We start from the raw sequence: 98,982 nt of genomic DNA, 5'->3' as shown, positions 1-98,982 counted from the left end.
TTAAATACCAAATTTGATAGTATTAAGAAAGGTATAGATGAGATTTTATATATTCTTAATACTGCTAAAGGTATAGGTGCATTTATTAAAGTATTTGGTGGCTTAGTCACTGCTGGAGGTGCTATAATATACTTTTTTCAAAATGTTAAAGGATGGTTGAAACAATGATATCGTCTTTTATAACTGGTGGAATATTCAGATTTTTACTTCGTTTTATCCCTTCTACTTTTGAGAAAATAGTAGATGTTGTATTTGAACATCTTATGCAAAGACGTTCAATAGAATATGATAAGATGAAATTAGAAATGGCTAAATTGAACAATTCAACTCAGTTAGATCTAGAAGAGATTAAATACGGGATTGAAGAGTTAAAGGCTGATCAACCTATTAAATTAGCTCGTGTAAAAGCTCAACAAGCCAAAAGTGGTATTAAGTGGATAGATGGAGTTAATGCTTTAATACGACCATTTACAACTGTTTTTTGGATTATTGTTTATCCGTTATTAGTTTGGTGGCATGTGAAAGAGGGCATATTTGATAAAAGCCCCCTTTCAATATTGAGCTCTTTTGAACAAGAGATTATCGCTTGTATACTAGGTTTCTGGTATACAGATAAAATAGTTCAGAAGAGACGGTGTTAGCTTCTTCTGCCCAGCATGTCTATTACATATAATACTCCTATTATAGATACTGTAATAATAACCGTAGTAATAACAGTACGAACGCCGCTCGGCGTTATCCACGATACCCAACAAAGCCTAGGAAGCAATCCAAGAGCAGCACCTGTCAATATGTTACATTTGGGTTTGTTGCTCACCCCCCAAATCCAAACAATATGACGCCAAGAGTAAGAGGTACTATATCATCTTTCTTCGCATCATAATCCTCCTCTGGCATACCTACACACAAACTACTTAAAAAGGATAATATTATTCCATATATTATTGCTATCCTGTCATGCATGCTTTTTCGCTATCCCCCCCCTAACACAAAACTAAAAAGGATTAATATTTTTGCGGGGGGCTTCTCCAATAGTCTTTGACACACGTTCCGTTGCGTTTACAGTAACCTTTTACATGAATACTCTTACTCTTATAAGAACGAGTTTTGTAGTAGTTGGGTTTACGTGCAAGAGCAGGATTTATCGCTAATCCAAGAAAAACAAATAATAATCCTAAAGTAGAAATGCGTTTCATATTTACCTTCCATTGTACAAAAAAAATGCAACATTAAGTTGTCGGTATCATGTATGATTCACTTATCTGAGTAAAGGAACCGAGGGAATTTAATTTTTAATTGATTAAAAATAGTGGGTCGGTCGCACCTATTAAAAGGTGAGGCCTAATTATATAAAAAATCGTGTAAAATCAAGTAGTTATGAATTTGATTACACCCCCTCTCTGTCCGCCAGTTTGTACTAGATTAATATGTTTATTTTGGTAAAATCAAATGTAATTTGTTTTTTAAAATAAGATCAAATACATTTGTTATAATTTTTATATTCCTATTCCAGTTCACATAACATTTTATTTATCAACACCAGAAGTAATACCAATTATAAATATAATCCTATTATTTTATTTGGGAATAATTTATTGGGAAATATCTTCTATAAGGAAAGTAGTTAAAGAATACGAAGGATAAATAAAATCTTATTAATCATAGATTTGGAATATATTATAAAAAAAACGTTTTATTTTTTTTCATTTCGAATAGTTTTAGATAACGTTTAATTTCATTGATATTCCCTGTTGTTTTATCTGGATCATCTGATAATTTGACGACATGTTTGTTATTTGCCCTAATTACTTTGCATACAATTTGTAATTTTCCTGTTTGTGAATGTTTATGAGGTATGCAGCCATCAAAATCATTTGTTAGATTTGTTCCCCATCCAAAAATCATTTGCACTCGGTTTTCGAAGTGTTTATAAATATTAATGATTGAATTAACATCAAGACTATCAGAGAAAACCAATAGTTTGTTTTTTGGATTACAACGCATCTTTTCCCACCAATTAATAATTTTTTCTCCTCCTTCAATGGGAGATGCACTATCATGACGAAAACCTTTCCACTTTGCTATCCAAGAAGGAGCATTGGCCAAAAAAAAATCAGTTCCGAAAGAATCTGATAATGCTATAAGTAGATTATCATCATATAAAGTATTCCATTTTTTCATCATTTGATAAGGGGCATTCTGGATATCTATATCTGTTGATGCTATCGCTGCAGATACCATAGGCAGTTCATGCGCACTAGTTCCGATTGCATTAATTTTATAATTCATTGCAAGCATAGCATTAGAAGTTCCAAGGAATGAATCTTTGAGGCCTTCTTGTAAAGCTTCTATGCACCATTTTTGCCATATTAGAGAATGTCGACGACGAGTTCCAAAATCAGCTATCTTTAATCCAAAGCAATCTTTTAATTTTACAATCTTAGAACAGAGTTTTTTTTTCGCTTGGGAGTACATCAAATCTATAGAAGAAGGACTTATTGAGTTAATATTTGCACGAGAATAAAGTGTGCTTATTATAATTAAAGAGGGAATTTCCCATAAGGTTACATCTTTCCATAATCCATGGAATTTAAGAATATATTGTCCTTGTTTATGCGAAAGATCATATTCTGGAAGTTGAAAATTAGAAAGCCATTCTAGAAATTTTGATTCAAAAATATGTTTTTTCCCATAAAAAACATTATCAGTAAGCCATTTTCTCTCTTTTTTTGTTATACGTAAAGATCGGGCATGATCTAGTTGAGTACGCAACTCATATTCATCTATTTTATCTGATAAGTAAAACTTTTTTTGGCGATTAATTAACGAAAAAGTCACCTTAATATTTGGGTAGAACTTCCAAATTAATTGTAACATTAGCAATTTATAAAAATCTGTATCTAGTAAGCTATTAATTATAGGATCAGATATAGCAAAATACTCAGGTTTTTTTTTAAAGAAGATATCTTCTTTCATGGGAGATCACTCTTATTATTAAATAGTTTGTAATATGGTATATTGTTATCGTATCGTGAATCAATTATACTAGATTGCTTAAAGTGTATCACTAAATAATGATAACATTATTATTTTATGATATTACGGATTAAGATAAACTGTTTTTTTTAAATCAATTTGTTGTTTTCATAAAGCATGTTGCTTCATTGGTTTGTATTTTCAACCAAGATCTATAATTATTTGACTATTATTGTGTTGTTAAAATATGATTTCATTATCATCTATAATAAATTGATGAATTGTTTGGATGTCATTAGGGAAATTTTGGTGTTGTAATGGATATTACTGTTGAGCGTGCTGATATACTTGAAACTTTGGGTCATGCTTGTAGGATTATTGAGCGTAAGAATACTATACCCGTATCTTGTCATGTTTCTCTAAAGGGAGATGATAATTTTTTGAAAATGAAAGCAAGTGGCCCTGAAATTGAAATTACAGCAGCAATGCCTGCTAGCATTCATGTCTCTGGTTTTACTACCGTATCTGCTCATCTTTTATATGATATAGTGCGCAAGCTACCAGATGGTTCGCAAATTTCTTTTTCTAATAGTAATAAAAATGAAATGCAGTTGTTAGTCAGATCTGGAAATTCAGAATTTTATTTACAATCTTTTTCAGAATCAGAATTTCCAAGTCAAAAAGAAGAAGATTATGTGTATTCCTTTGAGCTTGAATCTGCTGTTTTAAAAAACCTTATAGAGCGTACGCACTTTGCTATGGCTACTGAAGAAATAAGGTACTACTTAAATGGTATTTTTTTTCATATTAATGAGGAAGATTTAACGTTATGTGCTGTGGCAACAGACGGGCATCGTTTGGCGGTATCTAAGGTTGCTGTTGCAGATCAGATTGCTAAGATGCCAAGTATTATTGTGCCTCGTAAAGCTGTATGTGAGATTCAAAGAATTATTTCTTCTAAAAACTTGACTGTAAAAATCGGCATTTCTGAATCAAGAATTAATTTGGAAATAGGTTCTATTTCAATGGATATAAGGCTTATAGACGGAGAATTCCCTGATTATCAGAATGTAATTCCTTATAATAATAGTAAAGAATTGCGGGTTAATTGTATTAACCTTAGAAATGCTGTCGATCGAGTTTCAACAATATCTTCTATTCGGAGTCAATCAGTAAAATTATCTTTATCTTCTGATAAACTATGTATGACAGTTGATAATCCTGATATGGGAAAAGCAATAGAAAATATGGATGTAAATTATAATAATTGTCCTATGGATATTTGTTTTAATTATAAATATTTATTGGAAATTATTGACAATATTTCAGATGAAGAAGTAGTGTTTCAGCTGGATGGCTCTAATTCTTCTGCTTTTATTAAAGGGATAAATGAGATGAATGCATTTTATGTTTTGATGCCAATGAGGATATAATGATTATATTAAAATCTAAATTTGATGTTAAAAACTATAATTGAAGAGGGATAAAATAATCAATTTTTTTAATAGGTTTTTAAGTGAATGGATGTTGAATTGAATATGGATTGTTCTGAAATTAAGAATCGTCTTATAGTGGGTCTTGATCTGCCAACAGTAAAAGAAGCAGAAAGGATTGTATCAGTTTTAAGTGACACCGTTTCCTTTTATAAAATAGGTTACCATCTGTCGTTTGTAGGAGGATTAGAATTAGCTCGTGATTTGATATCAGATGGAAAAAATGTATTCTTGGACATGAAACTATTTGATATAGAAAGTTCTGTAGTCGCAGCTATTGAGCATATAGCAAACATGGGAATTGTAATGTTAACGGTACACGCATATCCTCAAACTATGCGTGCAGCTGTAGATGTTGCTCGTGATAGAGGTATTTGCTTGCTTGCAGTTACTGTATTGACATCAATGGATGATTTTGATCTTAGAGAATCTGGTTATAAAAATAATATTTCTACAATGGTTAAAATGCGTGCAATCCAGGCAAGTAAGATAGGAATGGGAGGGATAGTATGTTCTCCTCAAGAAGCACGTATGGTAAGAGAAGTAGTAGGCAATAATATGGTAATTGTTACTCCTGGAATTAGGATGCTAAGTAGTGAAATACATGGCCAGAAAAGATTTGCGACTCCAGAAAAAGCCTTTGAATATGGAGCTAACCATATAGTTGTTTCTCGTCCTATTGTAAATGCTTTAGATCCATTACTTGCGGCTAAAGAATTTCATCGTGCTATTTCAATGGTATCGTGATACAGCGAGTAATATTTTTATTTGCAAAAATAGTATTATAATTTATAATTGGACGTGTGTTTGGTTTTTTACAATATGGTGGGTTTATTTCTTTTCTTACGTTTATGATAAGATCTTCTAGTAATGTGAGAAATTTAACATTGTTGCTTGTTTTCGATGCAAGGATTTTATTTTTTAGGAGGACGAAATGTCTGATATTCGTAATTATCAAAGAGTTGTGAACTCTAGGAGTGGATTTGATTCCACAATTGATGAAGGTTTGCGTGCATATATGATTAAGGTTTATAACCTTATGGCATTTGGGCTTATCATAACTGGTGTTACGTCATTTTTAGTCAGTAGTCTTGCGACTACTTCAGATGTATATTCTGCATCTCTTGTTGTGAGAAATGGTGTTGTTTTGACAGAATTTGGAAAGCTTATATATACATCTCCTTTATCTTGGATAATAATGTTTTCTCCTTTTGCTGTAGTCATCTTTATGAGTGTTCGTCTTCATTCTTTAAGTACGTCTAAAGCTAGAATGTTATTCTTCTTGTATTCTGTGCTAATTGGATTATCTCTTTCTGCTATATTTTTGGTTTATACTAATAAAAGTATTTTACAAACTTTCTTTATTACTGCAGCTTCTTTTGGTTCTTTATCTTTGTATGGTTATACAACAAACAGGGATTTAAATCCTATTGGATCTTTTTTCCTTATGGGATTAGCGGGAATAATATTAGTCTCTTTAGTGAATATATTTGTACGTTCTTCTGCAGTTGAATTGGCTTTAAGTACTATGGGTATATTGATTTTTGCTGGTCTTACGGCATACGATACTCAAAAAATTAAGGAATCATATTCAGGCAATTATGGTTCCTCTTATATGGATCGTCAATCTATAATGGGTGCTTTAATGCTCTATATGGATTTTATTAATATTTTTATGTATCTTCTTAGATTTGTGGGGAATAGAAGAGATTAAATTAAATAAATAAGTCCCTTTTGCGTTTAAAAGCGGCCTCTAAATCGTAGGTCGCTTTTTTATTATCTTTAACAATAAATAAATTTCTTATAAGGTTAAATAAAATTTAATGATGTTATGATTGAACAAATATACATAATAAGTTTGATTGTTTGTTTTGTGTATTCATTATATAAAAATTATTTTTTTTCATATTTTACGTTCTTGCTATGTATTTTGTTATAAAGGTGTGAATAGATGTCTCAATCCTTAAACAGTTTTAATTGTCGTTCTACGCTGTCAGTTGGAGGAATTGACTATGTTTATTATAGCTTGCCAAAAGCTGAAGCTAATGGATTACAAGGGATATCTCGCCTTCCGTGTTCAATGAAGATTTTGCTTGAAAATTTATTAAGATTTGAAGATGGGAACACTATTACTAAAGAAAATATTTATTCATTTGTAAAATGGTTAGACAATAAGGGAACAATTGAGAATGAGATTTCTTATCGTTTTGCTCGTGTATTAATGCAGGATTTTACAGGTGTGCCTGCTGTAGTTGATTTAGCTGCTATGCGTGATGCTATTAGTATTTTAGATGGAGATCCCCAAAATATTAATCCTCTTGTTCCTGTTGATCTTGTTATAGATCACTCTCTTATAGTGGATCATGCTGGGAATAAGAATGCAATAAAACTTAATAAAGATTTGGAATATCATCGCAACGAAGAGCGTTATCGTTTCTTAAAATGGGGGCAAAAATCTTTTAAGAATTTTCGAGTTGTTCCTCCTGGAACAGGTATTTGTCATCAGATAAACCTTGAATATCTTGGTCAATCAGTTTGGGTTGAAAAAGAAAATGGAGAGAATATAGCTTATCCTGATACTTGTGTTGGTACTGATAGTCATACTACGATGATTAATGCTTTAGGTGTTTTAGGTTGGGGTATAGGAGGTATTGAAGCTGAAGCTACAATGCTAGGATGTCCTATCTCGATGTTACTCCCAGAAGTCGTTGGTTTTGAGGTAACTGGTAATCTTAAAGAAGGGGTGACCGCAACTGATCTTGTATTGACTATTGTCCAAATATTACGCAAAGAAGGAGTTGTATCAAAGTTTGTTGAGTTCTTTGGTTCTGGATTTGAAAATATGGTGCTTGCAGATCGTGCCACTATAGCAAATATGGCACCAGAATATGGTGCTACATGTGGTTTTTTCCCTGTTGATAGAAGAACTATTGATTATTTAAGATTATCTGGACGTTCTGAAAGTCGTGTTGCTCTTGTAGAGGCTTATACTAAAATCCAAGGCATTTGGCGTGAAGAAATAGATTATGAAACAATTATATTTACAAAGAAGATAAAATTAGATCTTGGAGATGTTTCTCCTTCTGTTGCAGGTCCTAGGCGTCCAGAATCTCGTATTGCTCTTGGAGACGTTCCTTCTAACTTTTTAAGTTCGATGGATCAATATTATAAAAGATATGATACATTAGAAGAAAAATATCCTGTTAGTGGATGTAATTTTTATTTAAAACATGGAGATATAGCAATCGCTTCTATAACTTCTTGTACGAATACTTTTAATCCATCTGTTATGATAGGAGCGGGTTTGTTGGCTAGAAATGCAGTTCTTGCAGGTTTGAGATCTAAGCCATGGGTTAAAACCTCTTGTGCTCCAGGATCGCAAGTTTCTTATGAATATCTTTTACAGTCGGGACTTACAAAATATTTAGATGAATTAGGATTTAATCTTATCGGTTTTGGATGTACAACTTGCATTGGAAATTCTGGATTATTAAGGAAAGAAATTTCCGAAGTGATTAATAAGAAAAAATTAGTAGTAGCTGGAGTATTGTCTGGAAACCGTAATTTTGAAGGTCGTATTTCTCCAGATATAGAGGCTAATTATCTTTTATCACCTCCTTTGGTAATTGCTTATGCTCTTGCAGGAAATATTAGGAAAAATCTCACAAAGGATCCTATAGGAAAAAATCAACAAGGGAAGCCAGTATATTTAAAAGATATTTGGCCAACAGATAAAGAAATTCAAAGTTTTGTTGATAAGTATGTGACGTGTGATTTATTTAAGAAAAAATATTCTGATGTATTTAAGGGTGATAGTAATTGGTGGAATATTAAAGTACCAGAAAGGGAAACTTATACTTGGGATGAAAAATCAACTTACGTTCGTAATCCTCCTTATTTTGAAAATATTAGAGATAATATAAAAGAAATCCCAGATATTTGTAAAGCACGCATTTTATGTTTGCTGGGAGATAAAATCACTACTGATCATATTTCTCCTGCTGGATCGATTCCTTTAAATTCTTCTGCTGCAAACTATTTGCGTCAACAAGGTGTTAAAGAAAATGATTTTAACCAGTTTGGTACTCGGCGAGGCAACCATGAAGTTATGATGCGAGGTACTTTTGCTAACATACGAATTCGCAACTATATGCTCGGACAAGAAGGGAAACAAGGCGGTTATACAATCCATTATCCTTCTAAAGAAGAGTTGTTTATTTACGATGCTGCTATGAGATATAAGGCAGAGCAAGTTCCTTTAGTTGTGTTTGCTGGTGTTGAATATGGGAATGGTTCTTCAAGGGACTGGGCTGCTAAAGGTACAAAATTATTAGGTGTACAGGCTGTTATTGCAGAATCTTTTGAACGTATACATAGATCAAATTTGATAGGAATGGGAGTCATTCCGTTTGCCTTTGAAAAAGGTTATTCTTGGAAAAATTTGAATATTAAAGGCGATGAAATCATCAATATTAGAGGATTAAAAACAATTTCTCCTCGACAAGAGTTCGCTTTAGAAATTTATTATTCTGATGGTATCTATAAGAGTATTCCAATTTTTTGCTGTATTGATACTCTTGATGAGATTAGTTATCTTAAAAATGGTGGTATTTTACAGACGGTTTTAAGACAGATTTCTTAATTAAGACAATTTCTTGTAAATATATTCCTAATACTTCTGTATCTGTTCAAGACAGTTATATAATGATTACACTTATATTGTGATGATAATATAGACATATATCGATATAAATATATGTATTTTCAATGAAATTTATATACGTTAATATCTTTTACAAGGATTAAATAGTTATTTCTCGGGATATATTTTTTAGTAGACACTTGTTGTAAAAATAATTTAAATCATAATAAAAAGTAAATTAAATACATTGTTTAGACACTTTTCTTATCAAAAAAGATATTGAATTATTATAATAGAAAAATACTAAGAATCCAATTCTAGAAGTTCATGAACAGATGTAGCTAGTTGTTTTAGCGAAAATGGTTTTGATAAAAACCCAAATTTAGCATCTTTAGGTAAATTTTTAGAGAATGCATCTTCTGCATATCCTGAAATAAAGATAAATTTTAAATCAGGATATTTTTTCCTCAACTCGCGAAGTAGTGTTGGTCCATCCATTTCAGGCATTACTACATCAGAAACAACAATATCTACTTTACCTTGTAATTTTTCCATAATCTTCATAGCATCTGTTCCAGAACATGCTTCGTGAACTGTATAGCCACGTGTTTCAAGCATTCTTTTACTTCCACGTCGGACAGAATCTTCATCTTCTACAAGCAACACTACAGCTGAGTTTCCTGTAAGATCGGCAGGTTTTTCACGCGGTTTAATAGATATATTTTGTGAACGATCTGATTCTTTGATATCCTCTGTATTAATATGACGCGGTAAAAATATACGAAATATACTTCCTTTTCCTACCTCAGATTCTGGCAATATATATCCACCAGATTGTCGTATTATTCCATAAACCACTGAAAGTCCTAATCCTGTTCCTTTTCCGACTTCTTTGGTAGTAAAAAATGGCTCAAATATTTTTTCCACAATATCAGGTGACATTCCTATTCCTGTATCTTCTACTTCTATTAGAACCATATCTTTGATAGGAAGATCTGAATAATTAAATTTATGTATTTCTGTCGCTGGTACATTGCGAGTACGTATGGTCAATGATCCGCCTTCTTTTAGCATTATGGCATGATGAGCATTTACACATAGATTGACTATTACTTGTTCAAATTGAGATAAATCTGTTTTAACATCCCATAAATCACGTTCATAATCCACAGTTAGTTTTACTTGTGGAGGCTCGGAAATCAATTTTTGAATCATCATGCGTAAATTGCCTATTACCTCGGAGAGGTTTAGTACTGTAAGGCACATAGTTTGTTTTCTAGAAAATGCAAGAAGTTTCCTTACTAAGATTGCTGCACGATTGGCATTATGCTTTATCTCCATAAGATCAGCAAAACTAGCATCTGAGGAGCGTGATTGTAATAATAAATGGTCAGAAGACAGAAGAATTGCGGTGAGCACATTGTTAAAGTCATGTGCTATTCCCCCAGCAAGTGTGCCAACAGCATTTAATTTTTGAGTTTGCGCCATGCGAGCTTCTAGGGCTTTTTGTTCTGTTATTTCAACAGTATACAAAATAGCTTGTTCCTCAGGAGCCTCTTTGCTAGGATCAAGTGTGGCGTTTATATAAAAACGAAAGTGGCGATTTTCATCTTTGGGATGAGGAGAATCAATAGGAGGAATATCACTTTTTTGATCGTTTGCATCATCAAGAGCTGATATAATCTTGAGTTTTTCGTTTTTATGAACGATCGAGAATATGTCGTTAGATGTGCCGTCACCTTTTATAGCATTAGGAAAAATCTTCAGAAAATACGCGTTAGTACGCAAAATTCTTCCTTTTCTGTCAATAGAAGCAATAGCCATAGGTATATTATTGAAAAAGCGGTTAAAACGCATATTTGCTATCGTTTCAGATGAATCTTTGGGATCACAGTTTTTACGAGATACAACAACAGTACGGCTCTCTCCAGGATTATCGTCATAGGAAGCTAAAATATGGTGCACAAGCTTTACGGGGATTCCATGTCCATTATCTATCCTTCGTAGATCTAGATCTATTGTAACAGTTTTTTGATGGTTAAGTTCTGTTCTAACTGCTTGAATAAGAGCTATGCCTTCTCCTGCTATAATATCTCCTATAGATATTGATCTTGGAGTAAATGTAGTAAGATCAATACCAATCCATTCTGCAAGGGTAGCATTAATATACAAAAGTTTTCCTTGATGATCAGCGGACATAAATCCGACAGGAGAATGATCAAGATAATCTATAGCATTTTGTAATTCTCGAAAAAACTTTTCTTGATCCTTCCGTTCAGAAGTAATATCAGTGATACGCCATGCATATAAAAGCTTTTCTTTATTTGATGAAAATGATAAGATTCGTGCTTTAAGACGATACCAATGAGGTTTAGACTCTTGAGAATTGTTGTTTAAAGGTTGCATCAAACGAAATTCTTCACTTCCCTCTTTTTTCAAGTGCAATCTATTGATAAGACGATAAAGTGCTTCGCTAGCTTCTTGATTGTGGGATAGAATACTTTCTAATGATTTAATTCTTTTATTCCAAACAACATTAGTAAGATTATGATATGCATCATTTGCATATATTACATATCCACGTTCATTCGTAATAAGTATTCCTTCGGGTTCGCTATCCATAAAGACAGTTTCAATAGGAATATTAGGTTTTATTGTCATATCGATAGTGCTAACTACTAGGAGTAATAATAATATTATTCCAACTAAAACAAGAAGAACAAGTAATCCAAAAACTATATTATTATCTAGAGAATTCCTAAAAACAATAAATATTGTAGATAGAATAAATAAAACAAACCCTAAAAATACTATAGGTATGTTTATGATTGAATAGCTTATATAATTTGTAAAAGGAAATTCAGTATCGAATTGTCGAACTTTGCTACTCATATAATCAGCCTGATAATTTTTTCATTATATTATAAAAGATCATATTTACTATCTTTGGAATCAAGATTTACAAAGACCCTTTTGATATTCATAAATTATACTTATAAGTAATACAAATTATTCATTGTAATTATTTAAGATTTAATCATAGATAATGATCTAATCATGTCTCTATCTTGTATCACATACGTATAAATCTTTTATACTTTGTTCAAAAAATATTCAATCAAAAGATATATAGTTTATCACGAAAAACTTCAGATTGTCCTAGGGATTCGTTTATTAATATTTTTTTGAATCTGACAATGAACTATTTAGTGCTATTTTAAATAGAAAGAATATTAACAATTATACATAAAATATAAAAAATAATTTATTTTATAATGCAAGTGTTTTTTTATGAAAATTATTGTATTAAGTTATTTGATGGTCTGAGTATTATTGTCTTGAGATGTAAAAAGGTAATAAAATATTTTTACTAACTGAAGATTAATAAGCCATATTTAACAATTAAATATGGCTTATATGTTCTATTTTAAATAAAATTGACGTTCTAGTTTTGTTTCATACTCTGTAGATAATATCCCTGATATTTTAAGTCCATATTCTTTAAAGGGCTTATGTAATGTTTCAGATATATTTTCCAATTTAGCGGTATGCGTAGCAACGAAACTAATTTCTCCATTTTTTAAAACTTTAGCTGAAAAACTACTAATTCCATCCTTTGATGCATAGTTCAAGAATTTAGGCATTGCCATAGATAATTCGACCATGGATTCAGCGAAAATAGATTGATTGGCATAAGCGCTGATAAGTTTAAGTTGTTTAAGTTGTTTTCCAGGAAATAGATCAAAAATTTTCTGTATTGCTTGTTTTGAAGCATCTCTTGGAATTTTTTGCCCGTTGAAAGTATATGAAGCACGGTTGATATCAAGTAAGAACTGTTTATCTATAGATTTGCCACCTAACATTTGGAAATTTTTGAATAAAGATTGATCAGATAATTGAACAGTTTTAAATTCACCAGCCAATTTATCAAAAGAAACCCATTTGTCTTGTAAGGTAATTTTTTTATCAATCTCTTTTGCATATCTTATCATTTTCTTTACAAATGACTTTTCTTTCAATACGCTTGCAACTTTTTTTCCCTCTTTATAAACAGATTCTAACGCAGGATCTGATTTTTCTAACATTTTATCAACAGTTTTTTGTATAACTTTTTCATTAACTTTTGTAACTTGACCGTTAACGGTTTGGAAAAATTTCTTTTCTTTTTCAATAATGTTTTTTTCTAATAAGTTTCCTTCACTAGCGGCTATATTTGGAGAATATGTTGATGTTATATCTTCAATAGTACTTTTAGAAATACTGCTGGTTTCTTCGACAAATTTTTCATCTTTTATTAACATAGTAGCTGATGCTTCTAAAGTATTAGCTTCACTTTTTATGATATTAGAGCTTGATGATAAGATATGGGCAACTTTAGATCCTTCTTTTGTTATAATAGCTGCCTCTTTAGCGGCAACAATGCTAGCTTCTCCTATTTTAGCAGCGGCGTTTCCTCCACGAACTAAGCCCATTGCTACCTTTGAGCCATATCCTACAAATGGTAACAACATTGCTACATCGGTCACAAGGCTTAATGCACCCCATCCATAATTTCCTTTTTTAAATTCTCGGTAGGTTCCATAAATTGGAATCATGCTTATTGCCGTTTCTTTTGTACATTCTAATGCTTTGTCAAAAAAAGATTTTGATTGAGTAGGGGCGTTATTTACGGGGTTTATTTCTTTAACCGCTGCTCTCTTTTGTATATCCTTTTTAATGTTCCCCTCGTTTTTAACAAATGATAGTTTATTATTGTTATTAATTTCTGAAATAATCATATTGATAATTCCTTTAAATATAAAATAATATTTTGAAATAAATTACATTTAAATATTACTGAAAAGTATAACTTATTTTATAATTATTACTTATTGGCTGTATATAAAGGAGTGAAATTATAAAAAATATATTTTTTTAAAAAGTTCATTCCTTTATTCTATTTAATAGTATAATGATTTACATCATCAATTTACGTTGTATGAGAAAGCAAGTACAGCAGGCTTGTCTTTGTAAATAAATCCATCTGCTCTAATCATATAATTATTATACTCACCCTTAACGCTTGAGTTTTTAACCACAATATCTCCTATATCTTTCATAGAAAAAGCTATTTTGTTATCATTTATAACATTGAAGGAATAGTGATACTTTGGATTAGCTAATTGGTAAGATTCTGCGTGTTTAAGATTGAAAAAATTTTTTGTAAACGGCTTTTTAAATATATTTTCATGTGCAAATGAAGAAATAAGTTGTACTGTCTTAAAATTTTCAGGAAACATTTTATTGAGTGCTTTTAACATATTTTCTGAATTACCAGTAGCAATTTTTTGCCCGTTTACCGTGAAGGTAGTTGCTTTACTTGCATCTTTAAAGTTTTTATAAACTTTACCTTCACCTAGAAGTCTAAAGTCATAGTAGTGACTTGTTCCTACTTTTTTAAGTTCATTGTTTTTATTTAATGATACAAGTTCAAATGTTTTTTTTGATTTGGAAATAAGTCCTGTTAATGATTTTTGCGAATGTTCTATATTTTCCATACCGTTCGCTAGTATGTTATTAAAAATTTTCCCCCCTGCTTCTTCTGTATTTCTAGCACTGTTAGCTGCTATATTTGGAGAAGATACTAATTTTGCATTTTCAGTATTTCTGAGAGAAACCTGGAAGGTTTCTTCTAAAGTTTTTTTATCTGGTAATACATGAAATGATGTTTCTATAACAGTAGATTGATTTTTAATAGCAGAAGCACTGCCTTCTATTGTATGGACAATGTTAGATCCTTCTTTTGTTATAATAGCTGCCTCTTTAGCGGCAACAATGCTAGCTTCTCCTATTTTAGCAGCGGCGTTTCCTCCACGAACTAAGCCCATTGCTATCTTTGAGCCATATCCTACGAATGGTAATAACATTGCTACATCGGTTACAAGGCTTAATGCGCCCCATCCATAATTTCCTTTTTTAAATTCTCGGATGGTTCCATACACTGGAATCATGCTTATTGCCGTTTCTTTTGTACCTTCTAATGCTTTTTCAAAAAAAGATTTTGATTGAGTAGGGGCGTTATTTACGGTATTGATATCTGTAACCGCTTCTCTCTTTTGTATATCATTTTTAATATTCCCCTCTTTTTTAATAAATGATAGTTTATTATTGTTATTAATTTCTGAAATAATCATAGTAATAATTCCTTTAAATATAAAATAATATTTTGAAATAAATTATAACTATATTGTATTCATATTTTATAATAAGTATATCTTATTTTATATTTATGGTTTAACAATTATATATAAAGTGTTTACTTTTTATAAAGATAAATTAATACTTGTTTTAAATATAAGGTAAAATAATAATTTATAATTATAATAAATATTATCATAAAAAATTATATGAATATCTAAATTATACTATTTGTTTTTTAAAATATATGTTTTATTTACATTATTGTTTCACTAGAATGCGAAACAAAGTACAGAAATATTTTACGTTTTAATATATCGGAATATATTTATTTTCAGCTAAATCATGCAGTATTAATTGCTGTTATAAACATAAAATAAAAATGTTTTTTCCATTAGTAAAAACATGTAATAATTATCAAATGTTTTTCCTTTTAGGATATCCTAATTCATGTAATGCAATCGCATCACGGGAAGATACGTCTGGATATGCTGGGTCGGATCCTACATCTTTAGTAATACGCCATGATCGAGCACATTTCTTCCCTTCTGCTTTTGAGCATTTTACACTAATATTAGGAATATCAGGAAGGCGAAATGCATCCGTAGGGCCTTCGTTATTAATGATTGTTACATCTGAAGTTATACAGATTTCGGCAATATTTTGTCCTTCAATATTTGATATAAGTGATGAATCTGTGATGTATATAGTGGGAGCGGTTTCCAAAGACGAACCAACATGTTTTAATTTTCGTTCTACTTCTAAAGCGCTTGTGACTACTTTGCGTAATTGAAGTATTTTTTCCCATTGTTTATAAAGTTGAATATCGTGCCATTCAGTCGGGATTATGGGAAACTGTTCAAGATGTACTGATATAGCATTTGAATCTAAGGAAAGCCATGCTTCTTCAGCTGTAAACGGCAGTATAGGCGCGATCCAAATTATCAATAATCTACATATTTTTTTTATTACTGCAATGCTTGAAAGACGTCTCAGGCTAGAAGGGCAATCGCAATAAAGAGAGTCTTTTCTGATATCAAAATAAAAAGCAGAAAGTTCTAAATTAGCAAAATTTGTAATATGACGAACGACTGCCTTAAAATTAAATGCATCATAGGATTCTCGTATTGATTTATCAATTTCGGTTATACGATGAAGCATAAACCGTTCAAGTGAGGGCATGTCATTAATAGACGGCTCATTTCTTGTATCGTGCTCAAGAATTCCTAACATCCAACGAATTGTATTGCGTAGTTTTCGATATGCGTCGATATTGGTTTGAAGTATGTTTTTCCCGAGACGTTGATCATCATGGTAATCAGAATTGACTACCCAAAATCTTAATATATCGGCACCGTATTCTGAAATTATTTCCTTGGGGAATATTACATTTCCTTTGGATTTCGACATCTTTTCGCCATTTTCATCGACAGCAAAACCATGGGTTATGAGAGACGTAAAAGGCGTAGATCCACGTGTCGCACAGCTCTCCAATAATGAGTGCTGAAACCATCCGCGGTGTTGATCTGATCCTTCTAAATACACGTCTGCTGGCCAGGATAATGTTGGTTTTTTTTCAATAACCATGGTATGTGTGCAAGCAGAATCAAACCATACATCTAATATGTCTTTTGACTGTATCCAAGGTTCATTAGCTCTCTTTCCAAGGAAGAAGTCACGCATATTTTTATCAAACCATGCATCTGATCCCTTGTTTTGAAAAGTTTTTATAATACGCTCATTGACTGCTTTATCTATAAGTATTTCACCTTTCTTATTGTAAAATAAACAGATAGGTACTCCCCAGCTTCTCTGGCGTGATAGGAGCCAATCAGGGCGTTGCTCAATCATAGATTGCAGGCGTTTTTTGCCTGATGATGGATAAAATCTTATTTTTTCTATTTCTGCAAGTGCACGAGATCGTAATGTATTTCCATCTTCAAGAGTTTTATCCATGTGAATAAACCATTGGGATGTAGTTATGAAAATTATAGGTTTCTTTGATCTCCAAGAATGGGGGTATGCATGTCTTATGATACTACGATTTAAGAGCATATTAGCATTAATTAAGGAAGAAATAATAGCCTCATTAGCATCTCCCTTTTCTCCCAAATCATCTAAGACGCGTACTTTCGTAAATCCTGGAGCTTCTTTGGTATAGAATCCCTTTTCATTTACAGTGCAGGGAACTCTTGTATCTATAGAGCAATCTTGAAGTATTTTTTTTGCTGCATTCCATGCGGAAAAATCTTCTATTCCATGACCAGGTGCTACGTGAACAAATCCTGTTCCGCAATTATTCGCTACGTATTCAGCATCAATTAAGGGTACGGGAAAATTATAACCAAGTTTTTCTAAAGGATGTGAACAAATTATTTGAGATAGATCTTCAGCTTTTACGTCGCAAATTAATTCAATGCTTATATTAATTTGACTTGCTATGTTATGCGCAAGATTATTAGAAATCACCATTTTCTTTTTTGTATCGAAATTATGTTTCTCGGAAAAAGAGGTTACTTTATATAGGCCATATTGATGGTTTGACGAAAATGCGATAGCTCTATTACCTGGGATTGTCCAAGGTGTAGTTGTCCATATTAAAACTTGTGCATCACTTAAATAATCCGCAGATAATTTTATAGGAAATCCTAATATTATTGAATCACTATCAACATCATGATATTCAATTTCAGCCTCTGCTAATGTGGTACGTTCTGCTATTGACCACATAATAGGCTTGATGCCACGATATATTTGATTAGATTCTGCAATTTTTAAAAGCTCCGATGCTATTTGAGCCTCAGATTCTGTTGTCATGGTAGTATAAGGATTTCTAAAATCTCCTATAACTCCAAGTCTTTCAAATTCCTTTGATTGAACTTCAACCCAATTACTAGCAGAATCACGACATGCTTGGCGGAATACATTAACAGGAATTTCGTCTTTGCTTTTGCCGTTTTTTATGTATTCATTTTCTACTTTCCATTCAATGGGAAGGCCATGGCAATCCCATCCTGGGACGAAACAAGCATTAAAATTTCTCATTTGAAACGAGCGAATTACCACATCTTTTAATACCTTATTTAATGCATGTCCTATGTGAGTATGTCCATTAGCATAAGGAGGTCCATCGTGTAATGTAAAATTTCTGCGTTTTACTGAGCTCTTACGTAGTTTGTCAAATAACTTAATATTTTGCCAATAAGCAATTAATTCTAATTCTTTTTGCGGTAATTTCCCCCTCATGGGGAAATTAGTTTTAGGTAAGTACAACGTGCTGGAGTAATTGTTCTTAGATTCAGCATTCATTATTTTTTTACCTCTTTTTATTAAGTATTAAATGAACATAAAACCATCACTAAACTATATATAGTTTCGAATATCTTTATAATTTTGTGGATTAATAATCTAGAGTGCTTTATTATCGATTCTTAAATGTAATTTATAATACATACAACATGTAATTGGTTATTGGCTTGACCACAGTATCCTAGCGATCCATTCTATATCAGACATTTCGATTGTATCTACGGGATAACAACAGTTTAGAGACATAAGATCTATTGATCTCCCTCTCCTATTTATTAATACCTTAGCCGATATATCACCGGAACGGGGTTTTATCAATATCCTATCACCACAATTTACCTGTATAGCAGCATTCAAAATTAATATATCTCCTTTCCTGTACAAAGGTAACACTAGTATCTTGTATTTGAATCGCATATATCCCGCTATGTGGGGATTTGATTTCAGGAATTCCCACGGTATTCCATTTGTTTCCAGTAGGAAATCCTCCGCTATCAAAAAAACCACTAGATCCACTTGGTGGAAAATTTAAGAGAGGAATTTCCTTTTCTTGTTTTTCAATATTTTCTCCATTACAAAATGGTATATCAAGAAATTGGTAAATTGTTTCATTCGTTGCTTCAAGTATCTTAAAAATTGATTCTGTCGAAGGCCATCGATTACGTCCTTCTATGCTTAATCTTTTAGATTTATTAAAGGAAGTAGGATCTAGTCCTGCTTTTCTAGCGAGACCTGAGGGAGTCAGATGATGGCGTTTTGCCGTCCTATCTATTGCTTCCCATATCTTTTCGTGTGAAAATGTATTCATATTTATAAGGCTCTGTTTTCCCTTATGACATTACTAGAGATATAAATTAATTTCATTTAATAAAATATCATTACAGAACAAGAGGAGCATTAAAAATTTTTTCCACTATGATGGAACTCGTCTTGACTTCTTGACTGGGAATAATCTTATTATCTGCTGTTTACAACAGCATACTGCAATTACTCTTAATGAGAAAAAACTGATTTGCATTGTGCTTTCGTAGAAATAGTAAAACTCAAAAGATATAAATATACAAACATTGTATTCAATAATCCTAAATATAGTAATCAAAAGAAGCTAACTAGTAATCTACTCATCCTAAATAAAGATAGAATATTTTCTTAATAAACGAAAAATTTTCTTTATGTATCTACTTATTAATGTTTCTACTGCTGAATATCAATGCAGTTCCTTGAAAATATTTATTTCAAGCATCATTTGCAATGATTAATTCTTTAAGAGTTTGATTATTGTAATCCTCTTATCAATGGATAATAAGAAATTTTATATTTCATTTCAGGAGATAATTATACAAAAATATTTTGATAATTATAAAATTAACAACTTATTGAAAGTGGATAAAGATGATGAAAAGCGTCTTCATTATTTAAAAAATATATACATCAAGTTATTATGCATTGTTGACATTTATTCTTACGTTCTGCGATATTTGGAAAGTAATAAGCAATTAATATGTTTTTGTAGCATAGGTATTTTTTTTGATGCTTCGTGTTTTTCTAATATGTTCTTTTTTTGGGTTTATGGTTTTTTTCTCAAGAGATTCTCTTGCTGGTTTCCGAGTTTGTAATGGCACTAAAAATTTGATTGGTGTTGCTATAGGCTATCCTTCAGCAAAAGGTGGGTGGATGGCAAATGGGTGGTGGCATATTCCTGGTAATACTTGCGAGACTATTGTAAAGGGTGCTTTGGATTCTCGGTACTATTATTTGTATGCAGAGGGAGTTGCTAACGGTGAGAGATGGCTTGGGAATGTTCAAATGTGTGTAGGGCAAGATGAATTTAATATTGTTGGTATAAAGGATTGCTATGCACGTGGTTATTTGAGGGTTGGTTTTACCGAATACGATACAGGACAACATGAAAGTTGGACAGTACAATTAACTGATCCTTCTGCGGGATAAGGAGTGATAAAATGCCAATTATTCGTAGGATTAAAATAATTTCCACGTTAGGCCCATCTTCTTTTTCAGAGAATGTAATTAGTCGTTTGCATGAAGAAGGAACAGATGTATTTCGCATCAATATGAGTCATACGAGTCATGATAAGATGCGTGATCTTATAAAAAAGATTAGATTAGTAGAACTAAAGTCGCGTCGTCCTATTGGTATTTTAATAGATTTACAAGGGCCTAAATTTCGTATTGGAAAATTTGAGAATTCTATATCTTCTTTAAAAGAAGGACAAATTTTTACTTTGGATAACAATAGTGCTCTTGGAAATCATAATCGTGTTAATTTCCCACATCCAGAGACTTTTGAACATATCAAGGTGGGGGATAGAATATTTATTGATGATGGAAAAATAAAACTATCTGTACAGGGAAAAGATGAAAGGTCTATAATTTGTAAAGTGATTGTTGGCGCTTCTATTTCTGATCGTAAAGGAATCTCATTCCCAGATACTTTCTTAAAAACTCAGGCATTGACTCAAAAGGATAAAGAGGATCTTCATGCTGCATTGCAGACTTCTGAAGTAGATTGGATAGCCCTTTCTTTTATTCAATCTGCTGATGATTTATTAGAGATCCGTAAAATTATTTCTAATAAGAAAATAGGTTTGATGTCAAAGATAGAAAAACCGCATGCTATTGAATGTGCTTCAGAAATAATTCAATTATCAGATGCTGTGATGGTGGCTCGTGGAGATCTTGGGGTAGAAGTGGCGATTGAATCAATTCCTGGCATTCAGAGAAAACTAATTAGTATAGCGCGTCAATTAGGAAAGCCAATTGTTATAGCAACCCAGATGCTTGAATCTATGGTAAAATCTCCCGTTCCGACGCGTGCCGAAGTTTCGGATGTAGCTACTGCTGTTTTCGAAGAGGCTGACGCTATTATGCTATCAGCAGAAACTGCTTCAGGATCTTATCCTGTTGATGCCGTAAAGACTATGTCATTAGTTGCATCTTCCGCTGAAAAAGATCCAAGTTGGTTGGAGATGAGATCTCTTCGTAGAATTGAACCTAATAAAACAGGGGCAGATGTTATATCATCAGCTGCACGTCAAATAGCAGAAACTTTACGGTTGTCTGCTATTGTTTGTTATACGGCTTCTGGAGAAACGGGATTAAGAGCTGCAAGAGAACGTCCAAAACAAGAAATAATAGCTTTGTCTCCAGTGATTCAGACGGCGCGTAGATTGTCTCTTGTTTGGGGAATTAATTGTGTGGTAACTGAAGATGCTTCTGATTTTGATGATATGATCAATCGTGCTTGTCGTATTGTTGTGGAACAAGGATTCGGGAAACCAGGAGATCGTATAATTATTTCTGCAGGTTTACCTTTAGGAACACCTGGTTCAACTAATATGTTACGAATTGTTTATATAGGGGAAGATGGACTAAGCGGTGTATAAGCTTATCTTTGATATTTAAATCAAGATTTAAAGACAAATACTTTTTATTGTTTTTTTAAAAAATGATCATATACTTTGCCTATTTCAGAAGCTTCTTTGGAAATGTGAAAATTTTTAACTGCACGTTCTCTTCCTCTATTGCCAGTATCTGACATTATATTTTCTGAATTCATGAAGTATAAGACGGATTTTTCAAGTTCATTGATATTCCCAGTTTGAAAAATGACTCCAGCTTTTTCATTTTCTGGATCTAGTAATTCTCTAAATACACCGACATCAGATGCTACTACTGGAATTCCACTCGCCATTGCCTCTAAGGGAGTTAACCCGAATCCTTCATGCAAATTTGGGGCTACAAAAATATTCAATGCACGATACCATTTTTCTATAGAAGGTTGTTCGTTTATTAATAGTATTCTTTTTTCCAATCCAGCTTCATATATGCGTTTTTGGAGATTTTTTTTGAAAAAATAATTTTTAAAAGTTGTTCTCCCTATAATTACAGCTATCCATCCTGGATTAGTTGGGAGTATATTGATCATGCAATCAACAAATAAACCTGTTCCTTTTTTTTTACGAATACGTCCGAAACAACCTATTATCTTTGTGTCTTCCAATATTTTTATCTGGCGCCGTGCTTCTCTTTTATTACTAATAGGATGAAATCGTTCTGTATCAATACCGTGCATGATAATAGTACTAGGGCGTTTAATATATAGGGATGATTTTTCACTAGTAGTGATAATTGCATCCATGCGAGAAATGAGGTATTTAGTCCATCTTGTATGATGACGTTGTGAAGATGAGGTAAATATAAGCTTTAAAGGCATTCGTAACACATCACGCATCAGGACACCTACGAGCATTTCATTATTACGGCGCGCATGCCAAATACGATTGTTTTTTCCTGTTGGCTTTTGCCAGCATGATATAAGAGAAAATATGCCGATACTAATGATGCTTTTAGGTAAAAAATACCCAAAAATAACCAAACGCCATCCAAGTCTACGATGCTCTGGATAAAGACCAACAATAGTTGAAGTAACTCCTGAATGCTTTATTTTGAGATTAGGAGTAATTATATCAATTTTTCTCATATCAACTAATTGATGAGGATATTTTGTTTTTTTATTATACCCATAGAACTTGAAGAACTTCATAAGTCTTTTCTCCTCCTGGAGCATTAACTGAGATAGTATCTCCTAATTCTTTCCCAATAAGAGCTCTTGCGATTGGAGATGATATTGAAACAAGACCAGATTTTACATCTGCTTCTTGGTCTCCAACAATTTGGTATTTCTTTTTATCTCCTGAATTTTCATCTACAAGATAAACAGTAGCACCAAATGCAATTTTTGAACCAGACATTTTAGAAATATCAATTACCTCTGCGCATGCTATGAGGTTTTCAAGCTCTGATATTCTTCCTTCATTTAAGCTTTGCAATTCCTTAGCTGCTTGATATTCTGCATTTTCTGACAGATCTCCATACGAGCGAGCCTCTGATATAGCTTTGATAATTCTAGGACGTTCTTCCTGTTGTCTTGAACGTAATTCTTGCTGGATTTTACTAAAACCCTGCGATGTTATAGGAATTTTATCTACCATGGTTACGCATCCTTGCAATTAAAATATCTATTTTGATCAAAGAGAGAGACATATGGGAACCTTTTTTATTAAAATACATTGTTTTTTATAAGAAATAACGTGCAAAACAAAACTATATTCTATTTTCGTTGAAAGTCACAATCTGTAATTAGTTTTAGATTAGTTATAACGATAGCTTTGTAAACTGTAAACCTCAAGATTACCTGACTTTAGTGCTTGAATAGCTTGTGATACCGCGTCTGCTCCAGCAATGGTCGTGTAATAAGGTATTTTCCTAACTAAAGTAGATCTTCGTAGTGATTTGGAATCTTCAATAGCCTTTTTCCCTTCAGTAGTATTAATCACTAAGTGTACTTGACGATTACTTATGACATCTTCAATATGAGGTCTTCCTTCTAGTACTTTATTGATTTTTTGCGTTTCTAATCCATGGGCATCTAAAAATCGAGCTGTTCCTTCAGTTGCTATGATTTTAAATCCTAGATCCTTAAATCTTTTTATTATGGGGATAATGCGCTTTTTATCTTTATCACGAACGGATACAAAAACAGTTCCTTCATGAGGAAGATCTACTCCAGCTCCTAATTGTGATTTTGCAAATGCTAGAGGAAAATCTTTATCAATTCCTATTACTTCTCCAGTTGATCGCATCTCAGGTCCGAGAAGGATATCAACTCCTATAAATTTATTGAAAGGAAAAACCGACTCTTTTACTGCAAAGTGTTTTATTTTGGATAAATCGGGTTTATTCCCATAAGCTTTTATGGAAGAATCAAGGCTCTCTCCTGCTATAATGCGAGCAGCTACTTTTGCAATTGGAAAACCAATAGTTTTGGCGGTAAAAGGTACTGTACGAGATGCACGCGGATTAACTTCTAGAATATAAATTATTCCATTTTTAATTGCGTATTGGACATTAATTAACCCTACAACACTTAGTGCTTGAGCTAAATTCTTAGTCTGAGATACTAATTCGTCTTTAAGCTCTTGTGATAGTGAACGAGATGGTAAAGAGCAAGCGGAATCGCCAGAATGAATTCCTGCTTCTTCTATATGCTCCATAATTCCTACAACAACAACTTGGCCTTTATTGCATAAGGCATCTACATCTACTTCTATAGCGTCTGATAAATAGCTATCAAATAACAGAGGATGTTTCCCTAATAGTGTGTTTATTTGTCCTGTTTTATCATTAGGATACTTTCTTTTAATTTCTTCTGAAACTAATTCAGGAAGTGTTTCAAGTAGGTAATCCTGCAACATGTTATCAGAGTATATAATTTGCATAGCACGACCACCTAAAACATAAGAAGGTCGAATTAAAAGGGGAAATCCAATTTCGCATGCTACTAATCTTGCTTGTTCTACTGAATGAGAAATGCCATTTTTAGGTTGATTAAGCTCTAATTTCATTAATAATTTTTGAAAACGATCTCGATCTTCAGCTAGATCTATAGAATCTGGTTGTGTTCCTAGGATAGGAATTTGATTTTTTTCAAGTGTTTTAGCTAGTTTTAGCGGTGTCTGTCCTCCAAATTGCACTATCACACCTACTAACTGACCTTTTTGTTGCTCTACTCGTAAAATTTCAAGGACATCTTCTTCTGTCAAAGATTCAAAATATAATCTGTCAGCAACATCATAATCTGTCGATACGGTTTCAGGATTGCAGTTGACCATGATTGTTTCAAATCCCGCTTCTTTTAGAGAGAAAACAGCATGACAGCAACAATAGTCAAATTCAATACCTTGTCCAATACGATTAGGGCCTCCTCCAAGAATGACAATTTTTTTTCTATCAGATACTTTATCTTCAGAAACCATTTGATTAATAAAGTTTGTTTCATAAGTAGAATACATATAAGAAGTAGGGGATAAAAATTCTCCAGCACAAGTATCTATGCACTTGAATACAGGATGTAAATTTAATTTATTTCGTATTTTTCGTATTTCGCTAGTAGGAATGCCAGACAATATCGATAATCTTTCATCAGAAAATCCCATAGCTTTGAGGGAATGAAGGTTATGAAAATCCTGTGGAATGCCTTGTTCACAAATACGACGTTCTGTATCAACAATCATCTTGATTTGCTTAATGAACCAAGGATCAATACTACAACTTTGATGTACTTCTTCTACACTCATACCCAATCTTAACGCTTGTGCTACCATACGAAATCTATCTGGACAAGGTACACTTATAGCGGCTCGAATCGCATCTTGATCTTTTGTTGTTTCCATTGAAGGTATATTAATTTCATCTAATCCGGTAAGTCCAGTCTCGAGACCTCGTAATGCTTTTTGTAGAGATTCGGCAAAACTACGGCCTATTGCCATCACTTCTCCGACTGATTTCATTGATGTTGTCAAAGTTACATCTGATCCTGGGAATTTTTCAAAGGCAAAACGTGGAATTTTTGTTACGATATAATCTATCGAAGGTTCAAATGCAGCAGATATTTTTCCTCCAGTAATATCATTTCCAAGTTCATCTAAAGTATAACCAACAGCTAGTTTTGCTGCAATTTTTGCAATTGGAAATCCCGTAGCTTTAGATGCTAAGGCAGATGAACGAGATACTCGTGGGTTCATTTCAATTACGATCATTTGTCCATTTTTGGGATTCACTGCAAATTGTACGTTTGCGCCTCCAGTTTCCACTCCAATTTCTTTGAGTACGGCAATTGCAGCATTGCGCATTAACTGGTACTCTTTATCTGTTAAAGTTAAAGCTGGTGCAACAGTAATTGAATCTCCGGTATGGACTCCCATGGGATCAATATTTTCGATTGAACATACAACTATACAGTTGTCTTTTGTGTCACGAATCATTTCAAACTCGTATTCTTTCCACCCAAGGACAGATTCTTCTATTAACACTTCAGTAGTTGGGGAAGCGTGAAGACCATTTTCAACTATTTCAAAGAATTCTGATCTATTATATGCTATGCCTCCTCCTGTTCCGCCAAGAGTAAAAGATGGGCGAATAATAAGAGGAAGACCAATTTCATCAAGAGCCTTTACTGCAACAGCCATCGCATGACAAATATATCGATGTTTTCTATCGTTCTCTTCCACGTTCCATTTAATTTCAAGGTCGTATAATGCCGCATCAATTTTTTCTTTTGGAAAGTTTTTTTTGATGTTTTCTCGCTCTTCTTCATGAATTTTACGATCATGCTCCTTAATTTCTGTAGCATTTGCAAGAATTGATTTTGGAGTTGCAAGAGAAATATTTTGCATCGCTTTTCTGAAAAGAGCTCTGTCTTCAGCCTTATCAATAGTATCTGGCTTTGCTCCAATCATTTCAACTCCATAACGGTCAAGTACTCCCATTCGTTTTAATGAGAGTGCTGTGTTGAGAGCTGTTTGTCCTCCTGTTGTTGGTAAAATCGCATCAGGGCGCTCTTTTTCTATAATTTTTGCCACAACTTCTGGGGTAATGGGTTCTGCATATGTAGCATCTGCAAGATCTGGATCCGTCATAATAGTAGCAGGGTTTGAATTAATTAGTATAATCCTATATCCTTCTTCTTTAAGAGCTCTACACGCTTGAGTTCCAGAATAGTCAAATTCACATGCTTGTCCGATTATAATAGGACCTGCTCCAATTATGAGAATTGATTTAAGATCTTGACGTTTCGGCATTTTATTTGTCCTATACAGTCCTTGTAGTTTTTATACATGATTTGCTACTGCGTGTTAGTATTTTATTACAGTAAATATAATTTAAACGGCGACTTCTTTATATTATAGAAAGATTGTTATGTAACTCGACAAGGGGAGTTTAAACATAATATTTTAGTAATATCTCTTTCGATTGCTTCTGTATATCAGAAAAATTCACGTGCATAAATGTAAATATATTTTTTTTATAAAATTTATATCTACGTTTTAATTTTAAAACAAGTTTGTTTGTTTTGTCCTTTTAACTCATCAAAATCTCTTTCTGATAATATAATTACATTTAAATTGTGTTCATTAGTATGATTCTATGAGTTTTTTATATCTTGTCCACAAACATGACGAAAACGCAATACGGCTTCTTTTGTCCCGTATTCTAATGCGGTTGCCGTGAATGCATGACCTACCGAAATTTCAGAAATATATGGTATAGACTTTATTAGATTTGGTATATTTTGTATTGTAAGGTCATGTCCAGCATTGATTTTCAAATTCATATCCTTTGCAATGATAGACGTGGTAGTCAGTTTATCTAGAAAATATCTTTCTTTTTTTATATCATTATAGCACGATCCATATGGTCCAGTATATAGTTCAATACGATCAGTGCCTGTCGATTTTGCTATTTGTAGGTAATCTTCCTCTCCATTTCCATCGGCAAAAAGAGATACTCTAGAACCTATATCATGTAATTTAGCTACAGTTTCCTTGAGAATCTTCTGATTTTTTACAAAGTCCCATCCATGATCAGAAGTAAGTTGATGGGGTTCGTCTGGCACAAGAGTAACTTGTTCAGGTTTATAATTCTTGCATAAATTAAGAAATATTTCTGTGGGATATCCTTCAATATTTAATTCTGCTTGAGGAAACTCTTCATCAATCAATCGGCGAATTTCCGGTAAGTCTGTATAACGAATATGACGTTCATCTGGGCGCGGATGTACTGTTAAGCCAGAAGCTCCTGATTGAAGGGCTATTCTGCCAATATGTATTAAGCTTGGCCATGGGAGATTTCGACGATTGCGAAGCATAGCTACTGCATTCAGATTAATAGATATACTAGTAGACATTTTTATACATCCAGAATTGTAAGATTGGTGGTGAACATAACAACATCCATTCTCGTCAAAGAATATTTTCAAACTACTATTATTTATTCGTTAATTTTTTAATAAAGTAATATGCCTACTATGATAGGATAAAGTGATTTAAAGATCATTCAGGTACTAGACAGATTTTTGATGCTCTGATAAAGTTAAACGGGTTTTTTAGTATTAGTTTATTTTTTGTTGCCTTTCGGTGAAATTTTTCAGAAGGAAGAGAGATATCTGCCGTGTATGTACTTGTGCGTGATAACAATGTTGAGCAAGCTCTACGTGTTTTAAAAAAGAAGATGCAAGGAGAAGGGGTGTTGCGTGAATTAAAAATGCGTGATCACTATGAAAAGCCTTCTCAGAAGCGTGTGAGGTTGAAAGCTGAAGCGATTCGTCGTGGAAGGAAGTTGATGCGTAAATTAGTTCAGCGCGAAGGCTCTGCTGCATCTAGATTTAGAAAGAGATAATTAAATGATCTTTTTATAATAGGAGCGTTCATTGTATCTTCCTAGTTGGGTCAGTAATATTTGTTCTTATATATTTATTGAGGATTCGAAAAGACGGAGACGTTGTTTCCTCTTGTCTGCTTTTGTAGTTAGCGTTGTCTTATTAACAGAAGGTTGTTTCTATCCTTCTGAATTAAGGAGGCGCGTTAATATTTCTTCCCTTACTTCTGTTATACATTCTCATCCTAGTGATCCCGAAGGTTATAATGTACGAGGTGTCGTATATGGGATGAATGGTGATTTTAAAAACGCCTTAATAGATTTTCAAAGTGCTTTAGATTTAAATCCTCGGTATTATAAGGTATATGCAAATCGTGCTCTTATTCGATATAAGATGGGAGACGTATCTGATGCTATCAAAGATTATGAAGCCGCTTTGAAAATCAATCCAAATTACTATATTGCTTACGTAGGATTAGGTGATATTTACCGTGATGAAAGATATAGTGATTTACAAAAAGCATTTGAATGTTTTAATCGAGCTATAAAGTTAGAAACCTATGACGAAAGAGCATGGTATGGGCGTGCCCTTGTTTATCAAATGCGTGGGGAGCATGAAAAAGCAATAGAGGATTTTTCTAAAGCTATATCTTTGTCTTCTACTGTTGCTGATTATTACAATGGGAGGGGTGTTTCTTATTTAGTCGTGAAGAACTATGATAGAGCTTCTGATGATTTTAAGTTTGCTATTTATCTTGATCCTAAAAAAGCTAGTTTTTGGTTTAATGCAGGAGTAGTAGATGAAATTCAGCATTCTTATGAAAGCGCTATAAATTATTATGAAAAAGCATTGTCTGTTGATTCAAAATATTATAAAGCGATAGATGGGATATCAAGAGTGAATAAATCTTTAAATTCTTGATACTAAGTGCTTTAAATTATAATGTTTTTTTGAAAAAAGATATGGTTTTTAATTTATATATTTAAAAAATTTAGTTTTTTATTTTAATTGATAATTTTTAGATATGAATTTTTGAGAATTCTTGTGTTTTTTAGATAATAAAATATAAACGGTAAATATATAGTTATTTGTTATTTGTTATTAAATTTATTTTTTCAAAATTCGTAAAGTAAGCTTCTTTGTCCTTTAATTCTTGCATTTGTATCTTATAATTTTCAATTTCTTTTTGTTTAGAACATACTTTTTTAGAAATATCTGGGACTTCATTTGATAATTTTTGTCTATATAAAGGCTTTGATATATAGTTTATTTTATTTTTATTTGTTTTATTAGCAAATCCCATGGATAGTAATAATTCAGATACTTTGTTTCGCGTGTTTCGATCTAAAGCACCTAAAATAACTACTATTAGAGATCTATCCCCTTGAATAGCAGAGGTAACAATATTGAATCCAGAGGCACATGTAAAGCCTGTTTTCATGCCATCTGTTCCTAAAAATGTGCCGATTGCCCAATTAGTATTAGGGTATTTTTTTCCTTTTATATCTAGTCCTTTTATTTGAAAATATTTTGTATATTGAGGAAAATCATTTTTTATTTTCCAAGATAATATAGCCATGTCACGTGCTGTTGTATAATGGCCATATTGTGATGCTCCATGAGAATTCATAAAATTAGTAGAAGATAATCCTAATTTATTAGCAGTATTATTCATGCGCTGGACAAATTTTTTTTCTGTTTCACAAAGAGTTTCGGCGATTGCAACAGCAATATCATTTGCTGATTTTACAATGAGAAGTTTTAATGCATTATCAAGTGTCATAGTGCTACCCTTACTAAAGGTGCTGTTTGCTGGTGGATATTCGGATGCATTCTTGCTAATAGTTATGGGATTTAATAACGTAGTTTTTTTCTCCTCAATAAGAGAAAAAACAACATAAGCGGTCATTAGTTTTGTAAGAGATGCAGGATTCCAAGGATTGTCAGGATAGTTCTCAGCTATTATATGACCGGTGTTGCTGTCTAGTAATATGTAATAAGGAAGATTATCTGTTTCTGCTATAGACAAGAAAGGAAAGATAATACTTAACAGAGTAACTTTAGCTATTTTTACAAGAAAGTATCTTACAACTGAATCCTCCTTGATCATATTTTTATAAATCCTTTTATGGAAATGTATTCATTTTAGTATTATACAGATATATAATTAATATGAGAATAAATATAAACGATGTAAATAAATAAAAAAAAATAGTAATTGCATAATATCTAAAGTATATAAAGAAAGATATTAATGAAATATTGTTTTGCAAAATAATTTTTATACTGTTTTTTTAGCCCAATATTCAGTACTAGATCCTCTGATATTTTCAAAGTTTTTTTCATTCTCATTATTTAAAAAATTAGACAATCCTTTTATAATACGTGTTGGTAGGGATATACCTTCGTAAATCATTGATGAATAAATTTGTATTAGATTTGCTCCAGCCATTATTTTGTCAAGAGCATCTTTTGTGGAAGATATCCCTCCAGTTCCAATAATAGCTATTTTAGAACCGACACGTTGTCTCATTTTTGCAAGTATTATAGTAGATCTTTGAAAAAGGGGGGATCCAGATAAGCCTCCATCTTTCCCTTGTATGTATGATGATTCTTGTAATCCTTCGCGATAGATAGTGGTATTGGAAATAATGAGTCCTTCTACTTTATGAGAAATCACTGTAAAAGCTATATCGTCTAATTCTTCTTCTGATAGATCTGGGGATATTTTCAAAAATATAGGTACAAATTTCCCTGTTTTTATTTTTTCTTCTTCTCTTGTTTGCATGATATGAGTCAGCAATATTTCAAGATTTTCCTTTTTTTGCAAATTGCGCAAACCCGGTGTATTAGGCGATGAAATGTTAATAGTAAAATAAGAAGCAAGCGTAAAAAAAAGACGGATTCCTAATACATAATCTAAGATAAAGTCTTTGCTATCTTTATTTGCTCCTATGTTTATTCCGATAGGAGAGATGGGTTTTATTTTAGAAAGGCGTAAAAAGACAGCATTGTATCCTTCATTATTAAAGCCAAGTTTATTTATTATAGCTTTATCTTTAGATAATCGAAAAACTCTTGGGCATTTGTTTCCAGCTTGGGGATTTGGAGTGATAGTTCCGATTTCTACAAAACCAAATCCAAGTTTTAATAATTCTATGGGTACTTCAGCATTTTTATCATATCCTGCTGCCATTCCTAAAGGATTGGTAAATGGTATTCCAGCAACATTTATCTTGAGGCGGGAATCTTCTTGTGTAGGGAGAAAAGATAATAATCCTGATTTTAGAGCAACAATTGATAATCGATGCGTTATTTCAGGATCTAAGTGTAATAAACCCTTTAATGCTAATTTATTAAATACGCTAAGCAATTTGAATTTTATCCTATAAAACAAAAACATGAAAAGACTAATATAATATGCCTTCTATTCAGATTATTCCAAAACACCATAATAGAATTGCTTTTTGTGTATGAAGTCGATTTTCAGCTTCATCAAAAACTACTGATTGACATCCGTCCATAACTTCACTTGTAACTTCTTTCCCTCTACATGCGGGCAAACAGTGCATAAATAATGCATTGGAATTAGCTGCAGACATAAGAGAATTATTTACCTGAAATGGTTTAAATACGTGTTCTTCACGTGCTCTAAATTCTTGGTTCATAGATACCCATGTATCTGTTAAAACACAATGAGATCCTTTAACGGCTTTTAAAGCATCGTGGAATAATTCTACAGAAGCTCCTTGATTCCTTGCCCAATCTAAGTATTCACTTTTAGGTTCTGATCCTATAGGAGTCGCGATATTAAGGCAATAATTAAATCGTGCTGCTCCTTCTATTAGAGAGTGTAGTACATTGTTACCATCTCCGCTCCAGGAAAAGATTTTCCCTTTTACTGATCCACGGTGTTGTTCAAACGTCATAATATCTGCTATAGTTTGACAAGGATGAGTATTATCAGTTAAGGCATTTATAACTGGTACTGTTGAATTTTCTACTAACTCCAAAATACGTGAATGCTGAGTTGTACGCATTACTATGGCATCCACATAACGAGAAAGAACCTTTGCGGTATCTCCAATGGTTTCAGCATGCCCTAGTTGCATTTCTGATCCAGATAAAAATATTGTTTCTCCGCCTAGATGTTTCATTGCCACTTCAAAAGAAACACGAGTACGTGTAGATGGTTTTTCGAAAATCATCGCCAGTACTTTTCCAGACAAAGGTTTACTATCATGAAGATTGTTTAGGTTTTTTTTTATTTTTTTTGCGTTTTCTAAGATCAAAGAAAGATCTGATGACGAGATACTTGATAAGTCAGTGAAGTGTTTCAGATAAGTCATGATATTGAAAATCCTATTTTAAACTATTTGGCTATTAGATAATATCTAAGCCATTTATATATTTTATTACAATTTAATAGCAGCACGTTCGATGCGTTTTAATCCTTCATCAACCTCTTCTGCGGTGGTTGTTAGAGGGGGAAGGATGCGTACAACATTATTGCTTGCCGGGGCTGTTAAAAGGCACTCATCTCTAAATTTTTCTGCCATTATTGCAGGAGACAGTACGGTTTTTAATCCTATTAACAGCCCTTGCCCGCGCACCTCTAAAAAAACGTTTGGAAAACGATTTTTAATTTCAACCAATCCTTCAAATAATATTTTAGAAATATTTATTACTCTTTCGAGGAAACCATCTGATCTTATTATATTGAGAACCTTTGTCCCTATAGCCATAGCTAAAGCATTGCCTCCATATGTAGATCCATGAGATCCCTTATTCATACAAGATGCTGCTTTATTTGTTGCCAAACAAGCTCCAAGAGGAAAGCCTCCTCCTATTCCTTTAGCAATCGCCATAATATCAGGTTTAACATTAGTCCATTCATAAGCAAATAGTTTACCAGTACGCCCACATCCTGTTTGTACTTCGTCAAATATTAGTAAAGCATCAATAGCATTACAAATTTTACGCAGTTCTTTTAAAAAATGTGGAGACGCCTTTTGAATGCCGTTTTCACCCTGGATTGGTTCTATTAAAATAGCTGCAGTATCATCGCTAATTTTATTTTTAAGAGATTGGATGTCACAAAATTTAGCTTGATCAAATCCTTCAATTTTTGGGCCGAATCCTTCTAAATATTGTGGCTTTCCTCCAGCAGATATTGCCGCTAACGTACGTCCATGAAAAGCTCCTTCAAACGTAACAATGCGAAACTTATTGGTTTTACCTTTCATATAATGATATCGACGTGCTGTTTTAATAGCACATTCCACTGATTCAGTTCCAGAATTAGTAAAAAAAACCTTTTCTGCAAAAGTGCTATTTATTAGATTACTAGCAAAAATATCTTGTTGTGTTGATTGATAAAGATTAGAATTATGCCATAGCTTTTCAGATTGTGATTTGAGTGTTGCGACCAACTCTGGATGTGAATGTCCAAGAGAATTTACTGCAACTCCAGATGCAAAATCTAGAAAAGGAGTTCCATTTTCGGAAAATAGCCATACTCCTTTTCCTCTTTCAAAGCGAATATTTGCTCGATCATAAGTATTAAATAAAAAATTATTTTTATTCATTCAATTATTCCTATTGAGTACACTTTTAAAAATAGAAATAGCGAATTCCTAATCTAGTTATTATCTATTATTATTTGCAATAATCATTCTAATAAATCATACTTTTAATAAAAAGGAAATTGCAGAATAGAACGCTTCTCCTATATATTATTAATGTGAATTATTTAATTCACAGCCTTTTTCTACCTGTTGACGCTTACATAAGATCGGAATAAGGTCTAGGGTTAATAAGTAGTTATCAGATGATTCGTTGAGCATTTGTTCTTTCTAGCTCGTTACTAGAAATTTGAGAAGGTGGGTAGATCAATGGTCTGGACTGATGAAAGAATTGATAAGCTTAAAAAATTTTGGTCGGAAGGGTTAAGTGCAAGCCAAATTGCTGTTCAGTTAGGTGGCGTGACTCGCAATGCTGTTATTGGCAAATTGCATAGGTTATTATTGTCCAATCGTGTTAAGGCTACTGGAAACAAACAATATGAGGATGATAGTAAGAGTGTAGCTACGGAGACTGATTCTCGTAAGATTAGACAATCTCCTGAAATGTGTATCCGTGAGCCTGTTTTAAAAGAGCGGCTTCCGAATGCAAGTACTAAGCGAAAATCAAAGACTTTAGAAAAGAATAATGTTGCTTCTTCAGGGGTTGTATTGCCTATTTCGCGTTGTCTTAGATTAATGGAATTAACTGAAAATACTTGTAAATGGCCTTTGGGAGATCCTTTTGGAAAAGATTTTTCTTTTTGTGGAAGTGATGTGCATAATGATTCCCCATATTGTGATTACCATAAAAAACTTGCGTACCAACGTGTGCATGATCGCCGTAAAATCCAAGCAAATTCACAGTAATTTTGTGATATCATTCATCATGATGATAAGTCATGGAAATGAATAGAAGCTATTGTTTTAAGGCAATGATTGTTATAACCTTGAAATATGATATTATAGTCATGAATATTTTGATATTTTATAGGTGGTTATGTTTATACAAACTGAGGATACTCCTAATCCCGCGACTCTGAAATTTATTCCAGGAAAAGTAGTTCTTGAGCGTGGAACGATTCATTTTTACAATGCTAAGGAAGCTGAGGCATCTCCCTTGGCATCTAGAATTTTCTCTATATCGGGAATTAAATCCGTTTATCTAGGATATGATTTTATCACAGTCGCAAAATATAGATATGATTGGGATCATCTTAAACCCCCCATCTTAGGGATGATTATGGAACATTTTATTTCCAGTGATCCAATTATTTATGATGTTGGATTGGGAAGATCAGAATTAAGTGGTATAGAAGATGGAGATTTTTTAGAAAGTGATAGTGCTATTGTACAGAGAATAAAGGACGTTTTAGATAATCGTGTTCGTCCTTCTGTAGCTCAAGATGGAGGAGATATAGTTTTTAAAGGATATAGGGATGGGATTGTCTTTTTGAGCATGGTAGGAGCTTGTTCAGGATGCCCTTCTGCAAGTGAAACACTAAAATATGGTGTAATAAATCTTTTAAATCATTTCGTTCCTGAAGTAAAAGATATTCGTACAGTTTAAAGTAGGTTTGTTTTTGTGATTGTATTAGCACTTGATACTACAGGAACTAATTGTTCTGTTGCTATTTATGATAGCAATTCTGGTTGTATCGTAGGTTCTTATCTTAAGAATTTAAAGCGTGGTCATGCTGAACACTTGATTCCAGCGATAGATTCAGTATTAAGTTATTCTAACTTAGATATTTCTCAGATTGATCGTGTTGTTACCGCATTGGGTCCAGGATCTTTTACTGGCGTGCGAGTGTCCATTTCTGTTGCTCGTGGTATTTCTGTGGCTTTAGGAAAGCCGGTTTTGGGAGTAGGTAATCTAGAAGTTTTAGCTCGTTCTCATCTTAACAGTAATCCTAGATATCCTGTCATGGTTTTGGTTAGTTTATTGCATCAGAGAATTTGTTGTCAGAAATTTTCTTTAGATGGGATTCCTTTATTTGATCCTATTATTCTTAATTATGAACAAGCTCGTTTTGAAGTTGATAGTTTTGAGGGAGAAATAGTGGGATCTGGTCTATCTTCTATAAGAGGAATTGAAGGTGAGATTGATATTCTTCCTATGGATGTTTTATCTCAATTAGGAATTTCAAGTGATTGTTCTTCCCCTTCTCCTATTTACCTGCAATCTTCCTATGCTCTTTCATAAAAGATGTATTTTATATGTGTTTTTAAAGGTAATCACAAGATATATGTAGTTTCCTATGGATTGATAAGCTAATTTGATTTAGTGTTTTTTTCTTAAATTGAAAAAATTTTTTCTTTTAAATAGGATTATGGATATTATCTATTCAGCGGTGATTTAGTTTTATTTATTAAAAACAGTAGGTGTTATTAAATGGTTTTGCAGATTGTCAATCAGGTTATTCGTCCGCAAAAATTTTTTGTTAAGAGCTATGGTTGTCAAATGAATGTTTATGATTCTTTGCGCATAGAAGATATATTCTTTTCTAAAGGATATGAAAAAGCTGATTCTATAGATGACGCTGATCTTGTTGTTTTAAATACTTGTCATATAAGAGAAAAAGCAGCAGAAAAAGTTTATTCATCTTTAGGTAGAATACGGAATTTAAATAATTCTCATAAAGCAGAAGGCAAAGATAAAATAGTTGTAGTGGCGGGTTGTGTGGCTCAAGCCGAAGGAGAGGAAATTTTAAGGCGTTCTCCTATAGTCAATGTGGTTGTTGGTCCACAAAAGTATTATCGTTTGCCAGAGTTATTGGAGATCGCTCGATTAGGAAAAAGAGTCGTAGATACTGATTATTCTTTAGAGGATAAATTTGAGCGTCTTTCCATCGTTGATGGTGGTTATAATAGGAAGCGTGGAGTCGCGGCTTTCCTGACCATACAAGAAGGTTGTGATAAGTTTTGTACATTTTGTGTTGTTCCATATACTCGTGGAGCTGAGATCTCACGATCATTATTTCAAGTTGTTAATGAAGCTCGCAAGCTTGTGGAAAATGGTGTTTGTGAAATCACCTTATTAGGGCAAAATGTTAATGCTTGGCGTGGAAAAGGTTTAAATGGCCATCAGTGTACTTTTAGTGATTTGCTGTATTCTCTCTCTGAGATAAAAGGTTTAATAAGATTAAGATATACAACTAGTCATCCACGAGATATGAGTGATTGTTTAATAAAGGCTCATGGTGATTTAGATATTCTTATGCCATATCTTCATTTGCCAGTACAATCTGGTTCGGATAGAATACTAAAATCTATGAATAGGCGACATACAGTAGATGAATATCGGCAAATAATTAACAGTATTAGATCTGTACGCCCTAATATAGCTATTTCTAGTGATTTTATCGTTGGGTTCCCTGGAGAATCTGATAGTGATTTTGAATCAACGATGAAACTTGTCGATGAAATAGGTTACTCACAGTCTTTTTCATTTAAATATTCACCTCGTCCAGGTACTCCTGGTTCAAATATGCAAAGACAAATAGATGAGAGTGTTAAAAAAGAAAGGTTGCTATGCCTTCAGGAAAAGCTTCGTGAGCAACAAGTTTCTTTTAATAATGCATGTATTGGTCAAGTTATGGAGGTGCTAATAGAAAAAAGGGGAAGGGCAAAAGGCCAATTGGTAGGAAGGTCTCCATGGTTACAATCTGTGGTTTTTAATTCAGAAAATAATAATATTGGTGATATTATTAAAGTACGCATCACAGATGTTAAAATTAGTACTTTATACGGAGAATTAGTGTTTGAAACTTAGAAAAATCTTAAGTTATGTATTGGGATTAATTTTTATATTATAGTTTTTCTAATGGAGTTTTATGATATCAAAGTGTAAGATAATTATATAATATATGCACAATGGATAGAGGTAGTTCTTTTTTTTGAAAGGAGAATGTTTTTCTCATATGAAGTTAAAAAAAATTAACAATTTGATATTTTAAGTATAAATTCACTTTTATAGTTCTTGTTAAAAAAATTGATGTTTTTTATCTAGAGAAAGGATTTTTTTGTCTATAAAAAAAATGATTCTTCCTAGGTTAGATTTTCAAATAGCTGTGGAAAGTTCACTGTGGAGTGGCGATTTTTGTTTGAGAAATTTATGTGAAGAAATATTTGCAAAATCAATATCTATTCTGATTTTTGAAGGATATTTAATAGAAGGAAATACTGTTGAAGTATCTATTGTATTCACTGATTCTAAAAGAATTAAAGATCTTAATTTCCAATATCTTGGGGTGAATAAACCAACTAATGTATTGTCTTTCCCAGTTGTATCTACATTATCTGATGGGTATTCTAGATTAATGTTGGGAGATATTGTTCTTGCTTATGAAATAATAGAACTAGAGGCTAGTGTACTAGGGAAAAAACTCAAAGATCACTTGGTGCATTTGATTATACATGGTTTTCTGCATCTTTTGGGATATGATCATGTTGATGATGAAGATGCTTTTTTAATGGAAGGGTTAGAGCGATCTATTTTGGAAAGTCTTGGTATAGATGATCCTTATGAGATGGATTAAGTTATAAAAAAAACTTTGAACTATGAGCGATATTAAAATAAATTCGTCTAGATGTACGCAAGAAAATAGTAGAGATATAGATTTACCAGATTCTATACCTAGAATATCGTTCTCTATTTTTTGGGCAAGTTGTATGCGGGCATTTAGTAAAATATGGAAGAAATTGATTGGTTCAAGATGTCATAAGAATGTTAGATCTTCATTGATAGATGAAAATTTAGAAGGTATTTTTTCCGATACAGAAAAAAAAATTTTTAATAATATTTTGCGTTTTCGTGAAATACGGATTTGTGATATTATGGTTCCGCGTATCAACATAGATGCAGTAGAAGATAAAGCCACAATTCGCAAAGTAATGTTGATGTTTGAGAAGTATGGCAGATCATGGATGCCGGTTTACAAGGATAGTTTGGATAATCCAAGGGGAATGATTCGTATGCACGATTTAGTATCGTGTATCGCTCATACCAATAATATTAATTTAGATATGAATCTATCTGAATCAAATTTAATAAAAGATATTCTTTTCATCCCATCCTCTATGTTAGTGTCCGAATTATTAAGGAAAATTCAAGAAAGCAGGGTGCACATAGCCCTAGTAATAGATGAATACGGTGGTACAGAAGGTCTTGTATCTTATGGAGATATAGTATCGGTTTTAATAGGTGATGTTACTTCTGAGCGAAATGGTAAACCAATGATTTCAGCTATATCTGATAATACTTTTATAGTCGATGCTCGTACTGATTTAGAAGAATTAGCAAAAATTATAGGTGCGGATTGTAATTTTCTCAAAGGAGAACAAGATGTTGATAGTTTAGGTGGTCTAATTTTTTCGGTTTTAGATCGTATACCATCGAAGGGTGAAGTGATTCTGGAAATTCCTGGATTTGAGATTGTAATTCTAGAGGCAGATGTTCGTTGTGTTCGTATTGTTCGTATTAGGCGTCTTTTTCATTTTAAAAATTAATTTATTTAGAAGTATATTTTTTATATTTAATATGATTTTTTTAAAAATATTTTAATATTCAATTAATAAAAAGGAGATTATTAAGTTGGATAGTATAGCCGGAAAAGTTATGCTTTTATCTGGAGCGAGGCGATATTTTCTTGCAGTATTAGCTGGTATTATAGGCGGTTTTTCTATGCCGCCCTGCGATTTGTTTTTCGCTTCGTTTGTATCTTTTACGTTATTAATATGGCTGTTAGATGGTGTTTCATCAACTAAAAGCAGAACAGGTTCTATCAGTAGAATTGAATCTTCTTTTTTTTTAGGCTGGTTATTTGGTATTGGATATTTTTTAGTAGGACTTTGGTGTTTAAGAGAAGGAATAATATACAATATTAATCCTTTATTCCCTTTCTGGGGAGTTGTGATTTTTGTTGCGATTATTCCTTTTTTCTTAGCTATATTTTATGGCATAGCTACTGCTATGTCATCATTATTATGGTCTACAGGTATGGGTCGTATATGCATTTTTGCATGCGCTGTTGGATTTTCTGAATGGTTACGTAGTTTTATTGGAATAGGAACATGGTGTGCTATAGGATATGCTGCCATGCCAATACCTTTAATGATGCAATCTGTACACTTGATAGGATCTTTTGGAATGAATGCATTGAGTGTTTTTTGCTTTTCTTCACCTGCATTGTTCGGAACTCGTAAGGATGTCAATATAGGTATATCTATATCTAGTATATTGTTGATATCTCATGTTTTATATGGCTTGTGGATTTTAATAGATGATTCAAAATACGCACTAAACTTTGATAAAATATCTCCTATCATACGCATAGTACAGCCTGATACTAATGATATAATAAAAGAAGACTATAAAAATATTTTAGATAGATATTTATCTTTAGCGGTATTGCCAGTATCTTCAGGAGAATTAGAGCCTTCTGTTATTGTTTGGGCAGGTCTCCCCTTTCCTTATTCTTTAATAGATCAACCAGATACACTTAAGCGTATAGCAAATTCTATCAAGAAAGAACAGCTATTGATCTTAGGATCTATAAGGAAAGAGTTATTGAATGGAAAAAGTTATTTTTATAAATCAGTTTATATCATCAATAGTAAGGGAGAAATTTTATCATCTTCAAATGCAAAACATTTAATTCCTTTTTTTGAGTATTTGCCATATAGAAATATTCTGAAAAAATTAAATTTTGATCTTGCTATGTTTCCGTTAAATTATTCTGTTTCCGATATATCTCCAGTATTAGAATTATCTGAAAAATTAAGGTTATATCCTCTTCTCTTTTCAGATGTATTTTTTTATCAAGATATTGATAAAAGTCTAGAATCATCTACTGCGATTTTAAATATAATGGATGCTTCTGGATTCATGGATTATAATAACGATAATAGTCTTAGATACTCACAGATTAGAGCTGTAGAAATTGGGTTGCCATTAATTAGAGCCAAGAATAACGGAGCCTCTGCTTTTATAGATGAGAGAGGTCGTATTATTTCATCTATGCATGTTGGTAGGAATGCGTCTATTGACATACACTTCCAATCTAAAGTAAAAAATAGGTTCTATTCTAATATTCAAATGAGATTTTTTTTGATTATTGAGTTTATTTTATTAATTTTAGCTATTATAGCTTGAAAAATAAGAGAAGTAAAATGACTCTATAATTACTTAAAATTTATTTAATATTTCAATATTTATTTTTTATTATACGCATTTATTTTTTAAACATTTATATTTTTTAATTAAGGTAATAGTTATGGTTGGAAGCAAAAAAATACCTAATCCGGTTGATATTAATGTTGGCAAGCGTATTCGTTTGCGTAGGATGATGCTAGGAATGAGTCAAGAGAAACTTGGCGAGTGTTTAGGAATAACGTTTCAACAAGTACAAAAGTATGAAAAAGGAGTGAATAGAGTAGGTGCTAGTCGTCTTCAGCATATTTCTGAAGTCCTTGAGAGCCCTATCTCCTTTTTTTTTGATGACTCTTCTACGACTCATTCGGACGAATCATCTGAAGAAAGTAATGTTATAGACTTTATTTCTACTTCTGATGGATTACAGTTAAATCGTTATTTTTTTCAAATAAGTGATATTAAAGTTCGTCAAAAAATAATAGATTTAGTAAAATCTATAGTATTATCAGAACAAAAAATACAGAATTTTTAAAAGATAATAAACTATATAATTAAACGGATCGTTGTAGACAGTGCAAAGTCATTATTCTATATCTATAAATATTCTTTTGTTAGAGGTATTTTTAGAGGTTAAAAATGAGTGCAGATTTCCTTTTTACAAGTGAATCCGTTTCGGAAGGACATCCTGATAAAATATGTGATCGTATATCTGATGAGATTGTAGATTTTGTATATCGTGAGGCTATCAAAAGCAAAGTAGACGCAAACAGTGTCCGTGTTGCATGTGAGGTTCTTGTAACTAAAAACAGAGTAATAGTTGCAGGAGAGGTTCGTCTTCCACAAAGTTTATTGAAAAAAGATTCTATAACAAATCAATTTGTCGTAGATGCAGGAAAGTTTGAAGAAGTTGTGCGATCAGTAATTAGGTCTATCGGATATGAACAGGAAGGATTTCATTGGAAAAAAGTAAAAATAGAAATATTGTTGCACTCTCAATCCGTTGATATTGCTCGTGTAGTAGATAAATCTAGCGATGATTGTAATAATCCAGGTGCTGGTGATCAAGGTATTATGTTCGGATATGCTTGCCGGGAAACAGCTGATTTTATGCCTGCCTCTATTTATTACGCACATAGAATTCTTCGTATTCTATCAGATGCTCGTAAGAATGATGGTGGTGATGTATCTAAATTAGGTCCTGATTCTAAGAGCCAAATTACTATTAGGTATGTAAATAATAAGGTATGCGAGGTTAAATCGATTGTCTTATCTACACAGCATTTTGATCATACTTGGGATAGTAATAAAGTGCGTTCTGTAGTAGAACCTTATATCCTTAAAGCTTTAGAAGGTATAAAAATTTCTCCTGATTGTAGTTGGTATATAAATCCTGCAGGAAAATTTGTTATAGGAGGTCCATGTAGTGATGCTGGTTTAACAGGTAGAAAAATTATTGTAGATACTTATGGAGGGGTAGCTCCGCACGGAGGAGGTGCTTTTTCTGGGAAGGATGTTACAAAAGTTGATCGTGCTGCTGCATATGCTGCAAGATACTTAGCCAAAAATATTGTTGCTGCTGGATTAGCAGATCGTTGTACTATACAGCTTTCTTATGCCATAGGTATATCTAAACCGTTGTCAATTTTTGTGGATCTTCATAATTCTGGAAAAGTAAGTGAAATTTGTATTTCTAATGCAATTAATAAAGTAATGGATCTTTCTGTTGCAGGAATACGAGATCATCTTAATCTTAGTCGTCCTATATATGCTAAAACTTCTACTTATGGTCATTTTGGACGCAGCGGATGTAAAGACGGTTTTTTCCCTTGGGAGGTGCTAAATTTGGTTAAAACTTTGAAAAAAGCTATTGGTATTTTATAATCATTATCGACGTATTTCATTTGAATATATTATAATAATTATAGTTATGATATATAGTCCAGAAATATGTAACTAAAAATATTTTTTTCTATTTTATATTAATAAATTTGATTTTATAATTTGTCTTACTAAAAGATTATTTACTTAATTGTGCAATTGAGATTTATAGATTGATTGCAATAGATTTATTGTAATTACATTTTCTAATATGAGCTTTTTTATAACTTTTTTTAAAAAGTCATGTTATTTCTTCTTTTATAACTATTACTACACCAATCATAACCTTTATTATGTTAAAATGCTAATTTTTAATATACGGATTTTTAGATGACTGAAAACGTATTCGAATTGGAATTCCTGATAAAGAAAAATCTACACGTAATCTATTTATTAAATATCTTTTATAAGATTCTGGTATTTTATTAGGAAAATTACAAAATATTAAAAAAGAAGGAGGGGATGATTTTATCTGTGTAATATATTTTAAACGATTATAACGATGGATTATTGTTGGAGGTGGATTTTTAAACTGTGTTTTTTCTAGCCAAGAGTTTAATTGACTAGTTGTAATACAAGTTTTCCATAATTTATTTATTTCTAATACAGATTCCATAAGGTCATTAAGTCCTTCTCCTGTATGTCCAGAAATAGTATTTATGCGAATATTGCCGACTTGTGGCAAATTTTTTATTGCCTTGGTACGTAAATCTTTTAGCAATTCTATTTTATTACTAACTATATCCCACTTATTAAAAGCTAGTATGGCTGCATGTCCTGTATTAATAACAGAATCAACTATACGTAGGTCTTGTTTTTCAATTGGAATAGTAGCATCTAAAAGAACTATTGTTGTTTCACATGTACGAACATATTGCATGCTTTTTTTTACTGTCTTTTTTTCTATTGATTCAGTAATGCGAGAACGTTTTCTCATTCCTGCTGTATCGCATATTTCTATTGGATGATTTTTCCAGTTCCAACTTATAGAAATTGAATCTCGCGTAATGCCAGCTTGAGATCCTGTTAAAAGACGGTTATATCCAAGTAATCGATTGATAAGTGTTGATTTCCCAACGTTAGGTCTTCCTACTACTGCAATTCGTAAAGATTTAGAATTATTATTGGTTAAATTTGTACAATTTTTTTCTTTAGATATGATACTTTCATATTTTATGTCTTCATTTTTTTTAGAATCTTCTTTTGTTTCAAGTTTATAATTAGGATATTTAGTCTTAAAAGTTTTTATAATTACACTATATAACTCTGATATTCCTAAGTCATGTTCAGCAGAAATTTTTACAATATCTTTAAAGCCAAAAGAATAGATGTCAAAAAATTTTTTTTTTGAGATACTTGTATCCATCTTATTAGATACTAAAATGATAGGGATATTTTTTTTGCGTAATAAAGATGCTATTGTATAATCGTAAGGAGAAATACCTGTTTTAGAATCTATTAAAAAGAGTACTAAATGAGCTTCATTAATTGCAAATTCTGTTTGATCATTAGTTTGCTTAGCAATACAATGATTTCTTCTATTTTCTATTCCAGCGGTATCTACAATATTAAACAAAAAACCATTTATGATCGCTTTTCCATATAAACGATCACGCGTTATCCCGGGATTATCTCCAACAATAGCCATTTTCTTCTTAATAATACGATTAAAAAGAGTTGACTTCCCTGCATTAGGTGATCCAACAATGGCAATTGTATAGATCATATTATGTTATTTCTTAATTGTTTTATTCCCGTGATCAGAAGCTATGATATTAGCAAGAATCATTTGAGTGCGTGTTGCAACTCCAGGAGGTGAATTTTGATCATTAATTATTTCTTCGAATATAGCTTTTGCTTTTTCAATATCACCAGATTTCAAGGCAGATATCCCAAGTATTTCATTTGCAGACTGGCGCATCGGATTAGAAGGATCAATTAATTCTTTTAAAATCTTTGAAATATCGTCATATGATTCAGTATCAACTAGAATCCACGCCGCATGTAGGGTGGCTGTATAACGAAGAATAGAGGGAGATAACTTGTTGTTCGCTACTTGCAAGAATTTTTCTACAGCTTTCTTTGTATCGCCTGTGGCTTCTAGTATTGAGGCAACATACATTTGAGATAAAGAACTATAAGTTTTGTTATCTTGAGATAACACTTTATTGAAAGCAACTAGAGCGTCATCTAACTTATTATTATGAAAAAAATCAAGAGCTTTAGCAAAGTTTTCTTTTTCAATATCGTTTTGATGTTTATGCGAGTTATTATTTATATAAAACCATAATGCTAAGGAAAATATGACAATAATAAGTAGTGAAGCTATTATTTTACAATAACTCTTACCCATCAAACATTTTCCTTTACAGGAACTTGCACTTTTATCAGGTATCATCATACTCTCCTAAACTATTCTACTTACCATGGTTTGTTGCCAAATATTTTAAAATACGATCACACTATAAAGTATACTAGAGTAGTATTCAAATCAAAACATAAATGTTCGAATTATTAATTTTTTTTAATTCACATTCATTCGTCTTTTTTAAATTATGATATTGAAAAACTTTAACTTTTCACACATCCTTTAAAAAGATAAAATTGACTTGGTGATGTTAAAATTATATTGGTTCATACGGAAATAACTAATCATCAAATTATATTATTTATGATTTAAGCATCCTAAGTCTGTATACTGGAATAATCAAGCAATAATTTCTATAGCAACTATTAAAAGGAATAAATTCTATGACTAGAACGTTCCCATGGACAATCAAAAAGCCTACTGCAATTTTGGTTCTTAAAGATGGCAGTGTTATTGAAGGTATGGGATGTGGAGCGATAGGCTCTATTCAGGCTGAAATTTGTTTCAATACATCTATGACTGGATATCAAGAAGTTTTAACAGATCCATCTTATTTAGGTCAGATAGTTAATTTTACTTTTCCACATATCGGGAACGTTGGAGTTAATAAACAAGACTTCGAGTCTTTATCTAAAAATAACTTTAATGGAGCGGCAGGTCTCGTTATAAAATCTGATATTACTGAGCCATCAAATTATCGTGCGGATATGCATTTTGACGAATGGTTAAAATCTTGTGGGATAATTGGTTTGTCAGGAGTAGATACAAGGGCTTTGACAGTTTGGATACGTGATAATGGTGTGTCAAATTCTGTTATTGCTCATAATCCAGATGGTAAGTTTGATCTTGTAGATCTTCGAGAGCGTGCTAATAATTGGAGTGGTTTAAAAAATTCTGAATTGGCGAAACGTGCCACTACATCTCAAAAAATAGATTGGTTGGAAAAGGCTTGGAAATGGGGAGAAGATACTTCTTTTTTAAAATCAAGCGATTTCAAATATCATGTTGTTTGTATTGATTATGGTATTAAAAGTAATATCCAAAGAATTTTAGCTTCTTTAGGATGTAGAGTAACAATAGTGGGGGCGAATGTTCCTTATAAAGATATTATATCTCTCCATCCAGATGGGGTTTTGCTTTCTAATGGCCCTGGAGATCCCGCCGCAACTTCGGTTTATTCTTCCGCTATAATTCGTAAGCTTGTTGATTCAGGGATCCCTATCTTTGGAATATGTTTCGGGCATCAATTATTGGGAATAGCGCTTGGAGCTAGAACTGTCAAAATGTATCATGGGCACCATGGTGTTAACCATCCTGTTAAAAATCTATTAAATGGAAAAGTAGAAATAGTATCTATGAATCACGGCTTTGCAATAGATACTAGTACTTTGCCAGCTGGTCTTGAAGAGACGCATGTTTCTTTGTTTGATAATAGCAATTGTGGTTTACGTCTTATTGATCGACCAGTTTTCTCTGTTCAATATCATCCTGAAGCTTCTCCAGGCCCGCAAGATAGTTATTATCTCTTCTCTAATTTTATTGATTTTATACGCAAAAAGAAAGGGGATATATTAATTTAATTTAATTATTAATAGCTATTAATATAAAAAACTTCAAATAATGTATTATAAGTTAATGCGGGGTTTTGTAATTATTATTTTAATGGGTTGTATAAAAAATTTTTGTTTGCTGAAGTATTGTAAAAATTGTATTGTTGACATGTAGGATTTTATTTAAACAGATGTTGTTGATTGATTGTCATGATCTTAATAATAAATATCTGAAGTTATGAGGATTTTAGTATATTATGCACCGTTATCGAACTCATACTTGTGGTGATCTTAGACTTACCGATGTTGAATCCTGTGTTCGTCTATCAGGATGGGTACATCGTGTGCGTCCTCATGGAGGAATTATTTTTTTAGATATTCGTGATCATTATGGTATAACGCAAGTGGTAGTTAATCCAGATGTTCCATGTTTTAATATTGCTAAGTCTGTGCGTAGCGAATGGGTTTTGTGCGTAGACGGATTAGTTATGGCTAGAAGTATAGAAACTATTAATTCTAATATTTCAACTGGTCAGGTAGAGTTATTTGCAAAGGAAATAGAAGTTCTTTCCGTTGCGGAAGAATTGCCTCTTCCAGTATTCGGAGAAAGGGAATATCCTGAAAGTATTCGTTTTAAATATCGTTTTCTTGATTTACGTAGAGATACTCTGCATAAAAATATTATAAAGAGATCTCAAATTATTTCTTCTATGCGAAGTAGAATGATTGCAGAGAACTTTATTGAATATTCTACTCCGATTTTAACTGCTTCTTCTCCAGAAGGAGCTAGGGATTTTCTTGTGCCAAGTAGAGTAAATAAAGGTTGTTTTTACGCTCTTCCTCAAGCACCTCAACAGTACAAGCAATTGTTAATGGCCTCGGGTTTTGATCGTTATTTTCAAATTGCTCCTTGTTTCCGGGATGAAGATCCTAGGGCTGATAGGCTTCCAGGAGAATTCTATCAGCTTGATATGGAAATGAGTTTTGTAGAACAGGAAGATGTTCTTAATACTATGGAAAATGTTATGCGTGGACTCTTCGAAGAGTTCTCTGATGGAAATAATGTTAATAATAATTTTCTAAGAATTAGCTATGATGATGCAATTCGTAAATATGGTACAGATAAGCCTGATTTGCGTAATCCTATAGTTATGAGTAACGTTACAAAATATTTTGTCAATTCTGAATTTCGGATTTTTTCTGAAATGCTAGCTTCTAATCCTGGATACGAAGTTTGGGCAATTCCAGCGAAAAGAGCTGGGAAACGTGCTTTTTGTGATCGAGTTAATGAGTGGGCGAAATCACAAAAACAACAACCTGGGCTTGCCTATATTCTGTGGCGTTTAGATGAAAATAACAACGTATTAGGAACGGGGCCTGTTGCTAAGAATTTAAATCTAGAAAACACAGAAGCTATGCGTGAGTTTCTTGATATGCAGGATGGAGATGCATGTTTTTTTGTTGCAGGAGATCCTTTGAAATTTTGTGTATTCGCTGCTGATTCTAGAAATCACATTGCTCAAGAATTGAAAATTATTGACTATAACCGCTTTGAATTGTGTTGGGTTGTAGATTTTCCTTTTTATGAGTGGAATCAAGAAGAAAAAAAAATAGATTTTGCTCATAATCCATTTTCTATGCCACAAGGAGGGATAGAAGATCTTAAAGGAAATGATCTTTTATCTGTTAAAGCATTTCAATATGATTTAGTTTGTAATGGTTTTGAAATTGCTTCAGGGGGGATTCGTAATCATATGTCTGATATGATGCTTCAAGCGTTTGCTAATGTTGGAATAAGCAAAGATATAGTTAAAAGTCGTTTCGGAGGATTGTATCGAGCCTTTCAATGTGGAATGCCTCCACATGGAGGCATGGCTGCAGGTATTGATCGTATAGTTATGCTTCTTTTAAAGGCAAAAAGTGTACGAGAAGTTTCATTGTTCCCGATGAATCAGAATTTTTGTGATCTTCTCATGGGATCTCCATCTGTTGCAAGTGATAAGCAGATGCGTGAATTAGGTTTGAAGATAGTAAAAGATCCCGTTAAAAAATCTTAAAATAACATAATAAAAATTTTTTATATGTAATTTCGTACAAGGTCTATAAAAACATTTATTTAATAGTTTAAAAATACATAAAATACTTTTATGATAAAGATTGATTTTTAACCAAGAACCATTTTTCTATTATTTATAGATGAAATGGTTCTATTTTAAAGAAATAAAAATAATTTTAATTATGAACCTGATGTAGGTACAGTGATCGTTGCTATCGTAAAGTTCATATTTGATACAGGAGAAGTGTTCTCAGGTAAGCATAAATCTTTAATATGGATACTATCACCAATTTTTAGATCACTAAGGTCTACCGTAACTGAATCAGGAATCATACTTGCTGCACACATTAAGGGAATCTCATGACAAATGACATTCAGATTTCCTCCTTGTTTTAGTCCAAGAGATTTATTTTCATTAATAAAAATAACAGGAATATGTACAGAAATAGAAGAATTTTCCGATATACGCATGAAATCCATATGTATAATAGCATCACTTACTGGATCAAGCTGGTAATCCTTTGGAATGACTTTAACCGAATCCTTGTCAAAATTCATAGTTAGAATAGTTGTCATAAAATTTTTGTTGTATAATCTTTTAGATATATCTTTCGTTGATACAGCGATTGATTTAGGTTCAAACCCATTACCATAAACCACAGCAGGAATTTGACCATTCCTACGTAATAAACGAGAGCTGCCTTTGCCAATTTTTTCACGTATTGTCGTGTTCACTATGCATTCTTTTTGATTCATGAACTCTTATTCCCTCTACATATCCGATTTGGAGAATCACATAAAACACCAAATGTATAAGCTTTTCATCGGAAGATATTTTGAAATGCTCATATATTATATAGTACGATGACCTTTTACAATCAACGACGTAATTTTTTTATTTATATACTATCTTCCAGTATCCAGTTAACTTTATTTTTTTATGTCTAACCAATCAAGACATCTACAGTTTACAAGAAACAATAGAAAATAAATAGTATCAAAAATATCTTTATCATTTTAATTATTTATAAAAAGAACAATAAGTAATATGGAAGTTCTTATTATAAAAACTAAAAATATTTGCTACGCGGCTTTATCTTGATTTTCTCTTGTTGATTTACCTGCCTTAGAGCTTTTCGAAGATAGGTTCACTTCAATTAAGTTAATAGCTTCAGGTTCTGATATACTATTTACAGCCGCTACTTCTCTCACCATGCGATTGAGAGCGGATTCGTATAACTGGCGTTCAGAATAAGATTTTTCGGGCTGGCTATCTGTCCTGTGTAAGTCGCGAACAACTTCTGCAATAGCAATCAGATCTCCAGAATTAATTTTAGCATCATACTCCTGCGCACGACGAGACCACATTGCACGTTTGACTCTTGCTTTCCCGCGTACCAACCTGAGAGCCCGTTCTACAAAATGTGCTTCCGATAGTTTTCTCATGCCGATATCAATTGCTTTTTCTACGGGAACCTTGAGGCACATCTTGTCCTTGTCAAATGCAATCACAAAAAATTCAAGCTTCATTCCAGCGACTTCTTGTTCTTTTATTTCTGTGATAGTACCAACTCCATGGGTAGGATAAACAATATGCTCTCCAGTCCTAAATCCCTGTCGAGTAGCGTCTCTTTTTTTTTGGACTGTCATTAAACCCCCTTTATATATAAAAATATCCAATAAACTAACTAGCATTTAAAGACACAAGAACCTAATACAAGGGTGCTTCTAAACATATGCTCGACAATCTACTATAAACCCAATGATTGATGCCATTATTTTTAAATTAAGCAAATCTTCTAATAAGTGGAAGATTATTATACAAATTATGAAACATCCTAGATGGGGCGATTATATCAGAAAATATATCCTAATCAAGAATTAACTTTTCTCAATACATAAAATAATGTATAAATAGTTAAAGTTATTGTTATTTTGATATCAGCAATTTATATATTTTTTCCAGGTTTAGGGGAAAAGTACTTTTTATATTTTTGTGGAATTCCATCCATTTCATCGGCGGTAGGAAGGCTTTCTTTTTTTATTGTAATATTAGGCCATTGAGTAGAATAATCTGAGTTTATTTTCAACCACATTTCTAATCCTGGCTCTGTATCAGATTTGATAGCATCAACAGGACACTCAGGTTCGCATACTCCGCAGTCGATACATTCGTCTGGATTTATAACTAAGAAATTTTCTCCTTCATAAAAACAGTCTACTGGACAAACTTCTACGCAATCTGTGTGCTTACACAAAATGCAATTTTCAGTGACTACGTATGTCATAAATATTGCCTTTCTATAGATTGTTTAAAATAGATTCGATAACATCTATATAATATTAATCGTGAAAACAACAATTACAGCATGGTATTTGTAGGGAATATAAAATGTTTTATTCCTGATAATAAAAGGGATATTGCATTTTTTTTATTTTGAAGTAAAACATCTATTATATGATTCAAGCTATAGCTGTTCGCTGGATATATCCTCTTATTCTTGAAAGTTTAATTGGTTTATAGTTTTCGAATATTTTCCTGGATATGATTTCTATGAAGGTTAATTTTTCTATCCAAGGTATTTAAATTTAAGGGGGGTAAATTGGATGACATACAGTTGTTTACGTCATCTGATACTTTATAATTTGATTTGATGTTTTTTGGTTGGATATACGATTATTACGTATGGATTGGTCTTTCTACTCTGATAGCCCTTGAGCTTGTTCTTGGTATAGATAATCTAATATTTATCACACTATTAACAGAGAAATTGCCTATTGCTCAAAGGGGAAAAGCTCTTGTATTTGGGCTGGCCTTTGCAATGATAACTCGGATTGCTCTACTTGCATCTATATCTTATTGGATAGTGATGTTCCAGCAGCCGTTGTTTTTCTTCAAAGGATTGTCGTTTTCCGTACGTGATATTATATTGGTTGTTGGTGGTTTTTTTTTGTTATTCAAGGGAACTATAGAGCTGCATGAACGATTAGAAGGGGATGGTTTTGACAAAAAACATAAATTTGTCAGCCCTGTTTCTTGGCAAGTAATTGCTCTACAAATCGTCGTTTTAGATCTTGTTTTTTCTTTAGATAGCGTAGTGACTGCTATTGGTATGGTTCAACATTTTTCCGTCATGGCTATTGCAGTAGTTGTGTCTACTTCAATGATGATGGCGGTGTCTAAGCCAATTATAAGTTATATTTCAAGGCATACTACAGTCGTTATACTTTGTCTTGGATTTTTATTGATGATTGGTTTCTTGCTTATTATCGAAGGATTACACTTTGATATTCCCAAGGGATACATTTACACTGCTATTAGTTTTTCTGGTGTTATTGAATTTTTCAATCAATTAGCGAGACGTAATCGCGAACGACTTATGTCTACATCACGTTTGAGGGCGAGAACTGCTGATGCTGTGTTGCGTTTACTAGGAGGGAAACCTATAAAATCTCAGTGTTTCAATATCAATTCTGATGCTTTAACATTTTCACCGCATGAAAAGCAAATAATATCAGAACAGGAAAAAGATATGGTTCAAAGTGTTTTAACTCTTGCTGATCGACCAGCAAAATCCATTATGACTCCTCGTACTGATATTGTATGGCTTGATGTAAATTCTTTTGATAAAGATTTACAATGGAAAATTCTTAAATTAGGGCATTCAAGATTCCCAATTGCTGAAGGAAGTTTAGATAATTTTATTGGAATAGTATCCGCACGAAATCTGTTGAGAGATTTTGTTGAAGAAGGTTCTATAAATTTGAAAAGATCTATTAGAAAACCTTTAGTTGTTCACGAGAATATCAGTGTTTTAAAATTAATGGAACGTTTGCGTAAGTCTTCACAGACTTTTGTTATGGTTTTAGATGAATATGGTGTTTTGGAAGGGATGATTACGCCTGCTAATATTTTGGAAGCTATTGCAGGGGAGTTTCCCGATGAAGATGATAAGAAGCTTGATATTACTGTAGAAGAAGATGGGTCTTTGACTGTTGATGGTTGGGTTGATGTACGGTATGCATCTAAATTATTTGGTGTTGATTTGGTAGATCAATATGATAGATACTCGACTTTAGCTGGATTTATTCTTTGGAAGCTTGGTCACTTACCTCAAGAAAAAGAGGTTTTTATGGATATGAATCTAAAATTTGAGATTATAAAGCTAGATGGTCATAATATTGATCGTGTAAAAATTAGTGGATTGCAAAATTTAGATAGTTGAATTGAAATTAATCATTGTAAAATTTTTTATTGTATTTACATATAAATAAATGTTGATATTGAGTAGTTTCCGAAATTGATATTTTTTCAAATAGATGAATTGCTTGGCTGTAATTCTATCAAATATGAAAGTGTATAATGCAAAATATAAAAAAAACAAGCAAAGTTCTTATTATTGATTTTGGAAGTCAATTTACTCAATTGATTGCACGTCGTGTACGTGAAAATAAAGTTTATTGCGAAGTAGTAGACTTTAAAAGTGCATTGGATTATTTTAGAGATCAAAGTCCTCAAGCCATTATTTTATCAGGAAGTCCTGCTTCTTCTTTGAATATTGACAGTCCTCGGATCCCACAAGAGATTTTAGATTCAAATGTTCCTGTGCTTGGAATTTGTTACGGGCAGCAGATTATATGTAAGTCTCTTGGAGGAAAGATGAAAAACTCTTACAATCGAGAGTTTGGTCGTGCTTTTATTGAGATAAAAAAAGATTGTTCATTGTTAAGAGGAATGTGGGAAAAAGGTTCCAGGCAGCAGGTTTGGATGAGTCATGGTGATCAAGTAGAGAGTATTCCAAAAGGATTTGATGTAATCGCATCATCAGATAGTACACCTTTTGCTTTTATCGCAGATGAGAAGAGAAAATATTATGCTGTTCAATTCCATCCAGAAGTTATCCATACAGAAGGAGGATCTCAATTAATAGCTAACTTTGTCCATCATATTGCTGGTATCAAAGATGACTGGATTATGTCTTCTTATCGCAAGGATATGGTATCCCGTATCAAAGAACAAGTAGGAAATGATCGTGTTATTTGCGCAGTATCAGGAGGAGTTGATTCTACTGTAGCTGCCTTTTTAATCTATGAAGCTATTGGAGAAAATCTTACATGTGTGCTTGTTGATCATGGATTCATGCGTAAAAATGAAGTAGATTATGTCTCTAACTTATTTAAAAATTATCCAAATATTCCCCTGGTAGTTGTAGATGCCTCAGATATATTTATGAAAAAACTAAAAAATATTATTGATCCAGAAGATAAAAGGAAAATTATAGGAAAATTATTTATAGAAGTTTTTGAGGAAGAGGCAAGAAAAATAGGAGGTGTAAAATTTCTCGGACAGGGAACTTTATATCCTGATGTTATAGAAAGTATTTCTTTTTTTGGTGGTCCTACATCTGTTATTAAATCGCATCATAATGTGGGAGGATTGCCTGAAAGAATGAATATGAAGCTTGTGGAGCCTCTAAAAGAGCTTTTTAAAGACGAGGTGCGTCTTCTTGGAAAGGATTTAGGGTTGCCTGATACTTTTATAGAACGTCATCCATGTCCAGGGCCTGGCTTATCTATTCGCTGTATTGGAGAAGTTACTAAGGAAAAGATAGAAGCGTTGCGTGAATCTGATGCTATATATTGTGAAGAGATTTATAAAGCTGGTATTTATCGTGAAATTTGGCAAGCATTTACTGTATTATTACCTGTTAAAACAGTAGGAGTAATGGGGGATGATCGTACATATGAGAATGTATGTTCTTTAAGAGCTGTTACTTCAATAGATGGAATGACATCTGATTTCTATCATCACGATATGAAATTTTTGAGTCAAGTTTCTACGAGAATAGTTAATGAAGTAAAGGGAATTAATAGAGTTGTATATGATATTACATCTAAGCCACCTGCAACTATTGAATGGGAATAATGTCTTGTTCCAGCAATAATTAATTCCAATAATGTCTATTTTTCTCAAAAACATCACACACCACACGTCTATTATTTATTTAATACGGATATAAAGTTAAATTTTAAATTATTGAATTATCTAATAGTATCGCCTAATTATAATCGTATAATTTGTGTGGAAGAAAAATAATTTCTATTAAAGTTCCCTTTGTAGGAGTAGAAGAAACATAAAATTTCCCCATATTAGCATCTACCATTGCTTTGGCAAGTGGTAATCCTAATCCTGTTCCTTCTCCTCTTACCTGTTGAGAATTAGGTATTTGTCCAAATGGTTTCATAGCTTTTTCTAATTCATAGTTTGACATTCCTATACCGTTATCTCTAACGCGTAAAATAACCTCTTCATTGCTTGTATATGTGGTTGAAATGATTATTTGTCCTCCTGAAGGAGTAAAGTTAATCGCGTTTGACAATATATTAATTACTATTTGTTTTACAGAACGTATATCAGCGAATATTTGAGGAATATTATTAGAAAATGAAGTACGAATGATAATACGTTTTTCATTAGCATATAATTGTACTAAAGAAATCGCTTCAGAAACAGCTTCATTTAAAGATACTGATTCAAAATGCAAGTTCATTTTCCCAGACTCAATTTTTGATATATCAAGGAGATCATTTACAATATCAAGAACAAGATTTCCAGATCTATCTATGTAATTTGCATATTCTACATAACGAGGGCTTCCTAAAGGTCCAAATCTTTGATTTTTTATAGCTTCAGAAAAACCTATTATAGCAGTTAATGGAGTGCGAATTTCATGGCTCACACGTGCTAGAAAATCACTTTTATGGGAATTCTCTTTTTCTGCTCTTTTTATAGCATGAGACAATTCATTTCTCTCTTGTTTCCATTCTGAAATATCGTGTATTATGAGAGAGTAGCAGTCAGAACAAGGAAGTTTTTTTATTATAGTGCGTATTGAAATAAGTGTTCCTTCTTTTGTGCGGCCGAATGTCGCCTTATCTAGCACTTTTCCTAGATTAAGTGACACAATATCTGAAAGATAATGCTGCATATCATTTTTAGTGTTGTTTTCTAAAAATATTGTAAATGGTTTTTCGAGTATATCTTGTATGGAATAGTTAAATAACCTGCTTATTGCGTTGTTAGCAGAAACAATTATTCCTTCACTATTTATAATAGCAATGCCATCAGAAGCTGATTCTAAAATTGAACACAATTGCATTACTTCAATTTCCATTTTCCGCATATCAGTATTCGTATTTGTGCAATCAGAATCTCTTTCTTTATGAGATATATTCTCCGAAAATTGTTCTTTTTTTTCAAAAGGAACAAAAGTCATAGCAAGTGAATTTTCTCCATTCCACTTAATAGTATGTAAACGAGCTGATACAGGAACTAATGTTTCATCAGAACAATATAGCATGACAGATCCAACTGTATTACTTTTTGATAATTTTTTAGCATTTAATAATGTAGATAAACCTCCAGCTATCTCTATATCTTTGATCCTCTTATATCTTGTTAAAAGTAGAAAAGAAGAATTGGCGTAAAATATATTTCCATATGAAGATACCAAGAAAGGTATTGGACATGCTTCAACGATTTCTGGTGTTAGATTTTCCCCTTCATCAAAATACTCAGACAAAGATGGGTGATTGCATTGAAATAAATCTTCAGTGCTTTCTTCCTTATGATTTTCAATATTAGTAAAATAGTTTTTATCTATATATTTATTTAAATTAATAGTATGATGATTTCCTTGATGTTTAAGAAATAATTCCTCATTTTTTGACAAGGAAGATTTCATAATTTCCAAAATATCTTCTTTATCATGATGGCATTCGGATAAAAAAGAATTTTTCTTTTGCATGCTACTATTGATTTGAGAAGATTTATTAGATAATAAATCAAATCTTTCTTGATCAAAAGAAGAAATACCATTCTTTATGTTACGTGAGTAGGATAATTTTTCATCTAATATTTTTCCTAATGAACGTGAATCTTTTTCTACTCTATTTACGTGCACAAGTCCAAATCCCTTGAAGCCATTAAATTCACGATCTCTTGAATATATTGGCAGAGCAGCCAAATCGATAGGTACATGTAAATCTGTTCCTTCTATAGGCCATATTGTGCTTTTGCCATACCAAGTATTTTGTTTTTTTAAAAGGTCAACAAGACGATTGTTAGGATCAATTTGAAGTATATGATTAATATCACATAATCGCATACCAATCATTTGTAATGTATAATTTCCAATAGTTTTTGATAGTTCCTCTGAAATTTCTTGTATATATCCGTGTGAGTCTGTTTTCCATTTAAAACGTACCGTACGGGGCGTTGAATCAAATATAAACTTATTTGATAAATCTAAATTTTCAGCATATTGTGCCTCAATTTCGATTGGTTGTTTTTGATCTGTAAAATTTGATTTTTCCAGATGATCTTGGCAATTATTTATTATTTTTGAATTTTTTGTTTCAAGGCTGTTTTTTGCATTATCTTTACAGTTGCTTACAAGATTTTTGTGATTTGATATAATAGAATCAATGCTCATTCTTTGAACCTTTGGTATTTTCTATATTAGGTTAGAAATTTTTTAGTTCGTATGGTTTTCACATTCAGTAGAAGTATCCATAAAATTAGTTATAATTTTATTTGTATTGGAGGAGGATTAAAATATATTATCGTAAATTCATAATCTCTACGATTAATAGGTAGTCGGATTTTAATTGTGTTCTTATAGTATAATGTTGCTATTATTAAAAACTTCACATTATCATTATACAAAATTATATTTTTGTATGTGCATACCAATTTCGTATAAAACATAAAGTGAAATGTTTTAAATATAAGTATACTGTTTGCTTTTCTAATAAAAAATTGTGAGCGAACAAAGATATATTTATATAATCTGCATATTAACAAAAACAACTCATTCAAACTTTTAGTACAAAGAGCAATCTTGTTGTATAATGTATTATATTCCCAATTTTGGGCAAGACGTATATTTTCAAAAAACAATAGCTCTTTATCTTGCATCAAACTTTTGCATAGATATAGGATTTTATCCTTGTAAAGATATTGCGTTATAAGCATTTTATATCCAGTGTATTTTAAGTGATAAAAAGGGGGTTGACGCTTGCTCAACATGTATCTAAGAATACGGGATAGGTATAAGATCTGGAAGTATAAATATGTATTCATTAACGTTAATTTATTATTAAGGTTAACGCGATGTTAGAAATTGTACATATTGTTTTTTAAGTGAATGAGAGTATACGTTTATTTAAATATTAGTCAGTAAACAATGATTATAGTGGAAGTATATATTTTATATGCGGTTGTAGCTCAGCTGGTTAGAGCGCAGGTTTGTGGCACCTGAGGTCGGTGGTTCGAATCCACTCAACCGTACCATTGGTTTTCATATTATGTTTTTTGTTATTTGAAAAAGATATTATTATACGGGAACAATAATCTTTATGTGTTGTCATAGATTGTATTTTTAATTTGAAGGGATTTTAAAAATCAAAAATTTTAGATATTATCTTGGTAATTTTGTTTTTTAAAAAATATGTTGACTTTATTTTTGTATGTGATGGAGTTCAAGGGTATTTCTCTGTTCCAGATAACCTCTTCCAGTTAGACTTATTGATGAATTTATAGGTTTTAGTATTATTTCGTAAAGGTTATTTTTTTTCTTTTTTATTTATCAATAACTCAAGCTGTGTAAGTTGTTTTTCAATTGCTTCTAAGCGCTGATCAATGGATGTAATCTCTTCTCGAAGAGAAGAGGTTGCGCTTTTAATGTTTTCGATTTCTTCTGAGCTTATCACACCCATTGAGTTTAAGGTTTTCTGAATTTTTACTTGAGCGAAAGTTTCTGCTTCTTTGGATATAATTTTTACTGCATCGGATGCGCAATTGGCTAGACGAGAAGCTTGCTCAAAAATTTGGTTTGATCTAAATATCATTATATTATCCTGCACATAAAAAAACAATTGTGCTAAGTATATAGTATTATTATTTTCGGCACAAGTAATTAGTTATATTGCAATTTTTGTCGCATTTTTAAGATAGCATTATAGAAATAAATAGGAGGAGATAAATATATGCTTTGGTCTGTTTTAACGTATCCTAATATAAATCCTATTGCAATATCAATAGGTTTTTTTTCTATTCGTTGGTATGGATTGGCTTATTTAATTGGAATGTTATTTGGTATTTGGTACATACCATATTTACTTAATAAGACTTCTCTATGGACGGAAGATCAAAATAAACAGAATATTATTCATAAAGAGGGTGATTGCAGAGAAAGTTGTTTTTTTTGGTTAGCGATCAGCATTATTCTCGGTGGACGCATTATGTATGTGATTTTTTATAATTGGAAGATATTTTGGAATTTTCCATTACACATATTTTTTCTTTGGGAAGGAGGAATGTCTTTTCATGGTGGATTAATAGGTGCGATTGTGTCAATGTTTTTATTGTCACGCATTTATTGTTTTTCTTTTTTTTCTTTTTTAGATATTGTAGCTACTTCTGCTCCGGTTGGAATATTTTTAGGGCGTATTGCCAACTTTATAAATGGCGAGTTATGGGGTAGATTTTCTAATGTTCCATGGGCTATGATTTTTCCTAATGGAGGAAATTTCCCTCGTCATCCTAGTCAGTTATATGAAGCTATTTCTGAAGGATTATTGATTTTCTTGATCATGAATTTGATGGTTTATCGTGGTTCTTTGAAAAAACCAGGAATGACATCAGGTGCTTTTGCGATTTGTTATGCTGTTATTAGATTTGTTATGGAATTTTTCCGCGAACCAGATTATCAGTTAGGGTACTTGTTGGGTGATTGGATGACAATGGGAATGATATTATCGGTATTCCTTTTCATAGGTGGTATTGTTCTATTTATTAAGTCTTTGCGCATATAATTAAGGAGTTCCCTTGAAAGATGAATTAACCAGGAAAATCGTTAATCTTATTAAAAAAAATGGTCAAATGACTGTTGACCAATATTTCTCATTGTGCCTTTCAGACCCTGAGTTTGGCTACTATAAAACACGCAATCCTTTTAATGATTTTATTACTTCGCCGGAAATAAGTCAGATTTTTGGAGAAATGTTAGCAATATTTTTAATTTGCGCATGGGAACAACATGGTTCTCCAGATAGTGTCAGATTGATAGAATTAGGGCCAGGAAGAGGCACAATGATGCTGGATATACTGCGTGTAATTAGCAAATTAAAACCTAGTTTTTTTTCTATTATATCGGTATATATGGTTGAAAATAGTGAAAATCTTACATTGTTTCAAAAGAAAAATCTCTCATCTTATGGAGACAAGATAAAATGGTGCATTAGTCTTGACACTGTTCCTTTAGGATTTACTTTTCTTTTGGCTAATGAGTTTTTTGATAGTTTACCAATTAAACAATTTATTATAACAAAAAATGGTATTCGTGAACGCGTAATAGATATAGATAATCATGATTCCATTTTCTTTAGTATAGGATATGATGCAATAGAATCAGATTTTTTTTCTTGTATTGATTGTAGTGTTGGAACGATATTTGAAGAATCTCCGTATAGAGATAATGAAATGAAGTCAATTTCTAATAGATTATCATCTTATGGCGGAACAGCAATAATTTTTGATTATGGATACTGTCAATCTAGTATTGGTGATACATTACAGGCGGTTAAAGGACATAGATATATTTCTCCATTAATAAATCCAGGGCAAGCAGATCTTACTAGTCATGTGGATTTTCAGCGATTATCTTTAATTGCTATTCTTTATGGATTGTATGTAAATGGATTGGTAACTCAAGGAAGATTTTTAGAAGGGCTTGGAATTTGGCAAAGAGCATACTCTCTTATTCGGAAGACAAAAAGAAATGGTGTTCTGTTAGATTCTGTGAGACGTTTAGTGGGAAGTCCTTCCGATAAAAAAAGTATGGGAGAATTATTTAAGGTTTTGGTCGTATCACATGAGAAAGTAGAATTAATGCCTTTTATAAATTACAATTGAATTTAGTGATTTTTATTAAAAAATAATTTGATTGTTTTTTAAGAAATCAATCAATCAATTATGATTATGTCTTATGCTATTCAAACTTTTTTTTAAATTAATTTTATGTTCTGAAAACTTGATTGTATCTATAATTCTTGTGAAGGAATATATATTTTATTATAGTTTAGATTGGAATTTATGTACTATAACGTTGAATGAATTGAAAATATAAACATAATTGTTAGTAAAACTTTTATCCATTATAAAATAAAACGTTATTTTAGTAGGTCTTTGTACTCTTTAAATAGGTTATCTCCCGTATGAAAATCTTTTCAGGAAATTCTAATAGGCATCTTACTCAAGAGATTTGTGATTATTTAGGTGTATCTTTGGGAACAGCTTCGGTTACATATTTTTCTGATAGAGAAGTATCTGTTAAAATCGGAGAAAATGTGAGAGGAGAAGACGTTTTTATAGTGCAATCTACTTCTTGTCCAGCTAATGATCATTTAATGGAATTGCTTATTATGGTGGATGCTGCACGTCGTTCTTCAGCAAAGCGTATTACAGGCGTAATTCCCTACTTTGGATATTGTCGTCAAGATCGTAAACCTAGTCCTCGTACTCCGATATCTGCTAAATTAGTCGCCAATTTGATTAAGAAAGCTGGAGTTGATCGTGTTATGACTTTGGATTTGCATGCGGGACAAGTTCAGGGATTCTTTGATATTCCAACAGATAACTTATATGCATTGCCAATTTTAGATCGTGATATTAAAAAATATAATGACGTGTCTAATCTTATGGTTGTTTCTCCTGATGTTGGAGGAGTAGTGAGAGCTCGTTTGCTTGCTAAAAGATTAGGATGTTTATTAGCTATTGTTGATAAAAGAAGAGAACATCCAGGTCAAAGTGAAGTTATGAATATTATAGGAAAGGTAAAAGGCAAAGATTGTATTTTAATTGATGATATCGTTGATACCGGTGGAACTCTTTGTGGTGCTGCTGATGCTCTATATGATAAAGGAGCTTTGAGTGTAACAGCGTATATTACTCACGGTGTTTTGTCGGGCTCTTCTATTGAACGAATAGAAGCATCTAAAATGAAAGCATTGGTGATTACTAACTCTATACAGCCATCAGCTTCAGTTATGTCTTCGTCTAAAATACGTGTTCTTAATGTTGCTAATTTAATCGGAGAAGCTATTAGAAGAACTTTTGAAGAGAGATCTATTTCTAGTTTATTTGATTAAAATTTAGACACATAGATACTCATTATATCAAGTGTCTGAGTTTTATTTTTTGATATCTATATTTTGTAATGCAGTTTTTTACATTTAAATCTAAAAAGTTAAATGGTATTTTTTATGTAAAATATTACTAGAAATCTACTGATATCCCGTTTTTTTCCCAATCTCCAAAACGAGTAGGATCTGACCCATTTCTTCCTCCTATTTCTTTTGGGAGTTGTTTGCTTTGTTTATTGGTAGATTTGCGCACATTAGCTTCTTCTAGAGCTCTTTTTGCAATAGAAGAATGTGATTCAGTTGGTGCTATCGTTGTAGATTTCATATAATATCTGCTCTTTTATTTTTCTATAATAATGCTAAATATTTTAATTATTCAATGATCATTTTGCATCAATATCATGGTATAACATAATATAGTACTATATTTGGAATTTAGTATAACACTAGCTAAAGATAATTGATATGTTTTTTGAGTATATTTTATATTGATATTTATATTAACCATTTTTATCGTGATATTTGGGATACATATTTTTGCTATATTTTTATTATGAAAATTTTAGGAATGTATTTTGATTATAACTGTTAATTATCTACTTGTCCTTCTAGAATAGGAATAATTTCGTTTTTTCTCTGAACTAAAAAGTATAAAATAGATATAGTATTTGTGGATTATTTGCATTGTTGAAATCTGGAATGAGTGCACGATTAGTTGCTGCTAATTTGTTGTCTTGTGTGATTATGAAAAAAATTTCTTTAGATTGTTTATTTGATCTAGAACATGGAGATAGTTCATTTTGTCGTCTTTCGCATAGAGATCAGATATTAGTTCGTGCTATCGTTATTGCAACACTGCGTTTTTTACCTCGTATTGATGCTATTCTTGATTTTGTACTTTTATCTTCTTTGTCTAAAAAAAAAAAATATTTACGACAATTATTGCGTATTTCTATTGCGCAAATTCTTTATTTGGATGTTGCAGATTATGCTGTTGTAGATCTAGCAGTAGAGCAAACTAAACTTGATAAAAAAAACCAATACTTTTCAAAGCTTGTCAATTCAATATTGCGTAGAGTATCTAGAGAAAAAGTATATTTACTACAATATGTTGAGAATATATCTTGTATTCCTCAATGGTTTAAGGAGCGTTTGGAAAATTTCTATGGAAAAGAGAAAACTTTTGCCATAGCCAAATCTTATATTTCTCCTATTTACATTGACTTAAGAGTAAAATCTGATATTGAAACATGGGCGCATAAGCTAAACGCTGTTATTTTGCCTACTGGAGGAATACGTCTAAGAGAATTAAAAGGATCGGTTTCTTCTCTTCCTGGATTCTCAGAAGGTATTTGGTGGGTACAAGATGCTTCATCTTCAATTCCTGTTCAATTATTTGGTGAGCTAAAAGGTTTATCTGTTCTGGATTTATGTGCTGCTCCTGGAGGAAAAACAGCACAACTTATTGTTTCTGGAGCAAGAGTAACCGCTCTTGATATTTCAAAAAGACGTTTAGAAAAATTAAGATATAATCTTGATAGATTGCGTTTGTATGCGGATGATCTCATTGAGATTGATGCTTTTGATTATTGTCCTGAAAAATTATTTGATGCTGTTCTTGTAGATGCTCCTTGTTCTTCTACAGGGACAATAAAACGTCATCCAGATGTATTATGGACTAGGGATACAAGCGATATATTAAATTCGGCAAATTTGCAGGAAAGATTGCTTTTGTGTGGAATAAGTTTTGTTAAACCTGGTGGAATAGTTGTTTTTTCTAATTGTTCATTGGATAAACAAGATAGTGAAGAAGTTGTTAAAAAGGTTCTTCAATCTTCTCCGATCCCTATTGAAATTATGTCCTTAAATAATGCTTTCTTGACAAGTACAAATTTAGCTATGGCTATTGCTCCTGAGAAGTGGATTAGAATTACTCCAGACATGTTAGAGTCAATTGATGGTGCATCCTCAGGAATGAATGGTTTCTTTACAGTGGCTCTTAGACGTTTGATGTAACTATAAAAAGAATTATATTGGATGAAGTTATGAGAGATTATTTTAAATGTATAATAAAAATAAAATTATCTAAAATACTTATGTTGTGTTTATTGATATACTAAGTAACTGAAACAAATTATCTTTCTATTGTTTCTATCTGATGATTAATTATTGTTTTAATTCCTTTATTAAATAGGAGGATTAGATGAATCGTTCTCGTAAAAAAGATATTTGTCCTGATGAAATTTCGATTAAAACTGCACTAATATCTGTCCACAACAAAACAGGTATTGTTGAATTTGCTAAGAGATTAATTTCATGGAATATTCGAATCATATCAACGGGTGGAACTTATCAATTGTTAAAAAAAGAAAACATTCCTGTTGTTAATATTTCTGATGTTACGAATTTTCCTGAAATAATGGACGGTCGGGTCAAAACTCTTCATCCTAGGATATATGGAGGTATTTTAGGAGTCCGTGATAATCAAGATCACATTATGGATATGCAAGATCACGGACTAGAACCAATCGATCTTGTAGTAGTCAATTTATATCCATTCGAAGAATATTGTGATAAGGAATATGATTATCATACTATAATCGAAAATATTGATATCGGCGGTCCGTCGATGATTAGAGCCGCTGCTAAGAACCATGACTATGTTACAGTTTTAACGCATCACAATGATTATCAATCTTTACTGACTGAAATGGATTCAAATAACGGTAAGGTACTTAGTACTTTTAGAAAGAAAATGGCTCAACGTGCTTTTTCTAGGACTGCTTATTATGATTCTGTTATTTGTAAGTGGTTTGCTAATTCGGAAGATGAATATTTTCCAGATTATCTCAATATAACTGCTGTTAAAAAACTAGATATGTGTTATGGAGAAAACCCTCATCAAAAAGCTGCTCTCTATTCTACTAATGAGCAAAAATTTGGGATAGCTAATGCGCATTTAGTTCAAGGAAAGCCACTTTCTTACAATAATATTAACGATCTTGATGCTGCATTTGAGCTGATTTCTGAATTCCCTTCTCAAGATTGTGCTACTTGCGTGATTGTCAAGCACACGAATCCATGTGGCGTAGCAACTGCTGATACTCTTGTTGAAGCATATCGTCAAGCATTATCATGTGATCCTATTTCTGCATTCGGTGGAATTATTGCATTTAATCGGGAATTAGATCAAGAAGTAGCACTAGAATTAATAAAAATTTTTACTGAAGCTATTGTCGCTCCATCCTTTTCTAATGAAGCTAGAGCTGTTATTGCTAAAAAACCGAACATTCGCTTTTTAAAGACATCTGGTTTACAAGACCCTTGTAGCATGAATATTGTATTAAAAACAATCTCTGGTGGAGCTATTTTGCAAACACGTGATAATATAATTGGTGATCAAGAATTGGCGGTGGTGACTAAAAGAAGGCCTATAAATCAAGAATTAAGTGATATGAAATTCGCTTTTAAAGTAGTAAAGCACGTCAAATCAAATGCTGTTGTTTATGCTAAAAACGGTTGTACTGTTGCAATCGGTTCTGGTCAAACAAGTAGGATTGATGCTACTCGTTTTGCAGCTATAAAAGCTAATAATATTTCTATTCAACGTGGAGTGAAATCTGCTACAATAGGTTCAGTTATTGCTTCTGAGGCATTTTATCCTTTTCCCGATGGTATTATTGAGGCAGTTAAGGCGGGTGTGACTGCCATTATACAGCCTGGAGGATCTATACGAGACTCAGAGGTTATTTCAGTAGCAGATCAACATGGTATATCTATGGTTTTTACAGGGATAAGACACTTCCGTCATTAATTTTTTCAATTAATTATCTTGTATTACATATAAATAAATCATTTTTTTGATCAAGAGTCCACAAATCTCCAGAACCAATGTTAAACCAGGCGCCGTGGATTTTTAATAGATTTTCTTTTTCTAATTTTCTAACAAAAGGGAATTTTCGTATGTTTTTTAATGAATTGCGAATTGATAGCTGTTCAAGAATAATTTGTTTTTCAATAGGATCATTCGCAACTATTCCTTTAACAAGAGGGCGTACTATTTCTATCCATTTGTCGATAAAATTACCAGTAGACAAAGGAGGGTTCATTGGATCTAAAGCAGCTTGTATTCCTCCACAACCTCCATGTCCCATGATTACTATATGTTCTACTTTAAGCCCTTGAACTGCAAACTCAATTGCAGCAGAAGTTGCGTGATGATTTCCATCTGGTTCATATGGTGGGACAATATTTGCAACGTTTCGTACTACGAATAGTTCTCCTGGTCTAGCATTGAATATTGTTTCAGGTGCAACGCGCGAATCACAACAAGAAATAATCATTATTTTAGGACGTTGTTGGTCTGATAGTTTTTGAAATAATTTTTTATCATACTGGCGTTCAATGAATTCACGATGACGATTTAATAGTTTATTTGGAAATCCAGTCACATCCATTATCCTTCTATTTTTATTAAAAAAATCAAATAATATATCTCTTATACGATAAACAAGGTTATTAATTTATAAAATACTATATTTTAAAAAAGAAAATGATTAAAAGTTGATAGTGAGTTAAGTTTTGATAAATATTATTATAGTGATTCGTTCTAATTAAATATACTTGGTATTCTGAATTGAAATTATATATCTTGGAAAAATATTCATAATATTAATTATATAATTGTTTTGTTGATAACATAGAATAGTAGCTTAAAAAGGGTAGAATCAGTGCTTTTTAGAGACTTAAAAAGAAATAAAATCATCGGTGAAGTCAATGCAGAAATAGATGTTTTAAGAGTGCCGTCTTTTAATGCGGTTTGTATGTTTGGGAAAGCTAGTGTTGATGATCTTGAGAAGTATTCACCCAAAATGCTTGCTCTTACCTCAATTGTCTCATATGAAATTTTTTCGGGACTGCACCATTCTGGTACTTACTTTTGTATAGATATAAGGGAAGTAGAAGATATTAATCCTTTAGGAATATCTACCAGTATTATCACGGTGATTGTAGATGATATTCCTTTCTTATACCAATCCATTTTAGGGGAAATAGTTTCGAACCTTCGTAATCTTACTATGGCTATTCATCCGGTTTTTACAAAAGATAAAGATGGTGGTGATTGGCGTTTATATTCTCCTGAGGATTCTTGTATTACGAAACAAAAAATTAGCTTGATACAAATTCATTGTCCTAAAATCACTGAAAAAGAATCAGAATATCTTAAAAAACAACTGATTTTTATTATTGAACAACTCAAGCTAGTTTTCCAAGATTCACAAGAAATGATTGTATCTATTGATAAAATACAAAAATCTTTTTCTAATTTGAAGGATATTAAAAGCCATGCCCAAGAGAACATAGTTGAATCATTGACTTTTATCAATTGGTTAAAAGAAGATAATTTCCAATTTATGGGTATGAGGTATCATCCTCTTCCATCAGGACAAGAAAAATTAAAATTAGATCTTGGTATTGCATCAGGATTAGGGATTTTGAGAGATCATGATATTTCTATTTTGAGTTTTGATAAAAATAATTCGTGTGTATCTCCTAAAACAGATCATTTTTTAGATGATCATGATTTTGTCATTGTTACCAAATCTGATATCATGTCTATTATATATCGTCGTTCATATATGGATTATATAGGGATTAGACATTTTGATGAAAAAGGAAAAATTATTGGTGAATTACACGTTGTTGGATTTTTTACCCATTTAGTGTATTCGCAGAAAGCTTCCAAGATTCCTTTATTGCGCGAAAAAATTATTAAAGTTCAAAATTTGCTTAATTTTCACCCTAATAGTCACTCGAGTCGTATGTTACAAAATACTTTGGAATTTTATCCAAGAGATGAGTTTTTTCAAATTGACCCAACGATTCTAGCTTCTTTTTGTGAACAAATTATTGATATTATGGATAGACCTTGTACACGTGTTCTTCCTCGAATTGATCGTTTAAATAGATTTGTGTCATTGCTTATTTATATACCTCGGGAATATTTTGATACTTTTGTTCGTGAAAGGATCATAAATTATTTATCTGAGGTTTATGCCGGTCGTGTATCATCTTACTATTTTAGTGTCCTTGAAGAAGGATTGGTAAGGATTCATTTTGTAATAGTGTTTTCAGGTGGAAAAATTATTAATCCATCTCAAGAATCTCTTGAAGAAGGAATTCGTTCTATTGTGGCATGTTGGGAAGAAAAATTTTATAAAAAAGCTGGAAATGGAGTTCCGCGTTTTATTTTCCCTCAGACATTTCAAGACGTATTTTCTCCCGAAAAAGCAGTAGAGGATTTATATTACATTAAAAGTTGTGCTGAAGGGAAAGAAAAGCTACGCGTACATTTTTCGAGCAAGAAAGATGGAAATGTGCAGATCAAGATTTTTCACGCGAATGGTCCTTTTTCTTTATCTAAACGTGTTCCATTGCTTGAAAATTTGGGTTTTACCGTCATAAGTGAGGATACGTTTGAAATTAAGATGCTGACAGATGATGAAAAGCATCTTGTCGTCTTATATCATATGGATTTAAAACTACCTGCCACTGTTGTACAGTTTGATATCGAAGATCGTATAGATGCTCTGGTAGAAGCTTTTAAATATATTTTCCAAGATAGAGTAGATAACGATTCTTTTAATCATTTAATTATGTTGACGAATTTACGTGTATATGAAGTAAGTGTTTTACGTTCATATGCTCGATATCTTAGACAGGTATCTGTTACATGGTCACAACAATTGATTGCAGAAATTTTAAGTAAAAATCCTAAAATTAGTGAGTTGCTTTTTAGTCTTTTTTATAATCGTTTTGATCCAGGATTATCCGAGGAAAATAGAGAGGACGCCACTAAGAAAATTTTAGAGGAAATAGATACTGCTTTATTAAAAGTACCTAGTTTAGATGATGATACTGTATTGCGTTTTTATGTTAATTTAATTCTCGGTACCTTGCGTACTAACTATTTTCAAAAACACAAAGGTGACGTTCCACTCGTATTTAAATTTGATTCTCGTAATATCAATAGTATCGGTACAGATGAATTGCATTGTGAGATTTTTGTATATGGTGTTGAAGTTGAAGGTGTTCATTTGAGATTTGGGAAAATATCGCGTGGTGGTTTGCGTTGGTCTGATAGAGCTGCAGATTATAGAACAGAAGTTCTCGGATTGGTAAGAGCACAGAAAGTTAAGAATGCTGTCATTGTTCCTATGGGTGCTAAAGGAGGATTCTATCCTAAGAGATTGCCTTCTGAAGGATCTAGAGATGAAATAATTAAAATAGGTCGTGAAGCATATAAGACTTATGTTCGTGCTTTGCTATCTATAACAGATAATCTTGAAGGACAAGAAGTTATTCATCCATGTAATACTGTTTGCTTAGATGAAAACGATCCTTATTTAGTTGTTGCTGCAGATAAGGGAACAGCAACTTTTTCAGATACGGCAAATAGCTTAGCTCAAGAAGCAAAATTTTGGTTAGATGACGCTTTTGCCTCTGGTGGATCAATGGGATATGATCATAAAAAGATGGGTATTACTGCTCGTGGTGCTTGGGAAGCAGTAAAGAGACATTTTCGTGAAATGGATATTGATATTCAATCTACGCCTTTTACTGTTGCAGGTGTTGGTGATATGTCAGGCGATGTATTTGGAAATGGTATGCTTTTGTCTAAAAAAATCAAGCTTGTAGCTGCCTTTGATCGTAGTGATATATTTATTGATCCAGATCCAGATTTGGAAAGTACTTTTAATGAACGTAAGAGGCTCTTTGATTCTTTATCTTCAAGTTGGCAGGATTTTGATCGTAAGGTATTATCTAAAGGAGGAATGATTATTTCACGGAAAGAAAAATCTGTGAGGTTGAATCCTAAAGCTGCAGCTGTCATAGGAATCTCAAATGAAATAGCTACGCCTTCTGAAATTATTTCGGCAATTTTGATGGCTCCGGTAGATCTTTTATGGTTTGGCGGTATTGGAACTTATATTCGTTCACCTAAAGAAAACAATGAGGATATAGGAGATAAAGCTAATAATCTTGTTCGTGTAACCTCTGATAAAGTAAGAGCAAAAGTTATAGGAGAAGGTGCTAATCTTGGTCTTACTCAGCAATCTAGGATTGTTTATTCTTTAAATGGTGGACATATTAATTCTGATTCTATTGATAATTCAGGTGGAGTGAACTGTTCTGATTTAGAAGTAAATATAAAGATTGCATTAGCTTCAGCAATGCGTGATGGACGTCTTACTTTAGAGAATCGTAATGAACTTTTAAGCTCTATGACTTCTGAAGTAGTTGAGCTTGTTTTGCGGAATAATTATTTACAATCGTTAGCTATTTCTTTGGAATCACGTAAAAGTATGGCAATGATGTGGAATTTTGGACAATTGATGAAGTTTTTAGAGAAAGAAGGAAATCTGCATCGAGAAATTGAACATTTGCCAAGTATTACTGCTTTAGAAGATCGTATTAAAGATGAAATTCCTCTTAGTCGTCCTGAAATAGGTATTTTACTTTCGTATGCTAAGTTGAAATTATCTGAACAATTATTGGAAAGTACTCTAATAGACGATTCATTCTTTTCTAACTTATTATTGAGTTATTTTCCAAATCAATTGAGCAAGCTATATCTTGAAGATATTATGAATCATCAATTGCGTAGAGCGATTATTTCAACAGTTCTAGCTAATGGTATTATCAATAAAGGTGGTTCTTGTTTTGTTGTTAGTTTAGCTAAAGAGACTAGTTCTTCAATTGAAGATGTTGTCCGTTCTGCCGTGATAGCTGATGCTGGATATGAATTGGAATCACTTTGGAAAGAAGTTGATAAATTGGACAACCAGATTAGTGGAAAACTGCAGAATAAGATATATGAAGAGATTAGGTTGACTTTTATTAATATTACTCGTCTTCTCATTAAAAATGGAAAGTTTATTGGAGATATTGATAATGCAGTAAAACGTCTTGTAACATCATTCCGTAAACTAGATAATTTATTACAAGAGAAAATACCATCAGAATGGTTAGAGCGTTTTAATAATCGAGTGATTAAACTGATAAATACTGGTTTCCCATTAGATATTGCGAATAGAATTGTTAGAATGCAATTTTTAATGGTTGTCCCAGATTTAATTGATATATCAGAAACTTGTGATACTAGCCTATTAGTAGTTTTGGATATGTGGTTAGCTATTTCTGAGGGATTAGGAGTTGATAGATTGCTGTCTGTAGCTAATAATGTTGTCGTAGATGATCATTATGAAGATCTTGCTTTGTCAGCTGGTTTGGATTGGATGTATTCTGCAAGACGTGAGATGATTGCAAAGGCTATTACCAACGGTAGTTCGGTTGAAACTATCATGCAAAATGAGAAATGGAAAGAAGTTAAAGATCAGGTTGTTGATATTCTTTCTTCCGAAAAAGAAGTAACTGTAGCTCATATAACGGTAGCAACTCATCTCTTATCAGGTTTTCTATTAAAAATCTAATAAGTATTCTATTAATCATTGGTTATATTGTTTTAAATCATATTTAATAATATTATTATTTTTAGAATATTATCCTAAAAATTGTATTTTTTTTAATAGAGATCTCTTTTGTATTGTTCGAGTCATTTTTTAAAATATGCTGTATGATGATTATATGTTAATGAAAATACATATATGGAGTTATGATTTTGAATTGCAGTTTTGTAATATATGATTATGAAACATTTGGTAAAAATGTTGCATTGGATCGTCCTGCCCAATTTGCTGGTTTGCGCGTTGATCACCAGTTGGAAAATATAGAGAGTAAAGAAGTATTTTTTTGCAAGCTAGCTGATGATTATTTAGTAGATCCAGAAGCTGTATTAATCAATGGTATTACGCCACAAAAAGCCTTGCATAATGGTATTATAGAAGCTGAGTTTGCAAAACGCATTCATCAATTTTTCAGCAAGCCTAATACTTGTATTATTGGTTACAACAATATTAGGTTTGATGATGAATATAGTCGTAATATTTTATATCGTAATTTTTATGATCCATATGGTTGGAGTTGGAAACAAGAAAATTCTAGATGGGATTTATTAGATGTTATGCGTGCTATTCATGATTTTTCTCCTGAGGGTATCAAATGGCCTCGTAGAGATGATGGTATCTATAGTTTTAAGCTTGAGGATTTGGCGATAGCTAACAATATTGAACATATTAATGCACATGATGCAGATTCAGATGTTCATGCTACTCTTGAGTTAATGAAATTAGTTCGTAAACGAAAGCCTGTATTATTCAAGGATTTGTATGATCATCGTCATAAAAATACTCTGAAAAAAATTATTAATTGCGATAAAATGTCTCCCTTAGTACATGTTTCAGGTAAGTTCTCAAATCCTAAGGGGAATACTGCTTTGATTGCTCCTATAGCATATCATCCTAAGTATGATACTCAAATAATTAGCTGTAATTTAAGTGGTAATATGAGTGTATTACAGGATTTGAATAGTACTCAGCTAGAGGAAAGATTATTTACAAAGCATGGTATTTTAGGTAGTTTGTCCCCTGTTCCTCTCAAATTGGTGCATCTTAATAAGTGTCCAGTTCTTTCTTCGATGGATCGTTTTGATGAAAAAGATTTTGAACGTTGGGGCATTGATTATAATCAATGTTTAGATAATTTATCTTTATTACGTAAACAAACTGATCTTCAAGATAAAGTAAAGTCTATATTTAGTAAACCTTTTCCAAAATCTCAAGACGTAGATTCTCAACTTTATGATGGTTTTTTCTCAGATAAAGACCGTGAAATAATGAATCTTATATTAGACGTTAAACCAGAAAAATTATCGAAGTTAGATGTTTCATTTTTTGACCGTCGATTGCCTGAATTATTATTTCGATATAGAGCTCGTAACTTTCCTCATACATTAAATTATAAAGAAAAACAAAAATGGTTGGAGCATAGAAAGAATGTTTTTAATAGTCTTCGTGTTGAGGAGTATCGAAATAAACTATATGAACTTAGTAACATACATAAAGAAGATGCTAAAAAACAAAAATTAATTAGTTCGTTGTTCGAATATCTTAAAAACATTGTTCCTAACTAATAATTTATAAATCCATAGAATGTGTTGATTATGTGATATTTATCTTATAATAGAAATTATAGTTATTAAAATTTAAATCATATAATTGAAATGATAGTTTTCTATCGAGAAAAAATAAAACACTTGATTATTAAGGGAAATACCAACATATTTCATCTAGATGGAGAGGTGGCCGAGTGGTTGAAGGCGCACCCCTGCTAAGGGTGTATACGGAAACGTATCGAGGGTTCGAATCCCTTCCTCTCCTCCATAAAGTAATCAATATGATTTTAAAAAACTATTGGGATTTTTTTTATACCATTATTTATCGTTATAGAGATTATTAGTTGTTGAAGATGACGGATACTCGTAATCATTAGTCTATTGAAGTTTTCGCACAAGATCATGTTTATTATTTGTTAAAAGTGCAAATAATTTTTCCTAATTTCCTAGTTAGCTTTTATAATCCCATATTAAGTTAATATTGTATTATAGCCTCTAACTGTATGATTTAACGTCATTTTATCACCCCCGACCCTTACCTTTTTTATTGGGTTCGGGCTTATTAGATTCTATAGCTTCAGAAATAAGCCTTGAAGTTTTGATTCCTAAACGGATACGATCCGCTCCTTTAGTATAAGTTTCTGCTTGTGCTACTGATTTCCAGCCATAAGTGGCCATCAATTCATGAGTAGTTGCTCCATTTTCCGCTGAAATAGTCGCAGAGAATTTACGAACTCCATGAGCTGATTTATTAATACCTGCTTTTCGTGCTTTTAATCCAAACCAGATGACGAATTGGTGGGCATCCATTATGACAAAAAACGTATCTGTACCCATAGGTATTATCTCCAGTAGTTTCATAAAATATTTAGATAGCTCAATGGTTACAAAAGTTCCGATTTTCTGATTTTTTAAGAAAATATGTTATCCAAAGTCTCTTTCAGAGATATAAGTAACTTCTGGTTTAATAATTTTATTTTCTTTTGGGCAATTTGAAGAATTAAAACAACATACTGCACAAGTTAAAAGGTAAGTAGAAGCGAAAAAGAGCACAGGATAAGAAGAATCACAAAAAACAGAAGGAAAAAATTTTCAAGATAAAGCCAGTGAGCTTAAGTCTTTACTTCTAATAGATTTTACGTCTATCGACAATCAGATAAAAGATATGGGAAGTAAATAACTCCATGTTTCTCCTGATATCATCTACAAAGTCAGATTTCGTACATTGCAGGGGATAATAAATACAACCACCTTTAAGATACGTGAGGAAATATGAACAGTAAAGTGTTTGTTAAAGTTGGAGACCAAATACTAGCTCCTCATTCTTATACTGTTGAAACAAACTGTATTATTGGTTGAGACAAAGTAATTATGTAAAAACTCCCTCCTGAGGGTGCTTGTGACTATTGGAACTCCCTATTTACTGCTGTTATTAATACAGACAGACGATAATAAAACGGTAGGAAATTGCTTCTCTTATAGAAGAATACAGTCAAAAGCTGGAAAATATACAAAAATAATTGCGTTAATTTTCGCATAATCTAGCACCAGCCAATTTCAAGTTTAAAGATTTTGAAAATAAGATCAAAGATCTGCAGAAAAAAATTCATACTTTCGAGGCAAATTCTTCAACTCAGATAAATATTACACCTATAGAAAATAGGATAAAAAGAGGGGATCTAGGCAATAATTATCTAATAGCGATAAAACAAAAAAATATAGAGTGAAGTGTATTACTAATATGAGTATGGAAAATGGCATTGACTACAATAAGTTATTGAATAATAACAAAAAAAAAGATCAACATGTCAAAGGTATATGTTCATTTTTAATATAACTTAGTGTCATAATTTTTATAACAGAATCAAAATCTACTACTCAAGTAGTCATAAATAGCTTCGCCGTCCTCAAGAATCGTTGATTGTTTCGTACGGATAATTTAGCCTCATTCGTCTATTTTTTTGGCTTACTCTCTTTGATGTTTTTATTTTAGAAATGAGTATCTTATTATTATTCAATAACTAGAGCTACTTCTGTGTTAAAAGTAATAAAAACACTGCCTACTATTTTATTGATTCTAACACGATCACGGATGTACCCCATATTGTATTTGTTACAATTTCCTCTTGCAACTCCTTAATAGCACGTACTTCGCCTCCACTAATTTGCCCCACACAAACGTAAGATACAAGTTTAGATCAATATCTTCTACAGTATTAAATAACGTATGTGACATGATGTATTCTCTTTCTTCCTCCTTTACCTAATGCAGCTAAAATATAAATCCATATCTAGCATTTATTTCAAATTTTATACTTAAATATTATACATCAACTACATGTGAGCTAATAGCTATTAACTATTAATGAGCGATTTTAATACTTTCCCCTTTCGCAGATTGTTGGCAACCTTTTGATTCTTCTAAAACAGTGTGATTTCATATCAAAAAGGATATGATTACTATAAAATAATTTATAATCAACGCTGTTTTTGCAGGTATATATCCTATATTTAGGGATATATAAACCATTTATTTTACGGTGTAATAGGGTTAATAAGTCTATATTACGAGAATATAGCTGTTTTTACAATAATCATAGGTAGCATAAAACTATTCAGTCTATCATTTTGACTGTTATATATTTAAGAATCTAAAATTTTAAGATTAGAGTATACACTTTGGACATCATCATCGTCTTCAAGGTTTTCAATCATTTTGATGATAGACTTTACTTTATCTTCATTTGATACTTTTATGAAATTTAATGGCTTCCATATAACTTTGATACTATTTGCCTCACCAATTTTCTCCTCTAATTTGTTAGGAGTTAATCCTATATCATTGAAATCACAGTAAAATATATATTCTTGATCTTCTTGTAATACTTCAGAAGCATTAGCTTCAATAGCTGCTTCCATTGCTACGTTATAATCTCCAATTGCTGATGGGTAAATAATTTCTCCAATTTGTTCAAAGAAAGGAGTTGCAGATCCTGTAGATCCAAGAGAGCCATTTGCTTTGGTGAAAATAGATCTTATGCTAGATGCTGTACGATTTCGATTATCCGTTAAGGCTTCAATAATTATAGCAACGCCTTCAGGTGCATAACCTTCGTATCTTATGTTAATGTAATTTCCTAGATCGTCTGTTCCTGCTTTTTTAATGGCGCGTTCAATGTTTTCTTTGGGCATTGACTGATTCTTAGCATTTTGAATAGCTAATCTTAGTCGTGGATTTTCTAATGGATTTTGTCCGGATATCTTAGCGGATACTGTGATTTCACGAGATAATTTAGAAAACATTTTTGATTTTAGGGAATCTTTGTGCTCTTTGCGATGCATAATATTTTTAAATTGAGAGTGTCCAGCCATCAGCGTGATACCTTTTTGATTCTTTTAGTTGTTAAGTGTGGGAATGAAATGTTGTTCGATTCATTTTTTGCTACATCCAAAAGTTTGGACTTACTTCCTGAAGTCGAGGGCCAATGCGTATAGGTGAAATTTTTTCAGTCAACCCAGTAACATCGGAAATATCTGCACATACTCCACATAAAGTTGCGGATCCATTTGCAACAATGAAACGATTTCTTGGAATTTGTGTAAGAAAACGATTAATAGGTTCTTCTTTATCTAATCCTATAGAAGAATTATAGTCGCCACACATTCCAAGATCGGATATATAACCAGTTCCACCATCAAGAATCTGTGCGTCGGCAGTAGGAATATGTGTATGAGTTCCTACGACAAGGCTAGCGCGACTATCTAAAAAATGTGCAAAGCATTGTTTTTCACTAGTTGTTTCGGCATGAAAGTCAAATACTATAACATCAGCTTGTTCTTTTAGGTGGCATGTTTCTAAAATTATAGCAGCGGTTTTAAATGGGTCACCTAATATAGGATTCATAAAAATTCTCCCCATTATATTGGAAACCAAGATATTTGCACCATTTTTGGCTTGATACAACCCAGATCCATTGCCTGGAGTGTCAAGGGGATAATTTGCTGGACGTAGAAATTGATGGTAACGTTGAGAAAATACAAGTGCTTCTCGTTTATCCCAAACATGGTTCCCTGTAGTTATTACGTCTATTCCAACTTCTATCATTTCACAAAGTATCTTTTCGGTAATACCAAAGCCACCAGCACTGTTTTCTCCATTAGCTATTACGAAATCAAGCTTAAAATCTTTAATTAAGCGTGGTAGAGCCTCGCAAACAATTGATCTACCTGTTTTCCCAACGATGTCACCAAGGAATAGAAGTCTCATGATTTATCCGTATACTCTTTATCAAATTTTTTAAACCTACTTTCTGTTAGGATTGCATGTAGACGAATATCGGTGGATTCCACTTGAATGCATGAGGTTTCCTGAATATCGTATGCAATACCAACAAGATAAGGGTTTTTCCCTTTAAGTCGTTCATTAGCTATAGCACGATCATAATATCCTTTTCCATATCCTATACGATTGCCCTGAGAATCAAATGCAACAAGTGGTACTAGTATAATATCTGGGCTCATTTCACAAGTATAAGATGGTGGTGATAGAATGCTAAATGATGATTTGACAAGTTTTTTAGGATTTTCGTATTTACGAAAAACCATTTTGTTGTCTGTAATTTCTGGAAGGCAGAAGGAGCATTTTTTTATTTTTATTTTTTCGACTAGCATATTTATATTTACCTCTGACTGAATAGGGAAAAAGATTGCAATTTGATTATCTTCTTTAAATTTGATTGCTTTTATCCCTATATTTGCAAGAGCAATGCTTTTTTTATGACGTTCTTCGGGGGAAAGATTGTCTCTTATTTTTTTTTTCTCTTTGCGTATCATATTTTTCTGTTCTTGTAGAGTCATTTAATATCCTTATTTGTAACATATCTTCAAAAAAATATTATACATTATCTCTTTCAATTATTCGTTTTAAGTCATTAATCATCTTTTAATAATTACATTATTTGCTCTGTTCTTATTGAGTAAATTATTTTATTTAGTTAGTATATACCTTTGAAGGAAATTGAAAAAATCAGGTTTAACAAATTATAATATGCAAACAGAGCAGATTATCGCATGATATACTTATTTTAGTCGTTCGTTCTTTGGTATGAGAATTTAGTTAAGTAGTTTCAGAAAACTTAAGGTATTTCATCGGAGATAAGTATGGTGTTGATGAAGTATGATAATGATTATAAAAGAATGGCAAATGCTATTAGATTCTTATCAATAGATGCCATAGAAAATGTGAAGTCTGGACATCCTGGCTTACCTATGGGAATGGCGGATGTTGTTACTGTTCTTTTCACAAAATTTATTGTTTTTGATCCTAGGTACCCTCTGTGGCCAAACAGAGATCGTTTTGTTTTGTCAGCAGGACACGGATCTATATTATATTACTCATTACTCTATCTTCTGGGTTATCAAGATATAACAATTGATGATATAAAAAAATTTAGAACTATTGGTTCTAAGGCAGCTGGTCATCCTGAGTATGGCTTTTTTTCTGGTGTTGAAGCAACGACTGGTCCTTTGGGACAAGGAATTGCTAATGCCGTTGGTATGGCTATTGCAGAGCGTAAATTAGGAGATGAATTCGGCGATTTTTTAATTGACCATTACACGTATGTTTTGGCTGGCGATGGTTGTTTAATGGAAGGAATAAGCCAAGAAGCGATTTCTTTAGCAGGACATCTTAGATTAAGTAAACTAATTTTACTCTGGGATAATAATGGTATTTCTATAGATGGTTCTATTTCTTTGGCAGATTCTACTGATCAACATGCTCGTTTTCGTGCTTCTGGGTGGAACACTCTGTCTGTTAATGGACATGATCATCAAGATATTACATCTGCTATTAAAAAATCTCAGTCATCAGACAAGCCAACGATGATTGATTGTAAAACGATTATTGGTTTTGGATCTCCAAATAAATCTGGTACTAATAAAGTACATGGTTCTGCATTGGGTCAAGAGGAAGTAAAAGCTACTCGTAAGGCGTTGAATTGGGATTTAGATCCTTTTTGCATTCCTGATGATATAATGGAAAAATGGAGATTAGCTGGCTTACGTTCTTCGAAAGCAAGAGAAAATTGGCAAGAACGTTTTTCTTCTGTTGAGAATGGTATCCAGAGAGAGTTTAAACGACGTTTTTCAGATGATCTTCCTGATTCTTTTGATAATTCTATTATAAATTTAAAAGAAAAAATTAAATATTCTAAGCCAGAAGTTGCTACGAGAAAATCTTCTGAGCTTGTTTTGGATGTAGTTAACGATTGTTTGCCAGAACTTATAGGAGGATCAGCAGATCTGACTGGTTCTAACGGTACGAAAACTAGTCAGATGAAGTCTATTTCTATGAGTGATTTTTCAGGGCGTTATTTGCATTATGGTGTCCGTGAACATGCGATGGCTGCAATGATGAATGGGATAGCATTACATAAGGGATTAATACCGTATGCTGGCACTTTTCTAGTATTTTCTGATTATAGCCGTCCTGCCATAAGATTATCATCTTTGATGGGAATAAGGGTAATTCATGTTTTTACACATGATTCGATAGGGGTAGGGGAAGATGGTCCTACACATCAACCTATAGAACATTTGGCAGCATTAAGAGCTATTCCAAATCTTTTAGTATTTAGGCCTGTAGATTCAGTAGAAACGTTAGAATGTTGGCAGGTAGCTCTTAAGGAAAAATATCGTCCATCTGTGATATCTTTGTCTAGACAAAATTTACCTTTTCTTAGAACACAATTTGAAGAAAAGAATTTATGTTCTTTTGGAGCATATAACTATATAAATTCTACTGATGCATTAGTTACAATTTTTGCTTCAGGTTCTGAATTAAAAATTGCTGTAGAGGCGCATAAGGTGTTATCAGCTCGTAATATTTCTACTCGTATAGTATCTGTACCTTGTTTTGAATTGTTTTTTGAGCAATCAGATGAGTATCGTGCACAAGTTATAGGTTCATCTCCAATTAAGATTGCAGTTGAAGCAGGAATACGTCAAGGATGGGATGCTTTTATAGGATCTAATGGGATATTTATTGGTATGCAAGGTTTTGGTAAATCAGGATCTTGCGATCTCCTTTATCAACACTTTGGCATCGACGCTATTACAATTATAGATATAGTCGAGAGAAAACTATCGATTTAATTTTTTTTGTATGTTTTTATTGTGTGAGGAAGTAAATAATGGTTCATAAAATAGCTATAAATGGTTTTGGCCGTATCGGGAGATGTATTCTTCGTTCTGCAGTTGAATCTAGACGAGATGATATTAGAATTGTAGCAATTAATGACCTTAATCCTATAGAGACAATAGCTCATTTGTTGAAGTATGATTCAGTGCATGGAATATTTCCAGGAGAAGTAAAGGTTATAGGTGATACTATAGATGTTGGTTTAGGAGCTATAAAAGTAACCAACATACGTGACCCACAGGATCTCCCATGGAATGATGTAGATGTAGCGATGGAGTGTACTGGTCTTTTTGTAACAAAAGATAAAGCTTCTCTTCATTTATCTAATGGTTCTAGTCGTGTTTTAGTATCTGCTCCATGTAAGGGAGTAGAAAAAACTATCGTTTATGGTGTAAATGATCAATCATTGAATAAAGAAGATATTATTGTTTCAAACGCTTCTTGTACTACTAATTGTTTAGTTCCAATAGTCTATGTTCTAGATAAAGTTTTTGGAATTGAAAAAGGTTATATGACGACTGTTCATTCCTATACAGGTGATCAACAGGTTCTAGATGCAGGACATAGTGATCTTTATCGTTCACGATCAGCAGCCATATCAATGATACCTACATCAACTGGCGCAGCTAAAGCTGTAGAATTAGTTTTGCCAAATCTTAAAGGCAAATTAGATGGTTCATCCATTCGAGTGCCGACGCCTAATGTATCAATGGTTGATTTAAAATGTGTAACAAGTCGTAACGTGAATATTGCTGAAATAAATGAAGCTATGAAATCTTTTTCTGAAGGAGATTTTAAAAATATTTTGGGCTATGTTTCTCTTCCATTGGTATCTGTAGATTTTAATCATACTACTTATTCATCTATATTTGCTGCTGATCAGACTAAGGTTGTGTCTAATAATCTTATTCGTGTTTTGGCTTGGTATGATAATGAATGGGGTTTTTCCAATAGGATGTTGGATACGTCATCAGCAATGGCTAATCTTTCATAGAATATTTTCTTGTGTTAGGTTGTTTTTTTTACCTAATTTTAAAAAAAAATATATGATGAACTTTTTTGAATTATTATTTAACCAGATTTTAAGTTGAAGGGAAGAGTATGAGCCTCCTTAAAACTATCGATGATCTTCATGATGTAAGGGGGCTTCGTTGTTTGTTGCGTGTTGATTGGAATGTTCCGTTTGCGGATGGGAAAATTTCTGATACTACGCGTATTGAACGTGTGGTTCCTACAATTCTTGAGCTTGTAGAAAAGAAAGCAAAGATTGTTATTCTTTCTCATTTAGGACGTCCGCACAATAAATCAGATAAAAAATTTTCTTTGGTCCAACTTATGCCTGTTGCAGAATCGATCTTAAAAAAAAAAATACTTTTTGTTCATAATTGCATTGGTGAATCATTATCTAAATCGATAGCTTCTTTACAAGAAGGAGGTATTATACTTGCAGAAAATCTTCGTTTTTATCAAGAAGAGGAAAAAAATGATATTGGTTTTGCCAATATGTTGTCAAAAAATGGTGATTTTTATATAAATGACGCTTTTTCTGTTTCACATAGGGCTCATGCTTCTATTGAAGGTATTCCTCGTTTATTGCCTGCTTACATTGGTCGTGCCATGCAAAAAGAACTTAGCATGTTAGAAAATTGTTTTAGCGCACATAATAAGCCTTTGATTGCAATTATTGGGGGTTCTAAAGTTTCAACAAAGATCACTTTGCTCAGCAATCTCGTAAAAAAAGTTAATAAATTGGTGATTGGCGGAGGTATGGCTAATAGTTTTTTACTAGCAGAAGGAATGGGAGTTGGGAAATCTTTATGTCAAAGTGATTTTTCTGAAGATGTTCGTAATATAATGCATGAAGCTAAGATATCTGGGTGTGAAATTATTTTGCCACAAGATGTTGTTGTTGCTAAAGAAATTAAAAAAGGGATTGCTACACAATTAGTTTCTACTGGATATGTGCCGCTAGATTCTATGATATTAGATATTGGTTTTAAGACTGTAGAATATATTAAAGAGGTTATTACACAAGCTAGAACTGTGATATGGAATGGTCCTCTTGGTGTTTTTGAAATAGAACCTTTTGATTTTGCGACGGTTGAAATAGCTCTCCACGTATCTAAACTAACAAAAGACAAAAGAATTGTTTCTATTGCGGGAGGGGGAGATACTATAGCTGCACTTGTTCATGCAGGAGTTACTGATGATTTGACATATGTTTCCACGGCTGGAGGAGCATTTTTTGAATGGTTAGAAGGGAAGGGATTACCTGGGATTACTGTATTTTCTTGTGATAGGGGAAAATTAACGATTAAGTAAGATGATTTTTCTGTATTTAGGTAATACTAATTATCAGTTTAGTTGTAATTAGGATATAGCGTATTAATCTTTTTCAGAAAAATATTTTTATGGAGATAATAGGAAATGGTTGAAGATCTTGAAAGTAATGTTGCTAAGATAGTTCAAGAGGGAAAAGGTATCCTTGCTGCAGATGAGTCTAATGCTACGATACAAAAACGTTTTAATGTAATCAATTTGGAGTCTACAGAAAATTCTAGGCGTGATTACCGAGAAATGTTGTTTCGTGCAAAAGATGCTATGCAGTATATTTCTAGTATTCTTCTTTATGAAGAAACGCTTTATCAGCATGCTCAGGATGGTACATCATTTGTAGACCTTATTTCTTCTTCTGATGTATTAGTCGGTATTAAAGTTGATCGTGGATTAAAATCTTATCCTTTATATCCAAAAGAATATATTACTATTGGTTTAGATGATCTAGATGTGAGATTACAAAAATATAAAGATTCTGGAGCTCGTGTTGCTAAATGGCGAGTTGTTCTGTCTATTTCCGATGTATTACCAAGTATAGCTGTCGTTAAAGCTAATATGCACATACTAGCTCGTTATGCCGCTCTTTGTCAGAGTTTTGGAATTGTTCCTATAGTTGAGCCTGAAGTTCTTATGGACGGAGATCATACAATGGAACGTTGTGCTGAAGTTACAGAATTTGTACTACGTACATTATTTAATGAATTATATACCATGAGAGTTTGTTTTGAAGGTTTATTATTAAAGTCTAATATGATCCTTCCGGGGAAAGATGCTATTCAAGTATCAGATGAAGAGATTGCAACTAACAACATACGAATATTTAAACGTGTAGTTCCATGTGCTGTTCAAGGTATAGCATTCCTTTCTGGGGGACAATCTGAACAAGATGCTACCGCGCGTTTATCGGCGATGAATGCTATCGGTAATCATCCTTGGAAATTAAGTTTTTCCTATGGTCGTGCTTTACAGGAATCTGCACTACGTACATGGAACGGGAAAAAAGAAAATGTAGTTATTGCTCAAAGTATTTTATCTCATCGAGCTCGCATGAATAGTTTGGCAACAAAAGGGTGTTGGCAAAAATATCTAGAAAATAATAATTGTAAATAATTTTGGAAAAATAATAAAAAGCTATTTTAAAATCATAGAAAGTGGTTTTGTATTGCATAACGATCCTTTTGATCGGTTTCGTCTATTACAATTTTTATTATAAAGGGTTGGTAATATTTACTTTATTTTAGCATTGGCGGATTTAGGAAATTTTAGATAAGGATTAATCTATGTCTAATCGCATTTCGGGTTCAATTAGTTTTATGAATAGAACTGTTTCGTCTATTCGATTAAAAGTTCTTTACAAAGAATGTATTAATCTTATAGAAGAGACTTCTTCTTATTTTGATCAAGAAGGAAAATTATCGTCAAAGTCGTTACCTCCTATGGTTTTAAATTTATATACTTCCGAATCAGTCCTTTTAACAACGCGTTTAATGCAAATGGTCTCTTGGTTATTATTACAGCGTGCTTTGGAAGATAATGATATAAATTTCGAGCAGTTCATTTCAGAGAAAAATAAAATTAAATTTGATTATTCTCATTTAGATTATACTTCTTCCGAATGGAATGATCTTCCATGTTTTTTTAGAAGTCTTGTAGAACGCTCTTTACAACTTCAAAAGAGAATAGTTTTATTGGATCAAGAAATTTATAATACGGATCTAAATGATCCATCTTTTCATCGATCAAATCATGTTCAAACACAAATTAAATTATTAGAAGCTTGTTTTGAAAATTTTTAAGTATGGCATTGATACCTTAATTTATATGCTGTCGTTTTTATTTATTTTAATATTTATTATGGATAACTTTAATTGGAAATTATTATTTTTTACCGTAATATAGGAGTATAATTTATCTATCCTATGTTTATAGTATTAAATGATCCAACTTTAATAGATTAATCTTTTAAATATGGATAATTGAAAATTTTTAAATGTTTTTCTGATAGAATATATATTTTTATTTTATGGAAGATTATTATGTTTTTTAAAAAATTTCTTTATTTTTGATATGCCCTTATTGTATTATTGTTCGTACTACTTTAATAAAGATGTGTGTATTTTATAAGCGCCCGTAGCTCAGCTGGATAGAGTACCAGACTACGAATCTGGGGGTCAGGAGTTCGAATCTCTTCGGGTGCGCCATTTTTTTGATTTTTATTTTTTGTAATTTAATAGAATTTTTCTACTATCATACAGTATGTTTTTGATATGATTTCTCTGCTATGTTTAAATGCCTTTTTAGAAATTAATTTATCTATCTTTTTCTGGAAAATAAATAATTTTAGTATTTATAAATTAGTATTACGAATATTGTTTTTCTTTTATTTTTTGCCTTCTAATATCTGTAGAGCTTATTATATGATGTCTATTATGAATAAATAACCAAGAAGGCGGAATTGTTTTGCATAAGAGATGACTTAGTGTTTCATCTATACGAGCATGTTCAAAGGTTTTTGCCATTGGTGATGATGTATAGTTGAATGTTCCATCAAATCTATCAATGATTGCTATAGGTACTGTAAGAACAATTTTTCTCCAATTATGCCATTGATGAAAGCTTTTTATATTATCTGCTCCCATAATCCATACAAAATTAACTGATTTATTATGTTTTTTAACTTCAAGTATTGTATGAAAAGTTTCTTTTTGATTGAAATGTTTTTCAAAAGCAGTAATACGGATACGTGGATTTTTGATCAATGACTTGCTCAAACCAATTCTTTTTTCCAAAGAAAAAGATAAATTATAACTTTTTACAGGATTGTATGGATTAATTATCCACCATAATTGATCTAAATTGAGTTTTTTGATAGCGATATTAGCTATTTCTGTATGTCCATAGTGTGGAGGATTAAAACTTCCACCAAATAAACCTATTTTCATGCCATTTTCTACTTTTGGCATTCTCATAATTTCTTGTAAAGATTTAGATCGTTGCATTATTCTGACTATAATTTTACATGTTTATCAAGTATAAAAAATATTTTTATTAGAAAAATTATTTCTTATTCTTAAACAAGTAAGTAATATACAATTTAAATTTTTTTTTTGGTAAAGTTTTCGGTTGTTAGGATAATTATTCTTTAGAATTTATTTTCTCCCCTTATAGATACAATTTTATCATATAGGAATTCTAATATTTCTTGTATTCCATGTCCTGTAACAGATGAAAACTCAAATGGTACTTGCCCACATTTATTAGCGAGTTCATTCTTTTTCCTATCAAGAGTTTCTCTATCTACTGTATCTATTTGAGAAAGACCTACTATTTCTATTTTGTTATGTAATTGGCTATTATAAGCGTATAATTCATCTGAGATACACTGATATGCTTCCTGTAAATTATCTTCAAGTACAGAGATTATATGTAACAAAATATAAGTACGTTCAGTATGTTTTAGAAATCTATCTCCAATTCCTGCGCCTTGATGGGCATTTTTAATAATACCAGGAATATCAGCTAATATGAATTCATCGTATCCTGCTTTTACCATTCCCAAGTTAGGATATAGAGTTGTGAATGGATAATTAGCAATTTTAGGCTTTGCTCTTGTTACCGAAGCTAAAAAAGTAGATTTTCCTGCATTAGGAAGGCCAATAATACCAACATCAGCAATCAACTTTAATTTAAGCCAAATAATCTTTTCATGTCCAGGCATGCCAGGATTAGCATAATAAGGAGCTTGATTAGTAGAAGATTTAAAATGAAGATTACCGAAGCCTCCATTACCACCAGGTGCTATTAGAATACTTTGTCCTTCTTGATTGAGATCACAAATGATACTCACTCCATCTTCTTCAAATACCTGTGTTCCAACAGGGACGACGAGAACGACATCGGATCCTTTTGCTCCACTGCGGTTTCTTTTCATTCCTTTTTCGCCATTTTTAGCTTTAAAATGTTGCTGATAGCGAAAATCTATTAAAGTATTAAGATTATTAACGGCTTTAATCCAAACGTTTCCACCATTTCCACCATTTCCACCATCTGGTCCGCCAAACTCAATAAATTTTTCTCGACGGAAAGAAACGCCCCCAGCTCCTCCGTCTCCAGATCTAATATAAACTTTTGCTTCGTCTAGAAATTTCATTAAATTACGCTAGAATTAAAAAAAATATTATTTAATAATTCAGAAATATTTTTTTTTAAAGATATTTTCATATTAATATAAACGGTACCTTTCATTCTTGTTGATGATAATCAACATCTTGAAAAAACAAGTTCAAAAAATAGCAAAAAGGTTTTTCTTTTTGTAATATAGAATGTTTATGGAAAAAATCATTAAAGTAAAAGTAGAAAAATAATTTAAATTATCTAACATTTTCTATCTGCTTAATTACAGATACACGCGGCCTTCCTTTTGCAATAGTCTTAAACTGCACATTCCCATCAACAAGTGCAAAAATAGTATGATCTTTCCCCATACCTACATTAGCTCCTGGGTGATAACGTGTTCCACGTTGACGTACAATTATATTGCCCGCTACTACGTATTCTCCACCGAATTTTTTTACCCCAAGCCTTCGTCCTGCAGAATCTCTTCCATTTTGAGTTGATCCACCAGATTTTTTATGTGCCATTGCATTTCCCTATATAATTTAATATTTTAAAATAGCGTATTTCCATTAAAAATACCAGTAATTTTCACGACTGTCATCTCCTGACGATGACCGTGAGTTCTTCTATAATTCTGTCTACGGCGTTTTTTGAAAACAATTACCTTCTTTGTTCGAAATTGTTTTATAACCTCTGCTTCAACGTAAGCTCCTTCTAAGCGAGTAGTTCCCATCGAAAAGTCTTCTTTCTCTCCAATTGCTAGAACATTATCAAATCGTACACGTTCACCGTCTTTAGCGATAATTTTTTCTACTGTAATAGTTTCATTAGAAGATACAATACTCTGTTTTCCCCCATGTTCTATAACTGCTAACATAATGCATTTCCTTTCATAGGCAAATAAAACTGATTATATAACAATTATTGCATTATCATAGTTAACAAATACTAGAAAAGACTAAATTATCCGTTGAAGTAAAGCAATAATCATGACATTCTATTTTTATAATTTGCCAGTTTATACTAATATATTAGCTAATCAAACCTGCGTTCTATGTCAAGAAAAGGATGATGTTAAAGGTGTATTTGCGTACTTAATAGTAATTTTATAGTTACATTATGGAGAGATGGCAGAGTGGTTGAATGTACCGCACTCGAAATGCGGAGTACCTTAATGGTATCGGGGGTTCGAATCCCCCTCTCTCCGCCACTTATTTTAATAATAATTTAGTTTTTTCAAGTACTACTAGTGATATTAATAAAAGTTATTCAAGTTAGGTTGACGATATATTGAAAAATATAAGCTTTGAAATGATATATTTTCAATATGCTATTATATTTATATCTTTTTAGATTAATTTAAATGTCAACTAATCCATAATATTTATCCTTGTAGTCTTTGAATAATAGCTTAGATATATATTGTGTAATATTAATTATATCCTCAATAAAAGTGACTTTTGATTCAATGATGTGAACTATTTTTTTTGAAGATTAGACCCTTGGAAAAGTATAAAATACCTCTATATTAAGATTATTGTGGGGTCCTATTGGAAATGAGTCTAAGAGATATTATCTCTGAGATAAATATTTTCATTATCAAGTCATAATTATTATTGTCTGGAATAAATATAATTCACCACATTCAATAATTGTTACGGGTTTCTAAGATTAGTAACATATGTTGAAATTAAATAAAAATTATGCATATATAGTAAAAATGATTTTTTTATTGTGTTGTGAAGATTATTTTTTGATCTTGAAATTTATATAAGTTAGATGGGAAGGATCTTATGTATAATTTACTTGAATATATAGTTAATCCTGTTTTCAATATAATTTACAATAAAAACAAATTAATATCGTATAAAATTACAGCTATCATATTTGCTCATGTTCTTTTGACGTTATCATCTTATGTTGCCATACCGATTATTCCTGTGCCAGTTACTATGCAGACATTCTCTGTAACTCTTATAGGGGCTATTTATGGCTGGAGACTTGGTGGAATAACAATCATATCATGGTTAATTGAAGGTATTATAGGTTTTCCTGTCTTTGCTTTAGGTAATAGCGGTTTTTATTACTTTATTGGTTCAACCTCAGGATATCTAGTTTCTTTTCCAATTGCTGCTATGCTAGTTGGATGGTTAGTAGAGCTTGGATGGAGTAAAAGATTATTTACTTCTTTCGTTTGCATGTTAATTGGTAATTTTGTTATTATTGTGTTCGGAGTAGCATATCTTTCTACTTTTGTTGGTTATAAGCATGCTTTAGTTGTAGGTGCCGTGCCTTTCATATTAGGTAGTATTATTAAGTCTGCTTTAGCAGCAGTAACGTTAAAACTTATTAAGGCTTAGAAAAAAATATCACATAATTTTAGATTATATATTGTTGTCGGAATTTTTGTTATTTAAATCTCTTTCCGACAACAATTTATTAGTGAATTTATATCGTATTTACGAACGTATTAGTGGAATAGATTATATCTATTGTCTAAAAGTTTTATATTAAGATTTATTAGGATATCTAAATTCATAGTGGTATATTGTTATCCTATTCAATAAAAATATTTCTATTGCTAACAATAGTATTAATTTAAAAAATTATTTATTTACTTATATTATTTAACGAACCAAATGATTACTTTCCAAGGGAATCAAAAAAATCTTTCATTCTTGCAAAAAAACCTGTAGACTGAGGGTTGTTATCTTTTGAAGATATGCGATCGAATTCTTCTAATAGTTCACGTTGGTGCTTATTCAATTTTTGCGGTGTTTCTACTTGAACCTGAACGTATAGATCTCCTTTTCGACTAGAATTTACTACTGGCATTCCCTTTCCTTTTAGGCGAAACTGCTTACCTGTTTGAGTGCCTTCAGGGATGGAAACACGAGAGTGTGTAGCATCTAATGTTGCTACGTCAAAAGTACCTCCCATTGTAGCAGTAATGATTGAAATAGGGACTGTGCAAAACAGATCAGCTCCATCTCTTTTAAAAAATTGATGTTTGTTTACTGATATAAAAATATACAAATCCCCTGGACTTCCGCCACAAATACCTGCCTCACCTTTACCAGATAGCCTAATTCTTGTTCCATCATCCACACCTTTAGGAATGCTAACAGATAAATTTTTATCTTCCGAAATACGACCTTGACCATGACATTTATAGCAAGGATGTGAAATAATTTGTCCAGATCCTTGACAGGTAACACAAGCGCGTTCAATAGAAAAAAAGTTTTGAGCTGTTGTATAAACTCTTCCAGATCCATCACAAACATTACAATTAATTGGATTAGTTCCTGGTTTAGCTCCAGATCCAGAACAATTACTACATTTAATAACAGTAGGAAGACGAATTTCTACTGTTTTTCCAGAAAATGCTTCTTCAAGAGATATTTCTAAATTATAACGAAGGTCTGCACCAGGTTTTCCTGTAGATGAGCTACGCTTTTGATTGCGTCCAGAGCCCATCATTCCACCGAAAATATCTTCGAAAATTTCGGAAAAAACGCTACTTCCGTGCATCCCAGCTCCAAATCCTCCAGTTCCGTAAGATTGCTCTCCATATTCAAGAGCTTCATGACCGCCTTGGTCATAAAGGGCACGTTTTTTAGGATCTGAAAGCACTTGATAAGCTTCACTTACTTGTCTGAACTTTTCTTTCGCATCAGGACTATCCTGATTCCGATCAGGATGATATTTCTTCGCTAGATTTCGGAACGCAGCCTTAAGTTCTTTATCAGTAGCATTGTGATCTACACCCAGTACTTGATAGAAATCAGCTTTTTTCATGCTAATTTATCCTCCTATGATGGAAAAATCCGGTCGTTTGAAGCAACCGGATTTCATCCTATAATATTGCCTGATATTAAGAAATACTAAGTTTTTTTATTGTGATTTTTATCATCTTTAATTTCTTCATAATCAGCATCTACTATATCGTCTTTTTCATCTTTTCCTTGGTGACTATTGTCTTTTTCTTCTGCTGTCGCAGAATCTTTTTTCGCTTGTGCTTCATAAATAGCTTTCCCAAGATTCATAGATACTTCCATAAGCTTTTGAGTAGCTTCTTTGATCTTTGATTCTTCTGAATCTGCATTATTAAGAAGTGATTGTAGCGAATCAATTGATTCTTTAATAGATTTTTGATCATCTTCAGATATTTTATCACCGTGTTCTTTTAAAGATTGCTCAGTTGAGTATATCAAACTTTCTGCTTGATTTCTTGTTTCAACAGTTTCACGACGTTTTTTATCCATCTCTGCATTGATCTCTGCATCTTTGATCATCTTGTCGATATCTTCAGAAGACAAACCACCAGAAGCTTGGATGCTAACTTGTTGTTCTTTTCCTGTTCCTTTATCTTTCGCAGATACTTGAACTATTCCATTAGCATCAATATCAAAAGTCACTTCTATTTGTGGAATTCCTTTAGGAGCAGGAGGGATGCCTACAAGATCAAATGTAGCTAATAATTTATTATCAGCAAACATCTTCCTTTCTCCTTGGCAAATACGGATGCTAACCGCGGATTGATTATCAGCGGCTGTTGAAAATACTTGGGATTTTGTAGTTGGAATTGTACTATTACGTTCAATAATAGGGGTAAATATTCCTCCTAAAGTCTCAATGCCAAGTGAAAGAGGAGTTACATCCAATAGGAGGACGTCTTTCACGTCTCCCTGAAGAACTCCTGCTTGTATCGCTGCTCCCATTGCCACAACTTCATCTGGATTAACTCCTTTACTAGGAGTCTTTTTGAAGAAATCTTGAACAGATTGCTGAATTTTTGGCATACGTGTCATGCCGCCAACTAATACAACCTCATCAATGTCGTTAGTGGATAATCCTGCATCATCCATACATTTTTGACATGGTCCAATAGTCTTTTGGATCAGGTGATCTACTAAACGTTCAAATTGAGAACGAGTTAGTTTCATATTGAGATGCTGTGCACCAGAGCTATTTGCAGAAATGAAAGGAAGATTAATTTCTGTTTGTTGTGCTGATGATAATTCGACTTTTGCTTTTTCTGCAGCTTCTTTTAAGCGTTGTAGTGCAAGAGTGTCTTTCTTTAAATCTATGCCATTTTCTTTTTTAAATGTATCACAAATGTGTTCTACAAGACATGAATCAAAGTCTTCTCCGCCAAGAAATGTATCTCCATTTGTTGCCTTTACCTCAAATACACCATCTCCCATCTCTAAAAGAGATACGTCGAAAGTTCCGCCACCAAAATCAAAAACTATGACTACTTTACCATCCTTTTTATCTAGTCCATATGCAAGTGCTGCTGCTGTAGGTTCGTTAATAATACGCAATACATCAAGTCCAGCTATACGACCTGCATCTTTAGTAGCTTGTCGTTGAGCATCATTAAAGTATGCAGGTACAGTAATAACAGCTTTGCTAACTTTTTCTCCGAGAAAACTTTCAGCTGTTTCTTTCATTTTTTGCAAAACAATCGCTGATATTTGAGAAGGGGAATACGGTTTTTCATGAGCTTCAATCCAAGCATCTCCGCCTTTTCCTTCAACAATTTTAAATGGTACTAAGGATGCATCTTTTGCTACAGTAGGATCATCAAAACGTCTTCCTATAAGACGTTTTGCTGCGAATATAGTATTTCTAGGATTGGTAACAGCCTGACGTTTTGCAGGTTGTCCTACGAGTCTTTCTCCTTCATCTGTAAATGCTACCATAGAAGGAGTAGTGCGAGTTCCTTCAGAATTTTCAATTACTCGAACATTTTTTCCATCCATAATAGCAACACACGAATTAGTTGTTCCGAGGTCGATACCTATGACTTTTGACATGGTTCTTTTCTCCTTTAAGCAAGCTGTTTTGGACCCCTTCAAGAGCATTCCATTGACAGCTCCTAATAAAAATAACGTTTTAACGATCACAATATAAATGCGACTACTCAATTACATATAAGTAGGTATTGTCATAACTACAAGGAGTAGTTTGCATAAGAATTCATTAAAAGATTATATAATCAAAAAATTTTCATATTTATTGAAGGGATAAAATGCTATTTTGAGATAAATGTAGATTTTGGTAGTTATAATTTCAAAAAAGGATAATAATCATATTATGATAGATGTACGTGTTCATAAAGAGGATATTTCTGTAGAATGTATGGAAAGATATGATGGTGCTATTGCAGTTGATACAGAGACTCTTGGTTTAATTATTCGTCGAGATCGTCTTTGTACTGTACAACTGTCTTCAGGAGATGGAACTGTTGATATTATTCAGATATCCGCTGGACAAAAAAGAGCTCCCAATCTCGTAAAAATGCTTACAGATAAAAAAAGAGAAAAAATTTTTCATTATGGTCGTTTTGATATTGCCGTATTGCACTATACTTTTGGTGTAGTAGTAAAACCAGTTTTTTGCACTAAAATTGCTTCACGATTGACGAGAACATATACAAACCATCACGGGCTTAAAGATAATTTAAAAGAATTACTGGGAATAGATATATCGAAAGAACAACAGTCTTCTGATTGGAGTGCAGATAATTTATCTGATGAACAGCTTCAGTATGCTGCTTCTGATGTAGTTTATTTGCATAAATTGCGTGAGAAATTTATAGGAAAACTTCAGCGTTTAGGACGTCTGGATTTAGCTAATTCTTGTTGTGATTTTTTAATTAATATAGTCAAATTAGACTTACTAGGATGGGAGAATACTGATATTTTTTCACACTAATCACGTTAACAAAACTTATATTTATACCACTTTAATAGCATATAAATAAAATATTTATTTTTTCGACGAAATAATACTTACGCATATAAAAAACCCCTGTATTATAGGGGAAAAGTTGTTTTGGAGCGGGCGAAGGGATTCGAACCCTCGGCCACAACCTTGGCAAGGTTGTGCTCTACCCCTGAGCTACACCCGCTAACAATCATTTCTTACTAAATAAATAACACCGAGAATATATATTGCCTAAAAAATACTTGGAAGCAATAGAAAAATAATAATTTTCAATATTTTCAAATAATCAACAGTATGGTGATTTTTTCAAGATAACAAAAACACATCTTATCATAAGAAATATTAATTGCTATCAAAAATAACATTATAACTTAACAATAATTTTCCTAGATATATTTTTTATAATTTATGGCATATTAGTTTCTTTTAAATCCAATGCTATGCGTAATTTTCTTAGTGATTCTGTTTGTGTAATAAGATCATTTATTATGTTACGTACTACTTGATTCCCTTCAGGATTATTATCTCCGATCATTTGATCGTAGTACTCAAAATTCTCTGCACGATTTTTTAGAACGTAAAAATCCCTTATTGTATTAGAAAACTTATGTTGTATTTCATTATCTAAATTTTTGTTACTATAATTTATTAGATCACGTAATGATGGTCCATTAATTTTTTCTCCATTTATGCGAATATATTCTCCTGTATAACTGGAAATTATACCGATAACATTATTTAAATAAGATGAATGTGTATTATCTGAAAAACCATCAATTTCTTGCTCAGGATCATGTAGTATAAGACTTAGATTCATACGTTCTCCTGCTAATTCATTATAAGATAGATGTGTCATGCCAGTGATAATAGAATTTAATCCTGCATCTGTATCTTGCATTAAATTTTTAGTAGCTTCCCCATTAGATTCCCAAGCTTTCATCATCTCTTCTAAATCTGATATAAGTATCTTTGAGGCATATTTAAGATATTCTATTCGTCTTTTACAATGGTTACCTGTACAATTTTTTATATCAAAATCGGTATATGGTCTTGTTCCTGATTCGCGAGATTTTGTTTGTAAATCTTGTCCCCATAAAAGGAATTCTATCACATGATAACCAGTGGTAATATTTGTATCTATACCATTTGCTCTATTTAATTTTCGAAGTAAATCAATGGAAATAACTGATGTGTCGATTTCTTGACCTTTCACTAAAATTTTTGAATTAGCTATTATATTAGCAGTATAAAGGTTATTATCCTCGTTTTCTTTTCCATATGAACTATCAACATAATCTATAAATCCTTCATCAAGAGGCCAAGAATTAACTTTTTTATCCAATATATCGATTATCTTACTTCCAAATCTATATACTTCAGATTGTTGATATGGGATTCTTGCCTTGATCCATTGAAGGCGTGCTTTTTGAAGGTTTTTTTTGCTAGGATTAGAAATAAGGTCTTCAATAGCACTATCTAATATACGGGCACATAAAACAGAATCTTCAAATTTAGCATGTGCAATATTAGCATAGTGCTGCAATACATCTAATTGATTAACTTTTGCCGAAATACTTAATACTTGTGATGGAATCGTTGTTAATACAGTAATAATACTTGATATAAAATACATAAGTAATTTTTTTTTCATTATTTTTCCAATGGAGATCATATAAATTGATTATATTATTGCTAATTCACAAGCATCATATTCTACATGGCATGTGCATACATTGTGTTTATATTTTTAGATGATTGGAAATTTCTATAATTATAACAATGGTAATATATTTTCCATACTTTAGTTATTTTTATTGATATTACCATGGAATTAGAAGTTTATTCTCGAAGAGATTTTATTGTTATTTTGTGATAATATTGTATTTTTTTATTCAAGGATTGCGTTTTAATCTACAAAAGAAAAAACCATCTGTATCTGTCAAAAAAGGAGTTAGAATACAACAACCTTTTTCAATAAAAAGTGATGGATGATTTTTACTCTTATAGAGTTGGTTCCAGTCTTCAATGATAGAGCTCATTCTAAAATGGACGTTATTTGATAGGAAATAATCTATTTGCTGAATATTTTCTTCGGGAAGAATAGAGCAAGTAATATATACAAGATAACCACCAGGTCTTACGAATTTTGATGCTTCTTGCAGAATTTTTTTCTGTTTTTCCAGTATTTCTAGAAGTTTTTTTTGTGATAATCTCCATTTTATATCTGGACGTCTTCGCCATGTTCCTGTTCCGGAACATGGCGCATCAACTAAAACTGTTGTAAAATGTTCTTGTAGATTATTCAATGATTCCCAATTACTATGTAACTGCACGTTGTGGGCACCAGCACGTTTAATTCTACCTACAATAGGTGCTATCCTATCTTTGTTTTTGTCCCATGCATGAATTTGCCCTTTATTGTTTAATAACATTGATAATGCTAGTGTCTTTCCTCCGCTTCCAGCACAAAAATCTAAAATCTGTGAACTGTTCGTGGTAGCTGTTAAATTTGAAACAATTTGTGATCCTTCGTCTTGTATTTCAAACCATCCTCTCTGGAATGCAATTTCATTTGTAATATTAGGGAAGCGTGATTGTGCTTTTGTTGCGGGTATTCTCAGGCCGAATTTAGATATATGAGAATATTGTAGTTTATGATGGCAAAGATTTTTAAATAACTTTTGGCGGGTAACTTTAAGTGTATTGGTTCGTAAATCTAAGGGGGGGCGCATAGATAAAGATTTCGCTTCTTGTAGCCAACTATCTGTGAAATATGACTGAATAGACGATTGTAACCACTGTGGAATATCTCCTTGAATATATAAAGGAGCTTTTTCTAATTTACGATATTTAAAGGATTTAGCGATTAATTCTTCTGAAAAATTAGGAGAAAAACGATCTTCTTTCAATAGGGCAAACATTTTTTCTAATGGGATTCCCCAGTCTTTAACTATCACTGCGTATACCAAATAATCAAGATTATCGTCATCCATTATATATGAGCTAGAAAGATATTTTCTTAGAACATCATGGACAATATTGCTAATTGATATACGATCGCTAGATCCAGCAAAACGATGAGATATGCCCCAATCTTTTAAGGAGTTTAAGATTGGTTTTTTATGAATCTTAATCTCTTTTATAATTTCAATAGATGCTGCAATTTGTCCACCTAAACGCATACAATATATCCTTTTTAGAGAGAATTATAATTTTACAGAACATAAAATGAAATTCGTTATAATATTTGGTAAAATGGCACTAAAAAACACACATTATGCGTAATATTAAAAGAAAAGAAAATGATATTTAAAAAATAAATAGTATTTAGTAGTAAAAATTTTTTCAAATTAGAAAGGATTGTTCAGGTTATGAACCCTTTAATAAAATTTGCAGATAATTCGCTATCTTTAGATGTTAATGAGCGTAAAGATTGGATAGTAGTATTGCCATTAGGGGCATATGAACAACATGGTCAACACTTGCCGATGGAAACAGATATCATTATTGCAAAAGGATTGGTAGATCGTATAAGAAGTATTCTTCCTTCTAGTCTTCCTGTGACATTTATGTCAGTAGAGCCAATTGGTTATTCAATTGAACACATGTATGCTGATGGAACTAGGACTCTCAACTATAATGAAGCCATAGAACGATGGTTAGGGATTATAAATGAAATACAGAAAACAGGAATACGTAAAATTATAATATTAAATGCACATGGTGGAAATTCACCTCTTATATCTATTGTTTCTACAGAGGCTCGAATTCGTTTTTCAGTGTTAGTAGTAACTACTAGTTGGTCGAAATTTACTATTCCTCATAATATTATTGCTTCTCCAGAAATTGAAATTGGGATACACGGTGGAGAAATAGAAACTAGTATTATGTTATATCTTGCTCCTCATTTGGTAAAAATGGATTTAGCAAAAAATTTTCCCTCTAGACAATCTGAATTCCTACGTGATTTTACATATTTGCGTGCGTATGGATCACATAGTTTTGGATGGAGCATGCAAGATTTAAATTCTGAAGGAGTCGTCGGTAATGCTATAGAAGCTACGTGTAAAAAAGGAGAGTGTTTGTTATCTTATTTTGCGACTTGTTTTATCAAGCTTCTCAAAGATGTAAGTGCTTTTGATGTCAATATATTTGATAGGAAAGTTAAAAAATGATATTTTTATATACGTTATGCTTACTGTTAAATTATGAAAAAAATTTTATAATTTACAAGGAGTTTAAATATTGAATATCATCAACTTCTTTTTTAAAATGTATTAATGATTTATATTTGTAAATATATAAATCAACTTACCACATTGTAGTTTAAGATTGGAATTACAAGTATTTAATTAATACTAGTGGGATTAATTATTCTAAATAAATAAAAACTTGTTTTTTGATTCAATGAAAAATAGTTCTCCACAACTATTGTTTATAGGGCAAATAATTTTTGTGGTTAAATGATTTTTTTCTAAATTATCGAAAATAATATATAGACGTTTTTATGTCTTCTGCCCTTGTTCTTTTTAAGAAAAGATCACTGATATATTATTGTCAATGTTATTTTCCAAGTTTTGTTATTATGATCAAAAAAAATCATTTTTGTCTTGTTTTATAAAATTATTGTAATTACGTGAATGTAATATAAAAGATGAATGATTTTTCAGTTACTTACAAACACTCCAGTATATCTCATTATAATAATACATGTAATTGGATAACCGTCGCTAAATATTAAGTTAATATTGTATTATAGCCTCTAACTGTATGATTTAACGTCATTTTATCACCCCCGACCCTTACCTTTTTTATTGGGTTCGGGCTTATTAGATTCTATAGCTTCAGAAATAAGCCTTGAAGTTTTGATTCCTAAACGTACTCTATCAGCTCCTCGAGTATATCTTTCG

The 98,982-nt window shown here is 32.2% G+C and carries 74 protein-coding genes, 5 tRNA genes and 1 pseudogene; 41 read left to right on the top strand and 39 right to left on the bottom strand.

Going from position 1 to position 98,982, the window contains the following annotated elements; genetic code table 11:
* Positions 1 to 164: 164 nt before the first annotated feature.
* Positions 165 to 641, top strand: coding sequence for a hypothetical protein (locus GY664_RS00895; protein WP_333947579.1), 477 nt, complete (start codon positions 165 to 167; stop codon positions 639 to 641).
* Here GY664_RS00895 and GY664_RS00890 read toward each other — a convergent pair.
* From GY664_RS00890 to pncB, 4 genes are all read right to left on the bottom strand, one after another.
* Complete coding sequence (locus tag GY664_RS00890) at positions 638 to 817, bottom strand: hypothetical protein (RefSeq protein WP_333947578.1); 180 nt, start codon at positions 815 to 817, stop codon at positions 638 to 640. The two genes, GY664_RS00895 and GY664_RS00890, sit on opposite strands and share 4 nt — an antisense overlap.
* Positions 814 to 963: a hypothetical protein gene (locus GY664_RS00885; RefSeq protein WP_333947577.1), complete on the bottom strand. Its 150-nt coding sequence runs from the start codon at positions 961 to 963 to the stop codon at positions 814 to 816. The genes GY664_RS00890 and GY664_RS00885 overlap by 4 nt, the downstream gene beginning before the upstream one ends.
* A 41-nt stretch (positions 964 to 1,004) precedes the next feature.
* On the bottom strand, positions 1,005 to 1,196 hold the full coding sequence (locus GY664_RS00880; protein ID WP_333947576.1) for a hypothetical protein: 192 nt from the start codon (positions 1,194 to 1,196) through the stop codon (positions 1,005 to 1,007).
* Between the two features lie 481 nt (positions 1,197 to 1,677).
* Positions 1,678 to 2,976 (bottom strand): nicotinate phosphoribosyltransferase, encoded by a 1,299-nt coding sequence (pncB, locus tag GY664_RS00875; protein ID WP_333947575.1) that lies wholly within the window; start codon positions 2,974 to 2,976, stop codon positions 1,678 to 1,680.
* Positions 2,977 to 3,293: 317 nt separating this feature from the next.
* Between pncB and dnaN the strand changes: the two genes are divergently transcribed.
* The 4 genes from dnaN (at position 3,294) to acnA (ending at position 9,111) form a co-directional block, all read left to right on the top strand.
* Positions 3,294 to 4,409 (top strand): DNA polymerase III subunit beta, encoded by a 1,116-nt coding sequence (dnaN, locus tag GY664_RS00870; protein WP_333947574.1) that lies wholly within the window; start codon positions 3,294 to 3,296, stop codon positions 4,407 to 4,409.
* An 87-nt stretch (positions 4,410 to 4,496) separates the two neighbouring features.
* Positions 4,497 to 5,216 carry an orotidine-5'-phosphate decarboxylase gene (pyrF, locus tag GY664_RS00865; RefSeq protein ID WP_333947573.1) on the top strand — a complete coding sequence of 240 codons (720 nt, stop codon included), beginning with the start codon at positions 4,497 to 4,499 and terminating at the stop codon, positions 5,214 to 5,216.
* A gap of 187 nt (positions 5,217 to 5,403) precedes the next feature.
* Entirely contained in the window at positions 5,404 to 6,183 is a 780-nt protein-coding gene (locus GY664_RS00860; RefSeq protein WP_333947572.1) for a Bax inhibitor-1/YccA family protein, read from the top strand.
* 237 nt (positions 6,184 to 6,420) lie between these two features.
* Positions 6,421 to 9,111 carry an aconitate hydratase AcnA gene (gene acnA / locus GY664_RS00855; protein WP_333947571.1) on the top strand — a complete coding sequence of 897 codons (2,691 nt, stop codon included), beginning with the start codon at positions 6,421 to 6,423 and terminating at the stop codon, positions 9,109 to 9,111.
* A gap of 303 nt (positions 9,112 to 9,414) precedes the next feature.
* Here acnA and cckA read toward each other — a convergent pair whose 3' ends face one another.
* The 5 genes and pseudogenes from cckA to GY664_RS00830 all read right to left on the bottom strand — a co-directional run bounded on the left by cckA (position 9,415) and on the right by GY664_RS00830 (position 19,405).
* Positions 9,415 to 12,003: a cell cycle histidine kinase CckA gene (gene cckA, locus GY664_RS00850; RefSeq protein ID WP_333947570.1), complete on the bottom strand. Its 2,589-nt coding sequence runs from the start codon at positions 12,001 to 12,003 to the stop codon at positions 9,415 to 9,417.
* A gap of 530 nt (positions 12,004 to 12,533) precedes the next feature.
* Complete coding sequence (locus tag GY664_RS00845; RefSeq protein WP_333947569.1) at positions 12,534 to 13,889, bottom strand: hypothetical protein; 1,356 nt, start codon at positions 13,887 to 13,889, stop codon at positions 12,534 to 12,536.
* A 186-nt stretch (positions 13,890 to 14,075) separates the two neighbouring features.
* The gene (locus GY664_RS00840) at positions 14,076 to 15,284 is read right to left on the bottom strand and encodes a hypothetical protein (RefSeq protein ID WP_333947568.1); all 1,209 of its coding nucleotides are present in this window, start codon (positions 15,282 to 15,284) and stop codon (positions 14,076 to 14,078) included.
* Positions 15,285 to 15,705: 421 nt separating this feature from the next.
* Entirely contained in the window at positions 15,706 to 18,597 is a 2,892-nt protein-coding gene (ileS, locus tag GY664_RS00835; protein WP_333947567.1) for an isoleucine--tRNA ligase, read from the bottom strand.
* Between the two features lie 159 nt (positions 18,598 to 18,756).
* Positions 18,757 to 19,405 (bottom strand): annotated as a pseudogene (locus GY664_RS00830) (S24 family peptidase).
* 722 nt (positions 19,406 to 20,127) lie between these two features.
* Here GY664_RS00830 and GY664_RS00825 point away from each other — a divergent pair.
* Both GY664_RS00825 and pyk read left to right on the top strand, forming a co-directional pair.
* The gene (locus GY664_RS00825; protein WP_333947566.1) at positions 20,128 to 20,547 is read left to right on the top strand and encodes a DUF1036 domain-containing protein; all 420 of its coding nucleotides are present in this window, start codon (positions 20,128 to 20,130) and stop codon (positions 20,545 to 20,547) included.
* 11 nt (positions 20,548 to 20,558) lie between these two features.
* Positions 20,559 to 22,001: a pyruvate kinase gene (gene pyk / locus GY664_RS00820; protein ID WP_333947565.1), complete on the top strand. Its 1,443-nt coding sequence runs from the start codon at positions 20,559 to 20,561 to the stop codon at positions 21,999 to 22,001.
* Positions 22,002 to 22,045: 44 nt separating this feature from the next.
* Here the strand turns inward: pyk and GY664_RS00815 are convergent, their stop codons facing one another.
* The 4 genes from GY664_RS00815 to GY664_RS00800 all read right to left on the bottom strand — a co-directional run bounded on the left by GY664_RS00815 (position 22,046) and on the right by GY664_RS00800 (position 28,363).
* Positions 22,046 to 23,161 carry a glycosyltransferase family 4 protein gene (locus GY664_RS00815; RefSeq protein WP_333947564.1) on the bottom strand — a complete coding sequence of 372 codons (1,116 nt, stop codon included), beginning with the start codon at positions 23,159 to 23,161 and terminating at the stop codon, positions 22,046 to 22,048.
* Positions 23,133 to 23,609: a transcription elongation factor GreA gene (greA, locus tag GY664_RS00810; RefSeq protein ID WP_333947563.1), complete on the bottom strand. Its 477-nt coding sequence runs from the start codon at positions 23,607 to 23,609 to the stop codon at positions 23,133 to 23,135. The genes GY664_RS00815 and greA overlap by 29 nt, the downstream gene beginning before the upstream one ends.
* Positions 23,610 to 23,768: 159 nt before the next feature.
* The gene (gene carB / locus GY664_RS00805) at positions 23,769 to 27,257 is read right to left on the bottom strand and encodes a carbamoyl-phosphate synthase large subunit (protein ID WP_333947562.1); all 3,489 of its coding nucleotides are present in this window, start codon (positions 27,255 to 27,257) and stop codon (positions 23,769 to 23,771) included.
* Positions 27,258 to 27,601: 344 nt separating this feature from the next.
* Positions 27,602 to 28,363: a pyridoxine 5'-phosphate synthase gene (locus tag GY664_RS00800; protein ID WP_333947561.1), complete on the bottom strand. Its 762-nt coding sequence runs from the start codon at positions 28,361 to 28,363 to the stop codon at positions 27,602 to 27,604.
* Positions 28,364 to 28,626: 263 nt separating this feature from the next.
* Here GY664_RS00800 and rpsU point away from each other — a divergent pair, with 263 nt between their 5' ends.
* Together rpsU and GY664_RS00790 are read left to right on the top strand one after the other, a co-directional pair.
* Positions 28,627 to 28,854 (top strand): 30S ribosomal protein S21, encoded by a 228-nt coding sequence (gene rpsU / locus GY664_RS00795; protein ID WP_333947560.1) that lies wholly within the window; start codon positions 28,627 to 28,629, stop codon positions 28,852 to 28,854.
* 112 nt (positions 28,855 to 28,966) lie between these two features.
* On the top strand, positions 28,967 to 29,755 hold the full coding sequence (locus GY664_RS00790; protein WP_333947559.1) for a tetratricopeptide repeat protein: 789 nt from the start codon (positions 28,967 to 28,969) through the stop codon (positions 29,753 to 29,755).
* Positions 29,756 to 29,918: 163 nt separating this feature from the next.
* Here GY664_RS00790 and GY664_RS00785 read toward each other — a convergent pair whose 3' ends face one another.
* The 4 genes from GY664_RS00785 to GY664_RS00770 all read right to left on the bottom strand — a co-directional run bounded on the left by GY664_RS00785 (position 29,919) and on the right by GY664_RS00770 (position 34,422).
* The gene (locus tag GY664_RS00785) at positions 29,919 to 30,944 is read right to left on the bottom strand and encodes a D-alanyl-D-alanine carboxypeptidase family protein (RefSeq protein ID WP_333947558.1); all 1,026 of its coding nucleotides are present in this window, start codon (positions 30,942 to 30,944) and stop codon (positions 29,919 to 29,921) included.
* Between the two features lie 171 nt (positions 30,945 to 31,115).
* Positions 31,116 to 32,207: a quinone-dependent dihydroorotate dehydrogenase gene (locus GY664_RS00780; protein ID WP_408612115.1), complete on the bottom strand. Its 1,092-nt coding sequence runs from the start codon at positions 32,205 to 32,207 to the stop codon at positions 31,116 to 31,118.
* 58 nt (positions 32,208 to 32,265) lie between these two features.
* Positions 32,266 to 33,183: an ornithine carbamoyltransferase gene (gene argF, locus GY664_RS00775; protein ID WP_333947556.1), complete on the bottom strand. Its 918-nt coding sequence runs from the start codon at positions 33,181 to 33,183 to the stop codon at positions 32,266 to 32,268.
* Positions 33,184 to 33,249: 66 nt separating this feature from the next.
* A complete protein-coding gene (locus tag GY664_RS00770; RefSeq protein WP_333947555.1) occupies positions 33,250 to 34,422 on the bottom strand; it encodes an aspartate aminotransferase family protein in 1,173 nt (390 codons plus the stop codon).
* Between the two features lie 306 nt (positions 34,423 to 34,728).
* Here GY664_RS00770 and GY664_RS00765 point away from each other — a divergent pair, with 306 nt between their 5' ends.
* The 9 genes from GY664_RS00765 to metK all read left to right on the top strand — a co-directional run bounded on the left by GY664_RS00765 (position 34,729) and on the right by metK (position 43,432).
* A complete protein-coding gene (locus tag GY664_RS00765) occupies positions 34,729 to 35,265 on the top strand; it encodes a GcrA family cell cycle regulator (protein ID WP_333947554.1) in 537 nt (178 codons plus the stop codon).
* A 130-nt stretch (positions 35,266 to 35,395) separates the two neighbouring features.
* Entirely contained in the window at positions 35,396 to 35,965 is a 570-nt protein-coding gene (locus tag GY664_RS00760; protein ID WP_333947553.1) for a NifU family protein, read from the top strand.
* 15 nt (positions 35,966 to 35,980) lie between these two features.
* A complete protein-coding gene (gene tsaB / locus GY664_RS00755; protein ID WP_333947552.1) occupies positions 35,981 to 36,601 on the top strand; it encodes a tRNA (adenosine(37)-N6)-threonylcarbamoyltransferase complex dimerization subunit type 1 TsaB in 621 nt (206 codons plus the stop codon).
* 189 nt (positions 36,602 to 36,790) lie between these two features.
* Entirely contained in the window at positions 36,791 to 38,170 is a 1,380-nt protein-coding gene (gene miaB / locus GY664_RS00750; RefSeq protein WP_333947551.1) for a tRNA (N6-isopentenyl adenosine(37)-C2)-methylthiotransferase MiaB, read from the top strand.
* A 250-nt stretch (positions 38,171 to 38,420) separates the two neighbouring features.
* Complete coding sequence (gene ybeY, locus GY664_RS00745; protein ID WP_333947550.1) at positions 38,421 to 38,936, top strand: rRNA maturation RNase YbeY; 516 nt, start codon at positions 38,421 to 38,423, stop codon at positions 38,934 to 38,936.
* A gap of 22 nt (positions 38,937 to 38,958) precedes the next feature.
* Positions 38,959 to 39,906, top strand: coding sequence for a transporter associated domain-containing protein (locus tag GY664_RS00740; protein WP_333947549.1), 948 nt, complete (start codon positions 38,959 to 38,961; stop codon positions 39,904 to 39,906).
* Positions 39,907 to 39,991: 85 nt separating this feature from the next.
* A complete protein-coding gene (gene lnt / locus GY664_RS00735; RefSeq protein WP_333947548.1) occupies positions 39,992 to 41,551 on the top strand; it encodes an apolipoprotein N-acyltransferase in 1,560 nt (519 codons plus the stop codon).
* Positions 41,552 to 41,672: 121 nt separating this feature from the next.
* The gene (locus GY664_RS00730) at positions 41,673 to 42,083 is read left to right on the top strand and encodes a helix-turn-helix domain-containing protein (RefSeq protein ID WP_333947547.1); all 411 of its coding nucleotides are present in this window, start codon (positions 41,673 to 41,675) and stop codon (positions 42,081 to 42,083) included.
* Positions 42,084 to 42,187: 104 nt separating this feature from the next.
* Positions 42,188 to 43,432, top strand: a complete 1,245-nt coding sequence (gene metK, locus GY664_RS00725) for a methionine adenosyltransferase (protein ID WP_333947546.1) — start codon at positions 42,188 to 42,190, stop codon at positions 43,430 to 43,432.
* 301 nt (positions 43,433 to 43,733) lie between these two features.
* On the opposite strand, the gene der is transcribed toward metK, so the two are convergent.
* Positions 43,734 to 45,155, bottom strand: a complete 1,422-nt coding sequence (gene der, locus GY664_RS00720) for a ribosome biogenesis GTPase Der (RefSeq protein WP_333947545.1) — start codon at positions 45,153 to 45,155, stop codon at positions 43,734 to 43,736.
* Positions 45,156 to 45,161: 6 nt separating this feature from the next.
* The gene (locus tag GY664_RS00715) at positions 45,162 to 45,827 is read right to left on the bottom strand and encodes a tetratricopeptide repeat protein (protein WP_333947544.1); all 666 of its coding nucleotides are present in this window, start codon (positions 45,825 to 45,827) and stop codon (positions 45,162 to 45,164) included.
* 353 nt (positions 45,828 to 46,180) lie between these two features.
* On the opposite strand from GY664_RS00715, the gene carA reads away from it, so the two are divergent.
* Together carA and aspS are read left to right on the top strand one after the other, a co-directional pair.
* Positions 46,181 to 47,377 (top strand): glutamine-hydrolyzing carbamoyl-phosphate synthase small subunit, encoded by a 1,197-nt coding sequence (gene carA / locus GY664_RS00710; protein ID WP_333947543.1) that lies wholly within the window; start codon positions 46,181 to 46,183, stop codon positions 47,375 to 47,377.
* A 227-nt stretch (positions 47,378 to 47,604) separates the two neighbouring features.
* Positions 47,605 to 49,404: an aspartate--tRNA ligase gene (gene aspS, locus GY664_RS00705; RefSeq protein WP_333947542.1), complete on the top strand. Its 1,800-nt coding sequence runs from the start codon at positions 47,605 to 47,607 to the stop codon at positions 49,402 to 49,404.
* 179 nt (positions 49,405 to 49,583) lie between these two features.
* Here the strand turns inward: aspS and GY664_RS00700 are convergent, their stop codons facing one another.
* The 3 genes from GY664_RS00700 to fdxA all read right to left on the bottom strand — a co-directional run bounded on the left by GY664_RS00700 (position 49,584) and on the right by fdxA (position 51,691).
* Positions 49,584 to 50,159: a 50S ribosomal protein L25/general stress protein Ctc gene (locus GY664_RS00700; protein WP_333947541.1), complete on the bottom strand. Its 576-nt coding sequence runs from the start codon at positions 50,157 to 50,159 to the stop codon at positions 49,584 to 49,586.
* A 327-nt stretch (positions 50,160 to 50,486) separates the two neighbouring features.
* A complete protein-coding gene (locus GY664_RS00695; protein ID WP_333947540.1) occupies positions 50,487 to 51,053 on the bottom strand; it encodes a CarD family transcriptional regulator in 567 nt (188 codons plus the stop codon).
* Between the two features lie 299 nt (positions 51,054 to 51,352).
* Entirely contained in the window at positions 51,353 to 51,691 is a 339-nt protein-coding gene (gene fdxA, locus GY664_RS00690; RefSeq protein ID WP_333947539.1) for a ferredoxin FdxA, read from the bottom strand.
* A 366-nt stretch (positions 51,692 to 52,057) separates the two neighbouring features.
* On the opposite strand from fdxA, the gene GY664_RS00685 reads away from it, so the two are divergent.
* Both GY664_RS00685 and guaA read left to right on the top strand, forming a co-directional pair.
* Positions 52,058 to 53,629, top strand: a complete 1,572-nt coding sequence (locus GY664_RS00685) for a TerC family protein (RefSeq protein ID WP_333947538.1) — start codon at positions 52,058 to 52,060, stop codon at positions 53,627 to 53,629.
* Positions 53,630 to 53,766: 137 nt separating this feature from the next.
* Entirely contained in the window at positions 53,767 to 55,329 is a 1,563-nt protein-coding gene (guaA, locus tag GY664_RS00680; protein ID WP_333947537.1) for a glutamine-hydrolyzing GMP synthase, read from the top strand.
* 133 nt (positions 55,330 to 55,462) lie between these two features.
* Here the strand turns inward: guaA and GY664_RS00675 are convergent, their stop codons facing one another.
* Positions 55,463 to 57,898 (bottom strand): PAS domain-containing sensor histidine kinase, encoded by a 2,436-nt coding sequence (locus GY664_RS00675; protein ID WP_333947536.1) that lies wholly within the window; start codon positions 57,896 to 57,898, stop codon positions 55,463 to 55,465.
* Positions 57,899 to 58,681: 783 nt separating this feature from the next.
* On the opposite strand from GY664_RS00675, the gene GY664_RS00670 reads away from it, so the two are divergent.
* Positions 58,682 to 58,758: transfer RNA gene (locus tag GY664_RS00670), tRNA-His, on the top strand.
* Between the two features lie 272 nt (positions 58,759 to 59,030).
* Here GY664_RS00670 and GY664_RS00665 read toward each other — a convergent pair.
* Positions 59,031 to 59,315, bottom strand: a complete 285-nt coding sequence (locus tag GY664_RS00665; RefSeq protein WP_333947535.1) for a hypothetical protein — start codon at positions 59,313 to 59,315, stop codon at positions 59,031 to 59,033.
* Between the two features lie 138 nt (positions 59,316 to 59,453).
* On the opposite strand from GY664_RS00665, the gene lgt reads away from it, so the two are divergent.
* The 3 genes from lgt (at position 59,454) to GY664_RS00650 (ending at position 62,615) form a co-directional block, all read left to right on the top strand.
* Positions 59,454 to 60,281 (top strand): prolipoprotein diacylglyceryl transferase, encoded by an 828-nt coding sequence (gene lgt / locus GY664_RS00660; RefSeq protein WP_333947534.1) that lies wholly within the window; start codon positions 59,454 to 59,456, stop codon positions 60,279 to 60,281.
* Between the two features lie 13 nt (positions 60,282 to 60,294).
* Positions 60,295 to 61,380, top strand: a complete 1,086-nt coding sequence (locus tag GY664_RS00655) for a class I SAM-dependent methyltransferase (RefSeq protein WP_333947533.1) — start codon at positions 60,295 to 60,297, stop codon at positions 61,378 to 61,380.
* Between the two features lie 302 nt (positions 61,381 to 61,682).
* Positions 61,683 to 62,615, top strand: coding sequence for a ribose-phosphate pyrophosphokinase (locus tag GY664_RS00650; RefSeq protein ID WP_333947532.1), 933 nt, complete (start codon positions 61,683 to 61,685; stop codon positions 62,613 to 62,615).
* 127 nt (positions 62,616 to 62,742) lie between these two features.
* Here GY664_RS00650 and GY664_RS00645 read toward each other — a convergent pair whose 3' ends face one another.
* Positions 62,743 to 62,934: a DUF1674 domain-containing protein gene (locus GY664_RS00645; RefSeq protein ID WP_333947531.1), complete on the bottom strand. Its 192-nt coding sequence runs from the start codon at positions 62,932 to 62,934 to the stop codon at positions 62,743 to 62,745.
* Positions 62,935 to 63,296: 362 nt separating this feature from the next.
* Here GY664_RS00645 and GY664_RS00640 point away from each other — a divergent pair, with 362 nt between their 5' ends.
* Together GY664_RS00640 and purH are read left to right on the top strand one after the other, a co-directional pair.
* Positions 63,297 to 64,625: an RsmB/NOP family class I SAM-dependent RNA methyltransferase gene (locus GY664_RS00640; protein ID WP_333947530.1), complete on the top strand. Its 1,329-nt coding sequence runs from the start codon at positions 63,297 to 63,299 to the stop codon at positions 64,623 to 64,625.
* A 187-nt stretch (positions 64,626 to 64,812) separates the two neighbouring features.
* A complete protein-coding gene (gene purH / locus GY664_RS00635; RefSeq protein ID WP_333947529.1) occupies positions 64,813 to 66,423 on the top strand; it encodes a bifunctional phosphoribosylaminoimidazolecarboxamide formyltransferase/IMP cyclohydrolase in 1,611 nt (536 codons plus the stop codon).
* Between the two features lie 13 nt (positions 66,424 to 66,436).
* Here the strand turns inward: purH and GY664_RS00630 are convergent, their stop codons facing one another.
* Positions 66,437 to 67,066, bottom strand: a complete 630-nt coding sequence (locus GY664_RS00630; RefSeq protein ID WP_333947528.1) for a carbonic anhydrase — start codon at positions 67,064 to 67,066, stop codon at positions 66,437 to 66,439.
* A 273-nt stretch (positions 67,067 to 67,339) separates the two neighbouring features.
* On the opposite strand from GY664_RS00630, the gene GY664_RS00625 reads away from it, so the two are divergent.
* The 3 genes from GY664_RS00625 (at position 67,340) to GY664_RS00615 (ending at position 73,951) form a co-directional block, all read left to right on the top strand.
* Complete coding sequence (locus GY664_RS00625; protein WP_333947527.1) at positions 67,340 to 72,103, top strand: NAD-glutamate dehydrogenase; 4,764 nt, start codon at positions 67,340 to 67,342, stop codon at positions 72,101 to 72,103.
* Positions 72,104 to 72,291: 188 nt separating this feature from the next.
* Complete coding sequence (gene sbcB / locus GY664_RS00620) at positions 72,292 to 73,701, top strand: exodeoxyribonuclease I (RefSeq protein ID WP_333947526.1); 1,410 nt, start codon at positions 72,292 to 72,294, stop codon at positions 73,699 to 73,701.
* 162 nt (positions 73,702 to 73,863) lie between these two features.
* Positions 73,864 to 73,951, top strand: a tRNA-Ser gene (locus tag GY664_RS00615).
* A gap of 254 nt (positions 73,952 to 74,205) precedes the next feature.
* On the opposite strand, the gene GY664_RS00610 is transcribed toward GY664_RS00615, so the two are convergent.
* The 4 genes from GY664_RS00610 to GY664_RS00595 form a co-directional block, all read right to left on the bottom strand.
* A complete protein-coding gene (locus GY664_RS00610; protein WP_333947525.1) occupies positions 74,206 to 74,520 on the bottom strand; it encodes a site-specific integrase in 315 nt (104 codons plus the stop codon).
* Between the two features lie 1,806 nt (positions 74,521 to 76,326).
* Positions 76,327 to 77,055 (bottom strand): YebC/PmpR family DNA-binding transcriptional regulator, encoded by a 729-nt coding sequence (locus tag GY664_RS00605; protein WP_333947524.1) that lies wholly within the window; start codon positions 77,053 to 77,055, stop codon positions 76,327 to 76,329.
* A 70-nt stretch (positions 77,056 to 77,125) separates the two neighbouring features.
* Positions 77,126 to 77,950, bottom strand: coding sequence for a TIGR00282 family metallophosphoesterase (locus GY664_RS00600; protein WP_333947523.1), 825 nt, complete (start codon positions 77,948 to 77,950; stop codon positions 77,126 to 77,128).
* Complete coding sequence (locus tag GY664_RS00595) at positions 77,947 to 78,540, bottom strand: 5-formyltetrahydrofolate cyclo-ligase (protein ID WP_333947522.1); 594 nt, start codon at positions 78,538 to 78,540, stop codon at positions 77,947 to 77,949. The genes GY664_RS00600 and GY664_RS00595 overlap by 4 nt, the downstream gene beginning before the upstream one ends.
* Positions 78,541 to 78,852: 312 nt before the next feature.
* On the opposite strand from GY664_RS00595, the gene tkt reads away from it, so the two are divergent.
* The 6 genes from tkt to GY664_RS00565 all read left to right on the top strand — a co-directional run bounded on the left by tkt (position 78,853) and on the right by GY664_RS00565 (position 85,422).
* Positions 78,853 to 80,838, top strand: a complete 1,986-nt coding sequence (gene tkt, locus GY664_RS00590; protein ID WP_333947581.1) for a transketolase — start codon at positions 78,853 to 78,855, stop codon at positions 80,836 to 80,838.
* A 38-nt stretch (positions 80,839 to 80,876) separates the two neighbouring features.
* Entirely contained in the window at positions 80,877 to 81,878 is a 1,002-nt protein-coding gene (gene gap, locus GY664_RS00585) for a type I glyceraldehyde-3-phosphate dehydrogenase (RefSeq protein ID WP_333947521.1), read from the top strand.
* Positions 81,879 to 81,985: 107 nt separating this feature from the next.
* On the top strand, positions 81,986 to 83,206 hold the full coding sequence (locus GY664_RS00580) for a phosphoglycerate kinase (protein WP_333947520.1): 1,221 nt from the start codon (positions 81,986 to 81,988) through the stop codon (positions 83,204 to 83,206).
* Between the two features lie 105 nt (positions 83,207 to 83,311).
* Positions 83,312 to 84,331, top strand: a complete 1,020-nt coding sequence (locus GY664_RS00575; protein WP_333947519.1) for a class I fructose-bisphosphate aldolase — start codon at positions 83,312 to 83,314, stop codon at positions 84,329 to 84,331.
* A gap of 170 nt (positions 84,332 to 84,501) precedes the next feature.
* Positions 84,502 to 85,017 carry a DUF1465 family protein gene (locus tag GY664_RS00570; protein WP_333947518.1) on the top strand — a complete coding sequence of 172 codons (516 nt, stop codon included), beginning with the start codon at positions 84,502 to 84,504 and terminating at the stop codon, positions 85,015 to 85,017.
* A gap of 328 nt (positions 85,018 to 85,345) precedes the next feature.
* A tRNA-Arg gene (locus GY664_RS00565) sits at positions 85,346 to 85,422 on the top strand.
* A 159-nt stretch (positions 85,423 to 85,581) separates the two neighbouring features.
* On the opposite strand, the gene GY664_RS00560 is transcribed toward GY664_RS00565, so the two are convergent.
* The 4 genes from GY664_RS00560 to rplU form a co-directional block, all read right to left on the bottom strand.
* A complete protein-coding gene (locus tag GY664_RS00560) occupies positions 85,582 to 86,220 on the bottom strand; it encodes a nicotinate-nucleotide adenylyltransferase (RefSeq protein ID WP_333947517.1) in 639 nt (212 codons plus the stop codon).
* Positions 86,221 to 86,363: 143 nt separating this feature from the next.
* Positions 86,364 to 87,371, bottom strand: coding sequence for a GTPase ObgE (obgE, locus tag GY664_RS00555; RefSeq protein ID WP_333947516.1), 1,008 nt, complete (start codon positions 87,369 to 87,371; stop codon positions 86,364 to 86,366).
* A gap of 220 nt (positions 87,372 to 87,591) precedes the next feature.
* Complete coding sequence (rpmA, locus tag GY664_RS00550; RefSeq protein ID WP_333947515.1) at positions 87,592 to 87,861, bottom strand: 50S ribosomal protein L27; 270 nt, start codon at positions 87,859 to 87,861, stop codon at positions 87,592 to 87,594.
* 26 nt (positions 87,862 to 87,887) lie between these two features.
* Positions 87,888 to 88,214 carry a 50S ribosomal protein L21 gene (gene rplU, locus GY664_RS00545; RefSeq protein WP_333947514.1) on the bottom strand — a complete coding sequence of 109 codons (327 nt, stop codon included), beginning with the start codon at positions 88,212 to 88,214 and terminating at the stop codon, positions 87,888 to 87,890.
* A gap of 244 nt (positions 88,215 to 88,458) precedes the next feature.
* Here rplU and GY664_RS00540 point away from each other — a divergent pair.
* Both GY664_RS00540 and GY664_RS00535 read left to right on the top strand, forming a co-directional pair.
* Positions 88,459 to 88,547, top strand: a tRNA-Ser gene (locus GY664_RS00540).
* A gap of 583 nt (positions 88,548 to 89,130) precedes the next feature.
* On the top strand, positions 89,131 to 89,697 hold the full coding sequence (locus tag GY664_RS00535) for a biotin transporter BioY (protein WP_333947513.1): 567 nt from the start codon (positions 89,131 to 89,133) through the stop codon (positions 89,695 to 89,697).
* Positions 89,698 to 89,980: 283 nt separating this feature from the next.
* On the opposite strand, the gene dnaJ is transcribed toward GY664_RS00535, so the two are convergent.
* On the bottom strand, positions 89,981 to 91,135 hold the full coding sequence (gene dnaJ / locus GY664_RS00530) for a molecular chaperone DnaJ (RefSeq protein ID WP_333947512.1): 1,155 nt from the start codon (positions 91,133 to 91,135) through the stop codon (positions 89,981 to 89,983).
* Positions 91,136 to 91,221: 86 nt separating this feature from the next.
* Entirely contained in the window at positions 91,222 to 93,159 is a 1,938-nt protein-coding gene (gene dnaK, locus GY664_RS00525) for a molecular chaperone DnaK (protein WP_408612114.1), read from the bottom strand.
* A 280-nt stretch (positions 93,160 to 93,439) separates the two neighbouring features.
* On the opposite strand from dnaK, the gene GY664_RS00520 reads away from it, so the two are divergent.
* A complete protein-coding gene (locus GY664_RS00520) occupies positions 93,440 to 94,060 on the top strand; it encodes a ribonuclease D (RefSeq protein ID WP_408612113.1) in 621 nt (206 codons plus the stop codon).
* Between the two features lie 121 nt (positions 94,061 to 94,181).
* Here GY664_RS00520 and GY664_RS00515 read toward each other — a convergent pair.
* The 3 genes from GY664_RS00515 to GY664_RS00505 form a co-directional block, all read right to left on the bottom strand.
* Positions 94,182 to 94,256: transfer RNA gene (locus GY664_RS00515), tRNA-Gly, on the bottom strand.
* Between the two features lie 222 nt (positions 94,257 to 94,478).
* Positions 94,479 to 95,723, bottom strand: coding sequence for an imelysin family protein (locus GY664_RS00510; protein ID WP_333947510.1), 1,245 nt, complete (start codon positions 95,721 to 95,723; stop codon positions 94,479 to 94,481).
* Between the two features lie 241 nt (positions 95,724 to 95,964).
* Complete coding sequence (locus tag GY664_RS00505) at positions 95,965 to 97,254, bottom strand: RsmB/NOP family class I SAM-dependent RNA methyltransferase (RefSeq protein ID WP_333947509.1); 1,290 nt, start codon at positions 97,252 to 97,254, stop codon at positions 95,965 to 95,967.
* 189 nt (positions 97,255 to 97,443) lie between these two features.
* Between GY664_RS00505 and GY664_RS00500 the strand changes: the two genes are divergently transcribed.
* Complete coding sequence (locus GY664_RS00500) at positions 97,444 to 98,247, top strand: creatininase family protein (RefSeq protein ID WP_333947508.1); 804 nt, start codon at positions 97,444 to 97,446, stop codon at positions 98,245 to 98,247.
* The last annotated feature ends 735 nt before the right edge of the window (positions 98,248 to 98,982 follow it).

It is taken from the genome of Candidatus Liberibacter brunswickensis, from assembly GCF_036858155.1.
Lineage (GTDB): Bacteria > Pseudomonadota > Alphaproteobacteria > Rhizobiales > Rhizobiaceae > Liberibacter > Liberibacter brunswickensis.
This window is presented reverse-complemented; position numbering and strand designations above follow the sequence as displayed.

Excerpts from the sequence above, each read along its gene's own strand:
- GY664_RS00895 (WP_333947579.1), top strand. The coding sequence starts at position 165 with ATGATATCGTCTTTTATAACTGGTGGAATATTCAGATTTTTACTTCGT.
- GY664_RS00885 (WP_333947577.1), bottom strand. The coding sequence starts at position 963 with ATGCATGACAGGATAGCAATAATATATGGAATAATATTATCCTTTTTA.
- GY664_RS00880 (WP_333947576.1), bottom strand. The coding sequence starts at position 1,196 with ATGAAACGCATTTCTACTTTAGGATTATTATTTGTTTTTCTTGGATTA.
- pncB (WP_333947575.1), bottom strand. The coding sequence starts at position 2,976 with ATGAAAGAAGATATCTTCTTTAAAAAAAAACCTGAGTATTTTGCTATA.
- dnaN (WP_333947574.1), top strand. The coding sequence starts at position 3,294 with ATGGATATTACTGTTGAGCGTGCTGATATACTTGAAACTTTGGGTCAT.
- pyrF (WP_333947573.1), top strand. The coding sequence starts at position 4,497 with ATGGATGTTGAATTGAATATGGATTGTTCTGAAATTAAGAATCGTCTT.
- GY664_RS00860 (WP_333947572.1), top strand. The coding sequence starts at position 5,404 with ATGTCTGATATTCGTAATTATCAAAGAGTTGTGAACTCTAGGAGTGGA.
- acnA (WP_333947571.1), top strand. The coding sequence starts at position 6,421 with ATGTCTCAATCCTTAAACAGTTTTAATTGTCGTTCTACGCTGTCAGTT.
- cckA (WP_333947570.1), bottom strand. The coding sequence starts at position 12,003 with ATGAGTAGCAAAGTTCGACAATTCGATACTGAATTTCCTTTTACAAAT.
- GY664_RS00845 (WP_333947569.1), bottom strand. The coding sequence starts at position 13,889 with ATGATTATTTCAGAAATTAATAACAATAATAAACTATCATTTGTTAAA.
- GY664_RS00840 (WP_333947568.1), bottom strand. The coding sequence starts at position 15,284 with ATGATTATTTCAGAAATTAATAACAATAATAAACTATCATTTATTAAA.
- ileS (WP_333947567.1), bottom strand. The coding sequence starts at position 18,597 with ATGAATGCTGAATCTAAGAACAATTACTCCAGCACGTTGTACTTACCT.
- GY664_RS00825 (WP_333947566.1), top strand. The coding sequence starts at position 20,128 with ATGCTTCGTGTTTTTCTAATATGTTCTTTTTTTGGGTTTATGGTTTTT.
- pyk (WP_333947565.1), top strand. The coding sequence starts at position 20,559 with ATGCCAATTATTCGTAGGATTAAAATAATTTCCACGTTAGGCCCATCT.
- GY664_RS00815 (WP_333947564.1), bottom strand. The coding sequence starts at position 23,161 with ATGAAGTTCTTCAAGTTCTATGGGTATAATAAAAAAACAAAATATCCT.
- greA (WP_333947563.1), bottom strand. The coding sequence starts at position 23,609 with ATGGTAGATAAAATTCCTATAACATCGCAGGGTTTTAGTAAAATCCAG.
- carB (WP_333947562.1), bottom strand. The coding sequence starts at position 27,257 with ATGCCGAAACGTCAAGATCTTAAATCAATTCTCATAATTGGAGCAGGT.
- GY664_RS00800 (WP_333947561.1), bottom strand. The coding sequence starts at position 28,363 with ATGTCTACTAGTATATCTATTAATCTGAATGCAGTAGCTATGCTTCGC.
- GY664_RS00785 (WP_333947558.1), bottom strand. The coding sequence starts at position 30,944 with ATGATCAAGGAGGATTCAGTTGTAAGATACTTTCTTGTAAAAATAGCT.
- argF (WP_333947556.1), bottom strand. The coding sequence starts at position 33,183 with ATGACTTATCTGAAACACTTCACTGACTTATCAAGTATCTCGTCATCA.
- GY664_RS00770 (WP_333947555.1), bottom strand. The coding sequence starts at position 34,422 with ATGAATAAAAATAATTTTTTATTTAATACTTATGATCGAGCAAATATT.
- GY664_RS00765 (WP_333947554.1), top strand. The coding sequence starts at position 34,729 with ATGGTCTGGACTGATGAAAGAATTGATAAGCTTAAAAAATTTTGGTCG.
- GY664_RS00760 (WP_333947553.1), top strand. The coding sequence starts at position 35,396 with ATGTTTATACAAACTGAGGATACTCCTAATCCCGCGACTCTGAAATTT.
- miaB (WP_333947551.1), top strand. The coding sequence starts at position 36,791 with ATGGTTTTGCAGATTGTCAATCAGGTTATTCGTCCGCAAAAATTTTTT.
- GY664_RS00740 (WP_333947549.1), top strand. The coding sequence starts at position 38,959 with ATGAGCGATATTAAAATAAATTCGTCTAGATGTACGCAAGAAAATAGT.
- GY664_RS00730 (WP_333947547.1), top strand. The coding sequence starts at position 41,673 with ATGGTTGGAAGCAAAAAAATACCTAATCCGGTTGATATTAATGTTGGC.
- metK (WP_333947546.1), top strand. The coding sequence starts at position 42,188 with ATGAGTGCAGATTTCCTTTTTACAAGTGAATCCGTTTCGGAAGGACAT.
- der (WP_333947545.1), bottom strand. The coding sequence starts at position 45,155 with ATGATCTATACAATTGCCATTGTTGGATCACCTAATGCAGGGAAGTCA.
- GY664_RS00715 (WP_333947544.1), bottom strand. The coding sequence starts at position 45,827 with ATGATACCTGATAAAAGTGCAAGTTCCTGTAAAGGAAAATGTTTGATG.
- carA (WP_333947543.1), top strand. The coding sequence starts at position 46,181 with ATGACTAGAACGTTCCCATGGACAATCAAAAAGCCTACTGCAATTTTG.
- aspS (WP_333947542.1), top strand. The coding sequence starts at position 47,605 with ATGCACCGTTATCGAACTCATACTTGTGGTGATCTTAGACTTACCGAT.
- GY664_RS00700 (WP_333947541.1), bottom strand. The coding sequence starts at position 50,159 with ATGAATCAAAAAGAATGCATAGTGAACACGACAATACGTGAAAAAATT.
- GY664_RS00695 (WP_333947540.1), bottom strand. The coding sequence starts at position 51,053 with ATGACAGTCCAAAAAAAAAGAGACGCTACTCGACAGGGATTTAGGACT.
- fdxA (WP_333947539.1), bottom strand. The coding sequence starts at position 51,691 with ATGACATACGTAGTCACTGAAAATTGCATTTTGTGTAAGCACACAGAT.
- GY664_RS00685 (WP_333947538.1), top strand. The coding sequence starts at position 52,058 with ATGTTTTTTGGTTGGATATACGATTATTACGTATGGATTGGTCTTTCT.
- guaA (WP_333947537.1), top strand. The coding sequence starts at position 53,767 with ATGCAAAATATAAAAAAAACAAGCAAAGTTCTTATTATTGATTTTGGA.
- GY664_RS00675 (WP_333947536.1), bottom strand. The coding sequence starts at position 57,898 with ATGAGCATTGATTCTATTATATCAAATCACAAAAATCTTGTAAGCAAC.
- GY664_RS00665 (WP_333947535.1), bottom strand. The coding sequence starts at position 59,315 with ATGATATTTAGATCAAACCAAATTTTTGAGCAAGCTTCTCGTCTAGCC.
- lgt (WP_333947534.1), top strand. The coding sequence starts at position 59,454 with ATGCTTTGGTCTGTTTTAACGTATCCTAATATAAATCCTATTGCAATA.
- GY664_RS00650 (WP_333947532.1), top strand. The coding sequence starts at position 61,683 with ATGAAAATCTTTTCAGGAAATTCTAATAGGCATCTTACTCAAGAGATT.
- GY664_RS00645 (WP_333947531.1), bottom strand. The coding sequence starts at position 62,934 with ATGAAATCTACAACGATAGCACCAACTGAATCACATTCTTCTATTGCA.
- purH (WP_333947529.1), top strand. The coding sequence starts at position 64,813 with ATGAATCGTTCTCGTAAAAAAGATATTTGTCCTGATGAAATTTCGATT.
- GY664_RS00630 (WP_333947528.1), bottom strand. The coding sequence starts at position 67,066 with ATGGATGTGACTGGATTTCCAAATAAACTATTAAATCGTCATCGTGAA.
- GY664_RS00610 (WP_333947525.1), bottom strand. The coding sequence starts at position 74,520 with ATGGGTACAGATACGTTTTTTGTCATAATGGATGCCCACCAATTCGTC.
- GY664_RS00605 (WP_333947524.1), bottom strand. The coding sequence starts at position 77,055 with ATGGCTGGACACTCTCAATTTAAAAATATTATGCATCGCAAAGAGCAC.
- GY664_RS00600 (WP_333947523.1), bottom strand. The coding sequence starts at position 77,950 with ATGAGACTTCTATTCCTTGGTGACATCGTTGGGAAAACAGGTAGATCA.
- GY664_RS00595 (WP_333947522.1), bottom strand. The coding sequence starts at position 78,540 with ATGACTCTACAAGAACAGAAAAATATGATACGCAAAGAGAAAAAAAAA.
- tkt (WP_333947581.1), top strand. The coding sequence starts at position 78,853 with ATGAAGTATGATAATGATTATAAAAGAATGGCAAATGCTATTAGATTC.
- gap (WP_333947521.1), top strand. The coding sequence starts at position 80,877 with ATGGTTCATAAAATAGCTATAAATGGTTTTGGCCGTATCGGGAGATGT.
- GY664_RS00580 (WP_333947520.1), top strand. The coding sequence starts at position 81,986 with ATGAGCCTCCTTAAAACTATCGATGATCTTCATGATGTAAGGGGGCTT.
- GY664_RS00575 (WP_333947519.1), top strand. The coding sequence starts at position 83,312 with ATGGTTGAAGATCTTGAAAGTAATGTTGCTAAGATAGTTCAAGAGGGA.
- GY664_RS00570 (WP_333947518.1), top strand. The coding sequence starts at position 84,502 with ATGTCTAATCGCATTTCGGGTTCAATTAGTTTTATGAATAGAACTGTT.
- GY664_RS00560 (WP_333947517.1), bottom strand. The coding sequence starts at position 86,220 with ATGCAACGATCTAAATCTTTACAAGAAATTATGAGAATGCCAAAAGTA.
- obgE (WP_333947516.1), bottom strand. The coding sequence starts at position 87,371 with ATGAAATTTCTAGACGAAGCAAAAGTTTATATTAGATCTGGAGACGGA.
- rpmA (WP_333947515.1), bottom strand. The coding sequence starts at position 87,861 with ATGGCACATAAAAAATCTGGTGGATCAACTCAAAATGGAAGAGATTCT.
- rplU (WP_333947514.1), bottom strand. The coding sequence starts at position 88,214 with ATGTTAGCAGTTATAGAACATGGGGGAAAACAGAGTATTGTATCTTCT.
- GY664_RS00535 (WP_333947513.1), top strand. The coding sequence starts at position 89,131 with ATGTATAATTTACTTGAATATATAGTTAATCCTGTTTTCAATATAATT.
- dnaJ (WP_333947512.1), bottom strand. The coding sequence starts at position 91,135 with ATGAAAAAAGCTGATTTCTATCAAGTACTGGGTGTAGATCACAATGCT.
- dnaK (WP_408612114.1), bottom strand. The coding sequence starts at position 93,159 with ATGTCAAAAGTCATAGGTATCGACCTCGGAACAACTAATTCGTGTGTT.
- GY664_RS00520 (WP_408612113.1), top strand. The coding sequence starts at position 93,440 with ATGATAGATGTACGTGTTCATAAAGAGGATATTTCTGTAGAATGTATG.
- GY664_RS00510 (WP_333947510.1), bottom strand. The coding sequence starts at position 95,723 with ATGAAAAAAAAATTACTTATGTATTTTATATCAAGTATTATTACTGTA.
- GY664_RS00505 (WP_333947509.1), bottom strand. The coding sequence starts at position 97,254 with ATGCGTTTAGGTGGACAAATTGCAGCATCTATTGAAATTATAAAAGAG.
- GY664_RS00500 (WP_333947508.1), top strand. The coding sequence starts at position 97,444 with ATGAACCCTTTAATAAAATTTGCAGATAATTCGCTATCTTTAGATGTT.